The following is a 115,343-nucleotide window of genomic DNA, read 5'->3' as shown; positions in this document are numbered from 1 at the left end:
AGACTTTATGGGAATTTTCAAAGAATGCGGTAAGCATCCATCTTTGGGCTGCAATTATCACATATCTTCTAATTGCCAAGATAAAGTATAAGAACAAAAGTCCGTATTCAATAACAGGGATGGCTACTTTAATAAGAATTTCAGCACTTGAAAAAGTAAACTTAAAAAGAGCTTATAACGAAGCTAGACTCTCTTCCATCTCATACTCAATATGTCAAAGAACTAGGCGTAATGGACATTTGGTAGGCTGAAAACCTCTCGGGTTTTAGTAATGGACATTTGGTAGGCTGGTCATTCCAGCCTACTTTTTGTATTTATAAATCCATCAATAAACTTCTTTTTATTAGTTCCATTCAATCCATTATGATTATGTAATGCTCTTTTAAGTTGTGAGTTAAATCCTTCCAACTGGTTTGTTGTATTAGGTAATCTGTATATCTGGAAGCTCCTCATACGTATAGAGCCATGTTAGATGTGTCTTAATAGAACGCCTTGCTGTTCTCAGCCTTCTATGTGTATAGGTTGTCTTGCCTGAAGTCAATAGAGTTCGTTGATCTAGAAACTCTTTCCATTTCTCACACCATTTCATAAAAGCTGTTATAAACTCTTTTTTTCTCAAAGAGAACATCCTTCTAATTAAAGCCAATAGTTCAACGCCTGCAGGCAAATGTGGGTTGTTAGTAAGGAGTCTTCTAACTATTTGAAATTGGTGAAATTGACACATTTGTACTGGACAGAAATGTATAGATTGTAGAAGCCCCATGTGCCCATCACATACCACTGCTTTTATTATAGTTCCACGCTCTGCAATATAACGAAGCCCATCAAGATAATCTCTATTGGTTTCGTTCTTGACAAACTTACGATAGAGAATTTTGCCCGATGAAGCATCCTGAAACAGCATCACGCCAAATGTTTTGGAGAAGTATGTTGTGTCTAGTATTATTACTGCAGATTTGGGGTAAGTAGTAGTAAAGCTATCTACCACTAAGCTCAACCTACGTCGTATGGTTCGTTCTGAACATTTATGAAGACAGGATAGATCTGAAATCGTTTGATTTGCCGTCAAGTAGTCATTCCATAGAGAACAATTATTTATACGGCGACCACCTTGAAATTACCTACCACAATCCTTGCAAAGATACATCTGAATATTACGTCGATGCCCATTCTTTTTAACATTTGAGCTATTACAGAAGATACAGTTTTTTTATTCATAGGTTTTCAAATGCTGCAAAGGTAGTAAATAAAAGTGTTTCGAGAGGTTTCAACCTACCAAATGTCCATTACGCCAAGAACTATCTATTTTTGATGATATTTAACGTGAGTTCGACGAATTCAGAATAATGCAAGCTGTGTGTCCATGATCCTTTGTACATTGATGCAGGGCTTCTTTGGCAATAGATAATATGCAGCAATTGCCCCTAATAAGTTGACGATGAAATTGTCAAAGCATCTATGTCTGGAGTGTTCCACCTGCGCAATGTTCTTTAGTTCATCATTCACCGTCTCTATAATGGCTCTTTTTCTGAGTAAAAGTCTGTCTGAAACACTCATTAACGCTCCTTTCATGTTACTTTTCAATTTGGTAATAAGCTGTATTCCGTCAACGAAAAGCTTTTGAAAAAGATTCTTGCCGATGTAGCCCTTGTCACCGAATAGCTTACCATATATAAAATCTATGAATGCTTTGTACTCCAAAGGCTTATGGTCATCAATATCTCCTGGCGTTATCATAAAGTTGAGAAGTTCTCCTTTCTCATTGCAAATCAAATGCAACTTGAAGCCAAAGAACCAACCCATAGAGCATTTTCCTCTTTGAGCTATGCCTTTGAAAACCTTGTGAATATGTATTCTTTGGTTTTTGCAGACACGCAGTGGTGTGCTGTCAACGAAGCTTATACCCGTGCATTTGCCCAATAGAACCTTCTTGATAAACAAGGTTAAGGGTACGGCTACCTCCCTTTCCAATTCTACTATACGGTTATAAGAAACAACTTTTGGAAACAGATGGCGAAGCTGCTTGCATACTTTTTCAAGATAGAAATGTTTGAAGCAACGATAACCAGAATCGTGGAAAAGAATCATTATTAACATAACTTCTGCCTTTGACATTGTAGAATTTCGATGGTATTTCCTTTTTCCTGTAGGTTTTAGCGTATATTTTGCTGTCATTGCATCAAAAAACTTGCAGAAGTCGTCTGCCATACAAAATATTTCTGTAACTTTGTCCTCGGTGATCATAGCGATCTTTGTTTGTAACTACTTGTATATTAGCTCCTTAAAGTTACAACAAATTTCGCTAATCACCAAATCTATAGACACTTATAATTCGTCGAACTCACGTTAATTTAAGTTTTACCAGACAGCAATAATTTGAAATAAAAAGTAAGCTCCATTGATAAAAAGTAGCTATATCCCCGACGTACAAAGACTAATAGAACTTTCTATCAGTTTTTACTGGGCACCAATAATTACTAAAATCACAAGAGAGACGAATGAGAAAGGAGAATACAAAGAGCCGTTGGTTAATTCCAGAGTAATAACATTCTTTTATCTTCTTGTAAATCTAATATTGTTATAACCTACGAGCTTATCGGTTCTTCCACCTTGCGGACGGAAATAAATAAGAGCTTGATAGCTGTTCTCTGTTTGGTAATGGCTATTATCAATAGTAAAGGGTACTAACTTCCCTTGATTATTTACTGCTATGAATTGATAATTGTAATAACCCAACTTTAAAGGTAAGGCGGCTTCATAGCATTTCTTTGTAGGGTTATAGATCATTTCATATTGCGGTAATAAGCGACTGTAAGTCCAATCACCGTTTAAATAGATATGATAAGGAGCAGGTTCTGGCACGTTTAGTTGGAAATGCGTGATGGCATAGTCACTTGTTGTATTGCTTTCTATATTATTTGAATTACGTATAAGGAAAGCACCGTCAGCATCCTCTTCATAGATATAATTTAATAATGGTGTTGTGATAAAAGGATAAGCATGGAAATTACTTCCATCCCAAGCCACATGATCTATGCCCATTGAAGCAACGTCCGTCGAAAGAAGTTCAAATTTACGATATTCGTTGCCTCCCCAAAAGATATAGTCCTTATCATGAATCCATTGTAAACCATTATTCATTACATATTGTGGTTTGCTATTCCATCTAGCATCTAACCAGTTACGGTTTTGTAATACAACAGTTTTAATTTGTTGTTGTGGATTAGAAACAATATAATTCCCATAATTTACGGCCATTTCAACCTGCTGATTTGCATCATTAATCGTGGCATCCGTTTGAGTTGTCACACTCAGTTTAACGCCCATTGCGTTTTCTGCAGGCTCAATAAGCATAAAGTATGCTGTAAGCAAAGGCTTTTTGTTGTCATCAAATACAGTTAATCGGTAATTACCAGAGATCTTTGGTTGACAATCCTTGTTTGGAATTTCCAGATGATAATGTGTGTATAAGGTGTTAGTTAAGGTAGACTCTTTAACATCGTCTATTAAATTATCATTGAGAAAGCCGTCGGCAATATCACTATCAAAGAGATTTTCTGATGTTTTCCAATCAGCTTCACAATGTTCTATGCTATAAGTCATTCGTCGATAAGTATGCGTAAGATCATCAAAATCAATGCTAATCTTGCCGCCGTTTAGATACATTATAGGTAATGTTAGCCAATTCTGATTAGCAACGACCTGCAATGACCGAATATTATTATCGATAATCTCGTGTCTCTGTGCGGAGATACTTATAGGAAAGAATGATAATAAGAGGCAATAGGATGTAAGGAGCAGCTGTCTCATGCGTCTTCTTCCAAAATATTTTGAAGGAAACTATCTAAATCCTTGTCTAGTCCTTGCATAAGATCACCGCCAATGATTCCTAAATCATCATCAACAAGATACAATTCCGTTATACAATTCTTATCATCATCTTCTAGCACAAAGCTATAAGGTTTCATAATTGAAAGATTCTCTATTATATCTTTAATACTATTCATCTCAGAACGTAGTACTAATGCTATCTCTGGATAAAAGTTATCGCTCTTGTTATCAATCCATTCTTCGATAACACAACGAGTAATTTCGTTATCGTTATCATCGAATGCCATCAGGTCGCCACTATCTTGAGAAGCGCGTAAATGAAGATCAGTCATAGACATATTGCAATCACTAGCTGTGAATTTCTGTGCGATTTTCTTTAAGAAACGTTCAATTTGTTGCAGAGTCTGTTCGGCTACTTTCATCGTTGATATAATATTTATTTATTATGGAGGCAAATATACGAAAAGTTTTCTGTTTTATAATACCTAGCCGTTTTTTTTACGTTCTTTTTTTGTTGATAATGAAAAAAGCGTTATCTTTGCAACCAGCCTTGGTTAAGGCTAGCCAAGGCTGAAAGTAATCCTAAAAAGCAAATGAAACAAACAATTCTTGTTACAGGTGGTACTGGTTTTATTGGTTCTCATACAAGTGTTGAACTGATAGAAGCTGGTTATGATGTCGTTATAGTAGATGATTTATCTAATTCTAAGATTGAGGTATTAGATGGTATTGAAAAGATAACAGGTGTACGTCCTGCTTTTGAACAGGTAGACCTTCGTGATCGCGAAGCAACAGAGAATGTATTCCGTAAATATCCTAAGATTGAAGGTATTATCCACTTTGCTGCATCAAAGGCAGTAGGGGAGAGTGTACAGAAACCATTAATGTACTACAGAAATAATATTGTTTCACTGGTTAATTTACTTGAATTGATGCCTGAATATGGCGTTGAGGGAATCATCTTCTCTAGTTCTTGTACCGTTTATGGTCAACCTAACCCAGAGAATTTGCCAGTAACCGAAGATGCTCCACACCAAAAGGCAACCTCTCCTTATGGTAACACTAAGGAGATTAACGAGCAGATAATCCTAGACTATATTCATAGCGGTGCAAATATCAAGAGTATTGTTTTGCGTTATTTTAATCCAATTGGAGCACATCCTTCAGCATTGATTGGTGAATTACCTAACGGCGTTCCTAACAACTTGATTCCATTCGTTACGCAGACAGCAATGGGAATTAGAAAAGAATTAACCATCTTCGGTAACGATTACAATACGCCTGATGGCACTTGCATTCGTGATTATATCTATATTGTAGACCTAGCAAAGGCACACGTAGCAGCAATGAAACGTATATTGGATAAGAATTCTGATAACATAGAATATTTCAATATCGGCACAGGGCATGGTAATACAACCCGTGAGATTGTTGAAACCTTCGAAAGAGCAACAGGTGTGAAGGTTAATTGGAAGTTTGGTCCACGTCGTGAAGGAGATATAGAGAAGATTTGGGGCGATTGCACCAAGGCCAATACAGTATTAGGTTGGAAGGTCGAAACTCCACTATCTGATGTTCTCGCCTCTGCATGGAAATGGCAAGAGAAGCTAAGGGCAGATGGAGTTATGTAATAGATTAAAATCATTAATAATCAACTAAATAGAATTTTTCATAGACAGTAATGCAGGGAATCCTGCTTTATTTTGTGTTTGTGTTGTTGTTATCCCCCGATGTGAATCGGGGGATAATTTTGTTCAGTATCCTTTGTGAAACTATGCAGTTAGAAGTCATAGCATAGAGATCAGGCAAGTCTATGTTCCCCTTACGGCATATTTTTTTACGAGAATAAAACTAAAGCACTACCTGTCTATATGGAAAGAGCAGGTACTGTCTTTCAAAGTGTGTAAATATTCCTTCTATTCTATTCTCTCTTTCCATTCGTTTTTTATTCTCTCTTTCGGCGTAATGGACATTTGGTAGGCTGAAACCTCTCGGAATTCTTTTATTTACTACCTTTGCAGCATTTGAAAACCTATGAATAAAAAAACTGTATCTTCTGTAATAGCTCAAATGTTAAAAAGAATGGGCATCAACGTTCTGTTCAGATGTATTCCTGCAAGGATTGTGGTAGACAATTTCAAGGTGGTCTGCGTATAAATAATATTTCTCTATGTAATGACTATCTGACGGCAAATCGAACGATATCTGATCTATCCACTCTTTATAAATGTTCAGAGCGAACCATACGACGTAGGTTGAGCTTAGTGGTAGATAGCTTTACTGCTACTTACCCCAAATCTGCAGTAATAATATTGGATACAACATACTTTTCCAGGACATTTGGTGTGATGCTTTTTCAGGATGCTTCATCAGGCAAAATACTCTATCGCAAGTTTGTCAAAAACGAAACTAACAGAGATTATCTTGATGGACTTTGGTATATTGCGGAACGTGGAACTATGATAAAAGCAGTGGTGTGTGATGGGCATATAGGACTTTTACAAGCTATAAGTTTCTGTCCCGTACAAATGTGTCAATTTCACCAATTTCAGATAGTTAGAAGACTCCTTACTAACAACCCACATTTGCCTGCAGGCGTTGAACTATTGGCATTAATGAGAAGGATGTTCTATATGAAAAAAGAAGAGTTTATAACCGCTTTTGATAAATGGTGTGATAAATGGAAAGAGTTCCTAAATGAACGAACTCTCCTAATCTCGGGTAAGACAACTTATACACACAGAAGACTGAGAACGGCAAGACGTTCTATTAAGACACATCTGCCATGGCTCTATACGTGCGAGCAGCATCCAGATATACAAATACCTAATACAACAAACCTGTTGGAAGGATTTAACTCACAACTTAAAAGAGCACTGCATAATCATAATGGATTGAATGAAGCTAACAAGAAGATGTTTATAGATGGATTCATAAATACAAAAAAGTAGGCTGGAATAACCAGCCTACCAAATGTCCATTACGCCTCTCTTTCCAGTTTTTAAATTGATATATTCTTCTGGCATATGTCTTCTTTGTTTCCTCCATAGCCACAGCAGCCAATAGGAATATCACTGACTTGTCTGACGGCATAGAGATCCTCATACTTATGGTTCTCTTGTATTTTCTGTTTAGCCTTTCAATCCAGTTGGTCGTGTATATGCACCTTTGTACTTCTATGGGGAAGTCCATGTACGTGAAGTAAGCTGCGTTACGCTCCGCCTTATACCTTCTCAAGGTTGGATACTTCTTTTCCCATTTGTTCACAAAAGTAATGAAATGTTCGTATCCCTGCAAGGATTTCATCTCTTTGTTCTCCAAGGAGAACACTTCGCCAAGTTCCTGAGCCACTGCCGGCTTATCCTTATGGGATACGCTACCAAGTATCTGTCGCTTGACATGTGCCACACAGAACTGGTGGGCTGCCTGAGGAAAGGCAGCACAGACGGCATTCTCTATGCCTTGCAGCGCATCGGAAACGACAAGGTCAATCCTTTCGACGCCCCTTTCCTTCAACGCCTCAAGCTCCTCCTTCCAGCATACGGCCCCTTCCGTGGGATGGTTGACTACGGTGAGCACTTCCCTGCTTCCGTCCTCCAACACCCCCAGCATGGTATAGTAGGCCTCTTTGGATACCTGCCCGTCCCTGCGGGTGGAGATAAAGGTGGCGTCAATGTAGACGGCTAAGTAATGCGGGGACAAGGCACGGCCGAGCCACAGCTCAACGTCCTCACGGCAACTCCTGGACAGATAGGAGACCTGCTGCCTGCTGTAAGCGCGGCCATAGATGCTGTCGGAGATCTCACCTATCTGTTGCGTAGTAAGTCCCTTGGTGTAGAGAAGGTTGAACAGCCTCGCACGTTCCTCGCTCTCATTGCGTATCAGGCCCAGGAGAACGGGATAGAAGTTGCGGCTGCGGGGGAACGCGCAGGGAAAACTCAAAGCCGTGACTGTACCAATGGCGAGAACGGAAACCATTGCATTGCTCATTGCCGTTTGCGCTGACGAAAAGCTCCCGCTCATGAAACATCAGAGAGTTCATAATTAAAGACTGAAGGGTGACAAAACCCTCGCTACTGCTTGTGTAATTCGAAAGAATTTCCGAAATTTGTGAATGTGTAAGCTTCATTTGTTCATTTCTTTATGGTTTTCATATACAAAGATAAGAATTAAATGAGCTTACACACTTTTATAGGACACTACCAAAGAGCAAGGCTGTTAGAACTATTTGTATACTAAACTTAACCCGAACTGGCGTATAAATGAAGAGTAAGTTTGGTCTATAGACTGTACTCTAAGTTATTTATCCTAAAAACTATTTTATCTGGCGTAATGGACATTTGGTAGGCTGAAAACCTCTCGGGTTTTAGTAATGGACATTTGGTAGGCTGGTTATTCCAGCCTACTTTTTTGTATTTATGAATCCATCTATAAACATCTTCTTGTTAGCTTCATTCAATCCATTATGATTATGCAGTGCTCTTTTAAGTTGTGAGTTAAATCCTTCCAACAGGTTTGTTGTATTAGGTATTTGTATATCTGGATGCTGCTCGCACGTATAGAGCCATGGCAGATGTGTCTTAATAGAACGTCTTGCCGTTCTCAGTCTTCTGTGTGTATAAGTTGTCTTACCCGAGATTAGGAGAGTTCGTTCATTTAGGAACTCTTTCCATTTATCACACCATTTATCAAAAGCGGTTATAAACTCTTCTTTTTTCATATAGAACATCCTTCTCATTAATGCCAATAGTTCAACGCCTGCAGGCAAATGTGGGTTGTTAGTAAGGAGTCTTCTAACTATCTGAAATTGGTGAAATTGACACATTTGTACGGGACAGAAACTTATAGCTTGTAAAAGTCCTATATGCCCATCACACACCACTGCTTTTATCATAGTTCCACGTTCCGCAATATACCAAAGTCCATCAAGATAATCTCTGTTAGTTTCGTTTTTGACAAACTTGCGATAGAGTATTTTGCCTGATGAAGCATCCTGAAAAAGCATCACACCAAATGTCCTGGAAAAGTATGTTGTATCCAATATTATTACTGCAGATTTGGGGTAAGTAGCAGTAAAGCTATCTACCACTAAGCTCAACCTACGTCGTATGGTTCGCTCTGAACATTTATAAAGAGTGGATAGATCAGATATCGTTCGATTTGCCGTCAGATAGTCATTACATAGAGAAATATTATTTATACGCAGACCACCTTGAAATTGTCTACCACAATCCTTGCAGGAATACATCTGAACAGAACGTTGATGCCCATTCTTTTTAACATTTGAGCTATTACAGAAGATACAGTTTTTTTATTCATAGGTTTTCAAATGCTGCAAAGGTAGTAAATAAAAGAATTCCGAGAGGTTTCAGCCTACCAAATGTCCATTACGCCTTTTATCTTAAAACAAACGGGAGGTAAACACTGTTACTTATTGTTTACCTCCTTTTCATATCTATCAATATATAGGATTATTATTGTGGGCAAAAAACGATGGGTAAGATATAATAGCATGAGACGGGAATCCCGTTATGCTTTCCTGGATTCCATTTAGGCATCTTCTTTATTACACGAAGTACTTTCGTATCAAGCTCATGGTTAGTGCTTCTGTAAATACTAAAATCAGACAATTTACCATCTGACTTTACAATAAACTTTACCATCACTCTTCCATATACTCCTTCTCTAATTGTCCGTTTGGAAAAACGAAGGTGAGATATTAACCAAGTATTAACGTTACCTTTAAAGCTTGGCATCTCTTCAACAACTGTGTAGACCTTCTTTTCATTTTCTACGAAATCATTTTGAAAGCTACTGAATGCTTGAGTTATAGTCGTATCCGTCACTAAAAACAGAAATAATATGAATATAAATCTCTTCATTTGACTTCTTCTTTATTAGGTTTGGATGATATGTTCTTTGAGAATCGGTAAGAACTCTATCAGTATAACCTACTACGAAAGTAAAGATTTCTAAGAGAATAAGAAGTTACAATCGCTTTAATTCTTCAAGATTCTTTTCTTCTTTTTCAAACTTTTGTTTACCAACACTATAAGTGAAACGCAACATGATCTTCCGACTTTCTCCATATCCCCAAGACGATAGATTCAAGCTATCTTTTATTCCATAGCTATCCCAACGCTCTGTATGTAACAGATCAGTCATCAATAGTGATAGGCGGAAACGATTATTATTCCATGATTTATTTAAGTCTAAATCAATACCACCTGTTGACTTATTCACTTCATAACTTCCTCCTTGACGTTTTGAATAGTATCGTCCTGAAAGCTCTAGGTCGATACCCAAAGGTAAATGAAAATTATTGTTTGCGGATAAGAAACATGATGGACGTTTATATTCTTGTTTATAGTTCTCGTAATTCAATTTATTATCAAAATAGTAAAATCCAATGTTGGAATTAATATCCCACCATGAAGTAAGACGTTTAGAATAGACCGCTTCTATTCCTATTTGCTGTTGTGTGCCTATATTTTTAGTTGTCATTATCGTCTTGTTATGCTCAAACACATCGGTAAGTGATGTAAAGTAATCATCTAGCTTATTATAATATAAGCTTAAAGATAAACTACTCCATGTATAGTTCAGTATAATCTTATTGCTTATCTGAGGCTTAAGAAAGGGATTGCCTTTCCAATAAGATAACTCATCTAATAAATATTCAAAAGGATTTAGATCTTCATACCGAGGTTTATCTTGTCGCCTACTGTATGAAAGAGCTACTTTGTTCTTATCATTGAAAGCATAAGATACTGACATGTTGGGGAATAGATTCAACTTCTTTCGATTATTTTCTTCTATCAACTGGTTAGCATAAGAGTGTAGCTTATTATTGGTATACATATACTCCATACGTAGACCAGTACTTAACTCTAGTTTATTCAAAGATAGTGTGTATTGCGCATAAGTCTCAATATTATCTTCGTTGTACTTAAATCTATTTGAACGTTGTGAGTCTATTATCCCATTCTTTTTAAAAAGAAAGATATTATCACTCTTTATCAATGAAGTCTTAGCACCTATTAGCCATTCATTCTGTGCATTAGGTTTATATTTATAGTCAGCTAATAAGGCATAAATATCAATATCTTTGTCAGGCTGAGAATAGAATAAATCAGAACGAATAAGTATGTTATTAGATGAAAAATAATCATTGGGTTGTTGGCAACGAGCTTTACCATCAAAGTGTGTCCAATCAACAGAAAAAGATAATTGATGACTTTCTGACGGTTGGTATAGATAGTTTATACTGTTATTGTATTGAATCGTCTTCTGCTTTACATAGTCATTGCGTGCCTTTAGGATTCCATCTAACGTAGAGGTACCATTATATACCTGTGTTGTTGTTTCTGTCAGACCAGGTCCAACAAGCAGATTCATCGTACTATTAAAATACAATTTATTCTTTTGATTAGGTTGCCAAGAGAAATCAACACCTACAGAGTAAGTGTTCCGCTTATCAGTATCAGATGTTTCTGATATACTTTTATTGCCATCTTGAACTTTCTCAAAGCCATACTTCATTGCATAATGTCCTAAGCTATGGCTATAGTTCAAACCTAATTGCCATTTGCTTTTGTTGAAAGAGAATGAAATATCAGAGTTTTGTCTTATGTTCTTCCAGTACGATAAACTATGTGAAGTTGTAAGGAAGGTACCAGTTCTTTCATTGCTTTTCAAGATAATATTAATAACTCCTCCTGCCCCATCAGTACCAAAACTCGCATTAGGATTAGTAGAACTTTCAATGCGAGTAATTTTAGATGAGGGTAGAGAGCGAAGATAAGCAGAAAGCTCTTCTCCTTGTAACATAAGTTTCTTTCCATTTATGTATATGGCGGTTCCTCCAAGGGTAGCTAAAGATATATCTCCCTTACTATTTACCGATATTCCTGGTGAATGCTTTAAAACATCTAAAGCATTTCCGATATCGGTAAGATAAGTTTGTGCCACATTTATCTGTAATTTACCATTAGATAAGCTAGTTAATGGACGTGACTTGCGAGCTGTAACGACAACATCTTTCAAGACAACATTATCTGCTTCTAACTGGATAGTTGGAAGAATCTCCGATGCGGTGATTGTTATATCTTTCTTAAATTCTTTATAACCTAATGCCCTTATATATAAAAGGAAATGTCCTGTTTGCTCTGGAAGTTGAAAGTCTCCATTATCATCAGTAAGTGTCGTTTCTATAAGGATACTATCTGGTAAAGAAATTAGCATAACTACAGCGGCATCAATTCCCTTACTTTGCTCATCAACAATCCTTCCGCTTGCATTATTCTGTGCACTCAATGAGATAGAATATAGTATTCCAATACAAGATAAGATTACTTTCAAAAGAAACTTCATAGTCTTTAATAAATATTTGTTACTTAAAAGATAATTTATTCAGACGGGTTTTCAATTCGTCTGTATAAGATTTGCGAATAGAGAGGGTTAGTTCACAAGTATTATCAAACACTTGATTGATGATTCGTGGATTCATATCCTTTACTATCTTCATGACTGCATTCATCATTGGATAAGAGAAAGTAAACTTAATCTGCTCTTCTATAAATCTTTCTTCAATGTCACAATGAGCAATGGCGTCGGATGATGCTTCCCGATAAGCTACTATTAGTCCACTTGTACCAAGTTTGACTCCACCAAAATAACGTACAACAATAATAAGAGTATTTGTCAATCCATTGCTATCTATTTGTCCTAGAATGGGTTTACCTGCAGTAGATGATGGCTCCCCGTCATCATTCATTCGGAATTCTTCTCCCATAAAGCCAATCCTGTAAGCATAACAGCAATGGCGCGCATTATAGTACTTCTTTCTATACTCTTTTACTATCTCTAAAGCTTGTTCAACAGAGTCTACATGATGGGCAAAAGCGAGGAACTTACTCCGACTTTCAGAGTAAAATCCCTCACCTATTGCTTTTTCTGTTATTGTTTTATATTTATCGTTGTCCATTCAATAATAATAACCATCGCCTAATCTAGCTTGTGAATCACAAGACCAGAACGTAGCTTTGGCTCAAACCAAGTAGCTTTGGGTGGCATGATCTTTCCACTATCAGCTATATCCATAATCTGTTGCATAGAGACAGGATAAAGTGCTAATGCCCAACGCATCTCTCCACTATCAACACGACGTTTAAGCTCCTTAAGCCCACGTAGACCACCAACGAAATCAATGCGTTTATCAGAACGGAGATCCTTGATACCCATTAGTTCGTCTAAGATCAAACGACTAGAGATGTCAACATCAAGCACACCTATAGGGTCGGTATCATCGTATGTACCTGGTTTTGCCTCTAAGCTATACCAATTGTGATCAATATATAAGGAGAACTCATGTAATTTGGTAGGGCGATATTCTTCCTCTCCCTTTAGTTCTACAATAAAGTTCTTCTCTAATGCTTGTAAGAACTCTGCAACTTCCATGCCATTTAAGTCCTTAACTACACGATTATAGTCTAGAATGGTTAATTGACTAGATTGGAAGCAAACAGCCATGAAGTAATTATACTCTTCATCGCCTTTATGTCCTGCATTATTCTTCGCTTTCTCTGCACCTACTAAGGCTGCAGCAGCTGAACGATGGTGTCCGTCTGCAATATAAAGGCTTGGCATCTTCTTAAATTCTTCAGTAATCGTATCGATGTCAGCTTTATCACTAACAACCCAAAACTGGTGACGGAATCCATCGTCAGGTGCAACAAAATCATACTCTGGAGTTGTTTGTGCATAGCGATTTAACAATGTGTCCAATACATTGTTATCTGGATAAGCAAAGAATACGGGCTCTACATTCGCATTGCAAACACGAACATGCTTCATTCGATCTTCTTCTTTATCACGGCGTGTTAGCTCATGTTTCTTAATATTTCCATTTAGATAATCGTCAACATAGGCACCAACCACAAGTCCATACTGCGTTTTACCATTCATGGTCTGTGCATATATATAATAACAATCCTTATCGTCTTGAACTAACCAGCCTTTATCTTGAAACTTCTGGAAGTGCTCTACTGCACTATCATAAGCTCGTGGGTCAGACTCATCTATAATAGATTCAAAATTAATCTCTGGTTTGATAATGTGATATAAACTCTTCTCATTATCCCCCGCCTCCATGCGTGCTTCTTCAGAATCCAGTACATCATAAGGACGACTTGCAATTGATTCAACTAACATCTTAGGAGGACGAACACCTCTAAACGGTTTAATAATAGCCATTGTATTATAGGTTTTTAGGTAAATAAAAGTATGACAGCCTAGAAGTTATGATTACTATTCTAGACTATCATTCTTTGTTTTGTTTAAGATTTACTTATTTACTTGGAAAGTAGTGTCACCAGTCTCAAAGAAAGCATTGATTTGCTTTGCAGCTGCTACACCAGCATTTAAGTTAGCTTCAGCTGTTTGTGCACCCATCTTCTTTGGTGTAGAGAAGTAACGCCCAGTGAATTTCAAGAACTCTTCGTCAGCATCAGGTTTGATGTCTGTAATGAATTTAAGATCTTCACGTTCAGCCATCAACTTTAAGAGTTCTTCTTCGTTAATCACCTCTTTACGTGCGGTATTCAATAAGATTGCTTTCTTTGGAAGTTGATTAACCATTTCATAATTAATACTCTTAATAGTATCTGGTGTAGCAGGAATATGTAATGACAAAACATCAGAAACCTTGAACAAATCGTTTTGTGTCTTTACAGCATGAACTCCAGCAGCTTCGATTGCCTCGGCTGGGCAGAATGCATCATAAGCATAAACATCCATATCAAAGCCCTTTGCAATACGTGCGACATTACGACCAACGTTTCCAAATGCAAGTATTCCAAGTTTCTTACCCTTTAACTCTGTACCAGACTTACCATTATAGAAGTTTCTGATTGCATATACCAACATACCAAAGACAAGCTCCGCTACTGCATTAGAATTCTGTCCAGGAGTATTCTCTACAACAACATTCTTTTCTTTAGCATATTTAGTATCAATAGAATCATAACCAGCACCAGCTCGAACGATAATCTTCAATTGATTAGCAGCATCTAATACGTCTGGTGTAATTTTGTCAGAACGAACAATCATCGCATCGACATCCTTTACAGCTTCTAATAATTGAGCTTTATCTGTATACTTTTCTAATAGGAGTACTTCATGTCCAGCACCCTCTAACTCTGATGTTATATTCTTTACAGCAGCAGGTGCAAATGGCTTTTCAGTTGCAATTAAAATCTTCATAGCTTCAATGTTTAGGTATAATTTTAGTAAAGATTAGATTCAGACTTGACCATATATAACCAAGTCTGATATGTATGAATTATAGATTCAACAATGTTATTAATGTTGAGCTTCAAACTCTTTCATTGTATCAACAAGAGCTTGAACACCTTCTATTGTTTGAGCGTTATAACAGCTAGCACGGAAACCACCAACACTGCGATGTCCCTTAATACCAACCATTCCACGAGCCGTTGCGAAGTCGAAGAACTCTTGCTGAAGGTCGTTGTACTCATCATTAAGAACGAAACAGATATTCATGTAAGAACGATCTTCTTCATTCTTAACAGTACCACGGAAGAGCTTATTTCTATCGATTTCACCATAAAGGAGGTCAGCACGTTCCTTCGCAATCTTAGCCATTGCTTCTACTCCACCTTGAGCCTTCACCCAACGAAGATTTTCCAATGCTGTATAGATTGGCACAACAGGAGGTGTATTAAACATAGAACCCTTATCTACATGTGTACGATAATCGAGCATTGTTGGAATCTGACGATCAACCTTACCTAAGGCGTCATCCTTTACGATAACAAATGTAACACCAGCCATTGAAAGGTTCTTTTGTGCTCCACCATAGATGCAATCATACTTTGCTACATCAACAGGACGACTCAAAAAGTCTGAAGACATATCACCTATCAAACGTACTGGAACATCGGGATCATTGTGAAGTTCTGTACCATAAATGGTATTATTGGTAGTGATGTGAAGATAATCAAGATCTGTTGGAACCTCATACCCCTTTGGAATATAAGTGTAATTATCATCAGCAGAAGATGCCACTTCTACAACATCACCCAACATCTTAGCTTCCTTGATGGCTTTCTTTGCCCAAACACCTGTATTCAGATAACCAGCTTTCTTTACAAGGAAATTCATTGGAATCATGTGGAACTCAAGTGAGGCACCACCACCCAAGAAGAGAACGGAGTAACTTTCAGGAACGTCTAAAAGCTCCTTAACTAAAGCTGAGGCTTCATCAATTACTGGTTGGAAGTTCTTTGATCTATGGCTTATTTCTGCCAAAGATAGTCCAATACCATTGAAATCCAAAATCTGTTTTGCAGTATTCTCAATCACTTCTCTAGGAAGGATACAAGGACCCGCATTAAAGTTATACTTCTTCATCTGATCTGTTTAGTTTAAGTTTGACTTAAGTTGTATAGTTATTATTCTTACTTCAGTATTAAATCTCTAACTTCTTATGGCTTTATGTGTGCGAAGATACGTTTTTATTTTGGTACTTCCAAATAAACTAAGACAAAATATTTCAAATACTACACGCCTGTAGTAAACTTGTAAATAAACAGAATTAAAGATAAGGTGACGTTTTGTTAAAACGATCACCTTACTTCTTCCACTATTGTTTTGATTCCTTTAATTTTCTGTCCTTTAGAAGCTAAAATAACCTTTTTTACTTTTGTTCGGTCAATAGCTACATAACAATACCTATCTTTAATATCTATCTTTCCAATTTCTGACGATTGTAAACCTATTTTCTTACAAAGGAAACCTACGATATCTATTTTGGAGATTTTATCCTTTTTCCCCTTACCTATATATATAGTAGCCATACGTGGCAAAGTTGGTTTAGGAAGATTCGTCGGAAGTTGGAATTCTTCATTCTCCTTACTAACATATTCAGGTAACGTTTCCCCTGGTCCGAGAATAAAGAAAGTTCTTCCTTCCTTATCCCAACGAGCTGTACGCCCTACTCTATGAATATAATTATCTTCTGTTTCTGGTATATGATAATGAATGATATTATCAACATCAGGTATATCCAATCCTCGAGAAGCTAAGTCTGTACTTATAAGTATAGAAACAGAGCCATTTGAGAAACGATAAAGTGCAGCCTCACGCTCATCTTGTTCCAAACCACCATGGTAGCAACTCACCATAAATCCATTCTCTTTTAGGAAGGTAGCTACCCGTTCTACAGATTCACGATAATTTAAGAATACGATTGTACTTTCATTCCCCAATGAAAGTAAAAGTCGTTTAAGCGAATCAAGTTTATCTTTCTCTGGACTTGTGACCGTATAAAGATGTACCCTATCAGGAATATTATCATCATCCGTTCTATAGTCTAGATAAATGGTTCTACCCATAGAAACAAAGGCAGGGATAGATTCCGATTCTGTGGCAGAGAGTAAGATTCGTCGTTCTATATTCGGTAATTTATTGAGAATGCTCATCATCTCTCCCTGGAAACCAAGTTCAAGACATTTATCAAACTCATCAATTACTAACCATTTTATCGTTTCTGCATTAAGATTTTTCTTGTCTAAATGATCATTCAATCGACCTGGGGTTACAAATACAATCTGGGGTTTAACATCTCTAAGCACTCGATGCTCATCCATCGTAGGTCTACCCCCATATAAAGCCATAGCTCTTAATCCACTTCCCATATCTTTTAAAACCATAGCAGATTGAAGTGCTAATTCACGTCCAGGCAATAAGACAACAGCTTGTAATTCATCAGAAATTGCGTCTAGGCGTTGAATCAATGGAAGCAGATAAGCATAAGTTTTACCTGACCCCGTAGGTGACATCACGACAACATCTTTCCCTGTATAAAGGACAGCCTCTTCCGTTGCCTTTTGCATTTCATTCAGTTGGAGACCTAGCTTATCTATAACATTATTATTGTTCATATTTAACCTCTTTTCTTATCTTATCAATTTCATCAAATTCCTTACCCATATTGAGATTCAAATAAATAGTATATAATGGTGCTAGCCATTTCCCTTTATCATCAGGTGCTAACTGCCTAAATTTCTCCATATAAGGGCGAGATAATCCATATAACTCAATAATCTTTGCACGCTTACTCCTATATTGCAGCCTATCCTTATTCATTTCTATGGCTTGATTAAAGTAAGCTAATCCAATGTTATAATAGGCATCTACATAAGCGTCATTTCTCTTAATTATATCGTTACAAATCTTTATACAATCATTATATCTACCTAGGTTAAGAAGAGCTGTACTCTTAGCAAACATAAATAATAAACTAGTGGAATCAGCTTTTAAGGCTCGTTCTGATATAACAAGTGTAGAATCATGTTCACCTTTTTTAGTATAATATTCCACAAGTCTAGGAAAGAAAAAAGCAAAATTAGGGTATTGCTTAAATCCTTCTTGTAGCGACTTTACATACATAGTCGTATCTTTCTGAATCCAATAAGCCTCGGCTTCATATTGTTTAACAAAATTAAGCATAGAAGTATCACGTTCTGCCAAGTCTTTAAAACGCATAATCTTATCAGCATCTCCTAATTTATAACCACAGAACATTGACCAATAAGCAGCATGAGGTATCAAAGCATCACTTTGCAAATAGTTATATCTGGTAAAAAGTGGATACTCAGCAGATAATAAATAATCACGATAATACTCAAATGCTGTTTTATAATCATTTTTATGGATGAAATAACTACCTCCATTAAATAGATTTGGGCGAATAGAATTTAAAAACGAAGCATGTTTCTCCCTGTATTTAGGATGAACCAGCCCTCTTTTATCAGCTTGTGCATCAATAGAATCGAAGCTGGACATCGTTTCATACAATCGTTTCGTTATTGAGAAGAAAGCAGCGGTATCATATTTTTGTTTTAGATAGAGCTTTTCATTCCCTTGCTCGTATTGTTTTGTTAGTACATCACATAATAGTAACCATATCTTATGATTATTTCTTGACGTTGAATCTACTAATAGTCCGCGAAGTGTTCCTTCGGCTTTTGAGAGTTCCTTACCAGACTTTATCTGGTCACGCACTGTTTGTAATTGTTTCTTTTGTGCGTAACACATAGATGGTAAAACAAAACAAATATATAATATAAGAACCTTAATCGTTTTCACTCTTCTGATATTTCGTTACTAAAGGCTCTAACTCCTCAGCCTTTATTTTATCATTCAGTATTGTATAAGTTAGGTAGAGCGGTGCCACCCAATCAACTTTGTTTCGACGTGGATCTTTTGCCCTTACACGTTCTAAATAGGTGCGAGCCTGTGCAAAGACTGTCATAAACTCATTATCCGAAACATTCTCTCCCTTCTTTCGTTTTGCCAAGACAGAATCACGTAAAACCATCCCTAAACTATTCAAACATACCCCTATATTATAAGCCACTGGAATATTACTAGGATCTATCTCATCCGCTTGCCTATACGCATCTATTGCCTCTTCCCAACGTTCGGCACGCATAGCTATCTCTCCCTTTAAAATCCAAGGTACTATAGAATTTGTATTATTCTCTAAACAATCATCTACAAAATCTTCTAAATTAAACCTTGGAGTTGGATTCTGATAAAATTTCATAATCCATGAGAAATAGGTTTCATTTGTTGGATCTGAACGATACAATCTCTGTATAACTGATAAATAACGAAGAGAGTCTTCCGCATTAACCATTTGATCGTGCATACACTGAGCTTTTATCTCTGCTGAGGCTTGGGCACTCTCATCATATTGCATGGCTAAATCAGCATACTCATTAGCCATTTTTAAATTACGAGATTTCAAATAAAAATAAGCTAAATAATATGCAGCAACCCCTGATTCGTCAACATTATCCTTTACTAATGGCGATTTCCTAGTTTCTAAATAGAGTTTCAGAGCATCAATCCCCTCTTGCTTTAAATAAGGCTTTTTATAAAAATACTTCCCTGCATCAATCAGCATTGGATGCAATATAGACAAACGTTTCTTATTCTCCTCCTCATACTCTGGTAAGATTTTTCCTTTTCGATTAGGCATTCTATCAAATTCATCACATTTCAGTGAATATTCTACCCCATCAACAACTGTCTTAAAAATGGTAATAGAATCCCTATCCGATTGTTTCTCTATTTTGGAAAAAGCGTTCCTAGCTAGGCGATTAAAAGACTCCGCTTGCTTATGCATGTCTTGTGCGTCTACAATTTGAATGCAAAATAACGCACAGAAAAATAGTATTAGTAGCCTTCTCATTTATGACATTTTAGTTAAAAAAATATTCCCCTCTTATGTTATATTATCCTAAGAAGATAACTTACACATAAGAGAGGATTTATTACTGCTGATTACTGTACACCAGCGTCAGCTGCTGCTGCTAGTGTCTCAGGAGCTTGAGCGCCCTTTACAAAGTAGTAGCATCCATAAAGAGGGTAAGCCCATGCAGACTTTTGCTCTTTGAGAGTGTCAAGTTTCTTTGCTGTCTCGAGATAAGAGATAGCCTTGTTATATACCTCATTAAACTGAGCACGAGCAGCTGGAGAAAGAACTCCCTTAACAGCAGCTACACGCTCTTGAGCCTTATAGAACCAGCACTGACCAATTGAAGCATTGATAGCAATTCTTGCATTGTCATCCTTTGCTTGTTCCAAAGCCTTAGAAAGGTAATTAGCAGCTGTCTCATAGTCTTTCTTTTGACTTGCAAACTGCCCCATCATTACTAATGCACCATAACTATTAGGATTCTTTGCTAATGCTGAATTTACGATTTCTTCAGCCTTATTTTGCATACCAAGTGCACTATAAGTAGAAGTCAATGTGGTCAATACTGCATCATTCTCAGGATCTTGAGCATAGATACCAGCGAGCTTGTCAGCATAATTTAAAGAATCCTGACGTGTCTTGAGCTGTGAACCTAAGATGGCTAGCTGTAATTGTTGAGCATCTTTTGCACGATCCTTGCTCTTCAAAGCATAAGATACATACTTCTCTGCCTTCTTGAAATCCTTATTCTGATAAGCATAATATGTAGCGAAATAAGCAATCTCATTTAAGTTCTCATCTTTTGACTTATCGAACTTTGAAAAGATTGGATCATCCGCTGTATCTACATAGCGAGCAAGGTATTTATAAGCATTTGCATCGTCCTTAGCTCCCTGGAAGTAAATACCACCATTGATTAACTGACCACGAAGAGGATAAAGCTTATCAGCTAAGTCACTATATCTTGGCTTAACTTTACCTTTTGCGTTAGGCATGTTGTCATACTTAATTACCTCAGAAGCGGCATCAAAAGCCTGACCTACAGCCTCATATAAGCCCTTTTCATCGACAGGTTTATTTCCTTCTTTGCCCATTTGCTTGTTAGTTTCATTCTCAAGTTGGACACCCTGCTCTGCACTTACCTTCTTCATTGCAAGCTCAAATAGCTTATCATAGGCTTTGGCTTTCTCAGCATTATCAGTAATCTGAGCAAGATTAGAATTCAATAATTCTGCAGCTTCGGAATAAGTCTGCGCCTTCAAGATAGCCTTCAATGGTTCACTGTCTCCAGCGAATGCAGCTGATACACTAAAAAGCATCATTGCTGCGATCATTAACTTTTTCATATTGGTTATAATTTTAAAAGGTTTATAATCTTATTTTACATTTAATTCCTATTTATTCCATTCAGAGACAATCATTTATCATGACAGATATTTGTTAGATTCTTCATGAAGAACGACTTCTCTGAATGTGGAATATAAGAGTCTATATACTTTTTTAGATGATATAATGTGCCAATGGATTAATCGAAATTGACTGGGGTTGTATCTGGCTCACCAACTTCAGAAGATGAGTTTATGTCACTCTTGATTTCTTCACTGGTTTTAGCCCATTGTTCACGACTATCATCCTCAACCTGTGACTCCATCTCTGAACTCATCACCTTACAAACAGATGCGATAATATCATTCTTCTTAGCGAGGTTTATCAGACGTACGCCTTGTGTTGCACGACCCATTACACGGCATTCAGCAACAGACATACGAATAACAATACCGCTCTTGTTGATAATCATCAAGTCGTTGTCATCGGTAACGTTCTTAATAGCAACAAGTTTACCAGTCTTGTCCGTAATATTCAGCGTCTTAACACCCTTACCGCCACGATTGGTTAATCGGTAGTCTTCTACCTGTGAGCGCTTTCCGTAACCCTCTTCAGATACAACCATAACCGTCTCGTTAACAGGGTCATTAACAACAATCATACCAATAACTTCATCCTGCCCATCTTCGTCCAGACGCATACCACGTACACCTGTAGACACACGACCCATTGTACGAATATTTGACTCATCGAAGCGACAAGCACGACCATTGCGGTCAGCGATGATAAGTTCGTTATGACCATTTGTCAGACGAACGTCTACAACCTCATCACCATCATTGATGTTGATAGCAATCACACCATTGGTACGAGGACGTGAATAAGCACGGAGAGAAGTCTTCTTAACGACACCTTGTTTTGTTGCAAATACTACATAGTGAGAATCGAGGAACTCATCATCATCCAAGCCTTGAATACGCAAGAATGCGTTAACAGAATCGCCTGGATCAAGTGAGAGCATATTCTGAATAGCACGTCCCTTTGAGTTCTTATCGCCCTCTGGGATGTCATAACACTTCATCCAATAGCAGCGTCCCTTACGAGTAAAGAACAACATCGTCTGATGCATGGTTGCTGGATAGATATATTCGGTGAAGTCTTTCTCACGTGTGCGAGCACCCTTAGAACCTACACCACCACGAGCCTGCTCCTTGAAGTCTGCAAGCGGAGTACGCTTGATATAACCAAGGTGGCTAATGGTAATAACAACAGGGTCATTAGGATAGAAATCCTCAGCATTAAACTCATGCTCATCAGGGATAATCTCTGTACGACGGTCATCGCCATACTTCTCCTTAACCTCCTGCAACTCTTCCTTCATCACTTCCTTACAACGCTCAGGGTTATTAAGAATCTCTTGCAAATCTTTAATGGTTTGCATGAGTTCCTCAAACTCCTGATGCAATTGGTCAAGACGTAGACCTGTAAGCTGTGACAGACGCATATCAACGATTGCCTTTGACTGAAGCTCATCAAAGTCAAAACGTTTCTCAAGGTTTCTTTGGGCATCTGAAGGTGTCTTGCTGGCACGAATAATATGTACAACCTCATCAATATTATCACAAGCCTTAATCAATGCCTCCAAGATGTGTGCACGTTCCTGTGCCTTCTTCAAGTCGAATTGTGCACGGCGGATAGTAACATCGTGACGATGCTCAACAAAGTATTTTATGCACTCGCGAAGGCTCAACAGACGTGGACGACCAGCAACCAATGCGATGCAGTTTACAGAGAAAGAGCTCTGTAATGCTGTCATCTTGAAGAGTTTATTCAAAATAACATTTGCATTCGCATCACGCTTCACATCAACAACGATACGCATACCCTGACGACCCGTTTCATCATTGACGTTAGAGATGCCCTCAAGCTTACCTTCCTTCACGAGGTCAGCGATATATTCGATAAGTTGCTGCTTATTAACTCCGTAAGGAATCTCTGTCACAACAATCTTATCATGGTTTTCATCGCTCTCAATCTCAGCCTTAGCACGCATTACAACGCGACCACGACCAGTCTCATAGGCATCTTTAACGCCCTGAAGACCATAAATATAAGCACCTGTTGGGAAGTCTGGAGCAGGAATAAACTCCATCAATCCGTCGGTAGAAATCTCCGGATTATCAATGTATGCACAGCAACCATCAATAACCTCACCGAGGTTGTGCGTAGGAATATTTGTTGCCATACCCACGGCAATACCATTGCCACCATTTACAAGCAAGTTAGGAATCTTTGTAGGCATTACAGCAGGCTCACGCAGCGTATCGTCGAAGTTGTTGACCATGTCAACCGTATCCTTCTCGATATCGTCCATAACGTGCTCACCCATCTTTGAGAGGCGGCACTCAGTATAACGCATCGCAGCAGCAGAGTCACCATCGACAGAACCAAAGTTACCCTGTCCGTCAACCAACTTGTAGCGCATATTCCATTCCTGTCCCATACGCACAAGCGCACCATAGACTGAAGAGTCACCATGTGGGTGATACTTACCAAGTACCTCACCAACAACGCGGGCACACTTTTTATAAGGCTGGTTGCTAAAGTTACCGATACCGCGCATACCGAAAAGGATACGGCGATGAACAGGCTTGAAACCATCACGAACATCAGGGAGGGCACGTGCCACAATCACCGACATAGAGTAGTCGATGTAGGAGCTTTTCATCTCCTCCTCGATGTTGATCTTCATAATTCTGTCCTGATCAATTGTCTGATTTTCGTCCATTTATATTATTATTGTTATTAATTCCTTGATAGCAGCTTTTACGAGCTTATGTCTTTGGGACTAGAATTGTCTATAATAGTCTTTATTTCCTTTCTAAGCCGTTTTGCATGTATTTTCGAGGCGTAAAGGTACAAAAAAATAATTATACAACAAACGCTTAGAACTAAAAAGAATGATATTTTAAGATAAGTTCGTCTTAGATTAACTTCAAATTTCTATAACTGGTAATATATGCTCTATTCATTGGCAATTGTACTTTAACTTAAACATCTATCGTTCTTTAACTTAAACATCTTTTGGACTTATACTTAATGAACAACTTTATACTCGCTTGTATAGTCTATTATACAAATGTGTATAACTAATTATACAGGCGTGTATAACCAATTATACAGACGTGTATAATCAATTATACAAACGTGTATAACATCGTACTCTAACTTAAAATACCTTCGCACTTCAAGTTAGAGGTCAATCTTTCTTTAACTTAAACATCTATCGTACTTAGATTTAAGTAGTCTTCATCTACTCCCATAGTACCCAACTATGTTGTACTATATCTCAAAACAAAAGAGGGTGTGTCAAAATGGACACATCCTCTTTTCTACTCCTCTTTACTTCATCTACCGCATAATTCGTTATTTACTGCAGCTATGCCGCTAATTTCATATAAAATGATTTGTTGGGCTTCCAATAGCTTATATAAACTTCTATAGAGCATCTGAAGGTGACTAAAAGTACCTCCATAATAGCTTTTAGCTCCTTGAGATTATTTTTTTTGCACATTTTTCCTATGTTAAAGGCAATAGCAAAGAAGGCAAAGTCCATATTGACCTTGTCTTTTCCCAAATGCCTAAATCTCTTGTAGACTTTATTATATTTTGTTTGTCCAAAAACAGCTTCAGGTTCTATGCACCTTCGTCCTCGATGCTTGATGCCTTCTTCCGAGGTCAGTAGTTCCCGTGCCTTTTGTTTATAGTACTGTAGTTGGTGGTTTACTTCTATAATTCTGTTCCCTCTTGCCTTAAAACATGAGCCTCTCAACGGACAACCATCACAGCGTTCTGCCTGATAACGTACACTGTAAGTAACGAATCCATTAGAGGTTAGGGAACGCTTCATGCCTATACGCTTCATATGCTGTCCCATAGGGCAGACGTAGAAATCCTGTTCCTTATTATAATAAAGGCTTGCAGGACAGAATGGGTTAGGTGTATAGCGTGGATGCTGCTCTTTATGGAAGTAGTTATACTTCACATAGGCTTCCATATTATGTACGTCCATGAACAGATAGTTCTCCTCGGAGCCATACCCTGAATCGGCTACGACTGTCTTGGCATAACGATGGTAACGTGAGTTGAAGGACTCCAAGAAAGAAGGAAGTGCGAGCGTGTCTGTACGGTTAGCATAGAGTGCAAAGTTGGTGATAAACTGGTTCTCAGTTGCTATCTGCAGATTATATCCAGGCTTAGTCTGTCCGTTCTGCATAGCATCCTCCTTCATGTGCATAAACGTGGCATCAGGGTCGGTCTTGCTGTAGGAGTTTCTCTCCCCCATAATCTCAAGGTGTTGGTCATACTCTTGGAGTTTATTACGTTTCTTCTCAAGCTCTTTAAGCTGTTTTTTCTTGGTTCTAACAGCCTGCTTCTCTTCTTTTGTCTTAGGCTCAGGGGATGATTCCAAAGACTTGTTCAATTCCTCGGATATCTCATCGAGCAGAGCTGCAGTAAACTCGACACCTTCTGTCTTAGCGGCATTGTCCTGCGCTATGACATCATCAACCTGAAGCAAGAGTGTGCGTATTTGTTCCTGCAACTTGGCGCGGTTCTTTTCCACGGTTCTCTTCCAAACGAAGGTATACTTGTTGGCTTTCGATTCTATTTTTGTGCCGTCAATATATTCAACGTCAAGACTTATCAAACCTTTGGCTGCAAGTACTAATACCACTTGTGTGAAGATATTGTTGATTTCCTTTTTCACACGATTACGAAAACGATTGATGGTAATAAAATCAGGCTGCTCATATCCTGCCAGATAGATGAAATGAATGTCACGCTTGAGAAGCGACTCTATACGACGGCAGGAATAGATATTATTCATATAGGCGTAAAGAATAACCTTGAGCATCATTTGTGGATGATAAGGCTTGCGACCACTGGGCTTATAAAGCTTGTAGACATTATCCAACATAAGATTATCCACCAAGGCGTCTAAAAGACGAACAGGATCATCTTCTGCGATATCCTTATCGATTCTTTGAGGAAAAAGAATCATTTTCTTGTGTATGTAAGAACGAAAGTGTACCTTTGTCATAATGAGATTTTTTTGTATGCCTAAAGGTACAAAAACTTTAGGAAAATAGCAAAGCCCTGGCTTGAGAAAGTCGGGGCTTTGTGCATAAAAAAGAGTGTGTGGCTATTTTGACACACCCTCTTTATCAAGAGGTGATTCCGTTGGGGTCTGTGCTATTTCTTGTATATTGTTGCAAATAAGGCTTTTATAAAAGCACTTTGTTCGTGCGGTATCACAATGGGGTACGCACTTTCTTCAAAAACATCAAACAAATATCAACTTTTAGATTAAGGAAGAAAGGTTTCAGTCCCCATTGTTAAAATATAAGCACTCATACAATGTGTAATATTAAGCTCTTACACCCATACAGCGTAGGGTTATTTCCTGCTAACCTTATCGGGTCTTGGCTGATGTAATTACCAATCCTCGGGTCATAATATCTGAACCTGTTGTAGTATAGGCGAGTCTCATCGTCCTCATACTGTCCCAACTGGCGGAAAGGGATGAAGTCACGGATATCTTTTATGTTTCGAAGGTCACCATAAATATCATAGTCAGCCTGCCAAACGACATTGCCATAACTGTTGTATGCTTCCACTGGGCGACCCATATAGTCGCTGATGATCGTGTAGCGTTCACCGTTCTGTATCTTTGCCACAGGAACGTATGAGCCTTCCTCATAAACCCATGTGACAAGGTTATCTACCGGCTCTTCACTCTGCATACGGATACGGCCAAACTCGTCAATGCTATGCTGTGGACGGTCCTTCTCCTCATACTGCCACTCCTGCACCATCACATTGCCGTCCCAGAGGTAACGGAAGACGTGACCATTGAAGAGCTTTGCCGTGCGACGCCCAAGGGCATCATATTCGAAGCGGACAGTCTTACCATATGGAAGCCGCACCTCTTTAAGCATACCGTTACCATACCATTCATAGGCATAGTCACCAGTCTGCTATGCAAGATGTGTGCCACTATCCTCCGACACCTCGTGGTTCGGATGCTGTGTCAGTCCACGACGTGGGGTCTTCAATATGAGGTTGCCCTCTACGTCATAGAGATAGTCATAATGGCGGTCACGGAGAATCCTGCCGCCCTTGCCGTATTCCCTGTCCCTACGGTCACGACTGCGGAAGACGTTTCCTGTGGCATCAGGCATACGATAGTCGTCCGTACCGTCCTCATAACGGGCACTCATCAGACTGCCAACCGCATCATAGGCGTAGGTTGTCCTACCGCCCGTGATTCCGTCTATCACACTCTGCAGACGTCCTGACGTATTCCACGCATAGCGGCGATCGTAGCCGTCCTGACGAAGTGAGCGACTCTTCTGTGAAATGACATTACCGTAGGCATCGTAGGTACGTGTCATACGGATGCCACCAGAGAAGATCTTCTCTATCTTCAGTCCCTCGCTATCACGTACAATCTTCTCTTCCCTGTTCTCACCACCACCATTGGCTGCCGTCACACGGCTGAGCAATCCGTCCTCATCAAAGCTATTCTGTACGACCGAACCAAGCGAAGTCCTTGTCTCAATACGGTTCCCAAGGTCATCATAGATATTCTCTACCGTAGTACCCTTGTCACTGGGCAGACCACCACTGAAACACTCCTTGACAACACGACCGCCCTCGTCATACTCCATAGAAACGCTGCCCGTAGCATTGCGTGCCTCAGTAAGTCTACCGAGCGCATCATAGCTGAAAGCTTCTATCGTGCCATCACTGAAGCTGATGCGTGTCAGCCGTCCCCGCTGGTCATACTCGTATTCCGTCCATCTGCCGCCAGCCCTTTCCTCACGGATGACACGTCCGGAACGGTCACGCATATACCTGCGGTACATTCGGTCAAAGCCAGTCTCGCCGACAATCTCTCCACGAAGGTTGCGGTCAAGAGTATATTCCTCACCATGCTCGTTGGTAAGCATACGGAGACGGTCCATACGGTCATAGGCAAACGCAGCACGCTGCCGTCCTCGCCCTCACGCTGGAGGATGTCGCCCATCGGCGAATACTTATACTTCACACGGTGAAAACCCTCACTCGCCTCGACCACATCCTCATAGGAGTTGTAGCGGAGGTTCGTCGTGCGCTTACCAGTAGTGATAGAAGTAACTCGGTTTAAGCGGTCATAGCGGAACGTCTGTCTTGCGCCAGCAGAGGTAAGTACAGAGAGGACATTACCCTTGTGGTCATAGTTCCACTGTGTTCCCACTCCCTTCTCATTCTTTACAGAGACAAGGTTGTTTTGCTCGTTGTATTCCAAGTGTACCGTCCTGTCATCAAGACTTACAGAAGACAGCAGTCCATGCGTGTCATACTCAAAGAAAGTAGCTCGGTCATCGGCTTCTATGACGGCAGAGAGCTGTCCCTCTCCGTTGACAGGCGTACCATCTTGAGAAGGTTCATGATAAACAAGGACACGACGGTTGCCTAAGGCATCTGTTTCAGTTATCAGTCTGTCTTCCTCATCATAGGCACGTGTCTCCTCCGTTCCTTCAGGATGAACAACACCTGTAAGATTACCACGTTCATCATAGCAGTAGCCAGTCATACGTCCTTCACCATCCCACTCACGGTAGATCTCATTATATTCTATATATTCGTAGCGTTCACGTACGCCCGGCTCATCCTCCACAGAAGTAACAAGCTGTTCAGGGGTGTAACGATAAATCGTCTTCTCGTTCTCACCATTGACAACTACGTTATAGCCTTCTTCTGGGTGATATTCTATCCAGCCTTCCTGGTAACCGCCCTCACCCCAGGTATGTATGCAGCGGACCTTCTTTCCTTCTCCCTGATACTCCCAATAGAAAGTCTGGCCGTCCCTGTCGGTCTTCGATGTCATAAGATGGTTCTCATATTCAATATGAGTGGTCTTGCCCATGGCATCCGTGACACCCGTCATATCACCCGCCTCGTTATAGCTATACTCGACGAGCGTCTCGTCCTCGTGTCCGTCAGCAGACAGGAGTACTACTCTTCTTACCTCCGGGCAACGGTCATACTCAAGGCGTAGCTTTCTTCCTGAAGCATCAGTGATTTCCTTCAGTTTTCCTGCTACATATCGGAGCTGTATTGTCTGTCCGGAAACATTCCTGATGGATGTTAGTCTCCACCTGTCAGCTTCTGCAGCATTGACCCTTGCATAAGTCTTGGTAATACGGTTTTTATGGTCATAAGTTTCAAAAAACTCATGTCCACGACGGAGTGTCAGATGCTCAGATCGGATATAGGCTTCTTCTCCCTCGGAAAGCATAGGGAAGCCCAAGACCCTTCCGTCCTCGATACGCACACCGATAGCATCCTCCTCAGGGTCAAGGATTATATCAAGGTCATAGTTGTTCTGACAGCCATGACCGAGGATGCCCACATAGTCATTACTGCTACTCCACTTCCGCTTCCATTCAAGTGGCATAATCCCTTGAAAGGCAAAGTCAGTACCCTCATAGACTACTGCTCCACTCACAAGATTCACCGGTTCAAAACCCAACTTACAAAGCAGAGAACTAAACCGATTATCTTCTCCTACTATCTTCTTCATCAGCTTGTTTGCACCTATTCGGGCATATCGCATGATAGCACCAAAGCCAAAACTCATGGCAAGCCCTTTCAGCATACCAGCCCAGTCAGGGACAAGCGGATCACCAATATTTACAGGTGCTCCGTAAGGAATAGGAAGCGAACCTGAGAATGGAGCATATCTGGTTGGAATAAGATCCCAGAATTTCTTATGTCCAGGCTGTATCGACAAAGGTATTCCTATATCGCTACAAGTCATTACGAAGTATCCTTTTCCACTCAGTCGAGAACCTTCTGCGTAGACTCTTTCTGCTCCAAAAAAGTTCATTGAATCATGACCGATAAGAGGTGCCATTGTAAATATACCTACTATAGGGATGTGAACAAGTGGAATAATAATACCTTGCGTATCAGATACTCCTCTCTTGAATCCATTTACATGAACTGTGGCACCGATATATGGAATATAGTCCATCGGATCCATAACGAAACCAATAAACGGATGAAAAGCATTCCATGATGTCATAAAATGGATGTCAATCCCTAATATCGGGGTCAGATGTGTATCAACTAAATTCATCTATACTGGGTTGTTTAGGGTTCTTTATTTGCTGGAACTGTAGGGTGGCACGAGATGCCCACTCTTCACCATATATTCTGTTCATTCTGTCTTCAATATCTCGTCGTTCATCTTTTGTCAGCTTTTTATCATAGAATAAGAGGAAAGCTGCAACAAGGAAGGATTCTGTATATTTGTGGCTTTCTGCTTCCATCATTGAAAGATGTGGAAGGACTCTACGAAGAAGTATGGAAGCACTCTCTTTTGTGGAATTTAGAATGGAGGCAACTATAATATTCTGGCAAACTCCCATAGCACCGATAATATCGTTATGAGAAAGACAATAGTCCATCGCCTTCCCGAACCAGTTAAGTCCTTCATTGTGCTTGCCAATATAGTTTAAATATGAAGCCTTATAGGTATAAAGAGTAACGGTCATAGCTGCTACTGAACCGTCTGACTGGTGGGAATCACACAAGGTTATACCCTTATCCAGCAGTGCAAGTGCTTGTCCATCCTTGTAACGGAAAAGGAAACCAGCATAGACGATATAGGTGTAGAGCCACAATGATGCCTGACCGGATGCACGACCGATATCCAGCAGACGTTCTCCAAGATTATCCAACTTACCCCTTTGGTCTCTGGAGGCAGCCTTACCCATCTCAACCATAATTTTTCTGATCTTTACGTTTGGATCTTCGGGATTGCCTTGTGTAAGCAGTTCGTTATAAGCTCTTTCCATATCAAGGTTATTCAAGTTTATGGTCACACATTGTTTTTTAAGGCTGGAAGCCAGTGAACTGTAAACTTCTTTATCCGTATAATCAATAACAAGCAGTGCAATATGGGAAGGAAGTGATTTACAGAATTCTGTTAACCATTTTTCAAGCTGGTCATAACCACATAATAGTCTGGGAACAAGTCCGAGAAGAAGCATGCTCCGACCGTGATTTGGAAGGCTCTGACTGAAACTATCCAAAACCGAAAGCAATAACGGCTCCTGATGAACGTGGTCAGCCTCTTTCACCTTGGCAAGATATCGGGTGTGTTCCTTCCAAGGGAGTTGCGGGAATTGTTCCAGTGCACGTGCATACTCTTGAAGCCAGTCATTACAAAGCTGCCATGCGAACGTCTGTGGATCAGAAAAGTCTGTCAGCATCACTACTGGTGTCTCTTCTATCTTACCGTAAGGTGATGACTCTAATTTCAAAAATCCATTGACAATGGGAAGGTCTGCCTCCCTGATTGCAAGTCTGACAAGTTTATAACCTGACTTTCCTGCCATTCGTTCCTTCCAGATACCCTGTATTCTGCCTATCCGTTCTGCTATTGGGTTATGTTCGTTTGACACCATATAAAATACTAATTGAGATTGATGGATCCGCTACCCTTGACAGTCGTCGTAATGGATTCGATATCTGCAGCCACTTTACCCTTAATACTTACAGTGTTGCCAGCATTGATGTTTACCTTGTTTGCTTTCTGTTCGACAAGTGCATTGCTCTTGATCTTTACAGACTGCGTACCTGTTGTAGTGTATTGCTTTGTTGTCTGTTCGATAGAGTCCTTTCCATCTACCGTGATTTTCTTACCATCAACCGATATATCCTTGCCGTTTATCTTTATCGTTCCATCTTTGTGTAACTCAATGGTAGCACTACCACAGGAGATGAGTATTTCCTCAGACGACTTGAACGTGGCATTTCCAGAACCATCCATGAAAATACTCGTATTACCTGGGTCAGCTAATGTAACGCTGCCCTTTGAGTCATCAAGTTTCAGTGAACTGCCACTGCGTGTGGTGAGGCTCTTGCAGTTGTTGCCCTTGCCGCCGCCACCACCTGTCGATCCGTTGAACAGGCTGCCCATGACATAGGGACGGGAGGGGTCGCCGTGACGGAAGCCGAGGAGGACTTGGTCGCCTACTTCTGGGATAAATACAAATCCACGGTTGCTTCTTACGTCCTTACTACTACCGCCATCAGGTGTCATCACATGCACCCAGCCAGTCTGCATACCATCCGTCTGCCAGTTCATACGTACACGAACGCGGCCCTTGCCCTGTGGGTCTGCATTGCTGAGCACAGTTGCCATCTGTGTTTCAGCTAATGGCATACGAACCTTTGGACTTGGCAGTGCTTTTATCGTTGCAGGGATAGCCTTGAAGCGGTTTTTGTAATAACTTCCTTGGCTCACCTCGTGTGTTATCTCGATGATGATAAAGTTACCCAAGCTCTCCTTTGATATATTTCCTACACGTTCCAAGAATGAGCTGTAGAGACTTATAACGGAACCTACACGCAGGGTAGAAACCTGACTCTCTGCTGTGATGTAATGTGTCTCAGCAGTTTCAGCCGCTTGCTTACGCCCCATGTAGTTAATAAGCTCCGTCTCATTGCTGACACGTGGCAGTGCATGCTGTCGTGCGGTTTTTGAGAACATACCTAATGATGCACGGAAAGCCTCACCCGCAAGTTTGTCATGACCATATGCCAAGTCTGGCGTCATACGTTGCATCTCACGGTCAGCACCAGAGTGATAAGAGAACACCTGCTCAGAGCGTGCGAGGGTCTGTAAACCAATGTCAAGTGAGGACAGTGTTGTTCCATATTCCAATATTATAGGGTCAGCCAATTTCCTTGGTTTACCAAAGATGAGTTTAGTTCCATCGAAATACATCCACTCTTGATACTGATGAGCAAGACGACGGATAAAGTCGAAGTCAGACTCTTCATACTGGCAGATAAAGTCTTTGGTTTCCTTGAATGCAGGATTCAACTCTAATTGCACCTTAGCTTGTTCGCACAGCTTTTTCACTACATCCCCAATGGTTCTATCATTCCATGAGAAGCAGCTATGAGCCGTTTCCATTCTGTAAGTAGCAGAGTAGCCAGAAACGATGATACATTCAAAAAGAGGGGACCAAGCACTGAAATTCCAAATGCTTGTAATCCATATCTTCCCCAATTTCCTTTATTACTTCCTATCATAATATCCCTTTAGATTATTTTTCTTCAAACAATCTTTCGAACTCGTCTTCGGGTAGGAGGTAACGCAAGTAATACTCTGCAAACTTATAGTTAACAGAGTCTGGTGTGTTACGCATACGTTGAACAGCCTTGGGAGGGAGATAAAAATCTACCATAATTTCTCCAGGGAAAAGACTATCTTGCCTTAACGCATTCTTATTCCGCTCTTCTATATCATCACCTGAGATAATCCTATGTAGAAAAACTGGCATAGGTTTTTCTATCGTTCCGTATGATTTATCCTTCCATTGTTTACGATTTACATAGACTGATAGTACCATGTTTGGACGTATTAAGTCATTTTGAACACCAGCTGCATCATAATGACGATTGTAAAGCCCAACAAATTCATCTATACCTACGATCCATATAATCTTAAAATATTTCTTGTATTGTGTAATATAATATTGTTCAAAGCTTGCATATATCCTCTGTTTTTGTTTACCATCACCTGTCAAAACTTTTGTTCGATGAGGTATTTCACCAGATGAGAAGTCGTACAAGTTAGTGGGTAGCACTATTTTTATACTATCCCACTGACTTACGTATGTCTTTGTATATGCCACAGCATCACGATTACCCTTAAAATGTTCAATGATAGGATTAATAAGATAAAACAAGAGGAGGCCAAGCACTGAAATTCCAAATGCTTGTAATCCGTATCTTCCCCAATTTCCTTTGCTACTTCCCATCATAATGAACTTTTAGATTATTTTTCTTCAAACAGTCTTTCAAACTCGTCTTCGGGTAAGAGATAACGCAAGTAATACTCTGCAAACTTATAGTTAACAGAGTCTGGCGTGTTGCGCATACGTTGGACAGCCTTGGGGGGGAGATAGAAATCTACAAATCTTCCTCCAGGTTGAAGACTATCTCTCCAGAGTGCAAATTTGTTTCGCTCTTCTATATCATCACCTGAGATAATTCTATGTAGAAAGACTGGCATTGGCTTTTCTATCGTTCCGTATGATTTATCCTTCCATTGTTTACGATTGACATAGACTGATAGCACCATGTTTGGACGCATCAGTTGACATTGTATACCTGCAGCATCATGACGACGTTGATAATGCGCAATAAATTCATCAACACCTTCTATCCAAATTAACTCAAAATATTTCTTATATTGTGGAATATAATATATTTCGTTTACTGCAACTATTCGGTTTTTGTCTCTGTAGGATGACAACGTCTTAATATGACTTGAACCTTCCTTTATTGATTGTTCTAACAAGTCATTAGGTAGTATGAGCTTTATACTATCCCATTGACTTACATATGTCTTTGTATATGCTACAGCATCACGATTTCCCTTAAAATGTTCAATGATAGGATTAATAAGATAAAACAAGAGTGGTCCAAGCACTGAAATTCCAAATGCTTGTAATCCGTATCTTCCCCAATTTCCTTTGTTACTTCCCATCTGAGACTATTTTTGATTTTTCTTTATCTAAACGATGTATTCTTTCTATATCCAAAACAGTACTTTTGGTCATATCATACTCTTCTTCCTTGAATTTACTGTCAATAAGCATATTAACCGCAGCACCACCAATACCCATTCCAAAGCCAATTAATCCTCCTATAAACTTCCCTTTTGCTTTTTGAGCCTCTTTGGTAGCCTGATTTGCTAATTTTTCTTGATGGTTTGCCTTTTGACGTGCACCTTTAGCTCGTCCTTTCATTTTATCACTCGAGCTGTTAGAAATCTTTTGCTCTCGTCTTGCAGCTTTGCCTTCTGCTTTTTGATGCTTTTCGATAGCTTTAGCTTTGTTCTGTTTACTTTCTTTATATTTACCCCAATTCTCCTTAGCGTCATTATATGTTCCTTTTCCTCTTTTCTTTTCAATACCTTCTTCCTTTGCAATATCATAAGCTTCGTCCTCAATCTTTTCTTGGTAATCATATTTAAATTCTTTGTCTTCGTGTAGCATCTCATACTGATCTATATTCAGGTCATCATCAGCATATCCGTCAAAGCCATCTTTTAAAGTCGCAATCGCCGTTATAGCCATAGAAACAGGGTTAGCAGCACCTGTTGCACCACTTATCATACCTTGGTAAAATTGCCCCCACCATTCTTTATTTATTATCTCACTATTACGATCAGCTATCATACATGCAGCATGTTCAGCTAAACCATCATCAATGATGAGCGTAATGATTCCTCCCTGTGGACATGGAATAAAAGAACTTGATAATATGGCTTGTTCTCCTTCAATGATTGTACTTGGAAGTCCCATATCCCATGTAGCCTCTAATGATGCGTCACATAAATGTTTTAAATCATATCCCAACTTTAGTTCACTACCTATTAGAATCGCATCTGCAATATAGACAGATACCGTAAGTGCGGCTAATGATTCAGGTAATATAGCTGCTCCGATGCCAGCAACAATACCTGCTGCTAAACCTCCTGTTGCAACTGTTGCAGCTATAAGAGCAATAGCTCCTGCTACAATAAGAGCCCCTGCTGCGATACCAAGAATCGAAGCCCTAACTCCTTCCCATTTCATCTGTGGCATTCTACATTCAAAACAATTGCTGATTTTGGTGTCTACAATACGTAGCACTGGCTTGTCTTCCTTTGTCAATGCTGTACAAATTCTTGAGGGTGTACCGATTCTCAATGGAGAAGGAATTGTCATATTGGTACAAACAACGTTTGTTCCCATTTTAATATATTGTTTGCTCATCTTGCTAAACTATTTTACGAATTTTACAGTGGATTGTTAAGCTCAGATTATTAACAATTTCTTCAATGATATAGCATTCCGCCTCCTGAACATATCTTTCCTTCTCATTTAATAACACATGAGAATTAAATTGTGCATCATATGAAGAGAAACTATATTGAATAGTAGGTTTAAAACGTTCGTCATACTCCTTCTTAATACGTTCAGAGAGTTTTACAGAATCTGAAACAGAACTCTTAAGTTCATAAATAACAGACTCTACAGATTCTTTCTGTATACGAGGCGTAAGTGTCATCGGAAACTTTACACCTTGAAATAGTTGTGATGGAAATTCTATATCTGTTGTTGCTGCGTAGTTAGGCTTACCAACAAGATAGCCATCAAATAACAGCAGGAATATCATTTTTCCATAGAACTCAGCCATTAGGAGTTTTTCGTCTACGATAACTTTTTCCATCGAGTCTATAAAAGCATTAACATTCTCTTTTGTGTCAGCTGACCGAAGGAAACTGTAATTATCCAGCATGTTCTTCTTATACTCCTGCCATTTCTCAACAATCTCATTGTGATTGACAATACCTGCCATTTTACCAGTTGCCATATCAATATCAAAAACAGACTCGAATTTTAGTTTTTCTAAGTCTATAATCATCTCTAAAGGCTTCTGATAGCTTGGTGGATAAACAGAAACAAACTGCTCCAGCAGTTTACAATAAGCATTCATTGCTGGACGTTTAAGATTCTCTACCCACTCAAATTGATAATCTGACTTTGTTCTGATAGTACAAGCTGGTACACCATTTAGTTTTGTAATGATGGTTTGCTCACATCTATATTTATTTGTTTTTAGGCGCATATTATCTTTTTCTGCGCACTGTTCATGTACCTCTTGCCAATATGTTTTTTTCATAAATGAAAACAAAATGTTAGTTAATCTTCACAGGGTCACCCTTCAAGGACAGTTTTGGCCCTTCAATATCGGTTTCACCGTTAATCTTATTGTTTGTTCCTGTTACAGTGTTGTTAGTTCCTGTTATAGAATTATTCTCAGCCTCCAAGATTATATTCTTACTACTGATTCGTACTTCGTCTCCTTTGATTGTAATTTTACTACCACCAACCGTTAATGTAATCTGTGTTTTACCAGAAAGGTCAATGTTTCCACTACTATCCATTGTAAGAACACTTGATCCGCCTTTTCCTACAGATGTTGTAGCCTTAGAAGCTGCATTAAGACTTTGATTACCTGCACCATCAAAGTTCATACTTACGCCTCCCTTGTCGTGCAATGTAACGCTACCTACAGAGTCATCAAGTTTTAAGGAACTACCTCGGCGGCTGGTGAGGCTCTTGCAGTTGTTGCCTTGACCACCGCCACCACCTGTAACTCCGTTAAAGAGACTACCCATAACGTATGGTCTTGCAGGGTCACCATGGCGGAAGCCGAGGAGGACTTGGTCGCCTACCTCTGGGATAAACACAAAGCCGCGGTTGCTCTTTACGTCCTTACTACTACCACCATCTGGTGTCATCACACGCACCCATCCCGTCTGCATTCCATCTGTTTGCCAGTTCATACGCACGCGCACACGGCCCTTACCCTGTGGGTCGGCATTGCTGAGCACAGTTGCCATCTGTGTCTCAGCCAATGGCATACGCACCTTTGGACTTGGCAGTGCCTTTATCGTTGCAGGGATAGCTTTGAAGCGGTTTTTGTAATAACTTCCTTGGCTCACCTCGTGTGTAATCTCGATAATGATAAAGTTACCTAAACTCTCCTTAGATATATTTCCTACACGTTCCAAGAATGAGCTGTAGAGACTTATAACAGAGCCTACACGCAGGGTTGGCACCTGACTCTCAGCTGTGATGTAATGTGTCTCAGCAGTCTCAGCCGCTTGCTTACGCCCCATGTAGTTAACGAGTTCCGTCTCATTGCTGACACGTGGCAGTGCATGCTGTCGTGCGGGTTTTGAGAACATACCTAATGATGCACGGAAAGCATCGCCCGCAAGTTTGTCATGACCATATGCCAAGTCTGGTGTCATACGTTGCATCTCACGGTCAGCACCAGAGTGATAAGAGAACACCTGCTCAGAGCGTGCGAGGGTCTGTAAACCAATGTCAAGTGAAGACAGTGTTGTTCCATATTCTAATCTTATAGGGTCAGCCAATTTCCTTGGTTTACCAAAGATGAGTTTAGTTCCATCGAAATACATCCACTCTTGATACTGATGAGCAAGACGACGGATAAAGTCGAAGTCCGACTCTTCATACTGGCAGATAAAGTCTTTGGTTTCCTTGAATGCAGGATTCAACTCTAATTGCACCTTAGCTTGTTCGCACAGCTTTTTCACTACATCCCCAATGGTTCTGTCATTCCATGAGAAGCAGCTATGAGCCGTTTCCATTCTGTAAGTAGCGGAGTAGCCAGAAACGATGATACATCCAAAGTCACTTCCCTCTCTGTGTAATTGTACATTTGTCACCACACCAACAAAGATAGGCTTGTTAGCCGCTTTGACCACGATACTTTCTCCGAGCCAGTCCTTGCTGCTATTGATATTATGTACATATCTATTACTACCCGTTTCCAGTTCAACAGACATTTGGAATCGGTGGTGTTTACCTATGTTTTGTTCGATTTGTAGAGAAATAAAAGAAGAAAGAGACTTCTTTCCTACGCTGATAGTAATGGGGTTGAAAGGAATTGACATTGGTTGTTTGTTTTGAAAATTAAAAGCTAATTGGCTTATACGGCATTACATTTAGAATCTCAAGGGAAAGCAATCGGAGTATGTAGGATAGTAAAGTTCCCCCTCGCTTGAGTAAGAAACGAAAAAGGACTATGCCGAACACGAAAGCTCAGCATAGTCCTGATGTTTCTCAGACTTATGTGCGAGGCCAACGGTGATATTCTCAGTAGAGAAGGTCATAGCGATGGTCATAGGAGCCTCGTTGTTAACGTCGAGTGTTTCCTTGTAGTGAACGATGTAAGCATTCTTGAAAGATATCTCTCCTAAACGCATAAGCTATCTCATTTAAAACGATTTCAATACCATCTATTATATAGGTTACTCCTCTGTAGCCATTCCTGTATCCTCCCAATGCACCATATCATAGGGATAATACGGATTATCTTTTAGGTCGGAATCGTCTATGTTCATTATCTTGGCTACGGCAGCAACTTCCCATGCCCAATAGCCTCGGTAACAGTTCTTCTTCAAATGGCTATTATACCAAGGTGCATCTTTGTTCAGGTTATACCATTTCCCTATATAGTCTTCAAGTGCTTTCTTTGCTTCTTGAGCATCTGATATCTGTGTTAACTTGAAAAGTCCTTTGTACAACTTTGGGAAAGCAAGCTTATCTGCATACGCTTGCTTCTCATCTTCTTTCAATCGAGAGTTCAGCAGAAACCAAAGTAACAGGTCAGGTGTCCAGACCGGTGATTTTGCTTGCTTATCCATTTGTTTTACATAATCAATCAATTGTTTGAAGTTTTCATCGGGAATATTTAATAGTAGCCCCAATGACACATAATTCAGTATGTCTGCATAAATCGGATTTCTTTTATTAAATGCTTGTAAGAAATAACCCATAGATTTCATATAAATATGCCGCAGTTCACCAATTTTGGCATCCATAGAATACTTAGATTGAAAAATTAAGATATAACTATAGCTAATGGAACGGTACATATACAAATTTATATCTTGTGTTGTATCAATTTTAACTATAGTTTTTTTCATTATATCCAAATCTTCTTCTAAAACTTTTTCAAAATCCTTTCTAGTCTTTAATTTGTCTCTGATAGGTTTATCTTGTTCCTGCTTAGAACGGTTAAAGAAGAAATCAAATAATCCCATAATTTCTTATTCTTTCAAATGATTAAAAAATACTATCAACTAATGCTGACCCTCCCATACTACCTAAGATTCCACCAGCTATTCCACCAACAACTCCTCCAATCAGTGTTCCAACACCGGGACATATTGCTGTACCAATAATTGCTCCTAACTCTGCACCAGCCCAGCCACCCGCTGCTCCACCAATGGCAGAGCCTGTTGCTTGTTGAGTCTTATCTCCAAACTTCCCCTCTTCATTATAGGCAGAATAAATGCTATAGGCATCTATAGCAATTCCTACAACAATAGCACCTTTTCCCACAACCTTACCTGTAGTCTTAAGAACCGGCATATCATCTATGGCTTGTGATGTTTTCCACAAGAAGTCGTTAGCTTTGGTAGCAGCCTTGCTATTCGGAATACCAGCTTTTGAGCTTAGATTCTCTATCCCTTTTACAAGCTTACTGTTGGCAGTATTCGAACGAACAGAATTTATGAAGCCACCAGCTTTGCTGGGAGGATTCTCAATGGTTTCTGAAAGAATTTTCCTTCCACGCTTATAGACATATCCATCATCATCTACAGGAATGGAACGCATGTCACGATTCGTATGATTTACTTGAGTAACAGAACGTTGTAACTTGCCCTCATTATTGGCAGTTGTTATGGCTGCTGTATGACTATCCTTTACGGTTCCATTTCTAATATGATTCTCTACCCAACCTTGACTTAATTCTCTTCCAGAACTCGCTCCCGTATCCAAACTAGGGCTACGCATCGTATTGTAGGCTTTCGCATCTGTGACAAGATATTCTCCATTCTTTGTATATACTCCGTCTATGCCGCTTTTGAGAGAATTCGTTGACTGGATGTCTATAATAGGATGACTCTTACGAATATAACTCCAACCTTGTGAAGAATATAGTCTATTATCGAGTATTTCACCATAATTAGCTTTCATCGCATCATTAACCAATTCTATATTCTCATGGGCAACATCATACAATATCCTATTCTGTACAAAGCCAATACTCTTGTTATAGTCAAGCCATTGCAGAGGTGCAGCCAGACCTAAACCGCTTAGCATCCCAGTGGAAGGAACAGTAAAGTCTGCTGTTATCTTCCCTCCTTCTTTACATATAAGAGAGGCATCCTCAAAGACCAGTTTGTAGCCATTCACCTTGATTCCCTCTGCACATTTATCCCAGTACAAAGGATTAAACCTGCAAGGTTTGTGTGTCAAGGCACAGATACCAAATGGGAAGATGTTTTCATTCGGAACCATGTCGGCTTCCGATACAAAATACTCTCCATAGAGACTAGAATTATTGCTGTGAGTGACCTTTATCTGTGTTGGAATTTCTCCCTTGTCACAGAAAAGTGTACAATTGTCGGGAATATACTTCTTTGTCATAGCTTTTCCTTTATGCGTTCTCCAATGTCTCAGCCATATCTTCAGCTTCCTTCAACTTTTCCAGACCAGTCTTGCTAACCTGAATGAGCTTATGCCCAGTCAGAACTATATACCAATTTGAAACGGAAGTATTCAGAAACAATTCTGCTTCTGAAAGAGTACCATTTTTAATAAAGGTATAGTTTTCTTCAAAATCTAACGCAAGAGAAGCATCTATATTGTAAACTTTTGTCAGGTTCTTCAACATTCTTGCAAATCCCTTCCTGTCAAATCCTTTAGAATCAAGAGACGCTGTGTTTTTTATCTTCCAGACAATACTATCATCGTCCTGTCGGGAAAGAATAGAACTTTTCACATCCAAAGGAAGTGAAATGTCCCCAAAATAGTTCTTAAGCAATATCTTCTCATTCTCTGTTTCCTTATATTCCCTACGATACCATGGTTGAAAGAAAAAACGCCAAAAGCTATAGCCTCCAAAGAGAGAATTGATAAACTTTTCCTTATCCTTCAACAAAAGGGATGTACCGTCAACCAATGGATTTATATCCTGTGAATAGTTCCTTAGAATATCTGGTCTTTTCTTTTCCCATCTGTCTTTAATAAAGTCAAAATCAGATATGTCCCTAACTTTTCCGTCATAGCCCACGACTATGTCTATATCAGAATAGATGTCACATAACTCATTATTGAAGTAATGCACAAGACTGGTACCCTTTACATCGTGTCGATGCGAGCAGAACCTAACAGAGAGTGCATCTTCCCTGACCTCCTTCAGTTCAACTTCAACAAGACGGTCCAGAACATATTCTGTAATATTGTTCCCCATTATGATTCTATTGGCTGTAGTGATGAGGAAATACGCACTCTGACCAATTTCCGGCAAAGGTAATACTTTCATAATATGATGCCTATGATTGATTAATCTCTACATCGGTTGCTGTAACGTAGGTACAATCCCCACCACCAATATTAGTATTGGTAGAACCCTTGAAAGAAGCTTCTGAAGATGTACTTTCAATTGTTACAGAACCTGTTGTTGCCGTTGTTTTTACATCACCACTTCCTGCATTTGTAACAATTCCGTCCGCAGAGATAGTAATCGTGTTTTCTCCAACTTTGATTGTAATTTTATTCTTACCTTCAAGCACAATATCTCCATTGGCATCCATATTTAAACAACTGGCTCCCTTTCCAACATTAGCTGAATAATTTGCGCCAGCATTAACTGAGGAATTAGAACCTGCGTTTATCGTATGGTTCTGACCAGCATTCAATGTACTGTTCTTTCTTGCCTTAAAGGAAGAACAGCCGCCACCATCAAAGTTCATGCTTACACCGCCCTTGTCGTGTAATGTGACACTACCTGCAGAATCATCAAGTTTCAAGGAGCTACCGCTTCGTGTGGTGAGGCTCTTGCAGTTATTGCCCTGACCACCGCCACCACCAGTAACTCCATTAAACAAACTACCCATAACGTAAGGACGGGCAGGGTCTCCATGACGGAAACCGAGGAGGACTTGGTCGCCTACTTCTGGGATAAATACAAAACCGCGATTGCTTCTTACGTCCTTACTGCTACCGCCATCAGGTGTCATCACACGCACCCAACCAGTCTGCATACCATCTGTCTGCCAGTTCATACGTACACGCACACGGCCCTTACCCTGTGGGTCGGCATTGCTGAGCACGGTTGCCATCTGTGTCTCAGCTAATGGCATACGCACCTTTGGACTTGGCAGTGCTTTTATCGTTGCAGGGATAGCCTTGAAGCGGTTTTTGTAGTAGCTTCCTTGACTCACCTCATGGGTTATTTCGATAATGATAAAGTTACCCAAGCTCTCTTCTGATAGGTCTCCTACACGTTTCAAGAATGAGCTATAGAGACTTATAACGGAACCTACACGCAGGGTTGGCACCTGACTCTCAGCTGTGATGTAATGTGTCTCAGCAGTCTCAGCCGCTTGCTTACGACCCATGTAGTTAATAAGCTCCGTCTCATTGCTGATACGTGGCAGTGCATGCTGTCGTGCGGGTTTTGAGAACATACCTAATGATGCACGGAAAGCCTCACCCGAAAGTTTGTCATGTCCAATTGCTTGGTCTGGTGTCATACGTTGCATCTCACGGTCAGCACCGGAGTGATAAGAGAACACCTGCTCAGAGCGTGCGAGGGTCTGTAAACCAATGTCGAGTGAAGACAACGTCGTTCCATATTCTAATCTTATAGGGTCAGCCAATTTCCTTGGTTTACCAAAGATTAGCTTTGTTCCATCGAAATACATCCACTCTTGATACTGATGTGCAAGACGACGGATAAAATCGAAGTCCGATTCTTCGTATTGGCAGATATAGTCTTTGTTTTCCTTGTATGCAGGATTTAGCTCCAACTGCACCTTAGCTTCTGCACATAGTTTCTTAACCACATTTCCAATCGTTGTATCATTCCATGAGAAGCAGCTGTGTGCCGTTTCCATTCTGTATGTTGCAGAGTAACCAGAAACGATAATACATTCAAAAAGAGGGAACCAAGCACTGAAATTCCAAATGCCTGTAATCCATATCTTCCCCAATTTCCTTTGTTACTTCCCATCTGATACAATTTTATTTTTTGCCACATCTTTTTCTTGTAGGTCTTGTAATTGTGAAACTATATCACGTGTCATATTAAAATCTTCTTCTTTGAATTTACTGTCATATAGATAAGTAGTGGTGCACCTACAAGAGAAGCAAAGATGGTTCCTGCTGTCGAGAAGATTTTAATTCCTCCTATTGAAAATTTATTTGCCATTGATATTATGAATTTGCGATGATGCCCATATAGTTTGCATTACATCTGCATTATTCTCATCACAAAAGTACAAATAATCTGGGGCGTTCTCAACTTTTTAATCACATTTCTTACTTTGCAAACAACTTGTCAACTCGTAAACCAGCTCAATCCTTTAGCCCCAAGCGCTTCATGTCTTCTCCATAAAGACGATTAAACTCTTTTGAAGACAATTCATGCGCAAGATAAAGTTCAACAAACTTTTTGTTAACACTGGGCTTTATGGTAATATGTTCATCCATATCTAAAGTTTCATGTCCTGACAACGCACGCTTAAAGAAGATAGGAACAGGATTATCCTTTGTACCGTAGGTTGGGTCCAACCATTGTTGACGATTTACGTAGGCTGAGAAACTTTTAATCCTGTAAAGAAAAGTTAGTCTATGATCTTCTATGTCATCATACCAGATTTTTTCACCACTACCCCTTTGAATAGTATTATAGCAGCCTTCAAAAGAGACAACACCTATATACTTCTTATATTTAGGAGAGAAAAAATAATAAAGATTATAAGTTGCTGTTCGTGTCTGTGCTACTCCCATGAACCATCCGCTGGTAGTGAAGATATCATCATAGGTATCTATTTCATGATGATTTATAGGTATTTTTACTACTATTGTGTCCGAATTCTTTATATATGTATCAGCATAAGGAATAGCATCTTTATTTCCACCGAGCGTAAACCTCGTTATAATAAAGATAAGTAGTGGTGCACCTACAAGAGATGCAAAGACTGTACCTGCTGTTGAGAAGATTTTAAATCCTCCTATTGAAAAATTATTTGCCATTGATATTATGAATTTGCGATGATGCCCATATAGTTTGCATTACATCTGCATTGTTCTCATCACAAAAGTACGAATAATCTGGGGCGTTCTCAACTTTTTACTCACATTTCTTACTTTGCAAGCAACTTGTCAACTCATAAACCCGTCCACTCGTCACCTAACTTAATCCGTCAGTCCCAAGCGTTTCATATCCGCCCCATAGAGCCTATCAAACTCCTCAGGTTCCAGTCCATGTGCAAGGTAAAGCTCAACGAACTTCTTATACACAGAGGGTTTAATATAAATAAAATCTTCTACACCTCCAGCACATTCAAATCCAGACAAAGCACGCTTAAAGAATATAGGCATAGGGTTGTCTTTAGTTCCATACGTTGGGTCCTGCCACTGTGTTTTATTAATGTATGCAGAAATCGTTTTTGACTCACAAATTATACTTAATCTTTCTTTTTCTACATCTACATTATATGCGTCTTCCCCCGTTCCCATTTGTGCCACATTATACCCTCCTATAAATGAAATAACAGCTAAATGTCTTTTATATTCAGGGGAGTAGAAACATATCTGTGAATAACATGACGATTCAGTATGTGCCATCCCTGCAAACCAAGCACGCGAAGTGAAGACTTTATCAACTGGTGTAATCTGAGTAAAGTATGGTATCTGAACTACTATTGTATCTGAATTACGAATGTACGTATCTGCATACGGCACAGCAGCCTTGTTGCCACCGAGCGTAAACTTTGCAATAAGGCTAACTACCAATGGTGTTGCCACAGTAAGTGCAAACACCGTTCCTAATGTAGCTCCTATGGCTGGTATTCTTGAATAAAAGTTGCTCATTGTTTTATGAATTTGATATTATGCCTATATAATATTCATTACATCTGCATTATTCTCATCACAAAAGTACAAATAATCTGGGGCGTTCTCAACTTTTTACTCACATTTCTTACTTTGCAAGCAACTTGTCAACTCATAAACCCGTCCACTCGTCACCTAACTTAATCCGTCAGTCCCAAGCGTTTCATGTCCGCCCCATAGAGCCTATCGAACTCCTCAGGTTCCAGTCCATGTGCAAGGTAAAGCTCAACGAACTTCTTATATACGGAGGGTTTGATAGTTAGCAAGTCTGTTTCACTGGCACAAGACTCCATACCTGTTAAACTCTTTTTAAAGAATATAGGCATAGGGTTATCTTTAGTTCCATACGTCGGGTCCTGCCACTGTGTTTTATTAATGTATGCAGAAATCGTTTTTGATTCGCAAATTATAGTAAACCTTTCTTCTTCTACATCTACATTATATGCGTCTTCCCCCGTTCCCATTTGTGCCACATTATACCCTCCTATAAATGAAATAACAGCTAAATGTCTTTTATATTCAGGGGAGTAGAAACATATCTGCTCATAAGTAGATTTTTCCGAATGTGCCATCCCTGCAAACCAAGCACGCGAAGTAAAAACTTTATCAATTGGTGTAATCTGAGTAAAGTATGGTATCTGAACTACTATTGTATCTGAAGTACGAATGTACGTATCTGCATACGGCACAGCAGCCTTGTTGCCACCGAGCGTAAACTTTGCAATAAGGCTAACTACCAATGGTGTTGCCACAGTAAGTGCAAACACCGTTCCTAATGTAGCTCCTATGGCTGGTATTCTTGAATAAAAGTTGCTCATTGTTTTATGAATTTGATTTTATACCCATATGATTTACATTACATCTGCATTGTTCTCATCACAAAAGTACAAATAATTTGGAGCGTTCTCAACTTTTTAATTACATTTCTTACTTTGCGAACAACTTCTCAACTCGTAAACCTGTCCACTTGTCACCTAACTTAATCCGTCAGTCCCAAGCGTTTCATATCCGCCCCATAGAGTCTGTCGAACTCCTCAGGTTCCAGTCCATGTGCAAGGTAGAGCTCAACGAACTTCTTATACACGGAAGGTTTAATATAAATAAAATCTTCCATACCTCCAGCACATTCAAATCCAGACAAAGCACGCTTAAAGAATATAGGCATAGGGTTATCTTTAGTACCATACGTCGGGTCCTGCCACTGTGTTTTATTAATGTATGCAGAAATCGTTTTTGACTCGTAAATTATACTTAACCTATCGTTTTCTACATCTACATTATATGCGTCTTTTCCCGTTCCCATTTGTGCCACATTATACCCTCCTATAAATGAAATAACTGCTAAATGTCTTTTATATTCAGGGGAGTAAAAACATATTTGCTCATAAGTTGATTTTTGTGAATGTGCCATTCCTGCAAACCATGCACGCGAAGTGAAGATTTTATCAATTGTTGTAATCAGAGTTATGTCTGGTATCTGAACTACTATGGTATCCGAATTACGAATGTATGTATCTGCATACGGCACAGCAGCCTTGTTGCCACCGAGCGTAAACTTTGCAATAAGGCTAACAACCAATGGTGTTGCTACAGTAAGTGCAAACACCGTTCCTAATGTAGCTCCTATGGCTGGTATTCTTGAATAAAAGTTGCTCATTGTTTTATGAATTTGATATTATGCCTATATAATATTCATTACATCTGCATTGTTCTCATCACAAAAGTACAAATAATCTGGGGCGTTCTCAACTTTTTACTCACATTTCTTACTTTACAAGCAACTTGTCAACTCGTAAACCGGTCCACTCGTCACCTAACTTAATCCGCCAGTCCCAAGCGTTTCATATCCGCCCCATAGAGCCTATCGAACTCCTCGGGTTCCAGTCCATGTGCAAGGTAAAGCTCAACGAACTTCTTATACACGGATGGTTTAATCGTAAGCAGGTCTGTCTCACTGGCACAAAACTCCAAACCTGTTAAACTCTTTTTAAAGAATATAGGCATAGGGTTGTCTTTTGTTCCATAAGTTGGGTCCTGCCACTGTGTTTTATTAATGTATGCAGATATCGTTTTTGAATCGTAAATTATACTTAACCGTTCTTTTTCTACGTCATACCAAACATTCTTGTCTGTTTCATCTTGTACTACATTGTACCCTCCTATAAATGAAATAACTGCTAAATGTCTTTTATATTCAGGGGAGTAAAAACATATTTGCTCATAAGTTGATTTTTGTGAATGTGCCATTCCTGCAAACCATGCACGCGAAGTGAAGATTTTATCAATTGGTGTAATCAGAGTTATGTCTGGTATCTGAACTACTATTGTATCCGAATTACTAATGTATGTATCTGCATACGGCACAGCAGCCTTGTTGCCACCGAGCGTAAACTTTGCAATAAGGCTAACTACCAGTGGTGTTGCCACAGTAAGTGCAAACACCGTTCCTAATGTCGCTCCTATGGCTGGTATTCTTGAATAAAAGTTGCTCATTGTTTTATGAATTTGATATTATGCCCATATAATCTATATTACATCCGCATTGTTCTCATCACAAAAGTACAAATAATCTGGAGCGTTCTCAACTTTTTACTCACATTTCTTGCTTTGCAAGCAACTTGTCAACTCGTAAACCAGCTCAATCCTTTAGTCCCAGACGTTTCATGTCTGCCCCATAGAGCCTATCGAACTCCTCGGGTTCCAGTCCATGTGCAAGGTAAAGCTCAACGAACTTCTTATACACGGAGGGTTTAATAGTAAGCAGGTCTGTTTGACTGGCACAAGACTCCATACCTGTTAAACTCTTTTTAAAGAATATAGGCATAGGGTTGGCTTTAGTTCCATACGTCGGGTCCTGCCACTGTGTTTTATTAATGTATGCAGAAATTGTTTTTGAATCGTAAATTATACTTAACCTTTCTTTTTCTACATCTACATTATATGCGTCTTTTCCCGTTCCCATTTTTGCCACATTGTACCCTCCTATAAATGAAATAACTGCTAAATGTCTTTTATATTCAGGGGAGTAAAAACATATTTGCTCATAAGTTGATTTTTGTGAATGTGCCATTCCTGCAAACCATGCACGCGAAGTGAAGATTTTATCAATTGGTGTAATCAGAGTTATGTCTGGTATCTGAACTACTATTGTATCCGAATTACTAATATATGTATCTGCATACGGCACAGCAGCCTTGTTGCCACCGAGCGTAAACTTTGCAATAAGGCTAACAAGCAGTGGTGTTGCCACAGTAAGTGCAAACACCGTTCCTAATGTAGCTCCTATGGCTGGTATTCTTGAATAAAAGTTGCTCATTGTTTTATGAATTTGTGATGATACCCATATAGTTTGCATTACATCTGCATTGTTCTCATCACAAAAGTACAAATAATCTGGGGCGTTCTCAACTTTTTACTCATATTTCTTACTTTGCAAGCAACTTGTCAATTCATAAACCCGTCCACTCGTCACCTAACTTAATCCGTCAGTCCCAAGCGTTTCATATCCGCCCCATAGAGCCTATCGAACTCCTCGGGTTCCAGCCCGTGTGCAAGGTAAAGCTCAACGAACTTCTTATACACGGAAGGTTTAATATAAATGTAATCTTCTACACCTCCAGCACATTCAAATCCAGACAAAGCACGCTTAAAGAATATAGGCATAGGGTTGTCTTTTGTCCCATAAGTAGGGTCCTGCCACTGTGTTTTATTAATGTATGCAGAAATCGTTTTTGAATCAAAAATTATACTTAACCTTTCTTCTTCTACATCTACATTATATGCGTCTTTCCCCGTTCCCATTTGTGCCACATTATACCCTCCTATAAATGAAATAACTGCTAAATGTCTTTTATATTCAGGGGAGTAGAAACATATCTGTGAATAACATGACGATTCAGAATGTGCCATCCCTGCAAACCAGGCACGCGAAGTGAAGACTTTATCAACTGGTGTAATCTGAGTAAAGTGTGGTATCTGAACTACTATTGTATCCGAATTACGAATGTACGTATCTGCATACGGTACTGCAGCCTTGTTACCGCCGAGCGTAAACTTTGCAATAAGGCTAACTACCAATGGTGTTGCCACAGTAAGTGCAAATACAGTACCAAGTGTAGCTCCTATGGCTGGTATTCTTGAATAAAAGTTGCTCATTGTTTTATGAATTTGATATTATGCCCATATAGTTAGTATTATTATCTTCATTATCTTCATCAGATGAATTGAATTCTTTAGAGATCGTTCTTGTTTTTTTCTCAATAGCCTGTTCATCATTATTACCCTTCTTCTCTATGAAGTAGTTAACAACACCGCCAGCTAAACCGACGCCTAATGCCATTCCAAACTTCTTTGCACCATCTTTCCATGCTCCTCTCTTAGCAGCGTTAACAGCTGCATCTTTTCCTTCTTCAAGTGTTGTTTTCTCTGCAAGAATTTCTGCCTGCTTTGTGACAGCTTGTGTTGTTCGTTTCCCATACTCTTCAGAAGTTCGCCCTAACATTCCTTCAGCCGTCTTAGCAGACTCCACCGAAGAACTACTTGCTCCACTTGATGCACGGCGTCCCGCTTCCTTCCCCCATTCTTCTGCAGCAGTATGAGTCTCCATTGCGCCTAACTTATTTTCAATTGCTTTTTCCGCTTGCTTATTAGCTTCTGCTGTCTTTGAGCTTATCTGTAAATCTATTTCAGCACCCTCTTCAGCACCAACCTTATGTGCTTTTATGTCTGCTGATACGGCATTGTCAGCACCTCCGCCAACTCCTGAACCATAAACATTAGTCCCAACAGAATTCTTAACAGAGTTACCCAAAGGAGAATCAGCATTATTAGAGGTTCTTGCCTCTCCTAAACTATCATCATTCCAGAAATTAAGAAAATCCAATGCTCCTGTATAAAGACCTATAGAAATAGCTAAAGCGATAGGCGTTGCTCCACCCGTAAAACCACTTATAACACCTTGCCAGAATTTGTTGTTTTCTTGTTCTTGTATTTCAAGACTATTCATCTTAGAAATATAAGCTGCTGCAGCTTTTGCGACTTTTGGGTCAAGGATGATATTAATAGTTCCACCTATTTTACATGCCATCTTGGATTTATTTAACAAGGCATTCCTGTTCTCTATATAAACTTTAGGATGAAATGATGCCCAGTCTGATTCCATTGTTATATCGCAATCGTGCTCTAATCCCTCTTGCTTTTTATGTTCAGCATATCCAGCTGCAAGTCCGCCAACGGCAATAGATGTTAAGGCTACGGCTTCACTTGTTATAGCAATAGCTCCTATTATGGCTGGTAGGGCTGCACCACAGGTTACAATCGTAGCTGCTACTAAGAAAATTGCAGCTGCACCAACAGCAACTCCCAAAAGAAAACTTTGTAAGCCACCCCAAACTTTAGTTGCCATCTTGCAGGCAAAAGGTGCAGATATCTTCTTGGCATCAATATTCAACACAGGCTTATCAGAAGACTTATTAATCACCAGTCCATTCTGTGCTCCTCGAAGAAGTAATTGTGGCGTGCCACAAGTCATATTCGTACAAACTACATTCGTTCCTTCTCGTATATAAGACTGTCCCATAACTTATATTTTATTTTTCAGTTTTCTGACTTGTAAGTCCACGCTTAATGTAACATTGTCAGTAACTTCCTCTTCTATGTTTAAATTTCCCTTTACAAGGCAATGTTCAGCAGGGTCAATTGAAGACTGTTGTTTAACCTCAATTTCATACTCAGTAAAACCATATTGGATGACAGGTTTAATCTTCTGATCGTATGCTTTGCGAATGGCCTCACTAAAATGAGACTCTTTATCGTTCTTAGCTTTGTAATTAACTAATAATAATCCATCATCTTGCTTCTCGATTTCTCTTTCCAACTTTAAGCTGAAATTATTTCCAGGGAAGAGTTTTGAAGCATAAGGAATGGTACTCTGTCCAGACTGAAGTTCATCAGTCACTAAATGAGGTCCAAAGAAGATGGAATAAAAAGGTATTATACTCAAACTTGCCATAAGATTATCATATTCATAGATAATCTTGTCTTCCATCTTTATCAGATTATTTAAAGCATTGCTTCCAGCCGTTCCTTTTAAGAACTTATATTTGCTCGTGAGATGTTGTTTCTCATCCTCCCATATTGCTATAATCTCCTCATGGTTGAGAAGTTTGGTTATCATTCCTGTTTTTGAATCTATCCAGACTATTGCTTTTGTCTTTATATTCTCAAGTTCATTTATCAAAACCAAAGCCTCTTGGCCTTGCTCAGGAAAGACAGAAGGAATGTCATCTTTCACACTGAAGGCAAAGCCCTGTGTTCCTTCTGCATCCGTAAATCTCTCTACTGAGTAATCTTTCTTACTGACAATAGTACTGACAGGTATCTCGTCAAGCTTCGTGGTGATGGTCTGTACACAACGGTACTTATAGTCTCTTTGTGTCAGACCACCTTCTTGAACGTGACCGTGTAATCGATCTATCAAACTCATTATCTATATGTCATTTAATATTGACAACTCCGCCTTTCTCTTTATTAATGTTGACAGGCTCACCTACAATGTCTACACTTCCACCTCCCTTGACTTTTATACCTTTTTCCATATTTGGTCCGATAACACTCTGTGTTGATCCTTTGACATAAATATTCTCAGATTTCAGCGTAATGCTTGTATTGGCTATTATAATCTCGCTTGAGCCAACAGATAATGTTATTGTTGATTCACCTTTCAATTTTATGTTTCCCCCACTACTCATTTCAAGCACACTTTTTCCCTTGCCGACATTTATCGAAGCATTACTTCCGGCATTTACCGAATGAGTAGCTTTTGCATTCAATGTAGAATTACCTGCACCATCAAAAGTCATGCTTACACCGCCCTTGTCATGTAGCGTGACACTTCCTTTAGAATCATCAAGTTTCAAGGAACTACCGGTGCGACTGGTAAGGCTCTTGCAGTTGTTGCCTTGACCACCGCCACCACCTGTAACTCCGTTAAACAGGCTACCCATAACGTAAGGTCTTGCAGGGTCACCATGACGGAAGCCGAGGAGGACTTGGTCGCCTACCTCTGGGATAAATACAAAACCGCGGTTGCTCTTTACGTCCTTACTGCTACCGCCATCAGGTGTCATCACTCGCACCCAACCTGTCTGCATACCATCTGTCTGCCAATTCATACGCACGCGCACACGACCCTTGCCCTGTGGGTCAGCATTGCTGAGCACAGTTGCCATCTGTGTTTCAGCTAATGGCATACGAACCTTTGGACTTGGCAGTGCTTTTATCGTTGCAGGGATAGCCTTGAAGCGGTTTTTGTAATAACTTCCTTGGCTCACCTCGTGTGTAATCTCGATAATGATAAAGTTACCTAAACTCTCCTTTGATATGTTTCCTACACGCTCCAAGAATGAGCTGTAGAGGCTTATGACTGAACCTACACGCAGGGTTGGCACCTGACTCTCTGCCGTGATGTAATGTGTCTCGGCAGTCTCAGCCGCCTGCTTACGTCCCATGTAATTAATAAGCTCCGTCTCATTGCTGATACGTGGTAGTGCATGTTGTCGTGCAGGTTTTGAGAACATTCCGAGTGATGCACGGAAAGCCTCACCTGATAGTTTGTCATGACCATAGGCCAAGTCTGGTGTCATACGTTGCATCTCACGGTCAGCACCAGAGTGATAAGAGAACACCTGCTCAGAGCGTGCGAGGGTCTGTAAACCAATGTCAAGTGACGACAGCGTCGTTCCATATTCCAATATTATAGGGTCAGCCAATTTCCTTGGTTTACCAAAGATGAGTTTAGTTCCATCGAAATACATCCACTCTTGATACTGATGAGCAAGACGACGGATAAAGTCAAAGTCAGACTCTTCATACTGGCAGATAAAGTCTTTGGTTTCCTTGAATGCAGGATTTAATTCCAACTGCACCTTAGCTTGTTCACACAGCTTTTTCACTACATCCCCAATGGTTCTATCATTCCATGAGAAGCAGCTATGAGCCGTTTCCATTCTGTAAGTAGCAGAGTAGCCAGAAACGATGATACATCCAAAGTCACTTCCCTCTCTGTGTAATTGTACATTTGTCACCACACCAACAAAGATAGGCTTGTTAGCCGCTTTGACCACGATACTTTCTCCGAGCCAGTCTTTACTGCTATTGATATTATGTACATATCTATTGCTACCCGTTTCCAATTCAACAGACATTTGGAATCGGTGGTGTTTACCTATGTTTTGTTCGATTTGTAGAGAAATAAAAGAAGAAAGAGACTTCTTTCCTACGCTGATAGTGATGGGGTTGAAAGGAATTGACATGGGTTGTTTGTTTTGAAAATTAAAAGCTAATTGGCTTATACGGCATTACATTTAGAATCTCAAGGGAAAGCAATCGGAGTATGTAGGATAGTAAAGTTCCCCCTCGCTTGAGTAAGAAACGAAAAAGGACTATGCTGAGCAAGAAAGCTCTGCATAGTCCTTTAAGTTCCCTAAGCTTATGTGCGAGGCCAACGGTTGTCGAGCTCAGCATTGCCCACGGTGATATTCTCAGCAGAGAAAGTCATAGCAATAGTCATCGGTGCCTCGTTGTTAACGTCGAGTGTCTCCTTGTAATGAACGATGTAAGCATTCTTGAAAGAAATCTCCTTCATCTTAGCATCCTCTTCGCTCTTCTTGTAAACGATCTTACCCTCAACAGGCTTGAACTGGCTGTTAAGCATAGCCTCGATAGTAGAAGTGTCATCAGTAGACTCGATGGTTACACTGATACGACCGCCAGAGATGCTTGATGCAGGCTGACCCTTCTTGTCAGTTGTACGGCTGAACTCGTAGTTAGAGTAGAGTACGTCATACTCTTTACCACCCAATTCCAAAGTTGCTCTAAATGAACTCATAATTGAAAAGTTTTAAGTTGTTAGAAAAAAAATGATAAACGAGGCACCCTTATCATCTCCTTTACCAGAAAACAAAAAAGAGAAAACCTCAACAACTTCTTGAAGTCCCCTCTGTACGGCTGTTAAACAGTCTTGCTCTTGGAAAGAAGAGGAAGATTTGCAATCTGTTGTTTTTTAACAATGACAAAAGTAGAAATATAATTTCATTACAACAAATATAAAAACAATATATAACAGATATTTAACTTTTAATACAGGCGACACTTAACTTCAGTTATAAATAAAAATTACATCTACAACAATGCTCAGTATAAAGCTTTATCATAAAGTAATTATTGGTGTCCGATAAAACTTTTTGGGGTTATCTGTGTTAGATAAAATAGACTTAAACTTATGATTTCATTAATTTATCTGGTTATTATAGGGCTTTCCTTATCAAAATAAGCACATTTTATAATGCTTACAGTTTGGAACTAAAAACCAAGCCCCTGGATAAGTAAAATGGATGCAACACCGATGGATAAAGAGATACAGATCTTTCAGTTTATTTTTACCGGACAGCAATATAAAGTAATATTCTACTTTAACAACAGATTCCTCTATTGAGAATAAGACTAATGTATAATTTCTATAAGTTTAATCGATAAAGAATTTCAATGTAAATGGAGAAGTTATTCCTTAGGAAAAGACATCTATAAGAATATAAAGAGTACTCAACACCATTGGTACTAACCCTCAGCACGACGTGTGCTGAGTAACAGCACATCGACTAATGATAGTAAGAAAGAGGTTATTATAGCGTTATAATGAATATGATATCAACTCATTAGCTCATGGTGATATAATATACTGATAATCAAAAGAAAAAGAGGAATATCCTTGTGGACATTCCTCTTATAACACTCAGTGATTCCGTTGGGGTTCGAACCCAAGACCCACAGCTTAGAAGGCTGTTGCTCTAATCCAACTGAGCTACGGAACCATCAGTGGGTGCAAAGGTACTGATTTAATTTCGTACAGCCAAATTATCAAATATATTTATTGATATTTCTTCAAGAAAGAATCAGCCTGTGTGTTGCCTAATTCTTTTGCCTTTTGAATGTTCTTGAGCCCATCTTCTTTCTGCTTATTCTCACATTGGGCTATGCCAAGAATCAAGTATGCATCAGCTTGCAATGGGTCGAGTTGGATAGCCTGTTGAGCTGCACTGATAGCTGCATCTACTTTGTTTAGTCGTAGCAATAGACTTCCCGCCTCTGTGGGATATAATGCTTCTTTAGGGTCTAATTGAGAAGCTATCAGAATGTCTTGTAAGGCTTGTTGCCATAAACGTCCCTTTACCTCACATTGTTCACGCATATAATAAAAGTCGGCTGAAAGGCGTCCTTGATTGAAGTATTCATAAGTGTAATAATCTTGCATTGCCTTACGATATTCTCCCATCTTTTCAAGTTGCTGACCACGCATATAGAAATATGGTGCAGAGGTTGCAACATAAGGCGTATCGCAAAGTTCTATACTCTTATTGAGCAAGTCAAGGAGCTCCTTATCAGAGGCACCAAGGTGTTGGCGACTCTGTGCCATTTCAAGATAGAGTTCTGGATTATTAAAATCAGTTTTCGTCAGTGCGTCAAACTCATTATATGCATTCGCATAGTCACCTTTTGCATAGATAATCTGAGCTTGGAGATGACGATAAGCATTAAGGGGTTTGATTGCATAGGCCTTCTTCACCTCGTCCAAAGCCTTATCAAGTGTCCAATTAAGCCCCTGCAATCTGTCTTTATTTGCTGGATTTACTGTATTATAATAGATTACTCTTGCATAATTGTAAAGAGCTTCATCCTTCATACTTACCCTCGCAATAGCTGTTTGCAAGACCTTATCAGCCTCCGTGAAGTTTGATTTTCCAATTAAAACGTTTGCTTGGGCGTTATAACCATCTGCAACTTGTGGGAATCTTGATATGAAATCGTTGATGGTTGCTTCATGAATACTTGCCGACTTTTCAGAAGATAACATCAATGCAACAAGAGCATCCTCTAGTTTACTTGGTAAACCGATTCGAAGATTACTCTGATTCATTGTGGCATCATTTTGAGATAGTCCCGTCAACATGAAGTCCTTTGCATAGTTGACATCTACTGCACTCTTATTTGAGCCGGAAGCATTGAAGAGTCCAATGACCTGCCCTTTTGTATTTACAACAGGGGCACCATTCAACTTATCGCTTGCTGAAGCGGAAAGAATAGAATAATTGTATTTATCCATGAACTTCTCAACACTTGACACGTTAGCCTTTTCTGGAGTTCCACTCTTTGCCATTGGCACTATCCAAGCGTCTTCACTAGTAGAAACAGTATTGGTAAGAGTAGCAGCATTCACTTTCCCACTAACGCAGAACTTCACAATATCATAGATCTCATTAGCACCAAGTAAACAAGTGACATCATGTTTCTGTCCTTTAGCATCAATGATTACAGCTTTATCAGCCCCTATAAAAGGTTTCCAGGGACTCACTGCAACACCATCAGTACTAATGCAAATACCATTAGAGGTAGCCAAGATACTTCCATCGGACTTGAAAGTTGTTAATGTAAAAGCGGCATCAGCCACTTTCTTCACAGCTGAAGATTGTGCCAAGACATTGAGAGAAACTCCCAACAATAAGATAAGAGATAGTATGAAATTCCTCGTTTTCATGTTCATTCTTTCTTTCATTGCGTATGTTTAATTAAGGACTATATATTTACTTCTGACTAAGATTTAATAATTCACGGGCATTCTGAAGAGCAGCATCAGAGATATCTGCACCCGAAAGCATTTGTGCAATCTCGCATACACGTTCCTCTTGATTTAATTCTCGCATGTGACTGCGCGTCCCTTCTGCCGTCTCTTCCTTCTCAACCTTATAATGTGAGCTACCTAATGCGGCGATCTGTGGTAAATGCGTAATTGAGATAACCTGACGATTATTATTACCCATCTCTTGCATAATAAGTGCCATTTTTTGAGCAATCTTACCACTCACACCTGTATCAATTTCATCAAAGATAATCGTTGGGAGTTTTACCGTTCCACTAATCATTGCTTTCAAGGATAACATAACACGAGCAATCTCACCACCAGAGGCAACTTGTGCAACAGGTTCCATAGCAGTACTTGTGTTAGCAGAAAAAAGAAATTGCACTTTATCTGCACCATCCAACGACAAAGGCTTTGAGGTTATATCAACTTTGAAACGGACATTTGGAATACCAAGAGGTATCAATCGTTGACTCATCTCTTTCTCTACAATCTTACCAGCTTTAAGGCGCAATTCTGTTAACTTAGCTGCCTTCTCCGTGCATAGCTTGAGTTCTTCATCTACTTTCTTTGTCAAGGATTCAAGTTCTTCATCGCTATTATCAATACTCTGTAATTGCTCTGCAATGTTATCACGAATCTCTATCAACTCCTCTTCTGTGGAAACATGATATTTCTGCTCAAGTGTGTTTAACTGATCAAGCTGCTGGTTGATACTATCCAGACGAGAAGGATCAAATTCTATATTCTCAACCTCACTACCAACTTCACTTGCAATATCTTTTAACTCTATATGAACAGACGATAGACGTTGTACCACATCCTTTGCTTTTGAATAGACATTCTCTATATCACTAAGACTATCTAGACTTTCGCCTAACTTATAAATGATTCCATTATCGTCATCATTTAATAAGTGGTCGGCTTCATAATAAGCAGTCTTAATATCTTCCGAATGAGAGAGGGTCTCACTCTCCTGTTCTAGTTCCTGCTGTCTACCTTCTACAAGTCCAGCACTCTCTAGTTCATCAAACTGAAAACGCATAAATTCTTCATTCTCTTGTGCTTTTGTAATCTGTTCTTTTAGGTCAGACAAACGCTGTAAGGACTCCTTGTAATGTTGATAAGAAGAATGATAAGCAGAGAGAGCTGCACTATCCTGTGCTATGATATCAACAACATTCAATTGGAAATCATCCTTTTGCAAAAGCAAGTTCTGGTGCTGAGAATGGATATCTATTAACTGCTCCCCAAGTATGCGCATCATTTGTAAAGAGACCGGAGTATCATTAATAAAAGCACGTGATTTGCCACTAGCAGTTAGTTCGCGACGTATAATTGTATCTTCTGGTTCGAAATCAATATCATTGTCTTCAAAGAAAGATTCAAAACCATAATGAGATAAGTCAAAATGCGCTTCTATTGTACATTTCTTCTCACCTTGTTTAATCTGTTTACTATCTGCCCTATTGCCCAGCAATAAACCTATAGCACCAAGGATAATACTCTTTCCAGCTCCAGTCTCACCTGTTATAACTGAGAAACCAGAGTGAAAGGCTATATCTAACTGATCTATTAAAGTGAAGTTCTTTATATATAGATGTTTCAGCATATACTTGCTAGTTATATTTAATACTTTAGATAATTGTTAAGTTCAGAGATTGAAAGAGATAACTTATTGCTTTATCTTATCCCACGTTATATTCTGACTGGCATTAATTCCAAAGAGAATATCATAAACTTGTTCTTTCTCTTTCTGTGTACCTTTACCTTTATATATATTAGCTAACTCGTCCTTCTTATAGTCTGTCCATATTTGAGGAAGAAGACTTATCGGACGGTTCTCATGTGCTTTCTTCAATTCGTTCTCTAATGCAGTCGTAATATTCGTTCTGCCACGTTCAGCATTATTTGCCATTTCGTCTAATCCTGTCCTATAGTAATCATATTGTAGTTGACGAAAAGGCTTCATAGCCCCATCTAGATAATCATTAATGAAAGCAAACCGGTTACGAGAACTATCAAAGGCCTTCCAACCAGTGAAGCTCAGATTCTGTGCATTATTCGTTAAATTCATACAACGAAGTAATACATCTTCTCCACCCATCGGTGAGAAAGAATCAAGATCTAATCCTATAATGAGATAAGCATAATAAGCAATTAAAGCTGTTAGTTGGTTATCTATATTTTCCTCATTAAAGTCTAGCTGTTCATATTGAGCAAAGGTAAAATTGAAATCACCATCTTGATTATTATAAAGTGTAGAAGTATAGGCGGAATTATAAACAGGACGATTGGCTTGTATCAATGCTGTACAAGTAAACATATTACTGCTTACATCATATTTGCTTATTGTAATATTGAAGTTACATGCAATACGCTCATTCTTTTGAAACTGATAATGAGTCCATTGCCTCGTATTGATAAACTGTTCCAGTGTCTGTTGAAGATTCTCGAAGACAGACGCATCTGTGCCCTCAATTTGATTATGATTGATGGTTACTTTCGCTTGTAGTTCCTGTGCAGTAATATCCTTGCTAAAGCAAACTAACAAGCTCGTTAATAATATCACGAGCCACTTCTGCCTTTGGTTTCTTGTCATAAACCTTCTTTCTATCTTTACTAATTATTGTGATTTGATTATCATCCGATTGAAATGTTGTACCAGGATTCCTTGTTGAGTTCAACACAATAAAATCAGCCTTCTTCCTCTCTAACTTCTTGCGTGCATTATGCTCTTCTTCATTTGTTTCTAAGGCAAATACCACAAGGCGCTGCTTCTCGCTTTTCATCTTACCAATAGTAGCAGCAATATCTTGTGTCGGTATCAATGTGAGCGTTAAATTATCCCCTTCTCGTTTAATCTTATGATTTGCTATTTGCTGTGGACGGAAATCGGCAACTGCGGCACACAAGATAGCTGCATCACACTTAGGATATTCCCTAACCGTAGCATCATACATTTCATTACAGCTTTCAACATCTATTCGCTCTATAGCAGCAGAACAGGTCAAACTTACTGGTCCAGCTATAAGGATAACCTTTGCACCACGCTGAAGACAATCTTCAGCTAAAGCAAATCCCATCTTACCCGAAGAATAATTACCGATGAAGCGAACAGGATCAAGTCTCTCATAAGTTGGCCCAGCCGTAATAAGGATTGTCTTACCTTGTAAATCCCTCCTTTCTGTATATTTAGAAGTAATACTTTCTGAGAAGAAATACTCCAAAGACTTCACTATATTCTCTGGCGCCTCCATTCTACCCTTCCCTTCTAATCCACTCGCTAGAAAGCCATTAGCAGGCTCTATAATATGATAACCATAGCCACGTAATGTATCAAGATTCTTCTGCGTTGAAGGATGTTTATACATATCCAAATCCATTGCAGGGGCTATGAATACTGGTGCCTTCATTGAAAGATAAGTCGTTATAAGCATATTATCAGCAACACCATTTGCCATCTTGCCTAATGATGCAGCTGTACATGGAGCTATTACCATTGCATCAGCCCATAATCCTAAATCCACATGAGAGTTCCAAGTACCATCCTTCTGAGAAAAGAACTCACTAATGACGGGTTTATGCGTAAGTGCGGAGAGGGTTATAGGCGTTATAAACTCCCTTCCTGCAGGAGTAATGACGACCTGTACCTCGGCTCCTTTCTTTATTAGCTCACGTATAAGCAGACAACTCTTATATGCGGCTATAGAACCTGTTATGCCTAAAACTATTTTCTTTCCTTCTAACATTACATTATCTATTATTGAATTCACGTAAACGAATACGTGTCAACACCTGTTTTGTGTTATAAGTAAAATCACTTGCCAACATCCAACTATAATAACCAGGATCTTTGTGTAATACTTCTGCTACATCCCAGCCTTTGTACTTACCAAAGTTGAATACTTCATGCTTACGAGCTTTACCAGTGGCATCAAGAAGTGTCTTACCATCTTTATCCTTCATATCTTCCCATACGATACGCCCAGCAAAATCAACAAAGTCATTCATACGCGAAAACTCTGCTAACTCGTCCATATCATTATTGAGGGCACGCTCTTCCTCTTGATTGCCAGGTGCATACATGGCAACTTCACCTTGTAACACACGCCAGGTAGCTTCTGTATCTTGATCTGCACGATGTGCTACGAAGTCTTCTTCCATCTTCCTCCCACAATAGAACTTATATGCGGCGGCAAGATTACGGCGTTCCATCTTATGATAGATATTCTGTGCATCAATCAATCTACACTTAGAGAAGTCGAAATCAATCCCTGCTCGCAAGAACTCCTCTGCAAGCATTGGCACGTCAAATCGATTAGAATTAAATCCTGCAAAGTCACAACCTGCGAACTTATCGGCTAACTCCTTTGCCTTCTGCTTGAATGTTGGTGCGTCTGCAACATCCTCATCGGAGATACCTGTCAATTCTGTTACAATTGTGGGAATATGTTTACCTGGATTAATAAAGAAATTCTCTCTCTCCTCTTTCCCATCAGCATATACTTTAATATATGAGATTTGAATTATACGATCAGCTACCAAATCAAGCCCCGTCGTTTCCAGATCAAATACTATTAAAGGTTTCGTCAAATTCAATTTCATACGTTTGCTTATAAGCCCTACTACAATTAGAAAGGAGATGGCTATCTATTAGAGATATAGCCATCCCCCAGTAAGATGTATATTAGTAGAATATCCTATTATTCGTTTAACAGCATTGGCATAATCAACATGAGTACATCCTCGTTCTCTGGTTGTACGCCAGGAACAATAACACCAGCTCGTGAAGGATCAGCCAACTGAATAACTACATCATCACTCTCAAGGTTATTCAATATCTCAAGCATGCTTGAGCCCTTAAAGCCTATACTCATTGCATTACCATCGTATTCACAAGTAACACTCTCCTTTGCGCTTGTAGAGAAGTCTATGTCTTCAGCGTTCAGCTCTAATAAGCCAGTAGAAACATGGAAACGGATAAGCTGTGACGAATCACTTGCAAATGGCAATACACGACGCAGAGCACCAATAAGTGATTTGCGATCAATCGTAATTCTATTAGGATTGTCTTGTGGTATTACGCTATTGTAATTAGGATACTTACCTTCTATCAATCGACAAGACAGATTACCATCAGCAAAAGATATGTCAGCAAAACGCTCGTCGAAACGAATCACTACATCCCCACCATCCTTAGCAAGGACTGTCTTCAACAATGTTGCAGGTTTCTTTGGCAGGATAAATGCTGATGGTGTTTCACTCTTGATCGAGAAGTTTTTATTCCTTACCAACTTATGACCATCACTTGCTACAATAGCCAGGCTATCACTTGTCAAATCAAAATAAATACCATTCATCACAGGGCGAAGCTCGTCTTGTGCTGTTGCAAAGATAGAACGATTAATACTATCCGAAAGTTTCGCTGCATCAATGGTAATAGAAGAAGCATTATCAGAAATAGGCTGTACTCTTGGATACTCATCAGCCCCAAGGATTGGGAAATTATAAGAGCCATTCTGATAAGTAATATAAATCTTCATCTCATCGAAATTAACATCAAGAGCAAGTGGCTGCTCTGGAAGTTCTTTCACAGCATCAAGGATAGTCTGACTGTTTACAGCGAAGTCACCTTCACCTTCACAACTATCAAGATTCAAAGTCCCACACATCACATTCTCACTGTCAGACGAAGTGATGGTTAATTGTCCATTATGAACCTCAAAGAGGAAACAATCAAGAATTGGAAGTGAATTCTTGCTATTAATTACTCGTGAGAGTGTCAACAATCGGCTGCTCAATGCAGTGCTTGAAAGGTTAAACCTCATTGGTATCTTATTTTAGTTAATATTCAATCTTAAACTTACATGAGATGAAGCGTCTTAAACTATATATATCGTAGACTCTTCTCTTCAACGCACAAAAATACAAAAAACAGATGTGAAAAACAAAATTTAAGTATGAAAGTTTCCGTTTTTAGAACTATTTTATTAATTTCGCAAGCACATTTAAACAAATAAGAAATATATAACAAAGTAGACTATGGAGTTACAAGGAAAAATTATTGCAGTTCTTCCTGCCCGTGAAGGTACATCTGCTCGTGGACCATGGAAGTCACAAGAATACGTAATAGAAACACATGATCAGTACCCAAAGAAGATGGTCTTCAACGTCTTTGGAGCCGACAGAATAGATCAGTTTGCAATTAAGACTGGTGAGGAGATTATCGTAAGTTTCGATATTGATGCTCACGAATATAATGGTCGTTGGTTTAATAACATCCGTGCTTGGAACATTCAGCGTGTAGATGCTGCTGCTGTCATGGCTGGTGCACCAGCAACGGCTGCCCCTGTCACACCACAACCAGCACAACCTGCTGCGCAACAAGCTCCATTCCCTCCAACACAGGAGAGTGCTGGAAGCCCAGAGGATGACCTTCCATTCTAAGTTCAGAAACTAACAGATTATACATATCAGAAGACAGAACTCTAGCATTTGGGTTCTGTCTTTTTTATTACTTATCTTGCCTGAATCTCATGTGCTTTTTACGCTTTTTCTAATACCTATGTAATCATGAAATTGACACATATGTGTTAACCGATGTGACACATATGTGTTAGTGGAGGTAACACATATGTGCTAATTCGCTGATACATATGAGTTAACCAAAGGGCACTCTTCTTACAATAAGACAAGCCTTATCTGTGGCAAAACAGAGGCCTATCTCAAAGGTTCTCAAGCCTCCCCTACTTACTGGCAAACAATGATGGGTGGGAGGCGCAAGATAGAGGCGCAAAACAAAAATGCCCAAGACTATTAAAGTCCTGGGCATCTTATAACAAGATTCTAATTATATACTTTATGCAGCTGCTGCAATCCACTCATATACGAAGCTGCAAACTCCGAAGAGAAGAATGCCTGTCATACAAACTGCTAAAGCGAACTTTGTGTTGCAATCGCTCTTGAAGGTTGGCAATGGATTGTCTGTACGTACGATATACATTGCTTTCACAATCTTCAAATAGTAGTAGAGCGAGATAACTGTATTAATTAATGCGATGAAGACAACAGCGTATGACCAGGCTCCCATCGTGGTATTAATATCTGCGCCATTAACGCCAGACATAAATACAAAGAACTTTGAGAACATACCTGCGAATGGAGGAATACCACCAAGCGAGAACATTGCTAAAGTCATCAAGAAGCTCAGACGTGGGTTAGTCTGATAGAAGCCATTATAGTCGTCAATGTTGGTCTTACCGCCATTATTCTGCTCTACAACAGAGATAATCGTGAAGACTGCCATATTAGCAACAACATAAATCAGAACGTAATAGCTCAATGCACTCACCGAGCTAACCCAGTCGTTGCCAATAGCTGTCAACATGATATAACCTGCCTGAGAGATAGAACTGAACGCCATGAAGCGTTTCAACTCATTCTGACGCACAGCGAAGAGGTTAGCAATGGTGATAGAAAGTACAACGACTATCATCAACAATACGTGCCAATACTCAACGATTGCACCGAAGACATGGAACAGGATACTCAACAATGTAAAGGCGGCTGCTCCCTTTGAGATTACGCTCAAATAACCAGTAACTGTTGTTGGCGCACCTTGATAAGTATCGGCAGTCCAGAAGTGGAATGGAACGAGAGATATCTTGAAGCCAAGACCACTAAAGAAGAATACGAGTCCCATGATAGTTAGTGGGGTCGCATGCATCTTAGTTGCTATATCAGCAAAATAAAGCGTGCCGAACTCACCATAAAGGAAGCTAATACCATAGAGCATTACGCCACTTGAGAAGGTAGCTGTCAAGATAAACTTAGCTGCAGCTTCCGCAGAGTCATTACGATACATATCGAAGGCAACCGCACATGCCAATGGCACCGATGCCATCTCAAGCCCAAGGAAGAACATCAAGAAGTTACCTGCGCTCATCATGGCAAACATACCGAGGAGTGTTGAAACTATCAGCATATAGAACTCACTCTCCTTACCGTTCTTCGCAGCCCATATACGACTCTGAAGGACGACAATGAATGTACCCATAGAAAGGATAGCCTTCATCACGTTTACAGCAGAAGAGGTAACATACATACCACCAAATGCTGTCTGTGCTTCCATAGGGAGCAGACAAACAAAAGTATTTATCAGAAGGAGCACCGAAGCCAGCGGATTGAACCACTTGCGCTCTTCAGTCTTTGCCGTTGCAAAGTCAGCAACGAACAAAACAATCAGGATGGCAACGAGACTTGCCTCCGGAATCATCTTAAAGAAATCACTATAATTCATTACGCTAGTTTATTAAAGATTACCTAATGTTGGTACGTATGTTATGATGTGGTCAAATATAGGATGAACAGCATCAATAATCATATTCTCGAAGAAGAGTGGGCAGAGACCTAAGCCTGCAACGCAGAAGATCAAGCAGCCAATAGCGAATCGCTCGTCCCATGTCGCATCATGCAGTTCATAGAACTTCTTATTTGGAATTTTCTGAAAGAGAATCTTTCCTACCACACGTAAGATATAAACCGCTGTGATAACAATCGCTGTACAAGCAATGATAGTTGCTACACGGTGGAATGTACCTGCATTCTCAAATGAACCAACGAAGATGGTCATCTCGGCAACGAAGCCAGAGAAACCAGGCAAACCAAGATTGGCAAGACCTGCCACTACATAAGAGACTGCAAGGAATGGAATAACCTTCATCAAACCACCAAGATAACGTACGTCACGGGTTCCAGCACGGTGATAAATCATACCAATACATGCGAAGAACAAGGCTGTCATCAAACCATGAGAAAGCATCTGAAGTATTGCACCCGTGATGGCTGTCTGTGTGGTCATAACCAATGCAAAGAGTACCATACCACAGTGTGATACTGATGAATAAGCATTGATATACTTCAAGTCAGTCTGTACACATGCAGAGAGCGCACCATAAACAACCGAAATAGTTGTCAGAACTAGGAAGATAGGAGCCCATGTCTGCAAAGCATCAGGCATCAAGAACATAGCAATACGCAAGCAACCATAGCCACCAAGTTTCATCAACACACCAGCATGGAGCATTGATACGGCTGTAGGCGCTGAAGCGTGACCATCAGGAGACCATGTATGGAATGGGAATAAAGCTCCAAGAACACCAAAGCCAATGAATACGAATGGGAAGAAGATGTTCTGAATATTCTTAGGCATCGCATGCATACGTGCCAACTCTATTACGTCCATCGTAGTAGCACCACTGAAGTAATAGATACCAAGAATACCCAATATCAAAAGAGCTGAACCACCCATCAGCATCAAAGTAAGCTTCATTGCTGAATACTCCTTTGGACCTGTTCCCCATACACCGATGAGGAGATACATAGGAATAAGAGCAACCTCATAGAACATGAACATCGTGAACATATCCGTTGAGATAAAGAAGCCAAATACACCTGAAGCCAAAAGTACAAACCAGAGGAAATACTCTTTCTTCATCGGCTCAAGTTGCCAGCTAGCAAAGGTTCCTGTAAAGACAATAATCGCTGAAAGCAAGATCATCACAACAGAGATACCATCGACACCCACAGAGAAGGCAATATGCATAGGCTTGAACCACATCACGGAGTTTGCCAGTAGCATTGCATCATGGTTACCAGCATTACGCTGCTGAACAAAATAGACAGTCAACCAGATAGCACCAATCAAAAGTGCCGTAGAGCCGGCTACCATCATACCACGTACCTGATTATCGTTCTTGGCTACCCATAAGCCACAGAGCATCAGGACGGGGATTATTACAAATACAGTTAATATCCAACTCATTTTATTATATCAAACAAAGTAAGATTAATGTTAATGCTACAGTTCCGGTAATAAACCATACGGCATATTGACGTACATCGCCACTCTGCCAAGAACGGATTGACTCGCCTGCCTCTTGTGTACCCCAAGCCATGAAGTTGAATGTACCATCAATAACATGACGATCGAACCATGCGATTGGAATAGAGAAGCAACGGAATACTATCTTATGTGTGAAGAATTGCCATGCATCATCTATATAGAATCTGTTGAGGGCTGCCTTGTGCAGACGTGGGAAGGTACGCTGTAAGGCATCAGCCACAGGCTGCTTCTTACCCATGTACATCCAAGTAGCAAGGGCAATACCGATAACGGCTGCAATAATACTTGTTGTTGCAATGCTCCAATCTATATGAATATCATAGTTTAAGCCATTGGCACTTACGAAGTGACCGAAAGGAATCCAACCAGCACATACAGAAATTGCAGCGAGGAATACCAATGGTCCCCACATTACGAATGGAACCTCCTGTGGACGACGACGATTCTCTGGGTCCTGCTCATAGTAAGACTCGCCCCAGAAGATTACGTAGTAGAGACGGAACATATAGAATGCTGTCATTCCTGCTACAATAGTCATAATCCACTTCAAAGCCTGTCCTTCTACTCCTGGTAAGGTGTTACAAGCTGAGATAATCTCATCCTTAGAGAAGAAACCTGCAAATGGAGGAATACCTGCAATTGCCAAGCAACCAATCAAGAAACAGATATTCGTAATTGGCATGTATTTGTGCAAACCACCCATATACTCCTTGAAGTTGCTACCAATGATAACAATAATAGCACCAGAGCAAAGGAAGAGCAGAGCCTTAAACATTGCATGAGTGAAGAGGTGGAACATTGCTGCCATATAGCCAAGACCACCATGGTGGAGATATTCTGCACTATAGAATGAACCGTGCTCCTTCTCATAGAAGCAAACACCAAGTGCAACGAGCATGTAAGCAATCTGTGAGATAGTAGAGAATGCCAAACCACGCTTAATATCACGCTGAGCACAAGCTACTGCTGCTGCATAGAAGGCTGTAAATGCTGCAATCCAAGCAATCCAATGGAGTTGCTCCTGTGCACCAAACTGTACATAGATTGGTAACAATGATGCAACTTGGAAAACACCAGCAACAACCATCGTAGCTGCGTGAATCAAAGCAGACACAGGTGTTGGACCCTCCATAGCATCTGGCAACCAGATATGCAATGGGAACATTGCTGACTTACCAGCACCACCAATGAACATCAAGAATAGTGATGTTGGAAGCACCCATGTCAATGCAGAATTTGAAGCTAATGCCGTCAACTTTCCAACAAGCTCTGGATTTGTATGGAGGTCATAGTTGAATGTTCCTACATAGAAGCTAAAGAACAGAATACCTATCAAGAAGAACAAATCAGCAAAACGTGTAACAATAAATGCCTTCTTGCTGGCATGTACTGCAGTATGCTTTGGATAATAGAATCCAATTAACAGATATGAACATACACCTACTAACTCCCAGAAAAGATACATCTGGAAGATATTGGTTGCTACAACAAGACCAAGCATTGACATCGTAAAGAGTGACAAGTAGGCATAGAAACGCTGGAATCCATGTTCGTACTCCTCAAACTTGTAGTTCTCATCACGTTCAGCCATATAACCGAATGAATAGATGTGAACCATAAAGCTGACAGTAGTAATAACGATTAACATCATCACACTGATTGGAGAAAGACGTAAACCAATATTAAAGGTCAATAGCTCTGTAAACTTTAACCATGTTAGATTAAAGACGGTAACAGTTGGATAAGTACTATTAGCTAAACGACCGTCAGTGACATGGAAAGTCTCCCCCATTGCTGTATACTCTCCCGTATAAAAGAAATAGTGATAAGCAGTATAGAGACTGAGCACAAATAACGTTCCCAACACACAGGTGCCAATAATACCAGCAACCTTGCGTGGCATCTTCATTCCGAACAGACCAAGCACAACAGCGCTTAGGAACGGAAGAAGAAGTATCAAAAATGCGTAATCAAACATATTTGTTTTCTCTTTATAATTTCATATTTTCAATACTGTTCACCTGATCGCTGTGGAAATGACGGTAAACATTGATAATAATAGCGAGTGCAACGGCTGATTCAGCAGCGCTTACTCCGATAGAGAAGAGCGTAAAGAACATACCCTCATATCCATCAGGGAAAAGTAGACGGTTGAATGCAGCGAAGTTGATATCAACGCTATTAAGAACTAACTCTACGGAGATAAGCATTGCAACAAGGTTGCGACGGGTTACGAAACCAAATACTCCGATAAAGAATAATAGTCCACTAAGGACAAAGAAATATCCGACAGGTATCATTTGCTTCCCTCCTTCTTTTTATTATTCAGAATAACTAAGCCACCAATAATACATGCCAAAAGGAATACAGAAATAAATTCAAAAGGAAGTACATATCCATATTTATCTGCACTCATCAAGTTCTGACCAATGGTATCCATTGTTACTTCTTTTGACAACATATCACCATTTACTATAGTACTATTGATTAAAGCATTCTTTAGCAATACAACAACAACAGTTGCAAAGCCAACTAATGCTATTGCAGCAGCAAGAAAAGTACGCTTACCTAACCATCGTTCAGAGAGTCCTTGCAATGTACGTTTGCTCACCAATTGGATTGCAAAGATATACATCATAGTGATACCACCAGCATAAATGCTTATCTGAGCAGCACCAAGGAAAGTATAATCTAGCAGGAAGTAGAGACCTGCAACACCAAAGAGTACAAACAGCAATGCTGTTGCTGCTCGCATGATACGTTTCGTCGACACGCAGAATATAGCTGAAGCCAATATTACAACGGCGAGAATCGCAAACATAATTAATCTTGCCATATCCCTTACTCCTTATTTCTTTTTAGTATTGAATGTTCCAACTTTCCAATCTGCTCCACCCTCAATAAGCTTTGGTAACGAACCACCTTTATATATTTCCTTATCAAGATGAAGAACTAGCTTAGAACGATCAAACACTGCATTTTCAAAATCATTTGTAAACTCAATTGCATCAAAGTTACAAGCATTCACACATAACTCACAAAACATACAATCGCCTAAGTCATACTGATAATCGAGAAGTTGCTTCTTCTTTCTGCCTGTCTCAGGATTGGTTACCATCTCTGAAGCAATCTTGATGGTACCATTAGGACAAGCCTTCTCACACATAGTACAAGCTGTGCACTTGTAGTTTTCATTTTCGTCACGTTTAAAGACTAAACGACCACGATGGCGTTTAGCAACGTGAAGGGTTGTCTTACGATTCTCTGGATACTGCTCGGTAGACTTTGGTGTGAAGTATTCCTTCATTGTCACCTTCATACCAGTAGCAAGTGTCTTGAGCGCAGAGCCAACCTCACCAAAATATGATTGTTTTTTCTCTTCCATTCTCTTTAACCATTAATAGTGAATGTCCAACCGAATGCTACACAAATAGTCATCAATACAAGGATGACAAGTGACAATGGCATAAGGTACTTCCACTCTAATTTCAGAATCTGATCAATGCGAAGACGTGGGAAAGTCCACTTAATCCACATCAACAAGAATACTACAACGAATGTCTTACCAAGGAACCATACAATACCTGGTATATAGTTCATAACGGCATCAAAGCCCTCAAGACCAATATTCAATGGAGCCCATCCACCCAAGAAAACTGTGGTAGCAATTCCAGATACAACAAATAAATTAAGGTATTCTGCAAGGTAATAGAAACCAAAGCCCATACCACTATACTCTGTATGGTAACCAGCAGTCAACTCACTCTCAGCCTCGGCTAAGTCGAAAGGACCACGATTTGCTTCTGCATTACCTGCAATACAAAATACGAGGAAAGCCAATATTGCAGGGATATGCCCTTGTATAATCAGCCATTGCCAAGGACCTGTTTGTGCTTCTACAATACCTGAAATCTGCATTTTACCTGTGAGAATAACTGCAGAAATTAAACAGAGTCCTAAAGACAACTCATAAGAAATCATCTGTACTGCACCACGCATAGCGGAGAGCACAGAATACTTATTATTACTACCCCAACCTGCAAGGAAGATTCCAAGAACACCAATTGAACTAATAGCCGTTACTAGGAATATACCCACATTAAAGTCTAAGATATTAGCTCCATTATTCCATGGAAGGAAAGAGAAAGTTCCTACTGAAGCAATAATAACCAAAAATGGAGCAAGATAATAAAGCAATTTATCAGCCTTATCAACTGCAAAAATCTCTTTGATTAACATCTTCAATACATCAGCAAAGACCTGTAAAGTTCCCCACCATCCTACTCTGACAGGTCCAATTCGGCACTGGAAGTAGGCGCAGACCTTACGTTCCATGAAGATGAGAACGATAGCAAGTAGAGCATAAGCAAGAAGTATTGCTAAGCCCACCACAACGCACTCAATCAGAACGGTCCAAAAGTTACTCAAGCCACAAGTGACGCGGAGCAACTCATCGAACCATGTTGTTACTATTCTAAAATCGAACATAGTATGATTTTAATTCTTAATTGATTACTTTTATAATAACCTTATTAGCGGTCAATATCAGGGATTACGAAGTCAAGTGCAGCACCTGTAGTAACTAAGTCGGCTATCTTCTGACCACGTAACATCTTATCCATAGCACCAACAAGTGTCAAGCCCATTGGACGGAACTTCAAACGATAAGCTGTCTTATCACCACGTGAATCCAAATAAGCACCAAACTCACCACTTGCACCCTCAACAGAGAAGTACCACTGACCTTCTGGAACTTTAATAATTGGCTTCTGCTTAATATAGAACTCACCCTCAGGAATATTATCAATCAATTGCTCTATAATATTGAGGCTCTGATAGATTTCCTTAATATGACAGAAGTAACGATCCATAGAATCACCATTTGTCAGTGTTATCTCATCAAAGTCCACCTTATCATACATCGCATAAGGATGATTCTTACGAACGTCATTTTTCCATCCGCTAGCACGACCAGCAGGACCGGTCACACCATAGCTAATACAATCCTTCTCGTCCATTACGCCAACACCCTCAAAGCGTTGATGTGTAATAACATTATCACCAAAGACATCAACATACTCCTGGATCATTGGACGAAGATACTTACAGAGTTGCTTTACATTTGATACAAAGTTTGGATCAATATCAGCCTGCAAACCACCTATTCTATAATAGTTCTGAATCAAACGACCACCTGTTGTCTCTTCCATAACATTGAGGACATGCTCACGGTCACGCATACCATAAAGGAATGCTGTAAGAGCACCTAAGTCCTGTGCACAACAAGCTGTATAAAGAAGGTGATTATCAATACGCTGTAACTCATCCATAATAGTACGGATATAGAGAATACGTTCAGACAATTCAATCCCCATACCCTCTTCAATCACACCTACAAGCGCATGACGATGCATCATTGCTGACAAATAGTTCATACGGTCAGTCAATGCCAATGTCTGAGGATATGTGAACTGTTCACAAAGCTTCTCTATACCACGATGGATATAACCTAGGTGAGGATAAATCTTAGTAACAGTCTCACCATCAAGAATCGTCTGCAAACGAAGCACACCATGAGTAGATGGGTGCTGCGGACCAATATTTACAACAAAGTTATCATCGGTAAACAATGGACGTTGTGTACCAACGAGTTCACCATTTTTGTTCAAATTCCACTCTGTCGTAGTATCCAATTCTACATCATCTTCCGTAGAATACATATTCTTTGCAGGATCCATATCGTAGTCCTTGCGAAGTGGATAACCCTTAAAGTCATTCCTTAGGAAGAGACGACGCATATCTGGATGACCGAGGAACTTAATACCATAGAAGTCATAAACCTCACGTTCTAACAGGTCAGCATCAGCCCACAACTTGATAACTGAAGGAATAACAGACTCCTCTCCTACCTTCTTTGCAAGCTGTTTTACAGAACAACGCTCATGTGTATTTGTATTCTCAAGAATATAGATACATCCAAGTCCTTCCTCTGCTCCAAAGTCTTCACCGACAACAGTTACAAGGTAATCGAAATGTTTCTCATTCTTCAACTTTGCCATTTCTGCAGCAAAGCTATCAAAGCCGAATTCTTTATTTTCTAGTTTCATTCTCGCGTACCTTATATATTATACGTTAGTTGTACTTTCGTCAGAAGCTTTCTTTGCAGCATCAATCTGATCGATTTCCTTACCCAACTTCTCAACATCTTCTTTTGTTACAGGCTGGTTAACGACAATCGTTTCTTTCTTAGGAGCAGTCTCTACAGGAGTTGAAGAAACTGGCTTTGCTACAGGCTTGGCTGTAGGGCGAACTGGTTTAGGAGCTGGTTTATGTGACTCTTCCCAAGCAGTTTCACGCTTTTCTTTTATCTCTTCTGGAGTAATACCTAACTTCTCTTCAAAAATCAATTCGGCATTACTCTTACCTAATTCACGCTCTTCAGCATTCTGCTTATGGTTAACACCGCCAAAGAATTTCTCAACCTTAACCTTACGCTGAAGTTGCATCATTCCATAGATGATTGCCTCTGGACGTGGAGGGCAACCAGGAATATATACATCCACAGGGATGATCTCATCAATACCACGCATAACGTGATAGCTATCTTTGAATGGACCACCAGAAATAGCGCATCCACCAACAGCTATAACATACTTAGGTTCGGCCATCTCATCATACAAACGCTTCAAAGCTGGAGCCATCTTGTTTGTAATAGTACCAGCACACATGATTAAGTCAGCCTGACGAGGAGAGTTACGAGTAACCTCGAAACCGAAACGAGAGAAGTCGTAACGGGCACAACCAACAGCCATGAACTCAATACCACAACAAGAGGTAGCGAAAGTCAATGACCACAGAGAATTACTACGACCCCAGTTAATAAGTTGATCCAAATTACCAAGAACGAGGTTAGTTCCACCATCGTTCAGTTCGCTTGCCATCTTGCTAAGCGTGTCGTTGTCTTTCCATTCATCGTATGGAAGAGACTTGATTTTGGGCTTTCTTATTTCCATTCAAGTGCTCCTTTCCGCCAAGCATACGCAAGACCAAATACTAATACCAACATAAAGAACCCAATGGTAGCTAGTGCTAAAGGTCCAAATGTCTTAACAACAACAGCCCATGGGTATAAGAAAACTGTTTCCACGTCAAACATCAAGAAGAGAATCGCAAAGAGATAGTAACCGATATGCACTGGTAACCAAGAGGTTCCATAAGTCGGAATACCACACTCATAAGGCTCACCCTTCGCCGGATTGTATGAACGCGGACCAATCAACTTAGCTATGGCATACGCTGCCACTACCAAGAATGCGGCCGTTATCAGAACGGTAACAAAAAGTGTGAAATACATAAACTTTATATAGCTATAATTTAAATGTGCAATCTTGCTCTAATAAGACATGCTTTAAAACAAGTGCAAAGGTACAAAAATATTTGAAAAGCAAAGCAATTCTAGTAAAAAACATACTCTTATTGCAAACTCCACTTTACAAATTATATTCTGACAACAACACTTCCATTATTAAACTCTCGCAGACGTAATAACAGACGTAATACTGGATAAGTAAAACAGAAAAGCCTCCCTTGCTGTTAAAGAGGGGCTTTCCTCAATGAAAGAAGAGGGCTTCCTCATCCCAAGAAAAGCACAACACTCGACTATCATTGACTATTAAGAGCTAATATCAGATGGAATGGATTTTCTTCAAAGTGAACTTTAAAGCAATTAACGATGATATTCTATCAACCCATCAATAGGAGATGCAAGTACCTTAATGACGCTATAACCATAAGATTTAGCACACTTCCTTAATTGCCTTTCATAAGCAGCGGCGATGCCCCCAACAGCCGATAACGAATGTATTGATGCGTCAGAATATCTCATAATATTCTTTTTAAAGAAGTTAGCTAAATTAGATAAGACAAGTTCTTCTAACTCTCTCTCTTCCAAATTAGCATGAATAAACTTAGAGATACTAGCTAAATAACGATTGGCTAAAGGTTGACGATAAACTTTATTAATTATATCAGAATAAGACAATCCAGACCATGCCAAGTATGAATCACGTATCTCTTTCGATAATCCACCTTTAAAAATACCATTCAAGAACAACTTACCTAGCACTGCTCCACTTCCTTCGTCACCGAGGATATAACCTAAAGGTGGAACATTCTCTACTATCTCTGTACCATTGTATAGACAGCTATTTGCTCCCGTTCCTAAGATACAAACTATTCCTGCATGATGACCACAAGTAGCTCTTGCTGCACCCAACAAGTCACTCTGAACCTCAACATTAGCTAAGGGGAAAGATTTTGAAAGAGCTTTATCAACTTTTGACGATAAAGCAGTCGTACAACCAGCACCATAAAAGGCGACACAAGTAACCTCTCTAATAATATCAAAAGACTCGCTGAGTTCCGCATTTCTTATGCTCTCTTTTAACGCAGGTTTCAGCTCCGTTTCCAATACGTTGAAAATTATATCCTCCGATTGATGAAAAGGATTCAAGCCTTGTGTACGGACTTTAAGGACAACATTCAAACCATCATTAGGTGTGCCCACTAATGCCCAATCAGTCTTCGAACCACCACTATCAGCTATTAATATCATTGTATCTTTTTGTATGCAAACTTACACTTTTTTATTGATTTATAAGCATTATAGTTACAGAAATAAGTCCCATGACATATCTTTAGTATCATTTTACATAAACAGCAATAGCAAAATCATAAACTTTGCTTATCTTTGCATCAATTATTGTTTAAACAAACTGTTTATCATCACAACCCAGAAGTATGTATAAAAAGATATTCTTCATTACTATCTTGCTGTTTATCATTACACTCCCAGCAAGTGCTGTATTACAGGAAGATTCATTGAAGAACTCACTCTCTGTTCTCCGTCATGAGTTAATAGCACAACATCTTGAACAAACAAAGCAATTAAACAACTCTAAGTTTATTAGTGAGCAAGTGATGAATCAGCTAAAAGAGATTGGAGAGCACTCTGCCCAGGTGTCGCTCATGCTTTATTCTCAAAAGACGGATAACATCTTTGATTTAACATACGCCTGCCAAGAGGCTACCGAACTATGGAAGGATTTTCAAAGTAAGTCGCGTCCTTTCCATGACCTTATCACCGAGAGTAAGGAGGAGATTGCTCGTTATGATTCTCTTATCAACGTGCTCAGTACGATGTACACCTTTGGCATGACAGATAAGATGAAGACTGACCGCAACGTTTGTTTAACGCTTGCCGTTAGCATACGTCGAATGTTGCAAGAGCGTAATGACTCTTATCAAGAATATATACAATATTACCAATACAACCAACAACAACTTCAATCTCTCGATACGTATGCGCAAAAGAGATATGAGGAGATTCAGACGAGCATCTTTACAAATAGTGGAGTAAATTACTTTAAATTCCTACGCAATGCTCCAACACTCATCTCTCAAATGAGTTCTAACCTTTCTGAGAAATACACGCCACAACGAGTCGTACAATCTCAATGGGATGTAAGGTGGCTCATTACGCTCTTTTCCATGATACTCATCTATGGTTTAGTGGCAATACTCATCAATTATTTAAGCATTCGTTTCCTTGTTACGAAAGTAATGAAAACGAATAGGTTTGAGCAGAAGAACAGTGCTTTTCTTGCCAAGCGAACATGTATTATTATGGTGACATCAATCATTACTTTTAGTATTATACTCGTCATCATCAAGATCCTGTCACCCTCCAACTTTGTTCACATGGCATGCAATCTTTTGCTTGAATACACATGGTTACTTACTGTTATCTTTGCTTCATTGTTATTGCGTGTTAGTGGTGCACAAACACACAACACCTATCGCATATATTACCCTCTTATCTTTGTTGGGTTTACCGTCATCACCTTCCGTATTGTGATGTTGCCAAGCTCCATAGTAACACTCGTCTTCCCTCCCCTCTTATTGCTCAATGCTTTGTGGCAGGCAAGGATGATTTACAAGCACCGCTTGCAAATTCCTAAATACGACTTATACCTTGCTTACTTCTCTCTCACGGTATTTGTCTTCTCGCTGATTAGTTCAATAATAGGCTATACCATGCTGGGCGTCCAAGTCTTCATTTGGTGGATGATGCAATTAGCATGTATATTAACGATAGCATTCTTCCATGATTATCTTGATCAATATAGAGAGAGACATCCTGAAAAGAAGTTATCAATCGTAAAGACTTGGCTCTTCAGATTTATATATAATGTATTCATACCATCAGCAGTGGTATTATCTTTCATCATCTCAATTTATTGGGCAACAGATGTCTTTAACCTCAGTGACATGACATGGAAGTTATTCCGTGCGAACTTCATTGATTCAGATAAGTTCAAGATCAGCATCTACTCTATCGCCGTGGTTACAATCCTTTGGTTCATCTTTAACTATCTAAATCATACGATTAGGGACGCGATAAAACAATTCTTAAAGAAGAGTGACCCTACAACGGCTGCTGCTAGAGGTACAATGTTTATCAATGTCTTACAAGTCGTTGTATGGGGCGCATGGTTATTGACGACTTTAAGTATATTCAAGATTAGTAACACATGGCTAGTTGTTGTTACAGGCGGCTTATCAACTGGTATCGGTTTCGCCATGAAAGATATTCTTGAGAACATCTACTATGGTATATCATTGATGACAGGACGAATTAAGATAGGCGATTACATTGTATGTGATGGCATACGCGGACGTGTAAGTTCCATCAGCTATACCTCAACAATGCTTGAAGCATTAGATGGTTCAATCATTGCCTTCCAAAATTCACAGCTCTTTACGAAGAACTATAAGAACATGACAAAGAATCATGGATATGAGCTTGACATCCTAGAAGTGGGCGTAGCATACGGTAGTAATATCAATGAAGTTAAGAAAATGTTGATTGAGGCAATCACAGCACTAAACATCACTTATAAGAAAAAGGAGGTAATGGTCTTACTAAAGAGTTTTGATGATAGCTGCATTACGCTAAAGGTACTTGTATGGGTTAACGTTTTCACGCAAGGACTTGATGATAGCATTATCATGGAATGTATTTATGATACGCTCAATAAGAATGGTATTGAAATCCCATTCCCACAACGTGAGATTACAATTAAGAATCAATAACGACCTAGAACTCTCACCTTTTCTACTTCATTCTAAGTTTTTCTTTAAATCCCTTGGCTGTTTTAATATCTTTTATTACTTTTGCAGCCGTAACAAAAAAACGATAATGATTCAAGCATCAAATATTCAAGCCACAACGAACAACGCCTTATATAATAAAGGTGTAGGTTATGGCGTATCTGCATTTGAATCATTGAATACGGAGAGAAAAATAATCGAGAAAAAGATAGCAAATTATTTGGTAGTTCCAAATAATTGTATACTCTCTCTAGTAGAGCAGACGTAAATTACACATTTTTTTCTTCTCGCGTACGCGCGCGCGAAGCGTGCCGCAAACCCTGTAAACAAAGGACTTCTAGGAGTTTCCTTTGTTCTTTTTTTGTGTCTGTACCTAAACCGAAATATAGAGAAATTAAGAACGAAATAACAACTATTTTTAATTAATAAAAGCAATGAGAAAAAAGCAAGAAAAGAAAGATTATGAGCGACCCGAGCGTGCCGTTCACAAAATGGAAACAGAAACATTTATCTGTACATCTGTTACTCCTAACGCGCCACAAACTACGGAAGAAGATTGGGAAGATGGAGGAACAGTTGACGGAGGAGCAGTCGACTTCTAAGCCACAGAGGTAAACAAATCAAAAGAAACAATTAAAACGACAACAATGAAAATCAAAAGAATTAATACAGCAATTCTGTTGCTCGCCCTTGCAGGTATAGTACTGACAGGATGTAGCAACGAGGACCTTGCCAATGTTACTCCACAAGAGGGAACAGGCAATGTGTCATTCTCAATCGTTGAGAAGGATTACGAACCAGCAGACAATACACCCAAATCGCGTGCAGCAGAGGAAACAAAACCAGAGATACAGGATTTAGGCGATGGCTTAATGGCAGAGGTTAGCCTTGTGCCTGACACTACGCACAGAGCAGAAACTCCTACGACACGTGCGATTAATACACCAACCCATTACACCATACAGGCTTATCAAGGCGGCGTAAAGAAAGGCGAGTTAAAAGGTACATTCAACGGCTCTACCTTTACACCCGATACTGGTCAACCAAAGTCAATTAGTCTCCCTCACGGCACTTACGACTTTGTTTGCTTTAATAATGGGGTAACTTCTAACGGTACGCAACTAACCGTTAATCGTTCTGATGCCGGTACTGCTCGTTTTGATGTACAGCGTAATGTTGTTATCAATCAAGACCCTAAACAGCAGGTTAAATTTAGGCGTAATGGACATTTGGTAGGCTGAAACCTCTCGGAATTCTTTTATTTACTACCTTTGCAGCATTTGAAAACCTATGAATAAAAAAACTGTATCTTCTGTAATAGCTCAAATGTTAAAAAGAATGGGCATCAACGTTCTGTTCAGATGTATTCCTGCAAGGATTGTGGTAGACAATTTCAAGGTGGTCTGCGTATAAATAATATTTCTCTATGTAATGACTATCTGACGGCAAATCGAACGATATCTGATCTATCCACTCTTTATAAATGTTCAGAGCGAACCATACGACGTAGGTTGAGCTTAGTGGTAGATAGCTTTACTGCTACTTACCCCAAATCTGCAGTAATAATATTGGATACAACATACTTTTCCAGGACATTTGGTGTGATGCTTTTTCAGGATGCTTCATCAGGCAAAATACTCTATCGCAAGTTTGTCAAAAACGAAACTAACAGAGATTATCTTGATGGACTTTGGTATATTGCGGAACGTGGAACTATGATAAAAGCAGTGGTGTGTGATGGGCATATAGGACTTTTACAAGCTATAAGTTTCTGTCCCGTACAAATGTGTCAATTTCACCAATTTCAGATAGTTAGAAGACTCCTTACTAACAACCCACATTTGCCTGCAGGCGTTGAACTATTGGCATTAATGAGAAGGATGTTCTATATGAAAAAAGAAGAGTTTATAACCGCTTTTGATAAATGGTGTGATAAATGGAAAGAGTTCCTAAATGAACGAACTCTCCTAATCTCGGGTAAGACAACTTATACACACAGAAGACTGAGAACGGCAAGACGTTCTATTAAGACACATCTGCCATGGCTCTATACGTGCGAGCAGCATCCAGATATACAAATACCTAATACAACAAACCTGTTGGAAGGATTTAACTCACAACTTAAAAGAGCACTGCATAATCATAATGGATTGAATGAAGCTAACAAGAAGATGTTTATAGATGGATTCATAAATACAAAAAAGTAGGCTGGAATAACCAGCCTACCAAATGTCCATTACTAAAACCCGAGAGGTTTTCAGCCTACCAAATGTCCATTACGCCTAAATTTACAATGAAGCATGCAGGAGCTGCTGTTCTTGTTTATGCAGATTATATTAACTTTGCTATTCAGGGTAAAGTGGCAAATACTCCATTTGTGAGCAAATGGTCTAACCGATTGTCTTATAAAGTAGAGGTTGCCAATCCTGCTGAAAAGTGTACGCTTTTAGCGGAATCTCCTGCATCTTCTGTACCCGAGACAATGGTGTATGACGTTGCAACAAATATCTATAGTTATCCTACAACGGGGCAATTCTCTAAACCTAGCGCAATGTATCTTGGGGAAGTACCTGTGGTAGGGGCTACACCTGGCGCCATAGGTGGTTATGGAGGAAGTATACTTTTAGAAGATTATTGGCTTCCAACAACTGACTGTTCAAAATTAAAATTAACCATAACTTCTGGTGAGATTTCAGGAGTTAGTCTTGTTGGCAAGACGATCACTGTGTCAGAACACAAACTTGTAGAGGCGAATAAGCAATATATAGTTAGTGTACGTTTATATTTTACGGATATCTATATATACCATGATGGCTCAACAGGACCACTCAGTAAAAACCCAGGAAAGATACCTGTTGCCGTACTTGTTTCTCTACCAGAGAGTGGCGGTTCTGTAGGTATTGCACTCCATGATGCGAAAGTGGGGGAAATGATCAGATACAGTGGAATACTACTAGTGCGCAGCAAGCAACCAGTCCTTATACTAATTATTCTGATTTGCTTGGCTTTAAAAATGAATCTAATACAACTATACCATCTTATGCTTCAAGTACAGCAATACAGGCTGCACAAAATTATTCTTCTGTTGTACCTAGTATAACATCATGGAATGTTCCGGATTTTCGGGATCTTGTAAACGTGGGAGTCAAGGTAGGAAAAATGTTGGAGAGTGACGGATCATTTAAAAAATACTGGGGACCTCAGAGTTTCTCATATCTTACGCCCTCAGGTGCAGCTGCGACAGGCTTTACGCCAGCACCCTCTACTATAAATTTTCCGGCAATGGATATGACGCGATTTAATCAAGCTTTTACGAAGGTCGGAGGTACTCCTCCATCTGGCACATATTGGACGAGTACAGAGTGCAAGGATGGAAGCGAATATAAGCAAGTAACGATAACCATCTCTAGCGATGGTAAGTTCCATTTGGGGCTAAAGTCGAAGACAGAGACTGCCAAGGTGAGACCGATGAAGCTGTATTAAATATATCTCTCTATCTTATTTAAAAGCGGATATTGTCCCCCAACAAATCAATGCTCTTGATGCTTCTAAATTTCTTCCTTGCTCCGCAAAAATTTCTTCCTTGGAGAAAATTTACGGGGAACAAGGAAGAAATAAATCGGGAACAAGGAGAAAATTTATCGCAAACAAGGAAGAAATTTTTGCGGAATAAGGAGCATTTTTTGAGATAGGAGGAAGCACAGAAAATAGAGTAATTTAATAATGAAAAATAACGCCTGCGGACTGGAAACCGAAAGGAAGACGGACGGGGGCGTTTATATAATAATTAAGTTTAATTCCTAAAAACAAAAGACCTATGAAAGTAAAATTAGTAGTGAGAACAAACCCAAGGAAGCAAGGCGACCCAGGGAAATGGTATGCAAACCCAGTGAATGCAGGTAAGAAGACGTTGCGCGACATTGCGAAGGACATTGCCGGTCGTTCGTCTTTGACACGTGGTGACATTGAGAATGTGCTCACGAACTTTATGGAGTGTTTGCCCAGTTACTTGCGTGATGGCTTTAGCGTGCAGTTGGGCGAGTTCGGTACGATGCGTTTAACCTTATCAAGTACTGGTGCAGCGAACGAGAAATCCTTTAAGACCGAAACGATCAAGCCTCGAGTAACGTTTACACCGGGCGTAGAGCTAAAAGCTGCCTTGCGTGATAACTCTTACGAAACGGTGAAGAAGAAAGAGGAGGAAAAGGGAAAGGAGAAAGAACCGAAAAAGAAAGAAGAGGGAGGTGGACCAGTAGCAGGATAAATGCCAAAAAGAAGGAGGGTGTGTCAAAATAGCCACACACTCTTTTTTATGCACAAAGCCCCGACTTTCTCAAGCCAGGGCTTTGCTATTTCCTAAAGTTTTTGTACCTTTAGGCATACAAAAAAATCTCATTATGACAAATGTACACTTTCGTTCTTACATACACAAGAAAATGATTCTTTTTCCTCAAAGAATCGATAAGGATATCGCAGAAGATAACCCTGTTCGTCTTTTAGACGCCTTGGTGGATAATCTTATATTGGATAATGTCTACAAGCTTTATAAGCCCAGTGGGCGTAAGCCTTATCATCCACAAATGATGCTCAAGGTGATTCTTTACGCCTATATGAATAATATCTATTCCTGCCGTCGTATAGAGTCGCTTCTCAAGCGTGACATTCATTTCATCTATCTGGCAGGATATGAGCAGCCTGATTTTATTACCATCAATCGTTTTCGTAATCGTGTGAAAAAGGAAATCAACAATATCTTCACACAAGTGGTATTAGTACTTGCAGCCAAAGGTTTGATAAGTCTTGACGTTGAATATATTGACGGCACAAAAATAGAATCGAAAGCCAACAAGTATACCTTCGTTTGGAAGAGAACCGTGGAAAAGAACCGCGCCAAGTTGCAGGAACAAATACGCACACTCTTGCTTCAGGTTGATGATGTCATAGCGCAGGACAATGCCGCTAAGACAGAAGGTGTCGAGTTTACTGCAGCTCTGCTCGATGAGATATCCGAGGAATTGAACAAGTCTTTGGAATCATCCCCTGAGCCTAAGACAAAAGAAGAGAAGCAGGCTGTTAGAACCAAGAAAAAACAGCTTAAAGAGCTTGAGAAGAAACGTAATAAACTCCAAGAGTATGACCAACACCTTGAGATTATGGGGGAGAGAAACTCCTACAGCAAGACCGACCTTGATGCTACGTTTATGCACATGAAGGAGGATGCTATGCGGAACGGACAGACTAAGCCTGGATATAATCTGCAGATAGCAACTGAGAACCAGTTTATCATCGACTTTGCACTCTATGCTAACCGTACAGATACGCTTACACTTCCTTCTTTCTTGGAGTCCTTCAACTCACGTTACCATCGTTATGCCAAGACAGTCGTAGCCGATTCAGGGTATGGCTCCGAGGAGAACTATCTGTTCATGGACGTACATAATATGGAAGCCTATGTGAAGTATAACTACTTCCATAAAGAGCAGCATCCACGCTATACACCTAACCCATTCTGTCCTGCAAGCCTTTATTATAATAAGGAACAGGATTTCTACGTCTGCCCTATGGGACAGCATATGAAGCGTATAGGCATGAAGCGTTCCCTAACCTCTAATGGATTCGTTACTTACAGTGTACGTTATCAGGCAGAACGCTGTGATGGTTGTCCGTTGAGAGGCTCATGTTTTAAGGCAAGAGGGAACAGAATTATAGAAGTAAACCATCAACTACAGCACTATAAACAAAAGGCACGGGAACTACTGACCTCGGAAGAAGGCATCAAGCATCGAGGACGAAGGTGCATAGAACCTGAAGCTGTTTTTGGACAAACAAAATATAATAAAGTCTACAAGAGATTTAGGCATTTGGGAAAAGACAAGGTCAATATGGACTTTGCCTTCTTTGCTATTGCCTTTAACATAGGAAAAATGTGCAAAAAAAATAATCTCAAGGAGCTAAAAGCTATTATGGAGGTACTTTTAGTCACCTTCAGATGCTCTATAGAAGTTTATATAAGCTATTGGAAGCCCAACAAATCATTTTATATGAAATTAGCGGCATAGCTGCAGTAAATAACGAATTATGCGGTAGATGAAGTAAAGAGGAGTAGAAAAGAGGATGTGTCCATTTTGACACACCCTCCTCTTTATCTTCTATCTAAGGACGATTCCTTAGAAGTTGTAATAAGCACCGAAAGTAATATGATTACCATCAAGGTTTGCACCCCATGCGTGGCTGTCCTTAGATGCGCCCTTTACCTTAATTGACTGCCAACCAGCGAAACCTACGTGAGCAACGAAGCTAACCTTCTTGTTGAGGTTTACAGCGATACCTGGCTTCAAACCTGCTGACCATGCGTTAATTTTGCCATGATAGTGTGTATAACCCAAACTACCATCAACGAAAGCGTTAACGTACTTAGTGTGTACAAATGTGTAACGAACGTAAGGCTGTACGGTGATGTAGTTACGGAGGTCTTTCTGCTCAATCTCTGTAGGAGCACCCTTACCCCAACCAATTACAGTACCGATAGCAACATCTTTGTTAACATTGTAACCGATTTCAGGCAATACCTTGTAAGTAGTTACTGCATCATGAGAACCTTCCTTTGAAGAACCAATACCTACACCACCACCAACATAAACCTGAGCGTTAGCAACTATAGCAACAAAGGCTACAGCAAGTGTCATCAAAATCTTTTTCATCTTAAAAGCTTTAATTGTTAATACTAAATTAATAATCTTTCTACCTGTAATTATGACCCGAATGTGGGGTACATAATGATTTAAAACCGCTGCAAAGGTAAAGTGTTTTAATTGAAAACACCAAACTTTATCAATAAGTTTTGATACATTTACGTAAACAAAGGTTAAAACCTTGTGCGTTAACCTTATTATATATACCTTTGCACAACTCTTGATAAGGATATATCAATTAAATAACACAACAGGAGTAGTCCTATCGAATTATGATCAATAAACCCACTTTCATTGCAGGTCCCTGCGTAATTGAGAGCCCGGAACTCCTCTGTACTGTTGCAGAAGAGTTGGTTAGGCTTAACGAGAAGTACGATATTAATATCATTTTCAAGGCTAGCTTTGATAAAGCTAACCGCACAAGTATCAACTCTTTTCGCGGTCCAGGAATGCAGGAAGGGCTTAAAATGCTTTATGATATTAAGCAGAAGTATGGCTTGAGATTACTCACTGATATTCATGAGAGCTATCAAGCAGAACCTGTAGGCGAAGTGGTTGATGTTATTCAGATTCCTGCTTTCCTTTGTAGACAAACCGATTTGTTAGTAGCTGCAGCAAAGACGGGGAGAATTGTAAACATCAAGAAAGCACAATTCTTGAGTGGACGAGACATGAAATATCCCGTGCAGAAATGCTTAGAAAGCGGTGCAAAAGAGATCTGGCTTACAGAACGAGGTAACTGCTTTGGTTACAACAATCTAGTTGTAGACTTCCGTAACATTGCTGACATGAAGGAGATTGTTCCGAATGTTATCATGGATTGCACGCATAGTGTACAACGTCCTAGCGCAGGAGACGGAAAGACAATCGGCGATCGGAAGTTTGTACCTTCTATGGCATTAGCAGCTAAGGCTTTTGGTGCTACAGGTTATTTCTTTGAAGTGCATCCAACGCCAGACCAAGGGTTATCCGATGCAGCCAATATGCTAGAGTTAAATAAGTTGGACGAATTAATTAGCAAGCTAATATGATTGGAGCAGAGGAAAGACTAACACATGTAAAGGACTACGCTATACAATGTATCAAAGAAGAGGCCGACGCGACAATCAATCTTATCAATCAACTTGATGATAACTTTGAGAAAGCTGTCGACTTGATGTATCATTGTACAGGGAAAGTCATTGTGACAGGAGTTGGTAAGAGCGGAAATATTGGAGCGAAGATAGCTGCAACCCTTTCTTCTACAGGTACACCTGCTTTCTTCGTTAACCCATTGGATGTATATCATGGTGACTTAGGTGTAATGAAAGAAGATGATGTCGTGCTGGCATTGTCTAACTCTGGTCAGACTGATGAGTTACTTCGCTTTATACCAATGGTTCTTCACATGAATATTCCAATCATAGGAATGAGTGCGAATCCCCATTCACTCTTAGCTAAATACTCCACAGCCCATCTAAAGGTTTGGGTTGAGAAAGAAGCGTGCCCTCTAAACCTTGCACCAACATGTTCAACGACAGCCGCTTTGGTTATGGGCGATGCTCTTGCAGTGGCTTTGATGCGTGTAAGAGACTTTAGACCGCAGGACTTCGCTCAGTTCCATCCGGGAGGAGAGCTTGGTAAACGATTATTGACAACGGCACAAGATGTCATGATATCTGAGAACTTGCCTATTATCCCTAAAGAGATGCACTTAGGCGAAGCAATTATCCATGTTAGCAAAGGGAAACTGGGCTTGGGAATAGCTTTATCTGGAAAGAAAATCGCAGGGCTTATTACAGATGGCGACATCCGACGGGCTATGGAAAGATGGCAAGCAGAGTTCTTTAACCATACAGTCAATGATATTATGACAACAGAGCCTAAGATGGTTCTTCCCAACATTAAGATTACAGAAATACAACAGATTATGCATCGGCATAAAGTACATACCGTCCTGGTATGTGATGAAGAAAAGAATCTTCTGGGAGTTGTCGATCACTATAGTTGTATGATTTAACACCTTATATTCTCATTGAGTTAATACCAAGAAAGGAGAATTCCTACAAGAAAATGACAAAAAGGAAACAAGAAACGTATATAAAGTTTATCATTACTTGCGTTTGTACATTCATTGCCCTACTCTTCCCTTATCATTTAATGGCTAAGACTATTGAGTATAAGGATAATGGTAAGGAATCAGCAAATAAGGATGAGAGAGCTGACTCAATGCTTGTATGCCAGTTGCGTCACAAGGGTATAAGCTTTTCACACAATAACTCGGTCACTCTTCTTTGTACTGGTCAGGAGAAGTTCGACGACTTGTTCAAAGCAATAGACCAAGCACGTTCGAGCATTCACTTAGAATACTTCAACTTTCGTAACGATTCAATCAACGATGAACTCATACGCCATTTAGAGAAGAAGGTGAAGCAAGGTGTTGAAGTGAGGGCTATATTTGATGGGTTTGGGAATGCCAGTAATAACCGCCCCATGAAGAAGAGTACTTTGAGGGCGATCCGCAAGAAAGGAATAGAGATATATGAGTTTAAGCCTATAGAGTTCCCTTGGATACATGATATCTTCAATCGTGACCACCGAAAGATTGTTATCATTGATGGTAAGATAGCATATACAGGTGGGATGAACGTGGCAGACTATTATATAAAAGGTACGAAGGTCGTTGGCTCATGGCACGATATGCACTGTAGAATAGAAGGCGATGAGGTAAACACTTTACAGAACATCTTTCTCCGAATGTGGTATCTTGTCTCTACGAAACAGGTGCATGGAGCGAAATATTACCGCGGTATATCGAATGCTGACTATATCAAAGGATTAAAACCAGACACTTGCAAAAGCGCTGGCAAAAAGATGGTTGGTATCATCAATCGAGAGCCACAGGTCAGCAAAGATATTATCCGTTACTTCTATGTTAACGCCATCAATGACGCAAAGGATAGTATAAAAATCATCAATCCCTACTTCACGTTAAGTCCTACTCTAAAGAAGGCTTTGCGTAAGGCTGTAAAGAGGGGTGTGAAGGTTGAGATATTGTTGAGTGTAAGGAGCGATATACCCTTAACGCCAGATTGCGGATTCTATAATGCTCATCAGTTGATGAAAGAAGGCTGTACGATATGGCTTTATAAAGCAGGATTCCATCATACAAAGATTATCACAGTAGACGGACAATTCTGTACTGTTGGTTCTGCAAACCTCAACTCACGGAGTCTTAGGTGGGACAGAGAAGAGAATGCAGTGATCGTTGATAAATGTACAACCCATGAATTGGATACTCTCTTCGAGAATCAGAAGAAAGATAGTTTCAAGCTAACAGAGAAACTTTGGAAACAATGGCGAACTCCCTGGCAACGCTTTAGAGGATGGTTCGCACATCTTCTGTCACCTTTCTTATAATAAGATAAGGTATATTACACTATTCCGTAAGACCACTAAAAAGACAAGATCTTGAGGAGAGGTCTTGTCTTTAATAAATCGGTACTTATAAATTTATATCTTATTAATGTCAACATAACCATGCATAACGGCATAGATGGTCAATGCGGAGACACTCTTCATACCTAACTTATCCATGATATTCTTTCGGTGAGTAATAACCGTTGTCAGGCTTATATTAAGCTTTTCGGCAATTTCCTTATTAATCATTCCTTGAACGATCAAGGATAGAACTTCTATCTCACGATTGCTCAATATCTTATTCTTCAAGACCTGTGGTAACTCTGGTAAGTTCTTTCCGCCCGAGTGACCGTATTGTTCTATCTTCAGAATAGCTTTTACAAGTTCCTCTTCGGGAACATTAATACAAAAGCTATGGAAGCCTGACAACTGAGAGTTTGGATTCTTTGTAATTGTCAGGACAATTGTCTTATGTATGCATTGAGAGAAGAACTGCCTATTTTCTAACACAATTACTTGCGCTACGAAATAATGATAGAAAGTATCTGGTTGAGCCTCCTCAAACGCTTGGAATGAAGAGAAAGTCTCCACAGTCATAATTGGTATTACATTCTGTAATATCTGTTTTAACCCTAAAACAGCAAGTGTATTAGGGTCTACAATAGCCATCTTGGGGCGGCTCATCTTCTTTATTTCTACATTCTCCATACGCACAGACAAAGATGAAAATTAATTTAAGGAAAGACTAATTAGAAGAAACTCTAAACTCTCCATTTGCGGACAATTACAATTTCACACTACTTATATCAACCAAGTTGTTGACAATAGCATATATAGTTAAACCTGCAGGAGAATGGATCTGTAACTTCCGCGCAATATTCCGACGATGTGTAATTACTGTATTCGTTGATATACAAAGGTGGTTGGCGATTTCTTTATTTGTCATTCCTTGTGCAACAGAAACGATTACATCTTTCTCTCGATCACTAAGAACTTCATTCGATTCTGGGTTCTGTGTAATCATGTTAGAGATCTTTACACTAACATCATTTTGTTTACTCTTCTGCTCTAAACGTCTGATGACTGGAATGAATATTTCCTCTTCAACCCTTGCATGTTGATTAAGCCATTCCTCACAATTATATATATCATATAAGGTGGCGGTGAGACGATTGTTATGATGGGAATCAGAAGGGAGGTACTTAATAATAATGCTCTTCAATTCGCGCAACTTAATATCCGTCTGGCTATGATGTTTTGAATAGGTTTCTACATCGTATGTGTCATTAGTCTCACCTTTTAATAAGGAGTCAACATAAGGAAACACATTCTTTTCTTCGTATTGCATGTGGTTACGAATAGAATGAGCATACTCATCATAAAGACGGAGTATGAGGCGAGCAAGATTATCATTCTCGTCCAATGCAGCCGTCAACTCTTTTCGTATGAAAGGTAACTCATAGTCAAGATAATAAGTGTGGCTTGCCTTAAGATACTGCATAAGCGTAGGTATGGACAACCTATCAATATCATCAAAGCCCTTATATCCATTGATAGAAAAATTAACAACTGACAAGAATGTATAAGTATCAACATTTTGGTCATTGCAAACTTCTCTTACAGTCTTATCTCCAAAGCCCAAACTAATGCCAAAACAACCTAGACTCTGCAATAGACTGTAGTTGTCTCTGATAAGGTTTATCATCTTATCATCGGGCTCATACATCTTTTGATTCTTCATCTTGTCTTTCCGTAATAATATCGTATGCAAAATAACAAAAAAAAGTTCAATAACACAATAATAATCTTTAAGTATTTGATATAATATCTTCATTTATTAGTATTTACAAGTAAAAAGCAAGCCTTCTAAAGCAGAAATTAACACAAAACAGATGGTTATTTTATCACTCATCACAACAAAAGTACTAACAGATAACCTTACATTTATAAGCAATAAAAAGTCTTGTATCTATGATGAAATTATCTACTCAAATACAGATATACACGCATGACAACACAAGAGATGCTCCCTTTCTAATGAGAAAAGCCTCTTCTATGAAAGAAAAGGGCGTTACTTCACATTATAAGAAGCATATACTTATAAGATTATGAATGCACTCTTTTTAATAGATGAGACTGAAACAAAGACAACAATACCTATTTATAATGATTCAACAAAAGAATTATACGGGCTAAAGTAACACTAAAATAGATGAAATTTCAATAAATATAGGTATTGTCTTATTTAACGAAAGGAAGTAACTTTAATAATAATTATATAATAGACAAGAACTCAATGAATAATTTTGCTTTCAGGATTATCTTCGGCGCACTTTTAGCAGGAACGACTACTGCACAAGCACAAGTTAACGCTGCAGACTCTGTAATGAATCACGTCAAAGGAAACAAACTAAGTCTTGGTGGTTATGGTGAAGCTGCTTACTCACGCAACTTCTATAGTGATAACGGCAATCGTTATACAACTCCTAACCTTTACAAGAAAGACCCTAGCCACGGACGGTTTGACATTCCACATGCTGTTATCTATCTTGGTTACGACTTTGGTAAAGGTTGGTCTATGGGTAGCGAAATCGAGTTCGAACATGGAGGCTCTGGTTCTGCCATTGAATATGAAGCCGATGAAGCTATTGAATTTGAACACGAAACCGAAAAAGGTGGAGAGGTTGAATTAGAACAGTTCTGGTTACAGAAATCATTTGGTAAGGCTTTCAACATTCGTGCTGGACACATCGTTGTACCTTTCGGTTTAGTAAATGCACACCATGAACCATTGAATTTCTTCACAGTATATCGTCCAGAGGGTGAGAATACGATTCTACCAAGTACTTGGCATCAAACTGGTATTTCATTTTGGGGACGTAAAGGTGACTTCAGTTATGTAGCACAGATGATTGCTGGATTGGATGCTTATCATTTCAGTCGTGCTAACTGGATTCAGAAAGGTACATCAAGTCCTTTTGAGTTCGAGGTCGCTAATAAGTATGGTTTCCTTGCACGTGTAGACAATCATACTATTCCTGGTCTTCGTATTGGTGTTAGTGGCTATGTTGGACAGGCAATGCACAACAACGTACCACACGATAGCGAGAAGGGTGCAAAGAAGAAGATTAAGGGTAATGTCTATCTTGGTAGCTTAGACTTTACCTATAATAAATACAACTGGATTGCAAGAGGTAACATCGATTATGGTTACGTTAGCAACGCAAAAGAGATTACACAGCTTTCTTATCCAAACGTTCAATATGTCAAGCCATACGAGTCAGGGAATGGTAAATACTTCGGTAGTCATGCTATGGCAATGATGTTTGAAGTAGGTTACGACATCTTCTCTCAAATTAATAAGATGCGTGCCGATAACCAGAAGCTCTATATTTTCGGTCACATTGAGCACTATGACTCTTATATTCATGCCACAACCAAGCAATGGACTAACAGAACCATCCTTGCAGCAGGTATCAACTACTACCCTATTCCACAGATTGCTATCAAGGCAGAATACAACTACCGCAATCTAAAGAAAGGATATAACGATGAGCCTGCTATCAATATCGGTATAGCCTACGAGGGCTTCTTCCTATAAGAGAAAACAAATATTATAAACTATCATTAAATAAAGATTGTAATGAAGAAAGTAACAAAACTCGCAATGTTCCTCCTTGCAGGAACATTAGCAACAGGTTTTACATCATGTAGCAGTAGTGATGATGAAGGTATTAACACTACAATTCTTACCCCAGAACGTCAGGCCGAATTAAACAAGGCTGCAAGCGAAAGTAGCGCAAATGCTAACAAGACCGAGATGGGTAAAGTTGTTGCCAATTACCTTGAGGCTGTTGTTAAACCTACATACTTAGATTTAGCACAGAAGTCTAATGCTCTCTACAATGCATGTCAGAACCTTTATAAGAAGCGTAAAGCTGGTAAATTGACACAGAGCGATATTGATGCTGCATGCGAAGCATTCAAAGGTGCGCGTAAAGACTGGGAACAGAGCGAGGCATTCCTTTATGGTGCTGCTTCAGACAATGAGATTGACCCACATATTGACTCATGGCCACTTGACCACGACCAGTTGACAAAGGCTCTAAATAATGCAGATGTTATCGCAGGTATTAATGGCGAGAGCCCAACCAAGTATGTTTATGACAACAATGGTAAATTCGACTCTGTATTAGGTTTCCACGGCTTGGAGTTTGTTCTGTTCCGCAATGGTAAGAATCGCACAGTAGCTGATTTTAATGCAGAGAAAGAAACAGAGCAGGGTCTTACAAGTGTAAGTACTGTAAACGAGGCAGCTTTTGCAGCAGCTGTAGCCGGTGACCTCCGCAATATGACTTATCTTTTGGAATATAGCTGGTTAGGTACAAGTATTCCAACATCGCATTTGAACCAGCTTGCTAACGCAATGTGGGTAGTAAACGGAACACGTCACCAAGGTCTATCACCAAAGTTGATTCCTTATCGTGACTATTCAAACTTCGCAACAACAGATAAGGGTTACTTCACAACATGGCACGAGACTCTGAACAACATCTTCATTGGTGGTTGCGTAAACATCTGCGAAGAGGTTGCTTCTCAGAAACTCGGTCAGGCGTATCGCAAGGCTACAGGTACTGGTACGGCAGACGATGCAGCTAACTATATTGAGTCACCTTACAGCAAGCGTTCATTCCAGGATTATCAGGACAATATCTACTCTATCAAGAATACATTGTATGGTGTTCGTGGCACAGAGACGATCTCTACTCCTGCACCGAACTCTATCATGAACTTCTTGAAGAACAACAATTATCCTAAGTACAAAGACTTGAATGACGCTCTCAAAGAGGCTATCAGTGCACTTGAGACAGCTAAGAAGAGCGGTATTGCTTTCATCGATAATCCAGGTCATGCACAGGTTAAGACTTGCATCGAGAAGGTTGATGCCTTGAATCAGGCACTCAATGAAGCTGGTACATGGATTAACCAACAGACAGATAAGTAAAGACGGGCATTGCCGTATGGTATTAAAGATGATCAAACGGTGGAAAGGTGAAGTTGCACCCAATATATTATTTACCAAGTATCATCTTCCTATAAGGACTATCGAATTGGACTAATTAGTCCAAGTGATTGGACAAACGTGTCCAATTAGTTGGACAAGCCTGTCCAATCAGCAATATCTTATAAGAAAAGAAAGAGACAACAAGGTTGTATGTTCTTCCATACAACCTTACGTCTCATTAAATAATAGATTTAAAAACATTATGAGACACAACAGCTATAGCAAATTCTTGCTTGCAGGAGCACTATTATGTTCATTTGCTGCTTGCTCTGACGACAATGTTACGCCAGACAAACCACAGAAACCTCAAGAGCCAGAAACCAAATACATTGGTCAGGCAGTAGGTAACTTCTCTGCAGATGAGTGGTATCCAGGTGGTAAACTCGGAACAACAGAGAACACTGCTGCCGGTGGTTATGAGGATAATACACCTGCTATTGACGAACAAGGTCTGACCGATCTCTTCAACCAAGGTGATATGATGGCAAGTGCAAAATACACATTAAGCACCGAGCCTTACAAAGGTTGGGGACCAGTTGCCTCACGTCGTTCATGCGAGTACTGCCACTCTGGTGGTTATGCTCACGGACACAGTCGCAACAACATGGATCCAGTTAAGGGCAATGGTTACATCGTTTCTGTTTATACACCTGATGCACCAGGCAGTAACAATGGTACTCCTATCAATCAGCTCACAACTTTCACAATGTTGCAAGCTGTTGAGCCTTTCTTGCCTCCAGTTGATCCAAATCAGATACAGATTACATGGCACGACGTAACTTCTATGCCAAGTGGACTACCAATGCAGTTCCCTGATGGTGAGAAGTTCAATCTACGCTATCCATCAGTATCTATTCCACAGTCTGCATTCAATACTGACCCTAAGCCAAGCAACTATGAAGTACGTTTGATAGCTTCATGTAACTTCCAAGGTCTTGGTTTGATTGATGCTATTTCTAATGAAGATCTGGAGAAGCAATACAAGGCGGAAGGACAGCACGTAGAGTTAAACCCAGAGTTCTTCGATAACGCCACAAAGCAATTGAAAGCTGATGCTTGGGCAGAGGATGCTTTCGGCAATAAGTTCGTAAAGCGTTTCAACTACGATTTGCTCGATGGTTGTCTTGAGAACGACGTAGCTCTTTGGGACGAGTTGAATGTTCTTCGTTCAGATATCAAGCACATTTGTTCTACAGAGCCATGGGCTAAAGCAATGTCAGAGAACGAGAACGTGATTAGTTACATCCAACAGCATGGTAGCGATCCTAACTCTTACGTTCATCCTTATTACAACGATGGTACACGTGAGGGAATCAAGAAAGCCGTTGCATATCTGCTCTCTCCAAACGATAACGTGAACCTTTACAACAACCCTTATTATAACTTCAAGCCAGAAGTGAGCGATGAGGCTTATCATGCGTTCATGGTTTGGCACAGAGGTATTGCCGTTCCTCGCGCAAGAAACTTGAACGACAAGGACGTACAGCGTGGAAAGGAACTCTTTACTGGTGAGTTAGGCTGTGCTCATTGTCACAAGGCTTCTTGGACTACGGGTGCAGACAACCATGGCTCTTCTAAGATTATTGGCAATAAGCAGTTGCCTAAGTATGCTAATCAGAAGATCTATCCATACTCCGACTTTATCCAGCATAAGCTCGATATGAAGAATGATATTCATGGTTCATGGTGCCGAACAACACCTTTATGGGGCAGAGGTCTTTCATTGATTAACTCTGGTGCAGAAGATCGCTTGCATGATGCTCGTGCTCGTAATGAGATTGAGGCAATCATGTGGCATGCATACAGCAAGAACAGTCAGGCTTATAAGGCAGCCTTCAAGTTCTATAACTTACCAAAGAAGGATAGAGACGCCGTAGTTAAATTCATACGCTCTATCTAAATGAACAGCAATTAACAAAACATTCATAAGAAGAAGATGGGATTCGCAGAAGAGTTCCGTCTTCTTTTATCTTACTATAATGCGAACAAAAAGATTACTTGAGATTGTGTATATACTCATTATCGCTATAATGGCGATAGGAACAGTCATTGGGAAATACACAAGCCTTGATTACGTATCGGATAATATCTTCGGTTCTTGGTGGTTCTGCCTATTATGGGCAATAGGGATTGCTGCGGGAATCGTTTACTTCATAAAGCGAAAGACGCGCCGCCCTATCATCGTATTGTTACATCTGTCATTTGCTGTCATTCTCCTTGGCGCATTGCTTACTCATCTTACGGCGCACAAGGGAATGTTACATCTTAGGCAAGGTAAAGTCGTAAACACGTATATAACAAAAGACGGCAACGAGGCACAATTACCTTTCTCTATCTCACTCGACAGATTTAATATTACCTATCACGCAGGCAATATGGCAGCCATGGATTACGCCTCGGTCATTACTATAATAAAAGGTGAAAGGAAAGAAGAATATCAGGTATCTATGAACAAGATATATTCAGGCTATGGCACACGCCTTTATCAAAGTAGTTTCGATGAAGATATGAAAGGTTCATACTTAGCAGTCAATTCTGATCCATACGGCATTCCCGTTACTTATACAGGCTATGCCCTACTCTTCTTTGGGCTAATAGCTATGCTTATAGAACCGAAAGGAAACTTCCGCCGATTGCTTCGCACTAATATTAGTAAAGTTATCATTCCATTGTTCTTACTCTTTGCTGGGACATTATCAATCAATGCTCAACCTTCCTTGACTCGCGAGACGGCAGACGAGTTCGGAAAGGTTCTCATTGTTTACAATGGACGTATCTGCCCAATGCAAACATACGCCATTGACTTCACTAAGAAGCTCTACGGAAAGAAGAATTACAAAGACTTCACGCCTTGTCAAGTCCTCACAGGCTTCATGTTCTGGGGTAAGGAATGGATGAAAGAGCCGATACTCAAGATGAAAGGTAGCGAATTGCGTGAGAAGTTAGGATTAGATGAATACATCTCACCCATAAGTCTTTTCGGACAACAAGGTTATATCCTCGGTCCATATCTTCAAGACGCACAGAACCAGCAGGACGATGCCGTTGCCAAACAGCTCCTTGACACTGATGACAAGATGATGTTATTAATGGATCTAATGCAAGGCAAAACGCTCAAGATATTTCCTTATACATCGAATAAAGGAGACATAGATTGGTTTGCACCCACCGACCGAATGCCCCAAACAATGCCCAAGGCACAACAACAATATATCCACAGCATACTTTCCCTGGCAGGACAATTAGCAAACCAAGGGAACACGAGTATGCTAAACGAACTTGCACAGAAGTTACAAAAGTATCAATACACATACGGCGGCAATACGATTCCCTCTCCAACCGAGATAAAAGCAGAGAACATCTATAACGCATTCCCGTTCGCAACCATTCTCTTCATTGTCAATCTCACCTTAGGGATGCTGTCCGTCATCTTCCTAACCAAGAGGAAAACATACCGATTCTTTACTTATCTCATGGGCTTATCATGGCTCGTGCTCACATTCACCTTAGCTTTAAGATGGATTATCAACGGGACAATCCCTATCGCAAACGGGTACGAGACAATGCTTCTACTCGCATGGCTCATCATGATTGTTTCAATCCTCACAACCCATAAAATGCAACTGATGACCACCTTCGGACTACTCATGAGCGGCTTTATGCTCCTCGTCAGCCATCTCGGGGAGATGGATCCAAGCATTACGCCTCGCATGCCCGTGCTGAACAGTCCGTTGCTAAGCATACACGTGAGCATCATTATGATATCCTACGCCCTACTCTCCCTCACCTTCATCAGTGCCATTGCCTACTTCTGCACATACCGAAGTAAGAAAGCAAGCATCATTCAGATAAACCGACAACTGACCAATCTCTCACAAATCTTCCTCTATCCAGCCATAACAACGCTCGGACTCGGAATATTCATCGGAGCAATATGGGCAAACATCAGCTGGGGAACCTATTGGGGCTGGGATCCAAAGGAGACGTGGGCACTCATCACCCTTATGATTTATGCCATTCCCTTGCACACTGCCAGCTTACAAGCGTTACGCCAACCTCGGCAGTATCATCTTTTCATGCTCGTAGCCTTCCTAAGCATCCTCATGACCTACTTCGGTGTAAATTATATCCTTGGAGGCATGCACTCCTATGCCTAAGTGTGGAAAAGTAAACGAGTTGACAGATTAACAAGTAAACGAGTTATTAGTTCTGTTGAACATAGTTGCATCAAGTAGGGCCAGACGCCCTCATCTGTCCGCCCCTTCATCCTTTTATAACACTCCATTGGGCAACATCTCCTCTTTAGGGGCTTGGGGAGACTTCCATTACTCGTATTCTGGCGGACAGACGAGGGCGTCTGTCCCTACTTTGAGGCACTTATTTCAAACAATGTGAATACCTCCTTTAATTCAAAATTACGGTTATTTTCTATGAAACCTGTATAATTAATAGAAGCAAAAAACATCGTAATAAGTAGGGACAGACGCCCTCGTCTGTCCGCCCCTTCATCCTTTTGTAACACTCCGTTAGGCAAAATCCTCTCCTTAGAGGCTTGGAGAGGCTTCTATTGCTTGTATTTTGGCGGACAGACGAGGGCGTCTGTCCCTACTTTGAGGAATTAATTTTAATAACTGAGACATGCATAAATCGCCTAAGGAATAAGTGGAGGAAACGAAATGTATATGTATTGCATTCGTTTTCTCTGCTTATTCTTTTGCATTTCTCGGTACTTTCTATTATCTTTGTACGTAGAAAATAATATTATCACTCTGTGATAATTATTTATCACTATAGAGATAACTATTTATCAGTAAGTGATAATTATTTATCACGATAATGATAATATTAATTCATACGTAGCTTTTAAAAAGAAAGTACGTACAAATTCATTAAACTAAACAGAGGAAATAAACTAAAAATATAATAGAAAATCTAAAATTAAAAGCGTATGAGCGTAAAATACAAACTTCTTAAAAATAGCAAGGAACTATCGAAATTATCAGAATATAGGGCAGTAACGATCGAAAATCAAGTTGTTGACATTGAGCAAATAGGCGAAGACATACAAAACGCAACAACACTTACCCCTTCTGATATCAATGCTGCCATAATAGCAATAAGACGAGAAATGGCGATTCAACTGAAGATGGGGAATGCTGTGCACCTGCCGGGAATCGGTTACTTCACACTTTCAGTGAAGGGGGAACTATATCAAGATCCGCGTTCAAAGCATTTCCGATTGCGAAAGCCAATGGTGCGAACGGTAAAGTTCCGTCCTGATATGAAGATGATAAATACTTTATCTGACACAAAGTTTGAGAATGCAACTTATCAGGAGGGGATATCTTCTATTCCAAAAAGGGAAGATATTGACAATGCTATCGTTACCTTACTATCTAATCAGCCCTTTTTTTCAATAAGAGAACTACGGCAATACCTTAATCTATCGCAAGTAAATGCTTATCGTATTGCTAAGAAATTGGAAAAGGAGGGAAAGATTCGGAATATAGGAAAAGGAAGAAGTAAGTTATTTATTCTAAATGATTCTTCTTCTGAATAAAGGGAAACAAAAATGCGCTCCACTATTTGAAGCGCATTTATTATATTAGTTTTATAGGCTTACCCTCTTACTTTGCATAGGCAACAGAACGTGTCTCGCGAATTACCGTAATCTTAACCTGACCCGGATAAGTCATTTCGTTCTGAATCTTCTCTGCAATCTCAGAGCTTAGCTTCTCGCTCTCTACATCGTCCATCTTATCAGCACCAACGATGACGCGAAGTTCTCGACCTGCCTGTATTGCGTATGTCTTTGTCACACCTGGATAGCTCATTGCAATAGCTTCCAAATCGTTCAATCGCTTAATGTAAGCTTCAACTATCTCACGACGAGCACCGGGACGAGCACCGGAAATAGCATCGCAAACCTGTACAATCGGTGCAAGAAGTGTTGTCATTTCTACTTCATCATGGTGGGCAGCAATAGCATTGCAGATATCTGGTTTCTCCTTATACTTCTCTGCAATCTTGCCACCGTAGATTGCGTGCGGCAGATCAGTCTCTTCATCTGGCACTTTGCCAATATCATGCAACAAACCTGCACGCTTTGCTTTCTTTGGGTTCAAGCCTAATTCGCTTGCCATAACTGCACAAAGGTTTGCGGTTTCCCGAGCGTGTTGAAGAAGATTCTGCCCGTATGAGGAACGATATTTCATCTTACCTACAATGCGAATCAACTCTGGATGCAAGCCATGAATACCAAGGTCGATAGCTGTACGCTTACCTGTTTCGATGATTTCATTATCAAGCTGCTTCTTAACTTTCGCGACAACTTCCTCAATGCGTGCAGGGTGAATACGTCCGTCTGCTACCAGCTGATGAAGTGCCAAGCGGCAAACCTCACGGCGAACTGGGTCGAAAGCTGAAATAACGATTGCTTCTGGCGTATCATCTACAACGATTTCTACTCCTGTTGCAGCCTCCAAAGCACGGATATTACGACCTTCACGACCAATAATGCGACCTTTTACCTCATCGCTATCAATATGGAAAACACTTACAGAGTTCTCTATAGCTGTTTCAGTTGCAACTCGCTGTATAGTCTGAATAACAATCTTCTTTGCCTGCTGGTTCGCATTGAGTTTGGCTTCATCAACTATTTCGTTGATATAAGAAGCTGCATCCAACTTCGCTTGATCCTTCAAGCTCTCAATCAAACGCTCCTTTGCGTCTTCAGAGCTAAGTCCAGAAAGCTCTTCTAACTTAATGCGCTCCCTCTCCTGCATCTTTTCAAGATCCTGCTGCTTAACCTGCAACAACTTCTTCTCATTATCAACACGCTGCTGTTGATGGTCAACATCCTGTTTGCGACGATTGAGATCTTCCTGACGTTGATTGAGCGCAACCTCACGCTGCTTCAATCTATTCTCCCCTTGTTGAATCTTCAAGGTACGCTGTTGGACTTCCTTTTCGAGTTCACTCTTCTTATTAAGGAATTTCTCTTTAACCTCAAGCAATTTCTTTTCTTTAATAACCTCTGCCGCTTTCTCCGCCTCTTTTATCGTGTCTTTGTACTTCCCTGTAAGGATATAACGGAAAATAGCAAATCCACCTGCACAACCAGCAGACAAACAAAGCACAGCGATTATAACTGTAACAATCGGACTCATTTATTTTTCTTTTTTGATTTTATAGTTAATATTCTCGCTATTTCTTTAATACTTCCTCAATTTCTGAAGTGAGTTTACCGAGAATATCATTGAATGGAGCTGTGTCATTACGTACTCCTTCTTTCTTATATTTCAAAGCAATATCAAGCATTGCCATGTACATAATATCCTTATCTCCCTTTTTACCTTTGAAAAGAGTAGAGTAAGTATTGACGGTATCAGTAATGAGTTTGGCTGCAGAACGATAATACTCCTCATCGTCACGCGGGACGTTTACAGAAAGTTCTGTATCATAAACATGCAACCTTATATGTAGTTTATCGTCTGCCATTATATTCTGGATTATTTCTCACTTAGAAGTGTAATGCACTTGTTAACATCTCGGATAAGTTTGGCAACACGCTTTTGTGCGCTTTCCATATCCCCATCAGTTACTTCGAGCATCTTTGCCATCTTCAACGAATTATAGTCAGCTTCTGCTTGGGACAACTCTTCTTGCAGTTGTTTAATCTCCTGCTCACGCTGGTCAACAAGTGCATATAGCTCGTCATTCTCTTTCTTCAGTTCTGCATACTGAAGAATCATCTGACGCACACGAGTTGCAAACGTATTTAGAGTTTTCTCATTTGATTCCATGACTACCTTATTCGTTTGGGCTACAAAATTACATTAAAGTTTCTATTTAAGCAAATATACGCTTAACTATTTTGATGCCGTTTGCTCTGCTGGTTTAGGCTCCTTCTTTGCCAACATAACAATCTGATAAACGAAATCTGTAGTCCATTTTCTACTAAAACGAAGTCGCTGATTATATTGTCGAACAGCTACTACAGCTTTGATAACACCAGCATCAGAAAAGTCATTCTTGTCATAAATATCATTTACAGTCTTCTCTGTCATGGTATAAATTGCTTTCTTGAAGAAGCCAGGAACACGCAACTTAAACTTCATCAAATTACCAATTAGCATCATTAAGTCTTGTGTGAAACCTTGGAATTGATAAAGATAAGGCTGTACATCTTGCATCTTCTTGCAATTCTTCTTAATGCTAGCGTCTATCTCATCAAAGAAATTATCATCGACTTTATATAGGCTTTTCATTGTTTTCTTTACGCTAGCCATTTCTCCTAAGCCCAACTTATTGCGTAAGGTCGGAACATGAAATGTTTGCTTATATGTACGCAGGTCGGGAAGCATTGCCAAATTATTGATACCAAGGCGAGAGGCAAGTACAGCTTGGAAATAAACCCTAATGAGAGTCATATAATCTTCCATTCCTCCAGACTTTGCTGTTTCATCACTACTTTTACTAAAAAGCTTTGAAAAGAATCCCATGTTCTTATATATTGTTTTTAAGTTATTACAACGTATTAAAATCTTCTATTCGATTGCAAAGTTAATAAAAAAACTAAGAAAGCACACTCTTAATGTATGTTTTATCATTTAGAGGTATTTAAATTAGATTTAATTTCTTATCTTTGCATTCGTTATATACGCATCGTTGAATGAGGAATTATTTGCATGATAAACTCATAAGAGCTGACCTATTCAATTCCATTATTCTTCCCTGCTCATAATAGCAACTAAATTGATAAGCAAAATATAAAACGAACTGATTTATGAAAGGAATAGTTCTGGCAGGCGGTTCCGGTACACGCCTCTATCCAATAACGAAAGGAATAAGCAAACAGCTTATACCAATATTTGACAAGCCAATGATTTATTATCCTGTATCAGTATTGATGTTAGCAGGAATTAGGGAAATTTTAATTATTTCTACTCCGCATGATTTACCTGCGTTCAAGCGATTGCTTGGAGATGGTAGTTCTTTTGGTGTAAAGTTCGAATATGCAGAGCAACCTTCACCTGACGGGTTGGCACAGGCATTCCTTATTGGCGAGAAGTTTATTGGAAATGATTCTGTATGTTTGGTTTTAGGAGACAATATCTTTTATGGTGCTGGCTTCAGCAGTCTATTACATAATAGTGTTCGCAGAGCAGAAGAAGAGAATAAAGCAACCGTCTTCGGCTATTATGTCAATGATCCAGAAAGATATGGCGTTGCCGAGTTCGATAAGAATGGAAAGTGTCTTAGCATAGAAGAAAAGCCTGAACATCCGAAGAGTAATTATGCTGTTGTGGGACTCTATTTCTATCCAAATAGCGTTGTAGAAGTTACCAAACATATTAATCCATCTGCACGTGGAGAACTAGAGATTACGAGTGTAAATCAAAAATATTTGGAACAGGACACATTAATGGTTCAAACTCTTCAGCGTGGTTTTGCATGGCTAGATACAGGAACGCATGATAGTCTTTCCGAAGCAAGTACTTTCATTGAATGCATTGAGAAAAGACAGGGACTCAAAGTCGCATGCCTTGAAGAAATCGCATATAAGAAAGGATGGATAACTGCCGAGCAATTAAAAGAAGAAGCTCAACCTATGGCAAAAAACAATTACGGTAAATATCTACTTGAATTGATAGAACAAAGATAAGGCTCAAGTCTCATTTATCAGATGAAACAAAAAACAAAACAAATATGGAAGAAACAACAAAACTAGAACTAGACAAGGAACAAGAGAAGCAAGGAATAGCTTCTTTCTTTGACTTTGCGGCTCTTTATCGAACTGTGATCCTTAATTGGTATTGGTTCGTACTTTCACTAATTATCTTTGGTGGAATTGGAGCTATTTATTTAAGGTACACAACTCCTTTGTATCAATCAACTGCAAAATTACTTATTAAAGATGAAGACAATAACAGTAGACGTGGTTCTTCGTTACAGAACATGTCAAATCTTGGAATCATCTCTAATTCAACAGGTGTTGATAATGAAATGGAAATTCTTTCGTCTCATTCTATTGCAGAGGATGCAATCCGTGATTTAAAGCTGTATGTGAATTATACGACAGAAGGAAAGGTTAAGGATATTATAGCATACCGTGACCAACCTTTAACTGTTGACATTGATGCTGCTCACTTGGATAGATTGAATAGACCTATCAACCTTAATATAACAAAGAAAGGTTCTTCATATATTGTTACTGGTACGTATTCTGTTCCAACAAATGAGGAAAATATAGAAGGACCTTTCTCCATAAATAAGAAGTTTACAAGTCTACCAGCAACTATCCCTACACGTGCAGGTATCATTACCATTAATTCTAATAATGGAAGAACATTACAGGAAGCACAGGTACTAAAGGTAAATATCGTATCTCCAAAGATGGCATCTGATAAGTATGTTGGTGAACTACAGATAGCTCCTAGTGCCAAAGGAACCTCTATCGTACAACTACAATTGACAGATGAAGTCCCACAACGTTCATTAGATTATCTGAAGCAACTAGCTATTGTTTATAACCGTCAGGCAAATGAGGATAAGAATGTAGTTGCACACCAAACAGAGAAGTTTATTAACTCACGTTTGGAGAAGATTAATGCGGAATTAGGTAAGACCGAAGGTGAACTTCAGAACTACAAGCAAAGAAATGGCATGGTAGAACTGAAGATGAATGCCAGCAACTCTGTTACCAATCAAAACGCATCAGAACAGAAACTTGCAGAAATGGAGACTCAAATTGAGCTCTTTAACACAATTGCTCGTGAAGTTGAAAGTTCTTCACGTAATCTTTCGCAGGTTATTCCTTCTAATGTAGGATTGGACGATGAAAGCTCAACAGCATTGATTAATAAATACAATGAGTTAGTACTCGAGCGTAATCGACTTCTTCGTAGTGCATCAGAAAGTTCACCCGTTGTTGAGCCACTCACCGCTCAAATCCGCGATTTGAATTACAACATTCGTCGCGCCATTGCTTCTGCACGCCGAAACCTACAGATTCAGCGTGATGCACTCTTGACACAGGTTGATAAATATACGAACGAAGTAGAGGAAACGCCTCAACAGGAACGTATGTTGACACAGATTGGTCGTCAACAAGAGGTAAAGTCTGGTCTTTACTTGATGTTACTTCAAAAGCGTGAGGAAAATAGTATTTCTCTTGCAGCAACAGCCGACAAAGGTAAACTGATAGATGACCCACAACTGAACGGACAGGTTAGTCCGAACTCTACATATATAATGTTGATTGCACTTGCTATCGGTTTGACAATCCCTGTAGCAATTATCTTACTCATTCAACTCTTCCGTTACAAGATTGAAGGTCACGATGATGTTGCACGCCTTACCAAGTTACCAATTATCGCGGATATTGCAATTGCAAGTAATTCGGCAAAAAGCAAGGCAGGCATCGTTGTCCATGAGAACCAGAATAACCAAATGGAAGAAATATTCCGTGCTCTACGTACCAACCTCCAATTCATGTTGCACGAGGGCGAGAAAGTTGTTCTCTTCACTTCATCAACATCTGGAGAAGGTAAAACCTTTACAGCCTCCAACCTTTCTGTCAGCCTCGGACTCCTAGGCAAGAAGGTTATCTTAGTAGGTCTTGACATCCGCCGCCCACGTTTGGCAGAGCAATTTGGTATTAAAGACCACAAACATGGTATCACCAATCTGCTTGTAAAAGATAATCCAAACGCAGAAGATGTAGAGGCACAGATTCTACCTTCAGGCGTAAACAAGAACTTGGATCTTCTCATGGCTGGTCCTGTTCCTCCTAACCCTGCCGAGCTTATCGCACGCAGTTCGCTTGAAACAATCATCGCAATTCTTAAAGATAAGTATGATTACATCATGATTGATACCGCCCCTGTTGGTTTGGTTACCGATACACTACAAATTGGTCGTATTGCAAACGCTACCATCTACATGTGTCGTGCGGATTATACACCAAAGGCTTCCTTTGGAATGATTAATGCACTCGCAATGGAAGAGAAACTACCTAACATGGCAATGGTTCTCAATGGTGTTGACATGTCGAAGAAGAAGTACAGTTACTATTACGGCTATGGCAAGTACGGTAAATATGGACGTTACGGCTACGGCAGTGGCTATTCTTACGGCAAGTATGGCAACTATGGGAATTATGGATCATACGGAAATTATAGTAACAGCTATTATGGTGACAAAAACGATCACTCTGTAAAACGATAAGTAAAGAATGACAATAGCTATTGATTTCGATGGAACCATCGTAGAACATAGATATCCTAAAATCGGTGACGAAATTCCTTTCGCCACCGATACTTTGAAGATGTTAATCAAAGATGGACACCAACTCATCTTATGGACTGTGCGGGAAGGTGAACTACTCCAAGAAGCCATTGAATGGTGTCACGCACGGGGTGTCGATTTTTGGGCAGTCAACAAAGATTACCCAGAGGAGGAGAAAGAAAAGAACAATCATTTCTCTAGAAAGATTAAGGCAGACATGTTTATTGACGACCGCAATTTCGGAGGATTACCCGATTGGGGAACAATCTACCAAATGGTGACAAATCATGAAACATGGGAAAGCCGAAACTTCTCTAGTCACTCACTTGAGGACCAGAAACCGCCAGTGAAGCGTCATTGGTGGAAACTTTAAATTCAAGCATTATATTTTAAATGGAGAGAGAGGGTGTTCGTGATGAATATCCTCTCTTTTATTTATTAGGAATATGTCTTGCCTGTCCTTACTAAAGCTCAAAGGTCAGAGTTCAAAGGGTGGAAGGCAAAGCCCAAAGGTCAAAGTTCACAGTTCAAAAGTTAATGTTCAAATTTATATACGGTTAGCGGAAAATTTTTATTTGATATAAATTTATTTCTAACCTGTTCCCCGTAAATTTCTAACCGTATATAAATTTACGGGGAACAGGTTAGAAATTTATCGCAAACAGGTTAGAAATTTTACGCAAACAGCATATAAATTTATAGCCAACCGCATCTAGCAGCACAGGAATACGTATATAACAGCAACGGAATACGCATCCGGCGGAGGATAGATTAAAGAGTACTAAGAGATTCACAAAATTGTTCGCGAACAATCTGAAAAGAGTTCGCGAACTCTTTTTTGTGTGTCTTATGAGGCTGACTTTTCAGAGCCTACCCTTAAAAGCTAACATTGCTTTGTGAGGGATTGCCGATAATACGGAGGCACGAATCTCACGCGGTGAAAAACGATAAAAGCGATAATATAGTTGGAGCTTTCGATAAGTTGTAACGAGGAAATATTGACTCTTAAATCGGAAACTCCTATTATAACCATGAAAGCCGAAGTTACCACCGAACCAAACTATATCCATAAACAAAGAAATTGTGTCGGAAGATTCATTGACAGGAATAGGACATAGAGCAAACTTCTCATCCAAACCTAACAACTTTACCAATATCAACTGAATAGCATCAAAGGCTTTCCGAAAGTCTAGTTCATCCAGCCATTTATACAGCTGTTCTTTATCAATAACGTTATGATAAACTTTAAGAAGGATTGCAACATCACAGAATTGGCGCAAACCTACACCTAATTCTATCAGATGATGATAAAGATGCAGGAAGGTATAGAGGAGATTTAATGTCGGCTCTAATGTGCGGATAGAGGAGCCATTAACATTGACAAACGAAGGCTTGAGATTCTCAAAGATACGATTCCATATCTTTTGGGACTTATGGCTAGCAAATCTCATCAAGCAATGGTGCAGCTCCAATGTTATAGCGTTATGGTCTATTTCAAAATGCTGATCGGTTGGTTCAACATTAATATTAATTCCCCAATCATGCGCGATAGCAGGGATAACCTTTGCTATATTCTTTTTGTCACAATAGAAATCAATATCACCTGGTGTACGCGAGAAAGGATCAGGATAATAGATACCTATAGTTTGCCCTTTTACAACAATCGCATCTATTTTATTCTTATCCAACAGACAATGCAACCTTTCCAACTCTGCATTCAATGCTCTATTGCTTTTCGCTATAGTACCTTGAATCGTCAGGATTTTAAGTACATCCTGTCTCTCTAACTGTACGTCATTACGAATCAAACTTGCTGCAAGTATTCCTAACATTGCTTGCTTTGAGGCAATATCGTAAACGGCAGTAAACTCGGAATGAGACAAACTCAAATCTAAAGGAGTTTGCCATAACTCACTTTTTACTAGGCTCAGGAATATAGAATAGGCTTTATCCATTATTTATTGCTTACAGTCTGTTTGTCCAATACGGAATACTTGCTATTGTTGCTTACATACTCGGGAACAATCTCTTTCATCTTTTCAACGATAGCCATATCATCGTAGGTGTGACTCAAAGAGATAAGGGAATTAATCTGAGCCTCAACTTCTTTGAAGTCATACTCTCGTACCTTTGCTATACGAATCTTCTCATGGAAACTAGGAAGAGTATTCTCTGTTGTGCTCAAAACCTCTTCATAGAGTTTCTCACCTGCACGCAAACCAGTGTACTTAATTTCAACGTTCTTTGCTCCAGAGAGTTTAATCATTCGTTTCGCCAAATCTGCTATCTTAACAGGTTTACCCATATCAAAGACGAATATCTCACCGCCAACACCATGCGTACCAGCTTCCAACACAAGTTTACAAGCCTCTGGAATGAGCATAAAGAAACGAATAATCTTCGGGTCGGTAACGGTAACAGGTCCACCTGCCTTAATCTGCTTTTCAAACAAAGGAATAACGGAACCATTAGAGCCTAATACGTTACCAAAACGAGTTGTTACAAATTGCGTCACAGGTTTACCATTAGCTTCTTCGTTGATCATTTTGTTTAAGCTCTGGCAATATATCTCACAGATTCGTTTAGAACAACCCATCACATTCGTTGGATTTACAGCTTTGTCTGTAGATATCATAACAAACTTCTTAACGCCATACTTAACACTTAAATCCGCAATGACTTTCGTTCCCCAAACATTATTTTGAATACTCTCTGATGGATTGTTCTCCATCATTGGCACATGCTTATAAGCGGCGGCATGGAACACGTAATCAGGCTTATAAGTTTGGAAAATCTTTTCCATACGATCAGCATTAGCAATACTTGCAACTATCGTATGTGCTTTGATGTTAGGCCACTCAAAGTGCATCATCAATCGAATATTATGTTGTGGCGTTTCGGCTTGATCAATAAGTATCAATTCGGCAGGATTATAAATGGCAATCTGGCGTACCATCTCTGAACCAATACTTCCCGCAGAACCTGTAATCATAATCTTCTTTCCACGCAGAAGAGCACCGATAGAATCCATATCTACACGAATCTGATCACGTGGGAGAAGATCCTCAATACTAATCTCTTTTAGTTGTACATCTGAATAATCATCATCTTGACTCCACTCCTTTTCACCTGAACTCATGAAGATTCGAACACCTTGACTTAACAAGATATCTTGTAGCTTTTGGTCATCACGGAAACGTTCATTCTGTAAAGGAGAAACTAAGACAGCCTTTATTTTCAAACTCTTAATGTGCTCGGCAAGATCGTCATCAACCATATATACCTTCTGCCCCATCAATATACGCCCCTTGAAAGAGGAATCATGAGCAATAAAACCTTTCAAAGCAAACTTTTGAGGTTTTACAATACGAATACTCTTGGCTAGTCCAATACCACCACCATTCACACCATAGATAAGCGTGCGCATGGCATTATCGGTACTGAAGACAACATCATATAGAGACTTTACGACTATTCGGAATGACATCATTCCAATTGTCGCAACAAGATACATAGCTGCAATCTGTCGCCCTTGAAGTCGTTTGAAATCGAGATCCCAATAATAAATAACATAATGCATGGCTTCAGCAACAATTAAAGAAGATAACATTGCTAAACCCACACGCTGTAAATCAACAAAAGAGGAGTATCGAATGATTCCTGAATAGGTATGGAAGATTCTAAAACCTATCAGGTTGAAAATCATGTAAACAAAGATAGTCTTTGATAATAAGGCGATATTGCCAAAAGCAACCGCACCATGAGAATACAACCAAAAGACGAATAAACCTGAGAAATAACAGATAAGGATATCAATGGCTAAAATAACCCAATAAGGCAAAGCATTGGCAGATAAATACCAATTCCAAAGTTTCTCAATTACTTTCATATTCAATATATTGTCGTTATTTCAAAAAGTGTATCACAAAGAAAGAACTAAGAGATACACGAAACTTACCATTTAATTTTAGAATGCAAATATAGATAAAAAAATGCAATCTACCACACATCTCACAACTTATTTATCTCAACTTCATAAAATCGATTGATTTTATCATCTTACATCCATTTGAATGTGGTAAAGACCTCCATAGAGATTGGGCTGATGCGTAAAGGTAATAAGAACAGATCGGGAGCCGTCACTAACCTTCGAACTCTTAGGCTCTAAGATAAAGTTACCATCTAAGGATTGATAATCTCCTCCACCTAAAACATGATAACCACCCTCAATAGCTTGCCGAGCAAATGATAACATTTCATCCGATGACCAAGTAAATAGGTTAATGCGTTCTAATATTAATTGATTATCAACAAAGGTACCTAAATAGCCTATCTGCCGTGGTTGTTTGCCTACGACCTTATCTTGACCTGTTTGTTCATCATAATACATATTGTGATGGAAGATAATCTCTTTCTGAGTACTATATCCATTGATGGTTTGTGAATCTTTCAACGCAAACACTTTACTCAACGCAACCAAAGATGGCATATCCTTCAAACGTTCAGTATCATCTAATAAGAGGTGACATAAGTAAGGGAATGGAAACAAACATTCATCTGGAATACTTGTCGTCCTTACCTTACCTTTCTTAGGGGAATTACCTTTCGATGGTTCCGTAACAACTGCTGGTGCATCTGGATATTTCACTTCTGCTATCAATCGCTCTTCTTCTGTCATTTCTTTGGAAACTTTCTGTTGAGGAACTGATGCTCTATTCACTTGTTGACTCTCATCCTTCTTTATTATAGAAGATGTAACTTTACTTGCAGGGACTTCACGCTTTTCAATCTTCTTGTTTTCGCCATTTGATGCGTTTACCTGTATAGACTGCGCCATAGTTACACGCTCCCTTACACGATACCGCTCACAAAACTCATCTTCATTCGTCACCTTATTTATATAGTAATCTTTACCTCCCTTTGAATCTGATATACGAGAGCCGTCACGCCAGATAGTTGTGTACTCTACCCTACCTTGTTCATTATAAGCATAACAAGGTCCATCTAAAACACCATTACGATAATTCAGTTTCATACCGACCTTCCCACTAGGAAAGAAAGAAAGGGCACGCCCATTAGCTACACCATTCTTATATTGCATTACAGACTCTACCCTACCTGACTTATAAAACGTACGGCACACTCCCTCTAACTTCGTTAGTTTATCATCTTGACGATTGATACTTATGTAATGCTTCTCCGCACGCAACTGCCCCGTAATGTAATAGTCATAGAACAACTTAGCCCCTCTATTATCTAGAGTAAGAACACGATAATACGCCGCCTTACTTTCCGTGGCAACTCCTTGCCAACGCGCATTATAGAAGATAGCATCCTTTGGTATATGCGTATGATTAGTTGTCTGTGCGAAACCAATAACAGCAACCATACACGTTAAGAAAAAGAAAAGTAGACGTTTCATATAGACTCTAATTTGGCTGCAAATATACTGCAACTAATGGGAATAAAAGAATTTTAATCAGTTTTTTCCTTAAAATGAATCTATATATCAAAACAAAATAGTATCTTTGTTGCGTTATCATACTACTACTTAAAAATCAACAAAACATGCCAGAAAAAGAAAGAAGTATCAAAGACTTTAAACAACTAATAAGTCTACTCAAAGAGAAACATATTTGTAAGCGTGCAGTTGTTGTATGGTCAGAAGATAGCCACACACAAGAAGCAGTCTCATTAGCTGCCCACGAAGGTTTTATAAAGCCCATATTGATATGCTCTGAAACTACACGGAATACTTTTGCCCAAAAGGAAGGCTTTGAGACTATTATTGTGGATTCCCCAGAAGAGGCATCACGTAAGGCTGTGGCACTTATCCGAGAGAAGCAAGCCGATATAATAATGAAAGGTTTTGTCAATACGGATGTCCTGCTACGCGCTATATTAGATAAGGAACTAGGTATATTACCTAAAGGGGCGGTCTTAACCCATATTGCTGTTGCTAAATTAGCAGAGTATAACAAACTAATATTCTTTACTGATGCAGCTGTAATTCCTTATCCTACTGATGAACAGCGTAAAGCTCAAGTCCAATATCTTGTTGACTTTTGCCATGCTTTCAACATCACTTGTCCTAAGATTTCTCTAATACATTGCTCCGAGAAGGTCGACACCAAACACTTCCCTCATACCGCAAATTATCTAACCTTAAAAGAAGATGCGAAAGCAGGAGTTTTTGGTAAGTGTGAGATAGATGGACCCTTAGATTTAAAGACCTCATGCTCTAAGGAAGCAATGGAGATTAAACAAATCAACTCACCTATCAACGGAGAGGCTGACGCACTTATCTTCCCTAATATAGAGTCGGGCAATCTATTCTATAAAACTATCACGCTCTTCTGTCATGCAGAGGTTGCAGGTGTACTTCAAGGAACAATGGCACCAGTAGTTCTCCCCAGCAGAGGCGATACTATTACTTCCAAGTTATATAGTCTTGCACTTGCAAGTCTCATAGTAAAATAAGGTTATTCCCCTTCCCAATATAACCCAATAAAACATTATGGCATACAAGATCCTAGCTATTAACCCAGGCTCAACCTCAACAAAAATCTCCTTAGCGAATGACGATGAACCTGTCTTTGTTGCAGACATACCCCATTCAAGAGAAGAACTAAGTACTTTCAAGAAGATTACAGATCAATTTCACTTTCGAAAGCAAGTTGTTATTGAAGAATTAAAGAAACGCAATATCCCTCTTGACTTTGATGCTGTTATCGGACGAGGCGGCTTAGCTAAGCCCGTGTCAAGTGGTGTATTCACCATTACGGAAGAAATGATACTTGACCAGCAACAAGCTATCCATCAGCATGCCTGTGACTTAGGTTGTATGATTGCAGACGAGATTGCACGTGACATCCCCGGTTGCAAAAGCTTTATTGCCGATCCTGGTGTAGTTGACGAATTAGAGCCCGAAGCCCGTATCTCTGGTTCTCCTCTAATGCCTCGTGCATGTATCTGGCACGCTTTGAATCAGAAAGCCATTGGTAGACGATACGCCAAAGATATAGGTACTAAATACGAGAAACTCAACCTTATCATCTGTCATCTTGGTGGTGGAATATCAATTGCCGCCCACAATCATGGTCGAGCCATCGATGCTAATAATGCCCTTGATGGTGAAGGTCCTTTCTCACCCGAACGTGCGGGTAGCCTTCCAGCAGCCGACTTAATACGCCTTTGTTTTAGTGGTAAATACACTGAAAGCCAATTACTAGGCAGAGTCAGTGGGCAGGCTGGTTTAATCGCACATCTTGGTACAAATGACCTAAGAGAGGTCATGAACTGGATCAAGGCTGGCGATAAACATGCAGAGTTAATCGTGTCAGCTATGATATGGCATGTTGCGAAGAACATAGTCGCAGAAGGGGCTGTTCTATATGGTAAAGTTGACGCCATCCTTCTCACGGGTGGAATGGCAAAGAGCGATTACATCATCGACCGCCTTAAACGTCGAATAGAATATCTTGCTCCAGTGCATGTTTATCCTGGTCAAGATGAGATGCTCGCATTAACAGAGAATGCCTTGGCTGTCTTACGTGGAGAAAGAGTAGCTAAAGACTATTGATTCACATTCAATTGATTTACAAAACACCTAAACTATAGTTTATAATTAAAAACAAATCTTATGAAGGTACATGAATACCAAGCAAAGAGTATCTTTGCATCTTATGGACTACCGGTAGATCGCAACATCGTTTGTCGAACACCGGATGAGGCTGTTGCTGCGTATAAACAATTAGGTTTAGCAAAAGCGGTAGTAAAAGCACAAGTACACACGGGCGGTCGCGGTAAGGCTGGTGGTGTTAAACTTGGAAGTAATGAAGAAGAGATCCGCCAACATGCAGAAGCAATCTTAGGCATGGACATTAAAGGGTTCACTGTTGATCGCGTCCTAGTTAGCGAAGCTGTTAACATTGCATCAGAGTACTACATGAGTATTCTTGTTGATCGCAAGTCGAAGTGCCCTATGCTTATGTTGAGTCGTGCCGGTGGTATGGATATTGAGCAAGTGGCAAAAGAGACTCCAGAGAAGATTGAGAAGATTGTCATTGATCCAACTATTGGTATGTCTGACTTCCTCGCACGTGAAGCAGCGTTCAAGTTATTCGATAACATGGCACAAGTGAAACAAGCGGTGCCTATCTTCAAGAACCTTTATAAACTCTTCGTCGAAAAGGATGCCTCACTTGCAGAGATAAATCCTCTCGTGATGACACAGGAAGGTACACTAAAAGCCATCGACGCTAAGATGACCTTTGATGATAATGCTCTCTTCCGCCATCCTGATATAGCTGAACTCTTCGAGCCTACAGCAGAGGAGAAGAAAGAGCGTGAGGCTAAGGATAAGGGATTCAGTTACGTTAACCTTGGAGGCTCAATCGGTTGTATGGTGAATGGTGCTGGTCTTGCAATGGCTACGATGGATATGATTAAACTCTATGGTGGCGAACCAGCTAACTTCCTTGATATTGGTGGTAGCTCTAACCCAGAGAAGATTGTTGAAGCCATGAAGCTCTTATTAGCCGACAAGCATGTAAAGGTTGTTCTCATTAACATCTTTGGTGGAATTACACGTTGCGATGATGTTGCTAAGGGCTTGCTTGAAGCATTCAAGGTGATTCAGACCGACATTCCTATTGTCATCCGTCTCACTGGTACCAACGAGGCGGAAGGAAGGGCAATATTAGAAGGAACCCACTTCAATGTTGCCACCTCTATGGCAGATGCTGGACATAAGGCAGTTGAACTAAGTAAACAACTTTAAATAAGATATTATGAGTATTCTGATCAACAAAAATACAAGACTAATTGTACAAGGTATAACTGGTCGTGATGGTAGTTTTCACGCATCAAAGATGAAAGAGTATGGAACCAATGTTGTGGGTGGCACCTCTCCTGGCAAGGCTGGACAAGAAGTCTGTGGTATCCCTGTTTTCAACACGATGAAAGATGCGGTGGCTGCAACACAAGCAAACACTTCTATTATCTTTGTTCCTGCACCTTTCGCTAAGGATGCTATGCTAGAAGCGATTG

The 115,343-nt window shown here is 39.7% G+C and carries 92 protein-coding genes, 1 tRNA gene and 10 pseudogenes (1 of these 103 running past the window's edge); 29 read left to right on the top strand and 74 right to left on the bottom strand.

What is annotated here, in order from left to right; translation table 11 throughout:
• Positions 1-291: 291 nt before the first annotated feature.
• The 5 genes and pseudogenes from J5A55_RS12505 to J5A55_RS03390 all read right to left on the bottom strand — a co-directional run bounded on the left by J5A55_RS12505 (position 292) and on the right by J5A55_RS03390 (position 4,253).
• Positions 292-1,099, bottom strand: a pseudogene (locus J5A55_RS12505) (IS256 family transposase, variant Zn-binding type).
• A gap of 18 nt (positions 1,100-1,117) precedes the next feature.
• Positions 1,118-1,201: an IS1/IS1595 family N-terminal zinc-binding domain-containing protein gene (locus J5A55_RS12540; protein WP_428842331.1), complete on the bottom strand. Its 84-nt coding sequence runs from the start codon at positions 1,199-1,201 to the stop codon at positions 1,118-1,120.
• A gap of 137 nt (positions 1,202-1,338) precedes the next feature.
• Positions 1,339-2,244 carry an IS982 family transposase gene (locus J5A55_RS03400; protein ID WP_004383518.1) on the bottom strand — a complete coding sequence of 302 codons (906 nt, stop codon included), beginning with the start codon at positions 2,242-2,244 and terminating at the stop codon, positions 1,339-1,341.
• Between the two features lie 309 nt (positions 2,245-2,553).
• On the bottom strand, positions 2,554-3,810 hold the full coding sequence (locus J5A55_RS03395) for a type IX secretion system plug protein (protein ID WP_004383517.1): 1,257 nt from the start codon (positions 3,808-3,810) through the stop codon (positions 2,554-2,556).
• Entirely contained in the window at positions 3,807-4,253 is a 447-nt protein-coding gene (locus J5A55_RS03390; protein WP_004383515.1) for a hypothetical protein, read from the bottom strand. The genes J5A55_RS03395 and J5A55_RS03390 overlap by 4 nt, the downstream gene beginning before the upstream one ends.
• Positions 4,254-4,424: 171 nt before the next feature.
• Between J5A55_RS03390 and galE the strand changes: the two genes are divergently transcribed.
• The 3 genes and pseudogenes from galE (at position 4,425) to J5A55_RS03380 (ending at position 6,782) form a co-directional block, all read left to right on the top strand.
• Positions 4,425-5,462 carry a UDP-glucose 4-epimerase GalE gene (gene galE, locus J5A55_RS03385; protein ID WP_004383513.1) on the top strand — a complete coding sequence of 346 codons (1,038 nt, stop codon included), beginning with the start codon at positions 4,425-4,427 and terminating at the stop codon, positions 5,460-5,462.
• A 420-nt stretch (positions 5,463-5,882) separates the two neighbouring features.
• A pseudogene (locus J5A55_RS12535) lies at positions 5,883-5,930 on the top strand (hypothetical protein); the annotation flags it as partial.
• 6 nt (positions 5,931-5,936) lie between these two features.
• On the top strand, positions 5,937-6,782 hold the full coding sequence (locus tag J5A55_RS03380; RefSeq protein WP_039851358.1) for an IS256 family transposase, variant Zn-binding type: 846 nt from the start codon (positions 5,937-5,939) through the stop codon (positions 6,780-6,782).
• Here J5A55_RS03380 and J5A55_RS03375 read toward each other — a convergent pair.
• The 48 genes and pseudogenes from J5A55_RS03375 to dnaN all read right to left on the bottom strand — a co-directional run bounded on the left by J5A55_RS03375 (position 6,763) and on the right by dnaN (position 63,597).
• Positions 6,763-7,960: pseudogene (locus J5A55_RS03375) on the bottom strand (IS256 family transposase). The gene J5A55_RS03380 and the pseudogene J5A55_RS03375 overlap by 20 nt on opposite strands.
• 273 nt (positions 7,961-8,233) lie before the next feature.
• On the bottom strand, positions 8,234-9,079 hold the full coding sequence (locus J5A55_RS03370) for an IS256 family transposase, variant Zn-binding type (protein WP_039851358.1): 846 nt from the start codon (positions 9,077-9,079) through the stop codon (positions 8,234-8,236).
• A 6-nt stretch (positions 9,080-9,085) separates the two neighbouring features.
• Positions 9,086-9,133, bottom strand: a pseudogene (locus tag J5A55_RS12530) (hypothetical protein); the annotation flags it as partial.
• A gap of 172 nt (positions 9,134-9,305) precedes the next feature.
• Positions 9,306-9,713, bottom strand: coding sequence for an energy transducer TonB (locus J5A55_RS03365; protein ID WP_004383503.1), 408 nt, complete (start codon positions 9,711-9,713; stop codon positions 9,306-9,308).
• 106 nt (positions 9,714-9,819) lie between these two features.
• Positions 9,820-12,204 carry a TonB-dependent receptor domain-containing protein gene (locus J5A55_RS03360; protein ID WP_004383502.1) on the bottom strand — a complete coding sequence of 795 codons (2,385 nt, stop codon included), beginning with the start codon at positions 12,202-12,204 and terminating at the stop codon, positions 9,820-9,822.
• A 19-nt stretch (positions 12,205-12,223) separates the two neighbouring features.
• Positions 12,224-12,817 carry an IMPACT family protein gene (locus J5A55_RS03355; protein WP_004383501.1) on the bottom strand — a complete coding sequence of 198 codons (594 nt, stop codon included), beginning with the start codon at positions 12,815-12,817 and terminating at the stop codon, positions 12,224-12,226.
• Positions 12,818-12,837: 20 nt separating this feature from the next.
• Entirely contained in the window at positions 12,838-14,085 is a 1,248-nt protein-coding gene (locus tag J5A55_RS03350; protein ID WP_004383500.1) for a DUF1015 domain-containing protein, read from the bottom strand.
• A gap of 90 nt (positions 14,086-14,175) precedes the next feature.
• Entirely contained in the window at positions 14,176-15,093 is a 918-nt protein-coding gene (locus tag J5A55_RS03345) for a 3-phosphoglycerate dehydrogenase (RefSeq protein ID WP_004383499.1), read from the bottom strand.
• A gap of 99 nt (positions 15,094-15,192) precedes the next feature.
• Complete coding sequence (gene serC / locus J5A55_RS03340; protein ID WP_004383498.1) at positions 15,193-16,263, bottom strand: 3-phosphoserine/phosphohydroxythreonine transaminase; 1,071 nt, start codon at positions 16,261-16,263, stop codon at positions 15,193-15,195.
• Between the two features lie 215 nt (positions 16,264-16,478).
• On the bottom strand, positions 16,479-17,795 hold the full coding sequence (locus J5A55_RS03335) for a DEAD/DEAH box helicase (RefSeq protein WP_004383497.1): 1,317 nt from the start codon (positions 17,793-17,795) through the stop codon (positions 16,479-16,481).
• The gene (locus tag J5A55_RS03330) at positions 17,785-18,951 is read right to left on the bottom strand and encodes a tetratricopeptide repeat protein (protein WP_004383496.1); all 1,167 of its coding nucleotides are present in this window, start codon (positions 18,949-18,951) and stop codon (positions 17,785-17,787) included. Before J5A55_RS03330 ends, J5A55_RS03335 begins: the two co-directional genes overlap by 11 nt.
• 37 nt (positions 18,952-18,988) lie before the next feature.
• On the bottom strand, positions 18,989-20,113 hold the full coding sequence (locus tag J5A55_RS03325) for a tetratricopeptide repeat protein (protein ID WP_004383495.1): 1,125 nt from the start codon (positions 20,111-20,113) through the stop codon (positions 18,989-18,991).
• A 92-nt stretch (positions 20,114-20,205) separates the two neighbouring features.
• A complete protein-coding gene (locus J5A55_RS03320; protein ID WP_004383494.1) occupies positions 20,206-21,465 on the bottom strand; it encodes a tetratricopeptide repeat protein in 1,260 nt (419 codons plus the stop codon).
• 179 nt (positions 21,466-21,644) lie between these two features.
• Complete coding sequence (gyrA, locus tag J5A55_RS03315) at positions 21,645-24,233, bottom strand: DNA gyrase subunit A (RefSeq protein WP_004383493.1); 2,589 nt, start codon at positions 24,231-24,233, stop codon at positions 21,645-21,647.
• 651 nt (positions 24,234-24,884) lie between these two features.
• Positions 24,885-26,546 carry an IS1182 family transposase gene (locus tag J5A55_RS03310; protein ID WP_211802938.1) on the bottom strand — a complete coding sequence of 554 codons (1,662 nt, stop codon included), beginning with the start codon at positions 26,544-26,546 and terminating at the stop codon, positions 24,885-24,887.
• A 310-nt stretch (positions 26,547-26,856) separates the two neighbouring features.
• A pseudogene (locus J5A55_RS12625) lies at positions 26,857-27,999 on the bottom strand (RHS repeat-associated core domain-containing protein).
• Positions 28,000-28,050: 51 nt separating this feature from the next.
• Positions 28,051-28,458 (bottom strand): annotated as a pseudogene (locus J5A55_RS12620) (DUF6531 domain-containing protein); the annotation flags it as partial.
• A 65-nt stretch (positions 28,459-28,523) separates the two neighbouring features.
• Positions 28,524-30,074, bottom strand: a pseudogene (locus J5A55_RS03295) (DUF6531 domain-containing protein); the annotation flags it as partial.
• A 544-nt stretch (positions 30,075-30,618) separates the two neighbouring features.
• A complete protein-coding gene (locus J5A55_RS03290; RefSeq protein ID WP_004383485.1) occupies positions 30,619-31,965 on the bottom strand; it encodes a hypothetical protein in 1,347 nt (448 codons plus the stop codon).
• An 8-nt stretch (positions 31,966-31,973) separates the two neighbouring features.
• Positions 31,974-33,482, bottom strand: coding sequence for a phage baseplate assembly protein V (locus tag J5A55_RS03285; RefSeq protein WP_004383484.1), 1,509 nt, complete (start codon positions 33,480-33,482; stop codon positions 31,974-31,976).
• A 133-nt stretch (positions 33,483-33,615) separates the two neighbouring features.
• On the bottom strand, positions 33,616-34,335 hold the full coding sequence (locus J5A55_RS03280; protein ID WP_004383483.1) for a DUF8188 family protein: 720 nt from the start codon (positions 34,333-34,335) through the stop codon (positions 33,616-33,618).
• Between the two features lie 14 nt (positions 34,336-34,349).
• Entirely contained in the window at positions 34,350-35,063 is a 714-nt protein-coding gene (locus J5A55_RS03275; protein ID WP_004383482.1) for a DUF8188 family protein, read from the bottom strand.
• Positions 35,053-36,336: a hypothetical protein gene (locus J5A55_RS03270; RefSeq protein ID WP_004383481.1), complete on the bottom strand. Its 1,284-nt coding sequence runs from the start codon at positions 36,334-36,336 to the stop codon at positions 35,053-35,055. Before J5A55_RS03270 ends, J5A55_RS03275 begins: the two co-directional genes overlap by 11 nt.
• Before the next feature lie 4 nt (positions 36,337-36,340).
• Positions 36,341-37,246 (bottom strand): hypothetical protein, encoded by a 906-nt coding sequence (locus tag J5A55_RS03265; RefSeq protein WP_004383480.1) that lies wholly within the window; start codon positions 37,244-37,246, stop codon positions 36,341-36,343.
• 16 nt (positions 37,247-37,262) lie between these two features.
• On the bottom strand, positions 37,263-39,053 hold the full coding sequence (locus tag J5A55_RS03260) for a type VI secretion system Vgr family protein (protein WP_004383479.1): 1,791 nt from the start codon (positions 39,051-39,053) through the stop codon (positions 37,263-37,265).
• Between the two features lie 129 nt (positions 39,054-39,182).
• A pseudogene (gene tssD / locus J5A55_RS03255) lies at positions 39,183-39,362 on the bottom strand (type VI secretion system tube protein TssD); the annotation flags it as partial.
• A 48-nt stretch (positions 39,363-39,410) separates the two neighbouring features.
• Positions 39,411-40,205, bottom strand: coding sequence for a PoNe immunity protein domain-containing protein (locus J5A55_RS03250; RefSeq protein ID WP_004383477.1), 795 nt, complete (start codon positions 40,203-40,205; stop codon positions 39,411-39,413).
• 22 nt (positions 40,206-40,227) lie between these two features.
• Entirely contained in the window at positions 40,228-41,598 is a 1,371-nt protein-coding gene (locus J5A55_RS03245; protein WP_004383476.1) for a PAAR-like protein, read from the bottom strand.
• A 10-nt stretch (positions 41,599-41,608) separates the two neighbouring features.
• Positions 41,609-42,496 (bottom strand): hypothetical protein, encoded by an 888-nt coding sequence (locus tag J5A55_RS03240; protein WP_004383475.1) that lies wholly within the window; start codon positions 42,494-42,496, stop codon positions 41,609-41,611.
• A 10-nt stretch (positions 42,497-42,506) separates the two neighbouring features.
• Positions 42,507-44,114, bottom strand: a pseudogene (locus J5A55_RS03235) (type VI secretion system Vgr family protein); the annotation flags it as partial.
• Positions 44,115-44,532: 418 nt separating this feature from the next.
• Positions 44,533-45,213, bottom strand: coding sequence for a DUF8188 family protein (locus J5A55_RS03230; protein WP_004383472.1), 681 nt, complete (start codon positions 45,211-45,213; stop codon positions 44,533-44,535).
• Positions 45,214-45,375: 162 nt separating this feature from the next.
• Positions 45,376-46,053 (bottom strand): DUF8188 family protein, encoded by a 678-nt coding sequence (locus J5A55_RS03225; RefSeq protein ID WP_004383471.1) that lies wholly within the window; start codon positions 46,051-46,053, stop codon positions 45,376-45,378.
• 161 nt (positions 46,054-46,214) lie between these two features.
• Positions 46,215-46,892, bottom strand: coding sequence for a DUF8188 family protein (locus J5A55_RS03220; protein ID WP_004383470.1), 678 nt, complete (start codon positions 46,890-46,892; stop codon positions 46,215-46,217).
• Positions 46,893-47,053: 161 nt separating this feature from the next.
• Positions 47,054-47,731 (bottom strand): DUF8188 family protein, encoded by a 678-nt coding sequence (locus J5A55_RS03215; protein WP_004383469.1) that lies wholly within the window; start codon positions 47,729-47,731, stop codon positions 47,054-47,056.
• Between the two features lie 161 nt (positions 47,732-47,892).
• Positions 47,893-48,567 (bottom strand): DUF8188 family protein, encoded by a 675-nt coding sequence (locus tag J5A55_RS03210; protein WP_004383468.1) that lies wholly within the window; start codon positions 48,565-48,567, stop codon positions 47,893-47,895.
• A gap of 145 nt (positions 48,568-48,712) precedes the next feature.
• Positions 48,713-49,390, bottom strand: a complete 678-nt coding sequence (locus J5A55_RS03205; protein ID WP_039851424.1) for a DUF8188 family protein — start codon at positions 49,388-49,390, stop codon at positions 48,713-48,715.
• Between the two features lie 161 nt (positions 49,391-49,551).
• Positions 49,552-50,229 (bottom strand): DUF8188 family protein, encoded by a 678-nt coding sequence (locus J5A55_RS03200; RefSeq protein WP_211802937.1) that lies wholly within the window; start codon positions 50,227-50,229, stop codon positions 49,552-49,554.
• A gap of 4 nt (positions 50,230-50,233) precedes the next feature.
• On the bottom strand, positions 50,234-51,652 hold the full coding sequence (locus tag J5A55_RS03195; protein WP_050755896.1) for a PAAR-like protein: 1,419 nt from the start codon (positions 51,650-51,652) through the stop codon (positions 50,234-50,236).
• Between the two features lie 3 nt (positions 51,653-51,655).
• On the bottom strand, positions 51,656-52,558 hold the full coding sequence (locus tag J5A55_RS03190) for a hypothetical protein (RefSeq protein ID WP_004383463.1): 903 nt from the start codon (positions 52,556-52,558) through the stop codon (positions 51,656-51,658).
• A gap of 10 nt (positions 52,559-52,568) precedes the next feature.
• Positions 52,569-54,386, bottom strand: a complete 1,818-nt coding sequence (locus J5A55_RS03185) for a type VI secretion system Vgr family protein (RefSeq protein ID WP_004383462.1) — start codon at positions 54,384-54,386, stop codon at positions 52,569-52,571.
• Between the two features lie 176 nt (positions 54,387-54,562).
• Positions 54,563-54,961 (bottom strand): type VI secretion system tube protein TssD, encoded by a 399-nt coding sequence (gene tssD, locus J5A55_RS03180; RefSeq protein WP_004383461.1) that lies wholly within the window; start codon positions 54,959-54,961, stop codon positions 54,563-54,565.
• A 907-nt stretch (positions 54,962-55,868) separates the two neighbouring features.
• Positions 55,869-55,943: transfer RNA gene (locus J5A55_RS03175), tRNA-Arg, on the bottom strand.
• A gap of 56 nt (positions 55,944-55,999) precedes the next feature.
• Positions 56,000-57,682, bottom strand: coding sequence for a tetratricopeptide repeat protein (locus J5A55_RS03170; protein WP_004383460.1), 1,683 nt, complete (start codon positions 57,680-57,682; stop codon positions 56,000-56,002).
• A gap of 28 nt (positions 57,683-57,710) precedes the next feature.
• The gene (recN, locus tag J5A55_RS03165; RefSeq protein WP_004383459.1) at positions 57,711-59,378 is read right to left on the bottom strand and encodes a DNA repair protein RecN; all 1,668 of its coding nucleotides are present in this window, start codon (positions 59,376-59,378) and stop codon (positions 57,711-57,713) included.
• Positions 59,379-59,441: 63 nt separating this feature from the next.
• On the bottom strand, positions 59,442-60,368 hold the full coding sequence (gene porD / locus J5A55_RS03160; protein ID WP_394357750.1) for a type IX secretion system protein PorD: 927 nt from the start codon (positions 60,366-60,368) through the stop codon (positions 59,442-59,444).
• Positions 60,304-61,518, bottom strand: coding sequence for a bifunctional phosphopantothenoylcysteine decarboxylase/phosphopantothenate--cysteine ligase CoaBC (coaBC, locus tag J5A55_RS03155; protein WP_039851356.1), 1,215 nt, complete (start codon positions 61,516-61,518; stop codon positions 60,304-60,306). The genes porD and coaBC overlap by 65 nt, the downstream gene beginning before the upstream one ends.
• Positions 61,519-61,522: 4 nt before the next feature.
• A complete protein-coding gene (locus J5A55_RS03150) occupies positions 61,523-62,374 on the bottom strand; it encodes a 3'-5' exonuclease (RefSeq protein ID WP_004383456.1) in 852 nt (283 codons plus the stop codon).
• A 98-nt stretch (positions 62,375-62,472) separates the two neighbouring features.
• On the bottom strand, positions 62,473-63,597 hold the full coding sequence (dnaN, locus tag J5A55_RS03145; RefSeq protein WP_039851354.1) for a DNA polymerase III subunit beta: 1,125 nt from the start codon (positions 63,595-63,597) through the stop codon (positions 62,473-62,475).
• A gap of 214 nt (positions 63,598-63,811) precedes the next feature.
• On the opposite strand from dnaN, the gene J5A55_RS03140 reads away from it, so the two are divergent.
• On the top strand, positions 63,812-64,216 hold the full coding sequence (locus J5A55_RS03140; RefSeq protein WP_004383454.1) for a DUF3127 domain-containing protein: 405 nt from the start codon (positions 63,812-63,814) through the stop codon (positions 64,214-64,216).
• A 412-nt stretch (positions 64,217-64,628) separates the two neighbouring features.
• Here the strand turns inward: J5A55_RS03140 and J5A55_RS03135 are convergent, their stop codons facing one another.
• From J5A55_RS03135 to J5A55_RS03085, 11 genes are all read right to left on the bottom strand, one after another.
• Positions 64,629-66,068 carry an NADH-quinone oxidoreductase subunit N gene (locus J5A55_RS03135; protein WP_004383452.1) on the bottom strand — a complete coding sequence of 480 codons (1,440 nt, stop codon included), beginning with the start codon at positions 66,066-66,068 and terminating at the stop codon, positions 64,629-64,631.
• 12 nt (positions 66,069-66,080) lie between these two features.
• Positions 66,081-67,592, bottom strand: coding sequence for a complex I subunit 4 family protein (locus J5A55_RS03130; protein ID WP_004383451.1), 1,512 nt, complete (start codon positions 67,590-67,592; stop codon positions 66,081-66,083).
• 4 nt (positions 67,593-67,596) lie between these two features.
• Positions 67,597-69,651: an NADH-quinone oxidoreductase subunit 5 family protein gene (locus tag J5A55_RS03125; RefSeq protein ID WP_004383450.1), complete on the bottom strand. Its 2,055-nt coding sequence runs from the start codon at positions 69,649-69,651 to the stop codon at positions 67,597-67,599.
• Positions 69,652-69,664: 13 nt separating this feature from the next.
• The gene (gene nuoK / locus J5A55_RS03120) at positions 69,665-69,973 is read right to left on the bottom strand and encodes an NADH-quinone oxidoreductase subunit NuoK (RefSeq protein ID WP_004360908.1); all 309 of its coding nucleotides are present in this window, start codon (positions 69,971-69,973) and stop codon (positions 69,665-69,667) included.
• Complete coding sequence (locus tag J5A55_RS03115; RefSeq protein ID WP_004383449.1) at positions 69,970-70,509, bottom strand: NADH-quinone oxidoreductase subunit J family protein; 540 nt, start codon at positions 70,507-70,509, stop codon at positions 69,970-69,972. The genes nuoK and J5A55_RS03115 overlap by 4 nt, the downstream gene beginning before the upstream one ends.
• A gap of 12 nt (positions 70,510-70,521) precedes the next feature.
• Positions 70,522-71,058 (bottom strand): NuoI/complex I 23 kDa subunit family protein, encoded by a 537-nt coding sequence (locus J5A55_RS03110; RefSeq protein ID WP_004383448.1) that lies wholly within the window; start codon positions 71,056-71,058, stop codon positions 70,522-70,524.
• A gap of 5 nt (positions 71,059-71,063) precedes the next feature.
• Positions 71,064-72,161, bottom strand: coding sequence for an NADH-quinone oxidoreductase subunit NuoH (nuoH, locus tag J5A55_RS03105; protein ID WP_004383447.1), 1,098 nt, complete (start codon positions 72,159-72,161; stop codon positions 71,064-71,066).
• Positions 72,162-72,205: 44 nt separating this feature from the next.
• Positions 72,206-73,780 (bottom strand): NADH-quinone oxidoreductase subunit D-related protein, encoded by a 1,575-nt coding sequence (locus tag J5A55_RS03100; RefSeq protein WP_004383446.1) that lies wholly within the window; start codon positions 73,778-73,780, stop codon positions 72,206-72,208.
• A gap of 18 nt (positions 73,781-73,798) precedes the next feature.
• Positions 73,799-74,686: an NADH-quinone oxidoreductase subunit B gene (locus tag J5A55_RS03095; protein WP_004383445.1), complete on the bottom strand. Its 888-nt coding sequence runs from the start codon at positions 74,684-74,686 to the stop codon at positions 73,799-73,801.
• On the bottom strand, positions 74,677-75,027 hold the full coding sequence (locus tag J5A55_RS03090; protein WP_004383444.1) for an NADH-quinone oxidoreductase subunit A: 351 nt from the start codon (positions 75,025-75,027) through the stop codon (positions 74,677-74,679). The genes J5A55_RS03095 and J5A55_RS03090 overlap by 10 nt, the downstream gene beginning before the upstream one ends.
• A gap of 372 nt (positions 75,028-75,399) precedes the next feature.
• Positions 75,400-76,287, bottom strand: coding sequence for a hypothetical protein (locus J5A55_RS03085; protein ID WP_004383443.1), 888 nt, complete (start codon positions 76,285-76,287; stop codon positions 75,400-75,402).
• A gap of 185 nt (positions 76,288-76,472) precedes the next feature.
• Between J5A55_RS03085 and J5A55_RS03080 the strand changes: the two genes are divergently transcribed.
• The 10 genes and pseudogenes from J5A55_RS03080 to J5A55_RS03040 all read left to right on the top strand — a co-directional run bounded on the left by J5A55_RS03080 (position 76,473) and on the right by J5A55_RS03040 (position 84,904).
• Complete coding sequence (locus tag J5A55_RS03080) at positions 76,473-78,827, top strand: mechanosensitive ion channel family protein (protein WP_004383442.1); 2,355 nt, start codon at positions 76,473-76,475, stop codon at positions 78,825-78,827.
• Between the two features lie 106 nt (positions 78,828-78,933).
• Positions 78,934-79,113 carry a hypothetical protein gene (locus tag J5A55_RS03075; protein ID WP_004383441.1) on the top strand — a complete coding sequence of 60 codons (180 nt, stop codon included), beginning with the start codon at positions 78,934-78,936 and terminating at the stop codon, positions 79,111-79,113.
• Between the two features lie 166 nt (positions 79,114-79,279).
• The gene (locus J5A55_RS03070) at positions 79,280-79,447 is read left to right on the top strand and encodes a hypothetical protein (protein ID WP_004383440.1); all 168 of its coding nucleotides are present in this window, start codon (positions 79,280-79,282) and stop codon (positions 79,445-79,447) included.
• A gap of 45 nt (positions 79,448-79,492) precedes the next feature.
• Positions 79,493-80,086 (top strand): hypothetical protein, encoded by a 594-nt coding sequence (locus tag J5A55_RS03065; RefSeq protein ID WP_004383439.1) that lies wholly within the window; start codon positions 79,493-79,495, stop codon positions 80,084-80,086.
• 66 nt (positions 80,087-80,152) lie between these two features.
• A pseudogene (locus J5A55_RS12525) lies at positions 80,153-80,200 on the top strand (hypothetical protein); the annotation flags it as partial.
• Positions 80,201-80,206: 6 nt separating this feature from the next.
• Positions 80,207-81,052, top strand: a complete 846-nt coding sequence (locus J5A55_RS03060) for an IS256 family transposase, variant Zn-binding type (protein ID WP_039851358.1) — start codon at positions 80,207-80,209, stop codon at positions 81,050-81,052.
• A gap of 86 nt (positions 81,053-81,138) precedes the next feature.
• A complete protein-coding gene (locus tag J5A55_RS03055) occupies positions 81,139-81,945 on the top strand; it encodes a hypothetical protein (RefSeq protein ID WP_155813785.1) in 807 nt (268 codons plus the stop codon).
• 188 nt (positions 81,946-82,133) lie between these two features.
• Complete coding sequence (locus J5A55_RS03050; protein ID WP_155813784.1) at positions 82,134-82,328, top strand: hypothetical protein; 195 nt, start codon at positions 82,134-82,136, stop codon at positions 82,326-82,328.
• A gap of 334 nt (positions 82,329-82,662) precedes the next feature.
• Positions 82,663-83,109, top strand: a complete 447-nt coding sequence (locus tag J5A55_RS03045; protein ID WP_004383242.1) for an HU family DNA-binding protein — start codon at positions 82,663-82,665, stop codon at positions 83,107-83,109.
• Between the two features lie 133 nt (positions 83,110-83,242).
• Positions 83,243-84,904 (top strand): IS1182 family transposase, encoded by a 1,662-nt coding sequence (locus J5A55_RS03040; protein WP_211802936.1) that lies wholly within the window; start codon positions 83,243-83,245, stop codon positions 84,902-84,904.
• A 108-nt stretch (positions 84,905-85,012) separates the two neighbouring features.
• Here J5A55_RS03040 and J5A55_RS03035 read toward each other — a convergent pair whose 3' ends face one another.
• Positions 85,013-85,546 (bottom strand): outer membrane beta-barrel protein, encoded by a 534-nt coding sequence (locus J5A55_RS03035; RefSeq protein WP_004382756.1) that lies wholly within the window; start codon positions 85,544-85,546, stop codon positions 85,013-85,015.
• A 263-nt stretch (positions 85,547-85,809) separates the two neighbouring features.
• On the opposite strand from J5A55_RS03035, the gene kdsA reads away from it, so the two are divergent.
• The 3 genes from kdsA to cls are packed head-to-tail and all read left to right on the top strand — an operon-like array spanning position 85,810 to position 88,936.
• Positions 85,810-86,568: a 3-deoxy-8-phosphooctulonate synthase gene (gene kdsA / locus J5A55_RS03030; protein ID WP_004382755.1), complete on the top strand. Its 759-nt coding sequence runs from the start codon at positions 85,810-85,812 to the stop codon at positions 86,566-86,568.
• A complete protein-coding gene (locus J5A55_RS03025; RefSeq protein WP_004382754.1) occupies positions 86,565-87,536 on the top strand; it encodes a KpsF/GutQ family sugar-phosphate isomerase in 972 nt (323 codons plus the stop codon). The genes kdsA and J5A55_RS03025 overlap by 4 nt, the downstream gene beginning before the upstream one ends.
• A gap of 53 nt (positions 87,537-87,589) precedes the next feature.
• Positions 87,590-88,936: a cardiolipin synthase gene (gene cls / locus J5A55_RS03020; protein ID WP_394357745.1), complete on the top strand. Its 1,347-nt coding sequence runs from the start codon at positions 87,590-87,592 to the stop codon at positions 88,934-88,936.
• Between the two features lie 93 nt (positions 88,937-89,029).
• Here cls and J5A55_RS03015 read toward each other — a convergent pair whose 3' ends face one another.
• Complete coding sequence (locus tag J5A55_RS03015) at positions 89,030-89,644, bottom strand: response regulator transcription factor (RefSeq protein ID WP_004382752.1); 615 nt, start codon at positions 89,642-89,644, stop codon at positions 89,030-89,032.
• A 76-nt stretch (positions 89,645-89,720) separates the two neighbouring features.
• A complete protein-coding gene (locus tag J5A55_RS03010; protein WP_039851145.1) occupies positions 89,721-90,677 on the bottom strand; it encodes a LuxR C-terminal-related transcriptional regulator in 957 nt (318 codons plus the stop codon).
• Positions 90,678-91,232: 555 nt separating this feature from the next.
• Here J5A55_RS03010 and J5A55_RS03005 point away from each other — a divergent pair.
• The 5 genes from J5A55_RS03005 (at position 91,233) to J5A55_RS02985 (ending at position 99,561) form a co-directional block, all read left to right on the top strand.
• Complete coding sequence (locus tag J5A55_RS03005; RefSeq protein ID WP_004382749.1) at positions 91,233-92,537, top strand: hypothetical protein; 1,305 nt, start codon at positions 91,233-91,235, stop codon at positions 92,535-92,537.
• Between the two features lie 42 nt (positions 92,538-92,579).
• On the top strand, positions 92,580-93,941 hold the full coding sequence (locus tag J5A55_RS03000; RefSeq protein ID WP_004382748.1) for an imelysin family protein: 1,362 nt from the start codon (positions 92,580-92,582) through the stop codon (positions 93,939-93,941).
• Between the two features lie 262 nt (positions 93,942-94,203).
• Entirely contained in the window at positions 94,204-95,901 is a 1,698-nt protein-coding gene (locus tag J5A55_RS02995; RefSeq protein WP_004382747.1) for a di-heme oxidoredictase family protein, read from the top strand.
• Positions 95,902-95,980: 79 nt separating this feature from the next.
• On the top strand, positions 95,981-98,158 hold the full coding sequence (locus J5A55_RS02990) for a cytochrome c biogenesis protein CcsA (protein ID WP_004382746.1): 2,178 nt from the start codon (positions 95,981-95,983) through the stop codon (positions 98,156-98,158).
• 791 nt (positions 98,159-98,949) lie between these two features.
• On the top strand, positions 98,950-99,561 hold the full coding sequence (locus J5A55_RS02985) for an HU family DNA-binding protein (protein ID WP_004382742.1): 612 nt from the start codon (positions 98,950-98,952) through the stop codon (positions 99,559-99,561).
• 67 nt (positions 99,562-99,628) lie between these two features.
• Here the strand turns inward: J5A55_RS02985 and rny are convergent, their stop codons facing one another.
• The 4 genes from rny to J5A55_RS02965 form a co-directional block, all read right to left on the bottom strand.
• Positions 99,629-101,170, bottom strand: a complete 1,542-nt coding sequence (gene rny, locus J5A55_RS02980; RefSeq protein ID WP_004382741.1) for a ribonuclease Y — start codon at positions 101,168-101,170, stop codon at positions 99,629-99,631.
• Positions 101,171-101,207: 37 nt separating this feature from the next.
• Entirely contained in the window at positions 101,208-101,501 is a 294-nt protein-coding gene (locus tag J5A55_RS02975; RefSeq protein ID WP_004382740.1) for a cell division protein ZapA, read from the bottom strand.
• A gap of 11 nt (positions 101,502-101,512) precedes the next feature.
• Positions 101,513-101,806, bottom strand: a complete 294-nt coding sequence (locus J5A55_RS02970; RefSeq protein WP_004382739.1) for a hypothetical protein — start codon at positions 101,804-101,806, stop codon at positions 101,513-101,515.
• A gap of 66 nt (positions 101,807-101,872) precedes the next feature.
• A complete protein-coding gene (locus J5A55_RS02965; protein ID WP_004382738.1) occupies positions 101,873-102,505 on the bottom strand; it encodes a hypothetical protein in 633 nt (210 codons plus the stop codon).
• A 284-nt stretch (positions 102,506-102,789) separates the two neighbouring features.
• Here J5A55_RS02965 and rfbA point away from each other — a divergent pair, with 284 nt between their 5' ends.
• Genes rfbA through J5A55_RS02950 form a run of 3 tightly spaced genes read left to right on the top strand, consistent with a single transcriptional unit; the run spans position 102,790 to position 106,665 of the window.
• Positions 102,790-103,668, top strand: a complete 879-nt coding sequence (gene rfbA, locus J5A55_RS02960) for a glucose-1-phosphate thymidylyltransferase RfbA (RefSeq protein ID WP_004382737.1) — start codon at positions 102,790-102,792, stop codon at positions 103,666-103,668.
• Positions 103,669-103,712: 44 nt separating this feature from the next.
• Entirely contained in the window at positions 103,713-106,232 is a 2,520-nt protein-coding gene (locus J5A55_RS02955) for a GumC family protein (RefSeq protein ID WP_004382736.1), read from the top strand.
• A gap of 7 nt (positions 106,233-106,239) precedes the next feature.
• Positions 106,240-106,665 (top strand): BT0820 family HAD-type phosphatase, encoded by a 426-nt coding sequence (locus tag J5A55_RS02950; protein ID WP_004382735.1) that lies wholly within the window; start codon positions 106,240-106,242, stop codon positions 106,663-106,665.
• 490 nt (positions 106,666-107,155) lie between these two features.
• Here the strand turns inward: J5A55_RS02950 and J5A55_RS02945 are convergent, their stop codons facing one another.
• The 3 genes from J5A55_RS02945 to J5A55_RS02935 all read right to left on the bottom strand — a co-directional run bounded on the left by J5A55_RS02945 (position 107,156) and on the right by J5A55_RS02935 (position 111,681).
• Positions 107,156-108,247 (bottom strand): nucleotidyltransferase domain-containing protein, encoded by a 1,092-nt coding sequence (locus J5A55_RS02945; protein WP_004382734.1) that lies wholly within the window; start codon positions 108,245-108,247, stop codon positions 107,156-107,158.
• Positions 108,247-110,181, bottom strand: a complete 1,935-nt coding sequence (locus J5A55_RS02940) for a polysaccharide biosynthesis protein (protein WP_004382733.1) — start codon at positions 110,179-110,181, stop codon at positions 108,247-108,249. Before J5A55_RS02940 ends, J5A55_RS02945 begins: the two co-directional genes overlap by 1 nt.
• Positions 110,182-110,346: 165 nt before the next feature.
• Positions 110,347-111,681: a toxin-antitoxin system YwqK family antitoxin gene (locus J5A55_RS02935; RefSeq protein ID WP_004382732.1), complete on the bottom strand. Its 1,335-nt coding sequence runs from the start codon at positions 111,679-111,681 to the stop codon at positions 110,347-110,349.
• A gap of 179 nt (positions 111,682-111,860) precedes the next feature.
• Between J5A55_RS02935 and J5A55_RS02930 the strand changes: the two genes are divergently transcribed.
• The 4 genes in view from J5A55_RS02930 to sucD are tightly spaced (at most 60 nt apart) and all read left to right on the top strand, a layout consistent with a single transcriptional unit that may run on beyond the window.
• Positions 111,861-112,772 (top strand): phosphate acyltransferase, encoded by a 912-nt coding sequence (locus tag J5A55_RS02930; RefSeq protein WP_004382731.1) that lies wholly within the window; start codon positions 111,861-111,863, stop codon positions 112,770-112,772.
• Positions 112,773-112,809: 37 nt separating this feature from the next.
• Positions 112,810-113,874 (top strand): butyrate kinase, encoded by a 1,065-nt coding sequence (gene buk / locus J5A55_RS02925; RefSeq protein ID WP_004382730.1) that lies wholly within the window; start codon positions 112,810-112,812, stop codon positions 113,872-113,874.
• 60 nt (positions 113,875-113,934) lie between these two features.
• Positions 113,935-115,074, top strand: coding sequence for an ADP-forming succinate--CoA ligase subunit beta (gene sucC / locus J5A55_RS02920; protein WP_004382729.1), 1,140 nt, complete (start codon positions 113,935-113,937; stop codon positions 115,072-115,074).
• Positions 115,075-115,084: 10 nt separating this feature from the next.
• On the top strand, positions 115,085-115,343 hold the beginning of the coding sequence (sucD, locus tag J5A55_RS02915; RefSeq protein ID WP_004382728.1) for a succinate--CoA ligase subunit alpha. It continues 614 nt past the right edge of the window; only the first 259 of its 873 coding nucleotides appear in the window; it begins with the start codon at positions 115,085-115,087; the stop codon falls past the right edge of the window.

This window comes from Prevotella veroralis, assembly GCF_018127765.1.
In the GTDB taxonomy this organism is placed as follows: Bacteria; Bacteroidota; Bacteroidia; order Bacteroidales; family Bacteroidaceae; genus Prevotella; species Prevotella veroralis.
This window is presented reverse-complemented; position numbering and strand designations above follow the sequence as displayed.

Excerpts from the sequence above, each read along its gene's own strand:
- J5A55_RS03110 (WP_004383448.1), bottom strand. The coding sequence starts at position 71,058 with ATGGAAGAGAAAAAACAATCATATTTTGGTGAGGTTGGCTCTGCGCTC.
- J5A55_RS03265 (WP_004383480.1), bottom strand. The coding sequence starts at position 37,246 with ATGAAAAAAACATATTGGCAAGAGGTACATGAACAGTGCGCAGAAAAA.
- recN (WP_004383459.1), bottom strand. The coding sequence starts at position 59,378 with ATGCTGAAACATCTATATATAAAGAACTTCACTTTAATAGATCAGTTA.
- dnaN (WP_039851354.1), bottom strand. The coding sequence starts at position 63,597 with ATGAGGTTTAACCTTTCAAGCACTGCATTGAGCAGCCGATTGTTGACA.
- J5A55_RS03135 (WP_004383452.1), bottom strand. The coding sequence starts at position 66,068 with ATGAATTATAGTGATTTCTTTAAGATGATTCCGGAGGCAAGTCTCGTT.
- J5A55_RS03125 (WP_004383450.1), bottom strand. The coding sequence starts at position 69,651 with ATGTTTGATTACGCATTTTTGATACTTCTTCTTCCGTTCCTAAGCGCT.
- J5A55_RS03075 (WP_004383441.1), top strand. The coding sequence starts at position 78,934 with ATGATTCAAGCATCAAATATTCAAGCCACAACGAACAACGCCTTATAT.
- J5A55_RS03245 (WP_004383476.1), bottom strand. The coding sequence starts at position 41,598 with ATGACAAAGAAGTATATTCCCGACAATTGTACACTTTTCTGTGACAAG.
- J5A55_RS03000 (WP_004382748.1), top strand. The coding sequence starts at position 92,580 with ATGAAGAAAGTAACAAAACTCGCAATGTTCCTCCTTGCAGGAACATTA.
- J5A55_RS03170 (WP_004383460.1), bottom strand. The coding sequence starts at position 57,682 with ATGAAAGAAAGAATGAACATGAAAACGAGGAATTTCATACTATCTCTT.
- J5A55_RS03025 (WP_004382754.1), top strand. The coding sequence starts at position 86,565 with ATGATTGGAGCAGAGGAAAGACTAACACATGTAAAGGACTACGCTATA.
- J5A55_RS02965 (WP_004382738.1), bottom strand. The coding sequence starts at position 102,505 with ATGGGATTCTTTTCAAAGCTTTTTAGTAAAAGTAGTGATGAAACAGCA.
- J5A55_RS03150 (WP_004383456.1), bottom strand. The coding sequence starts at position 62,374 with ATGAAATTGAATTTGACGAAACCTTTAATAGTATTTGATCTGGAAACG.
- J5A55_RS03240 (WP_004383475.1), bottom strand. The coding sequence starts at position 42,496 with ATGAAAGTATTACCTTTGCCGGAAATTGGTCAGAGTGCGTATTTCCTC.
- J5A55_RS03250 (WP_004383477.1), bottom strand. The coding sequence starts at position 40,205 with ATGGGATTATTTGATTTCTTCTTTAACCGTTCTAAGCAGGAACAAGAT.
- serC (WP_004383498.1), bottom strand. The coding sequence starts at position 16,263 with ATGAAGAAGTATAACTTTAATGCGGGTCCTTGTATCCTTCCTAGAGAA.
- J5A55_RS03225 (WP_004383471.1), bottom strand. The coding sequence starts at position 46,053 with ATGAGCAACTTTTATTCAAGAATACCAGCCATAGGAGCTACATTAGGA.
- J5A55_RS03400 (WP_004383518.1), bottom strand. The coding sequence starts at position 2,244 with ATGATCACCGAGGACAAAGTTACAGAAATATTTTGTATGGCAGACGAC.
- cls (WP_394357745.1), top strand. The coding sequence starts at position 87,590 with ATGACAAAAAGGAAACAAGAAACGTATATAAAGTTTATCATTACTTGC.
- J5A55_RS03210 (WP_004383468.1), bottom strand. The coding sequence starts at position 48,567 with ATGAGCAACTTTTATTCAAGAATACCAGCCATAGGAGCGACATTAGGA.
- galE (WP_004383513.1), top strand. The coding sequence starts at position 4,425 with ATGAAACAAACAATTCTTGTTACAGGTGGTACTGGTTTTATTGGTTCT.
- coaBC (WP_039851356.1), bottom strand. The coding sequence starts at position 61,518 with ATGTTAGAAGGAAAGAAAATAGTTTTAGGCATAACAGGTTCTATAGCC.
- J5A55_RS03345 (WP_004383499.1), bottom strand. The coding sequence starts at position 15,093 with ATGAAGATTTTAATTGCAACTGAAAAGCCATTTGCACCTGCTGCTGTA.
- J5A55_RS03195 (WP_050755896.1), bottom strand. The coding sequence starts at position 51,652 with ATGGGACAGTCTTATATACGAGAAGGAACGAATGTAGTTTGTACGAAT.
- J5A55_RS02995 (WP_004382747.1), top strand. The coding sequence starts at position 94,204 with ATGAGACACAACAGCTATAGCAAATTCTTGCTTGCAGGAGCACTATTA.
- J5A55_RS03070 (WP_004383440.1), top strand. The coding sequence starts at position 79,280 with ATGAGAAAAAAGCAAGAAAAGAAAGATTATGAGCGACCCGAGCGTGCC.
- J5A55_RS03325 (WP_004383495.1), bottom strand. The coding sequence starts at position 20,113 with ATGAGAAGGCTACTAATACTATTTTTCTGTGCGTTATTTTGCATTCAA.
- J5A55_RS02990 (WP_004382746.1), top strand. The coding sequence starts at position 95,981 with ATGCGAACAAAAAGATTACTTGAGATTGTGTATATACTCATTATCGCT.
- J5A55_RS03310 (WP_211802938.1), bottom strand. The coding sequence starts at position 26,546 with ATGACAAAGGTACACTTTCGTTCTTACATACACAAGAAAATGATTCTT.
- J5A55_RS03065 (WP_004383439.1), top strand. The coding sequence starts at position 79,493 with ATGAAAATCAAAAGAATTAATACAGCAATTCTGTTGCTCGCCCTTGCA.
- J5A55_RS03010 (WP_039851145.1), bottom strand. The coding sequence starts at position 90,677 with ATGAAGAATCAAAAGATGTATGAGCCCGATGATAAGATGATAAACCTT.
- J5A55_RS03095 (WP_004383445.1), bottom strand. The coding sequence starts at position 74,686 with ATGGAAATAAGAAAGCCCAAAATCAAGTCTCTTCCATACGATGAATGG.
- J5A55_RS03335 (WP_004383497.1), bottom strand. The coding sequence starts at position 17,795 with ATGAACAATAATAATGTTATAGATAAGCTAGGTCTCCAACTGAATGAA.
- J5A55_RS03280 (WP_004383483.1), bottom strand. The coding sequence starts at position 34,335 with ATGATGGGAAGTAGCAAAGGAAATTGGGGAAGATACGGATTACAAGCA.
- J5A55_RS02970 (WP_004382739.1), bottom strand. The coding sequence starts at position 101,806 with ATGGAATCAAATGAGAAAACTCTAAATACGTTTGCAACTCGTGTGCGT.
- nuoH (WP_004383447.1), bottom strand. The coding sequence starts at position 72,161 with ATGTTCGATTTTAGAATAGTAACAACATGGTTCGATGAGTTGCTCCGC.
- tssD (WP_004383461.1), bottom strand. The coding sequence starts at position 54,961 with ATGAGTTCATTTAGAGCAACTTTGGAATTGGGTGGTAAAGAGTATGAC.
- J5A55_RS02930 (WP_004382731.1), top strand. The coding sequence starts at position 111,861 with ATGCCAGAAAAAGAAAGAAGTATCAAAGACTTTAAACAACTAATAAGT.
- J5A55_RS03190 (WP_004383463.1), bottom strand. The coding sequence starts at position 52,558 with ATGAGTTTGATAGATCGATTACACGGTCACGTTCAAGAAGGTGGTCTG.
- J5A55_RS03380 (WP_039851358.1), top strand. The coding sequence starts at position 5,937 with ATGTATTCCTGCAAGGATTGTGGTAGACAATTTCAAGGTGGTCTGCGT.
- J5A55_RS03080 (WP_004383442.1), top strand. The coding sequence starts at position 76,473 with ATGTATAAAAAGATATTCTTCATTACTATCTTGCTGTTTATCATTACA.
- J5A55_RS03005 (WP_004382749.1), top strand. The coding sequence starts at position 91,233 with ATGAATAATTTTGCTTTCAGGATTATCTTCGGCGCACTTTTAGCAGGA.
- J5A55_RS03115 (WP_004383449.1), bottom strand. The coding sequence starts at position 70,509 with ATGGCAAGATTAATTATGTTTGCGATTCTCGCCGTTGTAATATTGGCT.
- J5A55_RS03100 (WP_004383446.1), bottom strand. The coding sequence starts at position 73,780 with ATGAAACTAGAAAATAAAGAATTCGGCTTTGATAGCTTTGCTGCAGAA.
- gyrA (WP_004383493.1), bottom strand. The coding sequence starts at position 24,233 with ATGGACGAAAATCAGACAATTGATCAGGACAGAATTATGAAGATCAAC.
- J5A55_RS03290 (WP_004383485.1), bottom strand. The coding sequence starts at position 31,965 with ATGGTGTCAAACGAACATAACCCAATAGCAGAACGGATAGGCAGAATA.
- J5A55_RS02950 (WP_004382735.1), top strand. The coding sequence starts at position 106,240 with ATGACAATAGCTATTGATTTCGATGGAACCATCGTAGAACATAGATAT.
- J5A55_RS03350 (WP_004383500.1), bottom strand. The coding sequence starts at position 14,085 with ATGGCTATTATTAAACCGTTTAGAGGTGTTCGTCCTCCTAAGATGTTA.
- J5A55_RS03185 (WP_004383462.1), bottom strand. The coding sequence starts at position 54,386 with ATGTCAATTCCTTTCAACCCCATCACTATCAGCGTAGGAAAGAAGTCT.
- J5A55_RS03270 (WP_004383481.1), bottom strand. The coding sequence starts at position 36,336 with ATGAGCAAACAATATATTAAAATGGGAACAAACGTTGTTTGTACCAAT.
- rny (WP_004382741.1), bottom strand. The coding sequence starts at position 101,170 with ATGAGTCCGATTGTTACAGTTATAATCGCTGTGCTTTGTTTGTCTGCT.
- J5A55_RS03090 (WP_004383444.1), bottom strand. The coding sequence starts at position 75,027 with ATGTATTTCACACTTTTTGTTACCGTTCTGATAACGGCCGCATTCTTG.
- J5A55_RS03040 (WP_211802936.1), top strand. The coding sequence starts at position 83,243 with ATGACAAATGTACACTTTCGTTCTTACATACACAAGAAAATGATTCTT.
- J5A55_RS03395 (WP_004383517.1), bottom strand. The coding sequence starts at position 3,810 with ATGAGACAGCTGCTCCTTACATCCTATTGCCTCTTATTATCATTCTTT.
- J5A55_RS03275 (WP_004383482.1), bottom strand. The coding sequence starts at position 35,063 with ATGGGAAGTAACAAAGGAAATTGGGGAAGATACGGATTACAAGCATTT.
- J5A55_RS03285 (WP_004383484.1), bottom strand. The coding sequence starts at position 33,482 with ATGGAAACGGCTCATAGCTGCTTCTCATGGAATGATAGAACCATTGGG.
- J5A55_RS03015 (WP_004382752.1), bottom strand. The coding sequence starts at position 89,644 with ATGGAGAATGTAGAAATAAAGAAGATGAGCCGCCCCAAGATGGCTATT.
- sucC (WP_004382729.1), top strand. The coding sequence starts at position 113,935 with ATGAAGGTACATGAATACCAAGCAAAGAGTATCTTTGCATCTTATGGA.
- J5A55_RS03360 (WP_004383502.1), bottom strand. The coding sequence starts at position 12,204 with ATGAAGTTTCTTTTGAAAGTAATCTTATCTTGTATTGGAATACTATAT.
- J5A55_RS03035 (WP_004382756.1), bottom strand. The coding sequence starts at position 85,546 with ATGAAAAAGATTTTGATGACACTTGCTGTAGCCTTTGTTGCTATAGTT.
- J5A55_RS03220 (WP_004383470.1), bottom strand. The coding sequence starts at position 46,892 with ATGAGCAACTTTTATTCAAGAATACCAGCCATAGGAGCTACATTAGGA.
- J5A55_RS03355 (WP_004383501.1), bottom strand. The coding sequence starts at position 12,817 with ATGGACAACGATAAATATAAAACAATAACAGAAAAAGCAATAGGTGAG.
- kdsA (WP_004382755.1), top strand. The coding sequence starts at position 85,810 with ATGATCAATAAACCCACTTTCATTGCAGGTCCCTGCGTAATTGAGAGC.
- J5A55_RS03390 (WP_004383515.1), bottom strand. The coding sequence starts at position 4,253 with ATGAAAGTAGCCGAACAGACTCTGCAACAAATTGAACGTTTCTTAAAG.
- J5A55_RS02955 (WP_004382736.1), top strand. The coding sequence starts at position 103,713 with ATGGAAGAAACAACAAAACTAGAACTAGACAAGGAACAAGAGAAGCAA.
- J5A55_RS03140 (WP_004383454.1), top strand. The coding sequence starts at position 63,812 with ATGGAGTTACAAGGAAAAATTATTGCAGTTCTTCCTGCCCGTGAAGGT.
- J5A55_RS02935 (WP_004382732.1), bottom strand. The coding sequence starts at position 111,681 with ATGGTTGCTGTTATTGGTTTCGCACAGACAACTAATCATACGCATATA.
- J5A55_RS03060 (WP_039851358.1), top strand. The coding sequence starts at position 80,207 with ATGTATTCCTGCAAGGATTGTGGTAGACAATTTCAAGGTGGTCTGCGT.
- J5A55_RS03085 (WP_004383443.1), bottom strand. The coding sequence starts at position 76,287 with ATGATATTAATAGCTGATAGTGGTGGTTCGAAGACTGATTGGGCATTA.
- J5A55_RS03260 (WP_004383479.1), bottom strand. The coding sequence starts at position 39,053 with ATGTCAATTCCTTTCAACCCCATTACTATCAGCGTAGGAAAGAAGTCT.
- buk (WP_004382730.1), top strand. The coding sequence starts at position 112,810 with ATGGCATACAAGATCCTAGCTATTAACCCAGGCTCAACCTCAACAAAA.
- J5A55_RS03130 (WP_004383451.1), bottom strand. The coding sequence starts at position 67,592 with ATGAGTTGGATATTAACTGTATTTGTAATAATCCCCGTCCTGATGCTC.
- J5A55_RS02985 (WP_004382742.1), top strand. The coding sequence starts at position 98,950 with ATGAGCGTAAAATACAAACTTCTTAAAAATAGCAAGGAACTATCGAAA.
- J5A55_RS03200 (WP_211802937.1), bottom strand. The coding sequence starts at position 50,229 with ATGAGCAACTTTTATTCAAGAATACCAGCCATAGGAGCTACACTTGGT.
- J5A55_RS03370 (WP_039851358.1), bottom strand. The coding sequence starts at position 9,079 with ATGTATTCCTGCAAGGATTGTGGTAGACAATTTCAAGGTGGTCTGCGT.
- J5A55_RS03055 (WP_155813785.1), top strand. The coding sequence starts at position 81,139 with ATGAAGCATGCAGGAGCTGCTGTTCTTGTTTATGCAGATTATATTAAC.
- J5A55_RS02940 (WP_004382733.1), bottom strand. The coding sequence starts at position 110,181 with ATGAAAGTAATTGAGAAACTTTGGAATTGGTATTTATCTGCCAATGCT.
- J5A55_RS03230 (WP_004383472.1), bottom strand. The coding sequence starts at position 45,213 with ATGGCAAATAATTTTTCAATAGGAGGATTTAAAATCTTCTCAACAGCA.
- rfbA (WP_004382737.1), top strand. The coding sequence starts at position 102,790 with ATGAAAGGAATAGTTCTGGCAGGCGGTTCCGGTACACGCCTCTATCCA.
- J5A55_RS03330 (WP_004383496.1), bottom strand. The coding sequence starts at position 18,951 with ATGTGTTACGCACAAAAGAAACAATTACAAACAGTGCGTGACCAGATA.
- J5A55_RS02975 (WP_004382740.1), bottom strand. The coding sequence starts at position 101,501 with ATGGCAGACGATAAACTACATATAAGGTTGCATGTTTATGATACAGAA.
- J5A55_RS02945 (WP_004382734.1), bottom strand. The coding sequence starts at position 108,247 with ATGGATAAAGCCTATTCTATATTCCTGAGCCTAGTAAAAAGTGAGTTA.
- nuoK (WP_004360908.1), bottom strand. The coding sequence starts at position 69,973 with ATGATACCTGTCGGATATTTCTTTGTCCTTAGTGGACTATTATTCTTT.
- J5A55_RS03205 (WP_039851424.1), bottom strand. The coding sequence starts at position 49,390 with ATGAGCAACTTTTATTCAAGAATACCAGCCATAGGAGCTACATTAGGA.
- J5A55_RS03320 (WP_004383494.1), bottom strand. The coding sequence starts at position 21,465 with ATGAAAAAGTTAATGATCGCAGCAATGATGCTTTTTAGTGTATCAGCT.
- J5A55_RS03365 (WP_004383503.1), bottom strand. The coding sequence starts at position 9,713 with ATGAAGAGATTTATATTCATATTATTTCTGTTTTTAGTGACGGATACG.
- J5A55_RS03215 (WP_004383469.1), bottom strand. The coding sequence starts at position 47,731 with ATGAGCAACTTTTATTCAAGAATACCAGCCATAGGAGCTACATTAGGA.
- J5A55_RS03045 (WP_004383242.1), top strand. The coding sequence starts at position 82,663 with ATGAAAGTAAAATTAGTAGTGAGAACAAACCCAAGGAAGCAAGGCGAC.
- J5A55_RS03050 (WP_155813784.1), top strand. The coding sequence starts at position 82,134 with ATGACGCGATTTAATCAAGCTTTTACGAAGGTCGGAGGTACTCCTCCA.
- porD (WP_394357750.1), bottom strand. The coding sequence starts at position 60,368 with ATGACAAGAAACCAAAGGCAGAAGTGGCTCGTGATATTATTAACGAGC.